The 113,844-nt window shown below is 41.0% G+C and carries 126 protein-coding genes, 1 other RNA gene and 14 pseudogenes (1 of these 141 running past the window's edge); 44 read left to right on the top strand and 97 right to left on the bottom strand.

The window, feature by feature from the left end; genetic code table 11:
* Positions 1-66 precede the first annotated feature (66 nt).
* Both BFW96_RS09975 and BFW96_RS09970 read right to left on the bottom strand, forming a co-directional pair.
* Positions 67-990: a cysteine peptidase family C39 domain-containing protein gene (locus BFW96_RS09975; protein ID WP_069839321.1), complete on the bottom strand. Its 924-nt coding sequence runs from the start codon at positions 988-990 to the stop codon at positions 67-69.
* A gap of 59 nt (positions 991-1,049) precedes the next feature.
* Positions 1,050-1,218: pseudogene (locus BFW96_RS09970) on the bottom strand (hypothetical protein); the annotation flags it as partial.
* Between the two features lie 144 nt (positions 1,219-1,362).
* On the opposite strand from BFW96_RS09970, the pseudogene BFW96_RS21855 reads away from it, so the two are divergent.
* Positions 1,363-1,581, top strand: a pseudogene (locus BFW96_RS21855) (hypothetical protein).
* 10 nt (positions 1,582-1,591) lie between these two features.
* On the opposite strand, the pseudogene BFW96_RS09960 reads toward BFW96_RS21855, so the two are convergent.
* Positions 1,592-1,821: pseudogene (locus BFW96_RS09960) on the bottom strand (hypothetical protein); the annotation flags it as partial.
* A 427-nt stretch (positions 1,822-2,248) separates the two neighbouring features.
* Here BFW96_RS09960 and BFW96_RS09955 point away from each other — a divergent pair.
* The 4 genes from BFW96_RS09955 (at position 2,249) to phrK (ending at position 4,941) form a co-directional block, all read left to right on the top strand.
* Positions 2,249-2,623 (top strand): YoqO family protein, encoded by a 375-nt coding sequence (locus BFW96_RS09955; RefSeq protein ID WP_069839319.1) that lies wholly within the window; start codon positions 2,249-2,251, stop codon positions 2,621-2,623.
* Between the two features lie 810 nt (positions 2,624-3,433).
* Positions 3,434-3,526, top strand: a complete 93-nt coding sequence (locus tag BFW96_RS21030; protein ID WP_234698031.1) for a phage holin — start codon at positions 3,434-3,436, stop codon at positions 3,524-3,526.
* Between the two features lie 180 nt (positions 3,527-3,706).
* Positions 3,707-4,822, top strand: a complete 1,116-nt coding sequence (gene rapK / locus BFW96_RS09950; RefSeq protein ID WP_069839318.1) for a response regulator aspartate phosphatase RapK — start codon at positions 3,707-3,709, stop codon at positions 4,820-4,822.
* Entirely contained in the window at positions 4,819-4,941 is a 123-nt protein-coding gene (gene phrK, locus BFW96_RS09945) for a phosphatase RapK inhibitor PhrK (RefSeq protein WP_069839317.1), read from the top strand. The genes rapK and phrK overlap by 4 nt, the downstream gene beginning before the upstream one ends.
* A 54-nt stretch (positions 4,942-4,995) precedes the next feature.
* Here the strand turns inward: phrK and BFW96_RS21850 are convergent.
* From BFW96_RS21850 to BFW96_RS09875, 13 genes and pseudogenes are all read right to left on the bottom strand, one after another.
* Positions 4,996-6,164 (bottom strand): annotated as a pseudogene (locus tag BFW96_RS21850) (Y-family DNA polymerase).
* Positions 6,157-6,420, bottom strand: a pseudogene (locus BFW96_RS09930) (YolD-like family protein). Before BFW96_RS09930 ends, BFW96_RS21850 begins: the two co-directional pseudogenes overlap by 8 nt.
* A 261-nt stretch (positions 6,421-6,681) precedes the next feature.
* Entirely contained in the window at positions 6,682-6,957 is a 276-nt protein-coding gene (locus tag BFW96_RS21020; RefSeq protein WP_059335910.1) for a DUF2651 family protein, read from the bottom strand.
* Positions 6,950-8,080: an eIF2A family protein gene (locus tag BFW96_RS09920; RefSeq protein WP_069839316.1), complete on the bottom strand. Its 1,131-nt coding sequence runs from the start codon at positions 8,078-8,080 to the stop codon at positions 6,950-6,952. Before BFW96_RS09920 ends, BFW96_RS21020 begins: the two co-directional genes overlap by 8 nt.
* A gap of 76 nt (positions 8,081-8,156) precedes the next feature.
* On the bottom strand, positions 8,157-8,960 hold the full coding sequence (locus BFW96_RS09915) for a septation ring formation regulator EzrA (protein ID WP_069839315.1): 804 nt from the start codon (positions 8,958-8,960) through the stop codon (positions 8,157-8,159).
* An 813-nt stretch (positions 8,961-9,773) separates the two neighbouring features.
* Entirely contained in the window at positions 9,774-10,886 is a 1,113-nt protein-coding gene (locus tag BFW96_RS09910) for a response regulator aspartate phosphatase (protein WP_069839314.1), read from the bottom strand.
* 380 nt (positions 10,887-11,266) lie between these two features.
* The gene (locus BFW96_RS09905; protein ID WP_069839313.1) at positions 11,267-11,800 is read right to left on the bottom strand and encodes a GNAT family N-acetyltransferase; all 534 of its coding nucleotides are present in this window, start codon (positions 11,798-11,800) and stop codon (positions 11,267-11,269) included.
* 35 nt (positions 11,801-11,835) lie between these two features.
* A pseudogene (locus BFW96_RS09900) lies at positions 11,836-12,413 on the bottom strand (SMI1/KNR4 family protein).
* A 55-nt stretch (positions 12,414-12,468) separates the two neighbouring features.
* Positions 12,469-12,927, bottom strand: coding sequence for a type VII secretion system immunity protein YobK (yobK, locus tag BFW96_RS09895; protein ID WP_069839312.1), 459 nt, complete (start codon positions 12,925-12,927; stop codon positions 12,469-12,471).
* Positions 12,928-12,936: 9 nt separating this feature from the next.
* Positions 12,937-14,739: an LXG family T7SS effector ribonuclease toxin YobL gene (gene yobL / locus BFW96_RS09890; protein ID WP_069839311.1), complete on the bottom strand. Its 1,803-nt coding sequence runs from the start codon at positions 14,737-14,739 to the stop codon at positions 12,937-12,939.
* Positions 14,740-15,147: 408 nt separating this feature from the next.
* Positions 15,148-15,582 carry an SMI1/KNR4 family protein gene (locus tag BFW96_RS09885; RefSeq protein ID WP_083252869.1) on the bottom strand — a complete coding sequence of 145 codons (435 nt, stop codon included), beginning with the start codon at positions 15,580-15,582 and terminating at the stop codon, positions 15,148-15,150.
* Positions 15,583-15,767: 185 nt separating this feature from the next.
* Positions 15,768-15,994: pseudogene (locus BFW96_RS09880) on the bottom strand (SunI/YnzG family protein).
* Between the two features lie 276 nt (positions 15,995-16,270).
* Positions 16,271-16,759 carry a hypothetical protein gene (locus BFW96_RS09875; RefSeq protein WP_069839309.1) on the bottom strand — a complete coding sequence of 163 codons (489 nt, stop codon included), beginning with the start codon at positions 16,757-16,759 and terminating at the stop codon, positions 16,271-16,273.
* A gap of 556 nt (positions 16,760-17,315) precedes the next feature.
* On the opposite strand from BFW96_RS09875, the gene BFW96_RS09870 reads away from it, so the two are divergent.
* Complete coding sequence (locus BFW96_RS09870; protein ID WP_069839308.1) at positions 17,316-17,498, top strand: hypothetical protein; 183 nt, start codon at positions 17,316-17,318, stop codon at positions 17,496-17,498.
* A 429-nt stretch (positions 17,499-17,927) separates the two neighbouring features.
* Here the strand turns inward: BFW96_RS09870 and BFW96_RS09865 are convergent, their stop codons facing one another.
* Positions 17,928-18,674 (bottom strand): SDR family NAD(P)-dependent oxidoreductase, encoded by a 747-nt coding sequence (locus BFW96_RS09865; RefSeq protein WP_010334554.1) that lies wholly within the window; start codon positions 18,672-18,674, stop codon positions 17,928-17,930.
* A gap of 168 nt (positions 18,675-18,842) precedes the next feature.
* Here BFW96_RS09865 and BFW96_RS09860 point away from each other — a divergent pair, with 168 nt between their 5' ends.
* Together BFW96_RS09860 and BFW96_RS21705 are read left to right on the top strand one after the other, a co-directional pair.
* A complete protein-coding gene (locus BFW96_RS09860) occupies positions 18,843-19,193 on the top strand; it encodes a winged helix-turn-helix transcriptional regulator (RefSeq protein WP_014664240.1) in 351 nt (116 codons plus the stop codon).
* Positions 19,168-19,410: a hypothetical protein gene (locus BFW96_RS21705; protein WP_169051582.1), complete on the top strand. Its 243-nt coding sequence runs from the start codon at positions 19,168-19,170 to the stop codon at positions 19,408-19,410. Before BFW96_RS09860 ends, BFW96_RS21705 begins: the two co-directional genes overlap by 26 nt.
* A 502-nt stretch (positions 19,411-19,912) precedes the next feature.
* Here the strand turns inward: BFW96_RS21705 and csaA are convergent.
* The 7 genes from csaA to BFW96_RS09820 all read right to left on the bottom strand — a co-directional run bounded on the left by csaA (position 19,913) and on the right by BFW96_RS09820 (position 24,704).
* Positions 19,913-20,245: a chaperone CsaA gene (gene csaA / locus BFW96_RS09850; RefSeq protein ID WP_069839307.1), complete on the bottom strand. Its 333-nt coding sequence runs from the start codon at positions 20,243-20,245 to the stop codon at positions 19,913-19,915.
* 64 nt (positions 20,246-20,309) lie between these two features.
* Positions 20,310-21,035, bottom strand: a complete 726-nt coding sequence (locus tag BFW96_RS09845) for a helix-turn-helix domain-containing protein (RefSeq protein ID WP_083252849.1) — start codon at positions 21,033-21,035, stop codon at positions 20,310-20,312.
* 14 nt (positions 21,036-21,049) lie between these two features.
* Entirely contained in the window at positions 21,050-21,793 is a 744-nt protein-coding gene (locus BFW96_RS09840) for a GNAT family N-acetyltransferase (protein ID WP_069839305.1), read from the bottom strand.
* Between the two features lie 76 nt (positions 21,794-21,869).
* A complete protein-coding gene (locus BFW96_RS09835) occupies positions 21,870-22,445 on the bottom strand; it encodes a TetR/AcrR family transcriptional regulator (protein WP_040082913.1) in 576 nt (191 codons plus the stop codon).
* A gap of 5 nt (positions 22,446-22,450) precedes the next feature.
* On the bottom strand, positions 22,451-23,152 hold the full coding sequence (locus tag BFW96_RS09830) for an MBL fold metallo-hydrolase (protein ID WP_069839304.1): 702 nt from the start codon (positions 23,150-23,152) through the stop codon (positions 22,451-22,453).
* Between the two features lie 77 nt (positions 23,153-23,229).
* Positions 23,230-23,712 carry a GyrI-like domain-containing protein gene (locus BFW96_RS09825; RefSeq protein WP_069839303.1) on the bottom strand — a complete coding sequence of 161 codons (483 nt, stop codon included), beginning with the start codon at positions 23,710-23,712 and terminating at the stop codon, positions 23,230-23,232.
* A gap of 53 nt (positions 23,713-23,765) precedes the next feature.
* Entirely contained in the window at positions 23,766-24,704 is a 939-nt protein-coding gene (locus tag BFW96_RS09820) for a helix-turn-helix transcriptional regulator (RefSeq protein WP_014664249.1), read from the bottom strand.
* Positions 24,705-24,910: 206 nt separating this feature from the next.
* Here BFW96_RS09820 and csk22 point away from each other — a divergent pair, with 206 nt between their 5' ends.
* Positions 24,911-25,456 carry a mother cell-specific sporulation protein Csk22 gene (csk22, locus tag BFW96_RS09815; protein ID WP_069839302.1) on the top strand — a complete coding sequence of 182 codons (546 nt, stop codon included), beginning with the start codon at positions 24,911-24,913 and terminating at the stop codon, positions 25,454-25,456.
* Positions 25,457-25,482: 26 nt separating this feature from the next.
* Here csk22 and czrA read toward each other — a convergent pair whose 3' ends face one another.
* A complete protein-coding gene (czrA, locus tag BFW96_RS09810; RefSeq protein WP_003231284.1) occupies positions 25,483-25,806 on the bottom strand; it encodes a Zn(II)-responsive metalloregulatory transcriptional repressor CzrA in 324 nt (107 codons plus the stop codon).
* 192 nt (positions 25,807-25,998) lie between these two features.
* Between czrA and BFW96_RS09805 the strand changes: the two genes are divergently transcribed.
* The gene (locus BFW96_RS09805; RefSeq protein ID WP_014664251.1) at positions 25,999-26,676 is read left to right on the top strand and encodes a lysozyme family protein; all 678 of its coding nucleotides are present in this window, start codon (positions 25,999-26,001) and stop codon (positions 26,674-26,676) included.
* A gap of 89 nt (positions 26,677-26,765) precedes the next feature.
* On the opposite strand, the gene BFW96_RS09800 is transcribed toward BFW96_RS09805, so the two are convergent.
* Together BFW96_RS09800 and BFW96_RS09795 are read right to left on the bottom strand one after the other, a co-directional pair.
* A complete protein-coding gene (locus BFW96_RS09800) occupies positions 26,766-27,302 on the bottom strand; it encodes a DUF420 domain-containing protein (RefSeq protein ID WP_003231280.1) in 537 nt (178 codons plus the stop codon).
* A 137-nt stretch (positions 27,303-27,439) separates the two neighbouring features.
* Positions 27,440-28,223 (bottom strand): annotated as a pseudogene (locus BFW96_RS09795) (VLRF1 family aeRF1-type release factor).
* 170 nt (positions 28,224-28,393) lie between these two features.
* On the opposite strand from BFW96_RS09795, the gene BFW96_RS09790 reads away from it, so the two are divergent.
* The 5 genes from BFW96_RS09790 to desR all read left to right on the top strand — a co-directional run bounded on the left by BFW96_RS09790 (position 28,394) and on the right by desR (position 33,004).
* Positions 28,394-28,891: an N-acetyltransferase gene (locus BFW96_RS09790; protein ID WP_040082905.1), complete on the top strand. Its 498-nt coding sequence runs from the start codon at positions 28,394-28,396 to the stop codon at positions 28,889-28,891.
* 63 nt (positions 28,892-28,954) lie between these two features.
* Positions 28,955-29,932, top strand: coding sequence for a S66 family peptidase (locus BFW96_RS09785; RefSeq protein WP_069839301.1), 978 nt, complete (start codon positions 28,955-28,957; stop codon positions 29,930-29,932).
* 163 nt (positions 29,933-30,095) lie between these two features.
* Positions 30,096-31,154 (top strand): Delta(5) desaturase DesA, encoded by a 1,059-nt coding sequence (gene desA, locus BFW96_RS09780; protein WP_069839300.1) that lies wholly within the window; start codon positions 30,096-30,098, stop codon positions 31,152-31,154.
* A 119-nt stretch (positions 31,155-31,273) separates the two neighbouring features.
* Positions 31,274-32,386: a two-component sensor histidine kinase DesK gene (gene desK, locus BFW96_RS09775; protein WP_014664256.1), complete on the top strand. Its 1,113-nt coding sequence runs from the start codon at positions 31,274-31,276 to the stop codon at positions 32,384-32,386.
* 18 nt (positions 32,387-32,404) lie between these two features.
* Positions 32,405-33,004, top strand: a complete 600-nt coding sequence (gene desR, locus BFW96_RS09770; RefSeq protein WP_014664257.1) for a two-component system response regulator DesR — start codon at positions 32,405-32,407, stop codon at positions 33,002-33,004.
* Positions 33,005-33,575: 571 nt separating this feature from the next.
* Here desR and BFW96_RS09765 read toward each other — a convergent pair.
* The 6 genes from BFW96_RS09765 to BFW96_RS09735 all read right to left on the bottom strand — a co-directional run bounded on the left by BFW96_RS09765 (position 33,576) and on the right by BFW96_RS09735 (position 38,698).
* Positions 33,576-34,439, bottom strand: a complete 864-nt coding sequence (locus BFW96_RS09765; RefSeq protein WP_014664259.1) for a LysM peptidoglycan-binding and 3D domain-containing protein — start codon at positions 34,437-34,439, stop codon at positions 33,576-33,578.
* A 247-nt stretch (positions 34,440-34,686) separates the two neighbouring features.
* Positions 34,687-36,462: a DNA helicase RecQ gene (gene recQ / locus BFW96_RS09760; protein ID WP_040082901.1), complete on the bottom strand. Its 1,776-nt coding sequence runs from the start codon at positions 36,460-36,462 to the stop codon at positions 34,687-34,689.
* Between the two features lie 141 nt (positions 36,463-36,603).
* Positions 36,604-36,790: non-coding RNA, 6S RNA (ssrS, locus tag BFW96_RS09755), on the bottom strand.
* A 232-nt stretch (positions 36,791-37,022) separates the two neighbouring features.
* The gene (gene azoJ / locus BFW96_RS09745; protein ID WP_014664261.1) at positions 37,023-37,649 is read right to left on the bottom strand and encodes an FMN-dependent NADH-azoreductase AzoJ; all 627 of its coding nucleotides are present in this window, start codon (positions 37,647-37,649) and stop codon (positions 37,023-37,025) included.
* A gap of 150 nt (positions 37,650-37,799) precedes the next feature.
* Complete coding sequence (locus tag BFW96_RS09740; RefSeq protein ID WP_014664262.1) at positions 37,800-38,291, bottom strand: TraR/DksA family transcriptional regulator; 492 nt, start codon at positions 38,289-38,291, stop codon at positions 37,800-37,802.
* 74 nt (positions 38,292-38,365) lie between these two features.
* Complete coding sequence (locus BFW96_RS09735) at positions 38,366-38,698, bottom strand: hypothetical protein (protein WP_069839299.1); 333 nt, start codon at positions 38,696-38,698, stop codon at positions 38,366-38,368.
* A gap of 76 nt (positions 38,699-38,774) precedes the next feature.
* On the opposite strand from BFW96_RS09735, the gene BFW96_RS09730 reads away from it, so the two are divergent.
* The gene (locus tag BFW96_RS09730) at positions 38,775-39,002 is read left to right on the top strand and encodes a hypothetical protein (protein WP_069839298.1); all 228 of its coding nucleotides are present in this window, start codon (positions 38,775-38,777) and stop codon (positions 39,000-39,002) included.
* On the opposite strand, the gene yocM is transcribed toward BFW96_RS09730, so the two are convergent.
* Positions 38,989-39,465, bottom strand: a complete 477-nt coding sequence (yocM, locus tag BFW96_RS09725; protein WP_014664265.1) for a salt stress-responsive protein YocM — start codon at positions 39,463-39,465, stop codon at positions 38,989-38,991. The genes BFW96_RS09730 and yocM overlap by 14 nt on opposite strands.
* Positions 39,466-39,531: 66 nt before the next feature.
* On the opposite strand from yocM, the gene BFW96_RS09720 reads away from it, so the two are divergent.
* The gene (locus tag BFW96_RS09720; protein WP_004399338.1) at positions 39,532-39,795 is read left to right on the top strand and encodes a hypothetical protein; all 264 of its coding nucleotides are present in this window, start codon (positions 39,532-39,534) and stop codon (positions 39,793-39,795) included.
* Between the two features lie 4 nt (positions 39,796-39,799).
* Positions 39,800-40,033, top strand: a complete 234-nt coding sequence (locus BFW96_RS09715) for a hypothetical protein (protein WP_014664266.1) — start codon at positions 39,800-39,802, stop codon at positions 40,031-40,033.
* A gap of 77 nt (positions 40,034-40,110) precedes the next feature.
* Here BFW96_RS09715 and BFW96_RS09710 read toward each other — a convergent pair whose 3' ends face one another.
* Positions 40,111-40,455, bottom strand: coding sequence for a PH domain-containing protein (locus tag BFW96_RS09710; RefSeq protein WP_003220141.1), 345 nt, complete (start codon positions 40,453-40,455; stop codon positions 40,111-40,113).
* A 354-nt stretch (positions 40,456-40,809) separates the two neighbouring features.
* Positions 40,810-41,013: a DUF6501 family protein gene (locus BFW96_RS09705; protein ID WP_003231245.1), complete on the bottom strand. Its 204-nt coding sequence runs from the start codon at positions 41,011-41,013 to the stop codon at positions 40,810-40,812.
* 229 nt (positions 41,014-41,242) lie between these two features.
* Between BFW96_RS09705 and dhaS the strand changes: the two genes are divergently transcribed.
* The 3 genes from dhaS (at position 41,243) to BFW96_RS09690 (ending at position 45,564) form a co-directional block, all read left to right on the top strand.
* Positions 41,243-42,730, top strand: a complete 1,488-nt coding sequence (gene dhaS / locus BFW96_RS09700; protein WP_069839297.1) for an aldehyde dehydrogenase DhaS — start codon at positions 41,243-41,245, stop codon at positions 42,728-42,730.
* 100 nt (positions 42,731-42,830) lie between these two features.
* Positions 42,831-44,729 (top strand): sporulenol synthase, encoded by a 1,899-nt coding sequence (sqhC, locus tag BFW96_RS09695; protein ID WP_069839296.1) that lies wholly within the window; start codon positions 42,831-42,833, stop codon positions 44,727-44,729.
* Complete coding sequence (locus BFW96_RS09690; protein WP_069839295.1) at positions 44,719-45,564, top strand: superoxide dismutase; 846 nt, start codon at positions 44,719-44,721, stop codon at positions 45,562-45,564. Before sqhC ends, BFW96_RS09690 begins: the two co-directional genes overlap by 11 nt.
* A gap of 31 nt (positions 45,565-45,595) precedes the next feature.
* Here the strand turns inward: BFW96_RS09690 and BFW96_RS09685 are convergent, their stop codons facing one another.
* The gene (locus BFW96_RS09685) at positions 45,596-46,933 is read right to left on the bottom strand and encodes a sodium-dependent transporter (RefSeq protein WP_069839294.1); all 1,338 of its coding nucleotides are present in this window, start codon (positions 46,931-46,933) and stop codon (positions 45,596-45,598) included.
* 219 nt (positions 46,934-47,152) lie between these two features.
* Between BFW96_RS09685 and BFW96_RS09680 the strand changes: the two are divergent.
* A pseudogene (locus BFW96_RS09680) lies at positions 47,153-48,119 on the top strand (bile acid:sodium symporter family transporter).
* A gap of 48 nt (positions 48,120-48,167) precedes the next feature.
* Here BFW96_RS09680 and odhB read toward each other — a convergent pair.
* The 8 genes from odhB to cdaS all read right to left on the bottom strand — a co-directional run bounded on the left by odhB (position 48,168) and on the right by cdaS (position 59,800).
* A complete protein-coding gene (gene odhB / locus BFW96_RS09675; protein WP_069149725.1) occupies positions 48,168-49,421 on the bottom strand; it encodes a 2-oxoglutarate dehydrogenase complex dihydrolipoyllysine-residue succinyltransferase in 1,254 nt (417 codons plus the stop codon).
* 15 nt (positions 49,422-49,436) lie between these two features.
* A complete protein-coding gene (gene sucA, locus BFW96_RS09670) occupies positions 49,437-52,271 on the bottom strand; it encodes a 2-oxoglutarate dehydrogenase E1 component (protein ID WP_040082889.1) in 2,835 nt (944 codons plus the stop codon).
* 228 nt (positions 52,272-52,499) lie between these two features.
* Positions 52,500-54,416, bottom strand: a complete 1,917-nt coding sequence (locus BFW96_RS09665; protein ID WP_069839292.1) for a vWA domain-containing protein — start codon at positions 54,414-54,416, stop codon at positions 52,500-52,502.
* 10 nt (positions 54,417-54,426) lie between these two features.
* A complete protein-coding gene (locus BFW96_RS09660) occupies positions 54,427-55,341 on the bottom strand; it encodes an AAA family ATPase (protein ID WP_080478239.1) in 915 nt (304 codons plus the stop codon).
* A 63-nt stretch (positions 55,342-55,404) separates the two neighbouring features.
* Positions 55,405-55,995, bottom strand: a complete 591-nt coding sequence (locus tag BFW96_RS09655; protein WP_014664276.1) for a superoxide dismutase family protein — start codon at positions 55,993-55,995, stop codon at positions 55,405-55,407.
* A 93-nt stretch (positions 55,996-56,088) separates the two neighbouring features.
* Positions 56,089-57,345, bottom strand: coding sequence for a D-gamma-glutamyl-meso-diaminopimelic acid endopeptidase CwlS (gene cwlS, locus BFW96_RS09650; RefSeq protein WP_069839291.1), 1,257 nt, complete (start codon positions 57,343-57,345; stop codon positions 56,089-56,091).
* Positions 57,346-57,723: 378 nt separating this feature from the next.
* Entirely contained in the window at positions 57,724-58,941 is a 1,218-nt protein-coding gene (locus tag BFW96_RS09645; protein ID WP_069839290.1) for a macrolide family glycosyltransferase, read from the bottom strand.
* A 235-nt stretch (positions 58,942-59,176) separates the two neighbouring features.
* On the bottom strand, positions 59,177-59,800 hold the full coding sequence (gene cdaS, locus BFW96_RS09640; RefSeq protein WP_083252868.1) for a cyclic di-AMP synthase CdaS: 624 nt from the start codon (positions 59,798-59,800) through the stop codon (positions 59,177-59,179).
* 265 nt (positions 59,801-60,065) lie between these two features.
* Between cdaS and BFW96_RS09635 the strand changes: the two genes are divergently transcribed.
* Positions 60,066-61,424 (top strand): MATE family efflux transporter, encoded by a 1,359-nt coding sequence (locus tag BFW96_RS09635; RefSeq protein ID WP_069839288.1) that lies wholly within the window; start codon positions 60,066-60,068, stop codon positions 61,422-61,424.
* 14 nt (positions 61,425-61,438) lie between these two features.
* Entirely contained in the window at positions 61,439-62,287 is an 849-nt protein-coding gene (gene rsbRC / locus BFW96_RS09630) for an RsbT co-antagonist RsbRC (protein ID WP_069839287.1), read from the top strand.
* A gap of 25 nt (positions 62,288-62,312) precedes the next feature.
* On the opposite strand, the gene bshB2 is transcribed toward rsbRC, so the two are convergent.
* The 4 genes from bshB2 to rarD form a co-directional block, all read right to left on the bottom strand.
* Positions 62,313-62,978, bottom strand: a complete 666-nt coding sequence (gene bshB2 / locus BFW96_RS09625; RefSeq protein WP_040082883.1) for a bacillithiol biosynthesis deacetylase BshB2 — start codon at positions 62,976-62,978, stop codon at positions 62,313-62,315.
* A gap of 18 nt (positions 62,979-62,996) precedes the next feature.
* Positions 62,997-63,347, bottom strand: a complete 351-nt coding sequence (locus tag BFW96_RS09620; protein ID WP_003231213.1) for a YojF family protein — start codon at positions 63,345-63,347, stop codon at positions 62,997-62,999.
* Positions 63,344-63,622 carry a hypothetical protein gene (locus tag BFW96_RS09615; protein ID WP_014664284.1) on the bottom strand — a complete coding sequence of 93 codons (279 nt, stop codon included), beginning with the start codon at positions 63,620-63,622 and terminating at the stop codon, positions 63,344-63,346. The genes BFW96_RS09620 and BFW96_RS09615 overlap by 4 nt, the downstream gene beginning before the upstream one ends.
* 75 nt (positions 63,623-63,697) lie before the next feature.
* Positions 63,698-64,594, bottom strand: coding sequence for an EamA family transporter RarD (gene rarD / locus BFW96_RS09610; RefSeq protein ID WP_040082880.1), 897 nt, complete (start codon positions 64,592-64,594; stop codon positions 63,698-63,700).
* Between the two features lie 98 nt (positions 64,595-64,692).
* On the opposite strand from rarD, the gene BFW96_RS09605 reads away from it, so the two are divergent.
* Positions 64,693-65,166 (top strand): Hsp20/alpha crystallin family protein, encoded by a 474-nt coding sequence (locus BFW96_RS09605; RefSeq protein ID WP_069839286.1) that lies wholly within the window; start codon positions 64,693-64,695, stop codon positions 65,164-65,166.
* Between the two features lie 31 nt (positions 65,167-65,197).
* Here BFW96_RS09605 and BFW96_RS09600 read toward each other — a convergent pair whose 3' ends face one another.
* Positions 65,198-65,434, bottom strand: a complete 237-nt coding sequence (locus BFW96_RS09600; RefSeq protein ID WP_069149732.1) for a hypothetical protein — start codon at positions 65,432-65,434, stop codon at positions 65,198-65,200.
* An 86-nt stretch (positions 65,435-65,520) separates the two neighbouring features.
* Positions 65,521-65,700, bottom strand: a pseudogene (locus tag BFW96_RS09595) (GntT/GntP/DsdX family permease); the annotation flags it as partial.
* A 445-nt stretch (positions 65,701-66,145) separates the two neighbouring features.
* On the opposite strand from BFW96_RS09595, the pseudogene BFW96_RS09590 reads away from it, so the two are divergent.
* A pseudogene (locus tag BFW96_RS09590) lies at positions 66,146-66,536 on the top strand (tautomerase family protein).
* Between the two features lie 364 nt (positions 66,537-66,900).
* Here BFW96_RS09590 and yodB read toward each other — a convergent pair.
* The gene (yodB, locus tag BFW96_RS09585; protein ID WP_004399427.1) at positions 66,901-67,239 is read right to left on the bottom strand and encodes a transcriptional regulator YodB; all 339 of its coding nucleotides are present in this window, start codon (positions 67,237-67,239) and stop codon (positions 66,901-66,903) included.
* A gap of 129 nt (positions 67,240-67,368) precedes the next feature.
* Between yodB and BFW96_RS09580 the strand changes: the two genes are divergently transcribed.
* Positions 67,369-67,977 carry a nitroreductase family protein gene (locus tag BFW96_RS09580; protein WP_014477092.1) on the top strand — a complete coding sequence of 203 codons (609 nt, stop codon included), beginning with the start codon at positions 67,369-67,371 and terminating at the stop codon, positions 67,975-67,977.
* A gap of 42 nt (positions 67,978-68,019) precedes the next feature.
* Here the strand turns inward: BFW96_RS09580 and BFW96_RS09575 are convergent, their stop codons facing one another.
* Entirely contained in the window at positions 68,020-68,622 is a 603-nt protein-coding gene (locus tag BFW96_RS09575) for an alpha/beta hydrolase (RefSeq protein WP_038828655.1), read from the bottom strand.
* Positions 68,623-68,637: 15 nt separating this feature from the next.
* On the bottom strand, positions 68,638-69,549 hold the full coding sequence (locus BFW96_RS09570; protein WP_069839284.1) for a ring-cleaving dioxygenase: 912 nt from the start codon (positions 69,547-69,549) through the stop codon (positions 68,638-68,640).
* Between the two features lie 183 nt (positions 69,550-69,732).
* On the opposite strand from BFW96_RS09570, the gene BFW96_RS09565 reads away from it, so the two are divergent.
* Both BFW96_RS09565 and BFW96_RS09560 read left to right on the top strand, forming a co-directional pair.
* On the top strand, positions 69,733-69,933 hold the full coding sequence (locus tag BFW96_RS09565) for a DUF3311 domain-containing protein (protein ID WP_003231189.1): 201 nt from the start codon (positions 69,733-69,735) through the stop codon (positions 69,931-69,933).
* Positions 69,933-71,423: a sodium:solute symporter family protein gene (locus BFW96_RS09560; RefSeq protein WP_069839283.1), complete on the top strand. Its 1,491-nt coding sequence runs from the start codon at positions 69,933-69,935 to the stop codon at positions 71,421-71,423. Before BFW96_RS09565 ends, BFW96_RS09560 begins: the two co-directional genes overlap by 1 nt.
* Positions 71,424-71,456: 33 nt before the next feature.
* Here the strand turns inward: BFW96_RS09560 and ctpA are convergent, their stop codons facing one another.
* On the bottom strand, positions 71,457-72,857 hold the full coding sequence (ctpA, locus tag BFW96_RS09555) for a carboxy-terminal processing protease CtpA (protein ID WP_069839282.1): 1,401 nt from the start codon (positions 72,855-72,857) through the stop codon (positions 71,457-71,459).
* 152 nt (positions 72,858-73,009) lie between these two features.
* On the opposite strand from ctpA, the gene BFW96_RS09550 reads away from it, so the two are divergent.
* Both BFW96_RS09550 and BFW96_RS09545 read left to right on the top strand, forming a co-directional pair.
* Positions 73,010-73,711 (top strand): class I SAM-dependent methyltransferase, encoded by a 702-nt coding sequence (locus tag BFW96_RS09550; RefSeq protein WP_014664296.1) that lies wholly within the window; start codon positions 73,010-73,012, stop codon positions 73,709-73,711.
* An 86-nt stretch (positions 73,712-73,797) separates the two neighbouring features.
* Positions 73,798-74,049, top strand: a complete 252-nt coding sequence (locus BFW96_RS09545) for a hypothetical protein (protein WP_014664297.1) — start codon at positions 73,798-73,800, stop codon at positions 74,047-74,049.
* An 80-nt stretch (positions 74,050-74,129) separates the two neighbouring features.
* On the opposite strand, the gene ldcB is transcribed toward BFW96_RS09545, so the two are convergent.
* The gene (ldcB, locus tag BFW96_RS09540) at positions 74,130-74,951 is read right to left on the bottom strand and encodes an LD-carboxypeptidase LdcB (protein WP_069839281.1); all 822 of its coding nucleotides are present in this window, start codon (positions 74,949-74,951) and stop codon (positions 74,130-74,132) included.
* 82 nt (positions 74,952-75,033) lie between these two features.
* The gene (gene deoD, locus BFW96_RS09535; protein ID WP_003241589.1) at positions 75,034-75,735 is read right to left on the bottom strand and encodes a purine-nucleoside phosphorylase; all 702 of its coding nucleotides are present in this window, start codon (positions 75,733-75,735) and stop codon (positions 75,034-75,036) included.
* Positions 75,736-75,936: 201 nt separating this feature from the next.
* Here deoD and BFW96_RS09530 point away from each other — a divergent pair, with 201 nt between their 5' ends.
* Complete coding sequence (locus tag BFW96_RS09530; RefSeq protein ID WP_003231174.1) at positions 75,937-76,062, top strand: hypothetical protein; 126 nt, start codon at positions 75,937-75,939, stop codon at positions 76,060-76,062.
* Between the two features lie 38 nt (positions 76,063-76,100).
* On the opposite strand, the gene yodL is transcribed toward BFW96_RS09530, so the two are convergent.
* From yodL to BFW96_RS09515, 3 genes are all read right to left on the bottom strand, one after another.
* The gene (gene yodL, locus BFW96_RS09525; protein WP_014664300.1) at positions 76,101-76,415 is read right to left on the bottom strand and encodes a shape determination protein YodL; all 315 of its coding nucleotides are present in this window, start codon (positions 76,413-76,415) and stop codon (positions 76,101-76,103) included.
* 60 nt (positions 76,416-76,475) lie between these two features.
* The gene (gene pgpB / locus BFW96_RS09520; protein WP_069839280.1) at positions 76,476-77,087 is read right to left on the bottom strand and encodes a phosphatidylglycerophosphatase PgpB; all 612 of its coding nucleotides are present in this window, start codon (positions 77,085-77,087) and stop codon (positions 76,476-76,478) included.
* 78 nt (positions 77,088-77,165) lie between these two features.
* Complete coding sequence (locus BFW96_RS09515) at positions 77,166-77,342, bottom strand: YozD family protein (RefSeq protein ID WP_003231166.1); 177 nt, start codon at positions 77,340-77,342, stop codon at positions 77,166-77,168.
* 118 nt (positions 77,343-77,460) lie between these two features.
* Between BFW96_RS09515 and BFW96_RS09510 the strand changes: the two genes are divergently transcribed.
* Positions 77,461-77,604: a hypothetical protein gene (locus BFW96_RS09510; RefSeq protein ID WP_040082865.1), complete on the top strand. Its 144-nt coding sequence runs from the start codon at positions 77,461-77,463 to the stop codon at positions 77,602-77,604.
* On the opposite strand, the gene BFW96_RS09505 is transcribed toward BFW96_RS09510, so the two are convergent.
* The 14 genes and pseudogenes from BFW96_RS09505 to cgeC form a co-directional block, all read right to left on the bottom strand.
* On the bottom strand, positions 77,601-78,281 hold the full coding sequence (locus tag BFW96_RS09505; RefSeq protein WP_014664302.1) for a hypothetical protein: 681 nt from the start codon (positions 78,279-78,281) through the stop codon (positions 77,601-77,603). The genes BFW96_RS09510 and BFW96_RS09505 overlap by 4 nt on opposite strands.
* Before the next feature lie 150 nt (positions 78,282-78,431).
* Positions 78,432-78,656 carry a YozE family protein gene (locus tag BFW96_RS09500; RefSeq protein WP_003241575.1) on the bottom strand — a complete coding sequence of 75 codons (225 nt, stop codon included), beginning with the start codon at positions 78,654-78,656 and terminating at the stop codon, positions 78,432-78,434.
* A gap of 86 nt (positions 78,657-78,742) precedes the next feature.
* Positions 78,743-79,021: a YokU family protein gene (locus BFW96_RS09495; RefSeq protein WP_040082864.1), complete on the bottom strand. Its 279-nt coding sequence runs from the start codon at positions 79,019-79,021 to the stop codon at positions 78,743-78,745.
* The gene (kamA, locus tag BFW96_RS09490; RefSeq protein ID WP_014664304.1) at positions 79,018-80,433 is read right to left on the bottom strand and encodes a lysine 2,3-aminomutase; all 1,416 of its coding nucleotides are present in this window, start codon (positions 80,431-80,433) and stop codon (positions 79,018-79,020) included. Before kamA ends, BFW96_RS09495 begins: the two co-directional genes overlap by 4 nt.
* A 28-nt stretch (positions 80,434-80,461) precedes the next feature.
* On the bottom strand, positions 80,462-81,289 hold the full coding sequence (gene ablB / locus BFW96_RS09485) for a putative beta-lysine N-acetyltransferase (protein ID WP_069839279.1): 828 nt from the start codon (positions 81,287-81,289) through the stop codon (positions 80,462-80,464).
* Positions 81,267-82,577, bottom strand: a complete 1,311-nt coding sequence (locus tag BFW96_RS09480; RefSeq protein ID WP_083252847.1) for a peptidase — start codon at positions 82,575-82,577, stop codon at positions 81,267-81,269. Before BFW96_RS09480 ends, ablB begins: the two co-directional genes overlap by 23 nt.
* 8 nt (positions 82,578-82,585) lie before the next feature.
* The gene (locus BFW96_RS09475) at positions 82,586-83,239 is read right to left on the bottom strand and encodes a 3-oxoacid CoA-transferase subunit B (RefSeq protein WP_069839277.1); all 654 of its coding nucleotides are present in this window, start codon (positions 83,237-83,239) and stop codon (positions 82,586-82,588) included.
* Positions 83,224-83,913 (bottom strand): CoA transferase subunit A, encoded by a 690-nt coding sequence (locus tag BFW96_RS09470; RefSeq protein WP_014664308.1) that lies wholly within the window; start codon positions 83,911-83,913, stop codon positions 83,224-83,226. The genes BFW96_RS09475 and BFW96_RS09470 overlap by 16 nt, the downstream gene beginning before the upstream one ends.
* A 6-nt stretch (positions 83,914-83,919) precedes the next feature.
* Positions 83,920-85,254: an aspartate aminotransferase family protein gene (locus tag BFW96_RS09465; RefSeq protein WP_069839276.1), complete on the bottom strand. Its 1,335-nt coding sequence runs from the start codon at positions 85,252-85,254 to the stop codon at positions 83,920-83,922.
* Positions 85,235-85,389 (bottom strand): annotated as a pseudogene (locus tag BFW96_RS21455) (hypothetical protein). The gene BFW96_RS09465 and the pseudogene BFW96_RS21455 overlap by 20 nt, the downstream one beginning before the upstream one ends.
* Positions 85,383-85,532 carry a YjcZ family sporulation protein gene (locus BFW96_RS22085; protein ID WP_370881202.1) on the bottom strand — a complete coding sequence of 50 codons (150 nt, stop codon included), beginning with the start codon at positions 85,530-85,532 and terminating at the stop codon, positions 85,383-85,385. Before BFW96_RS22085 ends, BFW96_RS21455 begins: the two are co-directional and overlap by 7 nt.
* A 43-nt stretch (positions 85,533-85,575) precedes the next feature.
* Positions 85,576-86,355 carry a spore maturation N-acetyltransferase CgeE gene (cgeE, locus tag BFW96_RS09450; RefSeq protein ID WP_040082856.1) on the bottom strand — a complete coding sequence of 260 codons (780 nt, stop codon included), beginning with the start codon at positions 86,353-86,355 and terminating at the stop codon, positions 85,576-85,578.
* A 13-nt stretch (positions 86,356-86,368) separates the two neighbouring features.
* Positions 86,369-87,664, bottom strand: a complete 1,296-nt coding sequence (gene cgeD, locus BFW96_RS09445; protein ID WP_069839275.1) for a spore maturation glycosyltransferase CgeD — start codon at positions 87,662-87,664, stop codon at positions 86,369-86,371.
* Between the two features lie 63 nt (positions 87,665-87,727).
* Positions 87,728-88,033, bottom strand: a complete 306-nt coding sequence (cgeC, locus tag BFW96_RS09440; protein ID WP_069839274.1) for a spore maturation protein CgeC — start codon at positions 88,031-88,033, stop codon at positions 87,728-87,730.
* A 206-nt stretch (positions 88,034-88,239) separates the two neighbouring features.
* Here cgeC and BFW96_RS09435 point away from each other — a divergent pair, with 206 nt between their 5' ends.
* Complete coding sequence (locus tag BFW96_RS09435) at positions 88,240-88,635, top strand: protein CgeA (RefSeq protein ID WP_069839273.1); 396 nt, start codon at positions 88,240-88,242, stop codon at positions 88,633-88,635.
* Between the two features lie 6 nt (positions 88,636-88,641).
* Positions 88,642-89,595: a spore maturation protein CgeB gene (gene cgeB / locus BFW96_RS09430; protein ID WP_069839272.1), complete on the top strand. Its 954-nt coding sequence runs from the start codon at positions 88,642-88,644 to the stop codon at positions 89,593-89,595.
* A gap of 74 nt (positions 89,596-89,669) precedes the next feature.
* Here cgeB and BFW96_RS09425 read toward each other — a convergent pair whose 3' ends face one another.
* Positions 89,670-90,818, bottom strand: a complete 1,149-nt coding sequence (locus BFW96_RS09425) for a phytase (protein ID WP_069839271.1) — start codon at positions 90,816-90,818, stop codon at positions 89,670-89,672.
* A gap of 344 nt (positions 90,819-91,162) precedes the next feature.
* Between BFW96_RS09425 and BFW96_RS09420 the strand changes: the two genes are divergently transcribed.
* A complete protein-coding gene (locus tag BFW96_RS09420; protein WP_014664318.1) occupies positions 91,163-92,188 on the top strand; it encodes an SDR family NAD(P)-dependent oxidoreductase in 1,026 nt (341 codons plus the stop codon).
* A 43-nt stretch (positions 92,189-92,231) separates the two neighbouring features.
* Here BFW96_RS09420 and msrB read toward each other — a convergent pair whose 3' ends face one another.
* Together msrB and msrA are read right to left on the bottom strand one after the other, a co-directional pair.
* Complete coding sequence (msrB, locus tag BFW96_RS09415) at positions 92,232-92,666, bottom strand: peptide-methionine (R)-S-oxide reductase MsrB (RefSeq protein WP_069839270.1); 435 nt, start codon at positions 92,664-92,666, stop codon at positions 92,232-92,234.
* Positions 92,667-93,200, bottom strand: coding sequence for a peptide-methionine (S)-S-oxide reductase MsrA (gene msrA, locus BFW96_RS09410; RefSeq protein ID WP_014664320.1), 534 nt, complete (start codon positions 93,198-93,200; stop codon positions 92,667-92,669).
* A gap of 131 nt (positions 93,201-93,331) precedes the next feature.
* Here msrA and BFW96_RS09405 point away from each other — a divergent pair, with 131 nt between their 5' ends.
* Positions 93,332-93,757 (top strand): MarR family transcriptional regulator, encoded by a 426-nt coding sequence (locus BFW96_RS09405; RefSeq protein WP_004398634.1) that lies wholly within the window; start codon positions 93,332-93,334, stop codon positions 93,755-93,757.
* 51 nt (positions 93,758-93,808) lie between these two features.
* Here the strand turns inward: BFW96_RS09405 and BFW96_RS09400 are convergent.
* The 7 genes and pseudogenes from BFW96_RS09400 to ilvA form a co-directional block, all read right to left on the bottom strand.
* A pseudogene (locus BFW96_RS09400) lies at positions 93,809-95,145 on the bottom strand (MATE family efflux transporter).
* Positions 95,146-95,216: 71 nt separating this feature from the next.
* On the bottom strand, positions 95,217-95,411 hold the full coding sequence (gene ypmT / locus BFW96_RS09395; protein ID WP_014664322.1) for a protein YpmT: 195 nt from the start codon (positions 95,409-95,411) through the stop codon (positions 95,217-95,219).
* A 12-nt stretch (positions 95,412-95,423) separates the two neighbouring features.
* Complete coding sequence (locus BFW96_RS09390; RefSeq protein ID WP_069839269.1) at positions 95,424-95,987, bottom strand: YpmS family protein; 564 nt, start codon at positions 95,985-95,987, stop codon at positions 95,424-95,426.
* Between the two features lie 9 nt (positions 95,988-95,996).
* Positions 95,997-96,764: an SGNH/GDSL hydrolase family protein gene (locus BFW96_RS09385; protein ID WP_069839268.1), complete on the bottom strand. Its 768-nt coding sequence runs from the start codon at positions 96,762-96,764 to the stop codon at positions 95,997-95,999.
* Positions 96,765-96,841: 77 nt separating this feature from the next.
* Positions 96,842-97,423, bottom strand: coding sequence for a cytochrome c oxidase assembly accessory protein ScuA (gene scuA / locus BFW96_RS09380; protein ID WP_069839439.1), 582 nt, complete (start codon positions 97,421-97,423; stop codon positions 96,842-96,844).
* Between the two features lie 146 nt (positions 97,424-97,569).
* Positions 97,570-97,821: a YpmP family protein gene (locus BFW96_RS09370; protein ID WP_069839267.1), complete on the bottom strand. Its 252-nt coding sequence runs from the start codon at positions 97,819-97,821 to the stop codon at positions 97,570-97,572.
* A gap of 86 nt (positions 97,822-97,907) precedes the next feature.
* The gene (gene ilvA, locus BFW96_RS09365) at positions 97,908-99,176 is read right to left on the bottom strand and encodes a threonine ammonia-lyase IlvA (protein WP_014664327.1); all 1,269 of its coding nucleotides are present in this window, start codon (positions 99,174-99,176) and stop codon (positions 97,908-97,910) included.
* Between the two features lie 248 nt (positions 99,177-99,424).
* Between ilvA and BFW96_RS09360 the strand changes: the two genes are divergently transcribed.
* Entirely contained in the window at positions 99,425-100,420 is a 996-nt protein-coding gene (locus BFW96_RS09360) for a sigma 54-interacting transcriptional regulator (RefSeq protein ID WP_069839266.1), read from the top strand.
* 20 nt (positions 100,421-100,440) lie between these two features.
* Complete coding sequence (gene trhA / locus BFW96_RS09355) at positions 100,441-101,082, top strand: PAQR family membrane homeostasis protein TrhA (protein ID WP_014664329.1); 642 nt, start codon at positions 100,441-100,443, stop codon at positions 101,080-101,082.
* 32 nt (positions 101,083-101,114) lie between these two features.
* Here trhA and BFW96_RS09350 read toward each other — a convergent pair whose 3' ends face one another.
* The 10 genes from BFW96_RS09350 to BFW96_RS09305 form a co-directional block, all read right to left on the bottom strand.
* The gene (locus BFW96_RS09350; protein ID WP_069839265.1) at positions 101,115-101,735 is read right to left on the bottom strand and encodes a lysophospholipid acyltransferase family protein; all 621 of its coding nucleotides are present in this window, start codon (positions 101,733-101,735) and stop codon (positions 101,115-101,117) included.
* Positions 101,736-102,242: a dihydrofolate reductase DfrA gene (gene dfrA / locus BFW96_RS09345; protein ID WP_069839264.1), complete on the bottom strand. Its 507-nt coding sequence runs from the start codon at positions 102,240-102,242 to the stop codon at positions 101,736-101,738.
* Between the two features lie 142 nt (positions 102,243-102,384).
* Positions 102,385-102,918 (bottom strand): phosphatidylglycerophosphatase A family protein, encoded by a 534-nt coding sequence (locus tag BFW96_RS09340; protein ID WP_040082840.1) that lies wholly within the window; start codon positions 102,916-102,918, stop codon positions 102,385-102,387.
* A gap of 17 nt (positions 102,919-102,935) precedes the next feature.
* Positions 102,936-103,547, bottom strand: a complete 612-nt coding sequence (locus BFW96_RS09335; protein ID WP_009967559.1) for a YpjP family protein — start codon at positions 103,545-103,547, stop codon at positions 102,936-102,938.
* Between the two features lie 262 nt (positions 103,548-103,809).
* Positions 103,810-104,592, bottom strand: a complete 783-nt coding sequence (locus BFW96_RS09330; RefSeq protein ID WP_069839263.1) for a class I SAM-dependent methyltransferase — start codon at positions 104,590-104,592, stop codon at positions 103,810-103,812.
* A 41-nt stretch (positions 104,593-104,633) separates the two neighbouring features.
* Complete coding sequence (gene brxA / locus BFW96_RS09325) at positions 104,634-105,068, bottom strand: bacilliredoxin BrxA (RefSeq protein ID WP_003230794.1); 435 nt, start codon at positions 105,066-105,068, stop codon at positions 104,634-104,636.
* 107 nt (positions 105,069-105,175) lie between these two features.
* The gene (ilvD, locus tag BFW96_RS09320) at positions 105,176-106,852 is read right to left on the bottom strand and encodes a dihydroxy-acid dehydratase (protein WP_040082837.1); all 1,677 of its coding nucleotides are present in this window, start codon (positions 106,850-106,852) and stop codon (positions 105,176-105,178) included.
* A gap of 288 nt (positions 106,853-107,140) precedes the next feature.
* Positions 107,141-108,274, bottom strand: coding sequence for a conserved virulence factor C family protein (locus BFW96_RS09315; RefSeq protein ID WP_069149754.1), 1,134 nt, complete (start codon positions 108,272-108,274; stop codon positions 107,141-107,143).
* 59 nt (positions 108,275-108,333) lie between these two features.
* A complete protein-coding gene (gene hdhQ, locus BFW96_RS09310) occupies positions 108,334-108,951 on the bottom strand; it encodes an Mn(2+)-dependent (deoxy)ribonucleoside pyrophosphohydrolase (protein WP_069839262.1) in 618 nt (205 codons plus the stop codon).
* 13 nt (positions 108,952-108,964) lie between these two features.
* Positions 108,965-109,447: a glutathione peroxidase gene (locus BFW96_RS09305; protein ID WP_040082835.1), complete on the bottom strand. Its 483-nt coding sequence runs from the start codon at positions 109,445-109,447 to the stop codon at positions 108,965-108,967.
* A 327-nt stretch (positions 109,448-109,774) separates the two neighbouring features.
* Between BFW96_RS09305 and metA the strand changes: the two genes are divergently transcribed.
* The 4 genes and pseudogenes from metA to cspD all read left to right on the top strand — a co-directional run bounded on the left by metA (position 109,775) and on the right by cspD (position 112,502).
* Complete coding sequence (gene metA / locus BFW96_RS09300) at positions 109,775-110,680, top strand: homoserine O-acetyltransferase MetA (RefSeq protein ID WP_069839261.1); 906 nt, start codon at positions 109,775-109,777, stop codon at positions 110,678-110,680.
* A 230-nt stretch (positions 110,681-110,910) separates the two neighbouring features.
* Complete coding sequence (locus tag BFW96_RS09295; protein WP_069839260.1) at positions 110,911-112,059, top strand: diglucosyl diacylglycerol synthase; 1,149 nt, start codon at positions 110,911-110,913, stop codon at positions 112,057-112,059.
* Positions 112,060-112,140: 81 nt separating this feature from the next.
* A pseudogene (locus BFW96_RS21445) lies at positions 112,141-112,286 on the top strand (hypothetical protein).
* Positions 112,287-112,301: 15 nt separating this feature from the next.
* The gene (cspD, locus tag BFW96_RS09290) at positions 112,302-112,502 is read left to right on the top strand and encodes a cold-shock protein CspD (protein ID WP_003153604.1); all 201 of its coding nucleotides are present in this window, start codon (positions 112,302-112,304) and stop codon (positions 112,500-112,502) included.
* Between the two features lie 51 nt (positions 112,503-112,553).
* Here the strand turns inward: cspD and degR are convergent, their stop codons facing one another.
* Positions 112,554-112,736, bottom strand: a complete 183-nt coding sequence (gene degR / locus BFW96_RS09285; protein WP_014664342.1) for a transcriptional regulator DegR — start codon at positions 112,734-112,736, stop codon at positions 112,554-112,556.
* A gap of 155 nt (positions 112,737-112,891) precedes the next feature.
* On the opposite strand from degR, the gene BFW96_RS09280 reads away from it, so the two are divergent.
* A complete protein-coding gene (locus BFW96_RS09280; protein ID WP_040082832.1) occupies positions 112,892-113,161 on the top strand; it encodes a DUF2564 family protein in 270 nt (89 codons plus the stop codon).
* 27 nt (positions 113,162-113,188) lie between these two features.
* Here BFW96_RS09280 and BFW96_RS09275 read toward each other — a convergent pair whose 3' ends face one another.
* Both BFW96_RS09275 and BFW96_RS09270 read right to left on the bottom strand, forming a co-directional pair.
* Entirely contained in the window at positions 113,189-113,371 is a 183-nt protein-coding gene (locus tag BFW96_RS09275; protein ID WP_004397944.1) for a zinc-finger domain-containing protein, read from the bottom strand.
* Positions 113,364-113,844, bottom strand: the 3' portion of a protein-coding gene (locus BFW96_RS09270) for a ribonuclease H family protein (protein ID WP_069839259.1). Its footprint extends 200 nt past the window's final position; 481 of the gene's 681 nt are visible here — the last part of the coding sequence; the start codon falls outside the window, past its right edge; its stop codon occupies positions 113,364-113,366. Before BFW96_RS09270 ends, BFW96_RS09275 begins: the two co-directional genes overlap by 8 nt.

Raw genomic sequence — 113,844 nt, 5'->3', positions numbered from 1 at the left:
TATATAATATGTATTGAGACCTTTATTTAACAAACGCCCCGTTTGTTAAAGTGGAAATCTCTATAATTAATAGCCGACCTTTAAAATTTCCAATCTAAAATTATCCTCTAAATCGGCTAGCTTCATTAACTTCTCCGATATACCTTTCCAATCTTTATTTACAGACATAGAATGGCACATACCAAACACCTTAGCCTGTTCAGTCTTCAACACTGATAAATGTGGATGCCTACCTTTAAAATACACTGCATAATCGTTGGCCCTTCTTGTACTTAATTGGAAAAGGAAGAATGTTGTATGCCCTATAGTATCAGCTGTAATAGAGGCATTTAATAATTGATCAGCATAAAAACAAATTGCTCCCCTTCCAATTAATCCCATATCCACTTTTTCGAATTCCCGATAAGTTCTCTTAAAATAATCAATAGCTCTCTCGTATATTTCGTTATTGTCTAATGTGACAACCTTTTTTGCTGTAGACCAATATTTATTGATTCCTTTCCTATACGGAATCCTTTCCGCCATCCAAGCCTTCTTAAATTGGTCCAGTGATAATGGAACAAATGGAAAGCCAGCTGGATCTTGCACATAAATATTTTCATTATCCATTTGGTAACCTAGAACATAATGGTCAGAACCATTTAAATTTTTATGATTCGGATGGTATGTTAGCTCCCCCATATCTAAAGGACCTAGAATGACAGGATTTTGTTTGATTTGCTGTTTTAATAACGGAAATGGGTCATCTAAGTCACTAGCTTGCTGATGTTCTTCTGCAGTAAATCCAAGGATGTTTAAAGCGTAATTGATACCATCATCAGGATCTCTCATACTAAAATAAAGGTTTTTTTCATTTTCTATCATCGCACCTAACCCAACACCAGTTAATATTTCTACAAGTTGAGGAGATACATTTTCTCCTATTGATGAAAGAAACATTGCAGTTGAATTTGAATAACAGTAATGGCCATTTCCTATATACATTAACATCACCTCCAGGTAGATAAATTAACCTTACAATTTTGAAAATTGAAAATCCATATTAAATTAGCTCTGTTCTCGTACTCATCATCCGGATCATTTTTATCAACAATTATGATCTTCTCGCCAACCCCCGTTTTACCATCTACCTCTACGTATTTCGCGCTTGATACCGCTTAGTGTTTCGTCAACCAGTACGTGAATCTTTACATTTGCGTTCGCTTTAGTCTCCGTCATTTACTGCACCCTTTATATTTTTTTATGTTTTTTCAATTCTTTTTTAGATTTTCATATTGGATTTCACTCTTTTATTTATAGAGGTGTGTCATACACATGCCATCTAAGAGAGATAGGACATTTTTGTCTCGGAGGTGAAATCTAATGAATTTTCTTCTGGATCTTTTCACAAATTGGACTTTTGAAAAAGTCCTGGATTATATGTTTGCTTTTGCAATTTGGTTTGTATTTAAATCCAGATCAAAGCAGAATAAATATTATTTCGAGAAAAGACGCCGCTATAGAGATTAACAACCCCTTCTGCGATCGTTATCGATGCGTGTACTTTTACCGATAACGATCCATCCTTATATGTTTAGTTAAAAACTATCTTTTATTCAATCTCTATATTCAACCCAGTTGCTCCCACTTTAATTTCCCTCATCTCTCCAATCTGTGGCATATATAAATGATTCTTTTCATTCACCGAAACAATTTCACCCTTCCAACACCGTTTTGCACAAAGACTTTTGTCCCAATTGGTAAAGTTCGAAGATCTGCGTTCTCTATGTATTCTTCTTCCTCTCTATACACCTCTCCTCGTTCAGCAACTCTCCTTTTAGTTCTGCTCCCTCATCAATTATTTTCGAATCCACTCAATAGCATCATCATAGTCTTCCTCAATTTCTTGCAACTCTGTTAGGACTTCCTTAGACAGCTCACTATTTTCTTTTATTTTCTTCTAGATACATCTAAAACATATGATTCTGCAATATATGGGAGGTATACAGAATAGCGCTCTGCGTTTTCCTACCGAGCTTCGACCCATTCATAATCACCGACTATCCAAAACCGTGATGCAGCTTGACCGTCAATGTCTTGAGTTTCCAACTCATTCTGTACTCTTTTAAAAACTGAATATCTTGATCCATTCGTTACCCCTAGTTTAATTAAAATCACGATTTTAAGTTAACTTTAAAGTACATTGTCTTGAGAAATTCCCCTTCAATTGGTAAGCTGGCACCTAGGATCATACAAAGCAGGTGATGTTTTGAATAAAATAATCGGAATAATTGGATTAATTATTTCCTTAATTGTGCAAGGGTTTTCAGCAAGTGGTTCGTTGACTCATGAGATTGCTATGGCTTGTCTATTTGTATTCCTAATAATTTATAATTTTGAACATGCTAAGGATTTCTCTAAAAAATCTCTAATTGTTTTAGGAGCAATCTTTATAGCTCTAATGCTAGGTATTTATCAACTCATTTCCTTTACCGGTGATTACTTTGATAGGCTTAACTTAAATATTGGACTTATCATCTTACTTGAAATCGCTTTGATTGTTGTTTTGGTATCTATTGCAGTAAATTTAATGAAGTTCATTGCGAACCGGTTAAGGAAAAAACCTCATGGTAAAGAGTTTTAACTCTTTGCCTTGTAGTCTCTTATATATGGAATCAAATGCTTTCCCTAATTCCTTCTCTTCTGTTACCGCTGAGTAATAACGATTACTTGGCCATATCTTATATTGCATATAAAGTTTAGTCAGTCGAGATCATTGAGGGATTAAAATATGGCCAAATAAAAAAACGATGGATTCTCCATTTCTATTAAATAGACAAGGTTGAATATAGAGTACTTCACTCAGAACATTTTGCTTATTAGTGTTCGTATTAATTTTTCCTGTTACGATAATGATCAAAAAACAGAGTTATCTATCCCATTTCAAGCTAGAAATTATTCTGCTTTTTTTAAAAATATTCTTGATTTTCACTTATATATCCATAAAGCATTCGAGCATAAACCTTATATGGAACTGAAATGCAGGTATAATACTTATTATAATTCAACTACCAATATGTGGGATTCTGTTAACATCCAAATACTCAAAAGCAAGAACATAAGTACCCATAGTACTTCCATTTCCACACCCTTTCCAAATTTTCATTTTCCTAATTTCACATTAAATCGTCCTTTTTCACATCGTAATCGTTATCGTAAAAGCCTATAGTATCAACGTTTTTCCTTCTCGAAATTTTACCATTTTTATCAATATCTCCTTAAAACAACCGCTTTTCCCTACTCCCGCTTATGTTTTACGATCGTTTATCCCCTATTCACTAATTAAAGTATCAAAAATCCTTATATTTACTGTCTTTTTTTAGTTCATTATAAATTTTTACGATAAGCATGTTATTCGTGTACGATATACAACTTAACTGTAATTGGCGACAATTTGACTGAGAAATTTAATGCACTTCTAACTTTTTTAACTGCAATGGGTATCATTGTTGACCCAACAACTCAAGATATTTCTGATAGTGAATAAGCAATGGATTATGATTCACCAAGATAACTCCCCTACCCTTCTTTTGATTGAGGAGGGTATTTTTTCGTTTTTTCAAATGAAAAAATCGCAGAAAACTTTACATCCTTTTACAATTTTTTCAATGAATATGTTATGATTTTCTTCGAGAGATTTTTGAAATTTTCAGAAAGAGGGGTTTAAATGAGTAAGATCGCTTCTGAAGTTGTCGCTACTACACTGAATGACTGGTACATTGCTATAAAAAAACAAAAGGTTGATGAATCAATAAAATATTATTCAGAGATAAAGAAACTTTTTGATGAAATGGAAGAAGATCAAGAGGTTCTTGCGTATTATAGTCTATTAGAAGAAAGACATAAAATGTTGCTGCATTCCTCACGAGGAGAACCTTTACAAATGCACACCTATTTCACTGAAGACAATCAAAACTTCATTAAAAAAACAAATGACAAATTAGAATACAACTTTTATTTATTTGAAGCAATGTATGAGGCATACAACAAAAACTATGATCGAGCAATTAACCTATATGGATTAGCTGAGAAAAAGCTTGCAGAAATTCCAGATGAAATTGAAGCAGCTGAATTTTACTCTAAAGTCTCTTACTTATACACTCTTGTTAAACAAAGCATTGTGGCACAACACTATATAAAAAATGCAATTTCAATATATAAGCGACACCCTGATTATAAATGCAAACTAGCTACTTCAACAATGATTGCAGCTGCAAACTATGCTGATATTAAGCGATTTGCGGAAGCAGAAAAATATTATTTAGAAGCAATTGATATTGCAAAAGAAACAAAAGATGAATTTTTGAAAGCTCAATTATATCACAACCTCAGTATCGTTTATTCGGATTGGAACAAACCTGATAAATGCATTGAATCTCTTGAAAAAGCAATAGGAAATGAATCTTGGTTAAATTCTATTTATTATATAAATTCATTATTCATGATGATTAAAGAACTCTTTAAAATTGACGAAAAAATGAAAGCCATTAATTTTTACAATAAAGCACAGGAAAGACTCATATTAATGGAGAATAAAGTATACGAAGCCAAAATCAGCATCCTGTATAACCTTTATTGTGGGGAGTTAAAAAATAATTTCAATAATTGTATTAGTAATATTGAGTTCTTAAAACAGCAAAATGAACTTGAAAGTGTAGATGAATTGTCCTACATAGCTGCAAAAAGGTTTGAATCAATAGGTGCTTTTGAAGAAGCAACGAGCTTTTTCAATGCGAAAATTTGGGCTGAACAGAAAATGAATCAGGTGGAGGGAATCTTATGAAAAAACTTGTGCTTTGCGTATCTATTTTAGCTGTGATTTTAAGTGGATTAGCTTTAACGCAATTGAGTACAGATTCACCATCTAACATCCAGGTAGCTGAAAGGCCTGTCGGAGGTTAAAAAAGGTTGATTAATTTATTTAGCCCTACTCAAACATTTGAGTGGGCTTTTATTTTATGATTTATGTCCACCAGTCAGCCCTGCTCTGTGAAGCGCAGTACCAGCAGATGTATAAGAAACTGCTCTAAGAATCGCTTTCGATCCGTATTTACTTCTAATCCCATCCATTACAAACCGAGAAGTATTACAGTTACGTTACTGTTTTACCCAAGTAAAATTTATCAAAAAGCATCAAGCAACATATATAAATATCCATTGTGATATTTATAGGAAGATCAATTGTTTTTGCTCGATGAAATCCACCACCAAGCTCTCTTTACTGTAACCAATTCCCAGGCTGATTGTTCGACCAACTTTATTATGTGTACGTGCCCTTCTTGCAACTTCCTCACAAATCTTCAAAAGAACAGCCTTAATCTCTTCTCTCCTCGTATAATCCCTCAGTAAAATCTGACTCTTACCAAAACTAATCTGCCCTTGCATCAACGGAGCGCCTATTTCTGATAAATCAATTCCATGAGCATGATAATACAACTGGTTTCCCATTATGCCGAACTTCTTTCAAGCAGCCCTAAAGGAAATTTGGCTAACTGCCCTACAGTTGATATCCCCATTCGGTTCAGATTTCTTTCCATCCTCCCTCCTATCCCCCACATTTTAGACAACGGGTGAACCTTCCAGAGTTTATTTGGCACATCTTCATATCTCCAACGTGCAATGCCACTTTTCGTTTTCTTACTCTCCAGGTCAAGTGCAAGCTTACTAAGCAACATATTGTCACCAATTCCAACTGTACACATCAGGCCAAACTCTCTCCGCATACTACTTTGAATTGCTTTGGCCATTTCTTCAGGATTTTCTTTTCCTGCATCTAAAAAAGATTCATCAATTGAATACGTATGGACACATTTTTCAGGAACAAATCTGTAAAACAGCTTTGTAATCTCAGTCGAAACTCTGATGAAAAGCTTCATTTGCGGATTTACAATGTGTATTCTTGGATCTTCAGGTATCTCGAACAATCTCGATCCTGTTTTGCAAAATCTTTTTTAAGTGCAGGAGATGTAGCTAACACTAACTTCCCTGTCTCTCCGTATTTCCTACAACAGCAAGGTAGCATGTTAAAGGATTAAGCCCATTGTTACAGCCGATACAGAAGCATAAAAGGGTATCATATCGACACAAAGTATATTCTTACGCGGAAATTGTGAGTAATCAATCATTGTATGTAACTCCTATGATGTTATTCATGTTGATATAAATTGTATTTTCATTTACGTGTAGCTTTTGTTGTTCAAAATTAATGTAATGGACTCTGCCGGTGACTTTTTCAACGAATCCATTGTTCTTTATTAAATTCAAGTGCCTCAGAGACGAGAAGATCCATCGCTTCAATTTGCTTGTCATCTAAGGATGGCTTTTCATTTTTGATACATCAATCAAATCTTGTTTAAGCTGTGTTAAATGTTCCGGAAGCATCATTGATGCCCATTTGATTGCTCCTCGATCCCTAAGTATATCGACTCACTCCTTTATCGATCTAACATTAATAGAACAAACGTTCTTTATTCGATATAAGTAGGAACAAAAGTTCGATGTAAATGTTGGTAATAAATAAAACCCCCTTATAAAAGGGGGTTAATTAGGAGCAAATCAAGTTGCCATATTACTTAGGGTTTCATTGAAAGAAATGTACGACAAATATGCTGTCAAAGTTATCGCAACGCTTCGCTTCTGCTATCATCCTCTAATTAAAGTTGCAATGGATTTAGTTAGAATTCCAGATATAAAACATACAACTGTCATGATAGTCACCCAGATTAAAAAAGTCGGCTCTAACCCTATTTCAATTAGCATAAAAACTAAAGAGAGTACAAATATAATCAAGGTTGTTACCCATACTCTTTTGAAAATAAAGTATCCTATTATCCCTAAGATAAATGATACAGCCGGCAGTACTAGTAGTATTAAAAATGCAGGACCACCCAAATGAGATATCCTCCTAATCTTATTCATTATGCAATAATTCAAAACGTGCAATTTCCCATTCTTTTTTCGCTTTTAATGGTGTTGTGTTAACCTTTTTCCCTGATTTTAAGTCATAGGAGGTTATTTCCCCTAAGACATTCTCTTTTTGCATGTCAAACCCCTTGATAAGGACGTACATGTTACTATCATCAAATTTAATATCATTCAATAACATTTCACTATTGCCTGCATAGAATTTGAAAGATTTTTTCTTATTTAGATTTTCATCAAAAAAGCTAACTTTTCCATTGTATGAGACAGCAACGATCTCATCATTTATTCTTTTTAATTTTGTTGGGATGAATCCATTCTCCATTACAACTTCTTTTTTTGTTTTTAATGTCTCCTTATCAATCAATAGTATTTTTGAAGCTTCTTTTTCATTTACATTATCATTAATAGCTAACATAAATGTTCTTTTATCAAAAGTTTGGAATGCATCTTTATCATCTGTGAAATAAACAGTCTTATTTGGAATGGAGACCTTCTTTTCCTGCTTGTTCGTTTTTGGATTAATTGAGATGATGGACATATTCTCTTCATCACTCGTAATAGCGTAAATTTTATTATCTAGGACTTGTGCTGAAACAATCTCTCCATCAAGTTTAATTTGGTTTTTCTTTTGTTTGTCATCTTTCCAATAAACCAATTCACCTTGTAATCCTGAGTCAGTGTACCCAACGTTTATATCATGTAACACATAATTCTCTGAAGTGTTAATGAAAAAAGCTCCTTCATCTTCGGTTGCTTTAGATAAGCTTTTATCATTAAATTTCTTAATACGTCCAGTTTTGTTATTGATCATAAAATGGTTATTGCTTCTGTTTGAAGAAAAAAACGTATCATCTTTATTGTATGATGATGTGCTAAGATTAATTCCGTCCTTTATCATGATACTATCCTCTACTGATCCATCATCTTTATATATTGCTAACTCAGAACCTCTGTCTAATGTGTGTGAAAATCCAACAATAAAATCTCCTTTACTTATATTTTTTAAACCAGTTTTATTGTTGTTCCTTTCTGTCTTATTCCCTGTCGGTTGTAAATCACAAGAGCATGTGACTATAAGAATACTCATCAGAATAAAAAGGGCCTTTAGTCTTTTCATTTTTTCCTCCTTATGAAGCAACAAAACAATCGGTTTTAATCCGATTGTTTTGGCTTTTTCTGATTTGTTTAAATCATCATTTTCTGTGGTGGAATATTACCGTATTGTCTGATTTGACTAATTCCATTGGACTTACAACAGTGTCCCATTTAATATTGTCAATGTCGTGTCCTTGGTTTTTCCAAGAACGCCATGCTAGTTGAGAGCAGTAGAATTTTTTTGTTGTTTTTTTGTCAAAGAAGTTTTTATTATATTTCTTTTTGGCGTCAGCCTGTTTCTCTGCATATTTTGCAGCATTTATATATTTATCATTATTTGATTTTCTAACCCATAGCCCATAAACTTTCTTTTTGCTTCCCCAGTTATTAGTATATCTACGAACTCCATCTTGTTTAATTGGGCTCCAATCTTTATGCCAGGCTTCAACTGTTTTTGCTTTATTTCTAGATACAATAGCGGCATGTCCTACACCATTAGACCAGCTGCCAGAGTTAACCTCATAACTAACTAAGACATCTCCTTTGGTGCCCAATGACCCTGAGACTTTGTTTTCTGGTTGATATTCAGGTTCGTTCCACTTGTGTAAAACTTCATCAATTTCACCGGATTCTTTCAATTTTTTTATTTCTTCTTGTGACTCATTGTATAAGTCATCTGCATGTTTTTGTACAAATTGATATTCTTCCTTGCTCATTTCATAAAACTTATTAATCTGCTCATCGGTCAAGCCTTCTGCTTTTAACTCTTGGATTTCAGTTTGAACTCTTTGATCGGCAAGACTCGGGAATCCATCCGCTTTTGCACTATTACTAAACCCCATACCAGAAATTAACATTGTTGTAGAGAACATGGTTGCTAATAAATACTTACTCCTTTTCATTGTAACATCCTCCCTATCAATTGTTAACTTTTTTTCAAAAATATAGAAGCAACAACACTTTTGAAGCAGCACACCAAAGGATTTGTGTGCTTTAATTTAGAGTTATGGAAGTGAATTGTTCGTTATCCTAATAACTCCCTTTCTCACTAAATCTTCCTACATTGACGATGCTCGACAGCAACAAAAGTTAATTAAACCCTTTTTATGTACCAAATCACCCCCTACCCAGACCCTATCACAATATTAGGCTGTATTGAATACCTTGTCTTATAAACAGATCAAAATCACCATTTATTCCAATATTTGAAAAAAGTTGTGCGTAGTTGATCTTTAACAAACACACAAGTTGTTCTTTATGTCACGTTTTCTGGGTTATTCAAGTGCCAATTTTCGATTTATCTTGTCAAGACTCATAAAACTGGTACAAAAGAACCCCTCCATAAATATAGACCTAAGTCACATTTTCACTTCATATTGAAAAAATTGGCGCTTAATTTTTTTGAAAACACCTCATACTTGGGTTTGGATCTTCCCTCTGTGAACTACTTCTGACAACAAAAAAACGAGGCTGACTTACACCACGTTTTTGTCCTTTATTCATTCCATTTCAGATGGGAAAAATAAAGACTGTCGAGACTTTACTCAACAGTCTGATCCTTTTTTACAAACTCAACTTTTATACTTAGATTCCTACCGGAAGCTCTGCGACCTGCATGTCACCAGATGCTGTACTACTGTTAGCGTGTGTACCAAGACTTAAAGATAATCCAAAGAACGTTACCGCTAAGACTGAGCCAAGGATAAACTTCTTCATCAAATTCCCTCCAGTTTCCTCATATTCTCTTTGACTTCGATTGCTTTATTAGCAAATTCCAAAGCCTCTTTGTAATACTCACCCTTCTCATAATACCTTGAGATAACCAAGGAAAGGTCACTTACTCCATCTAAGTCACCTTTCTCTTCTAAGTATTGTACGTTTTCCCTGCATTTGTCAATGCTTTCATCTACCCTTTTACAATATAGGTCATGAATAATATTTATTTTGGTTTCATAAATTTTATTCGATCTAAACTTAAGCTCATCTTGTCCTTTCTTGAGATAATACATGGCGTTATCCCTGTCGCCTATTTTAAATCTTTCTCGGACAATCATATAAATGGAGTTAATGTAGTAAACAGATTCACGCCATTCATTGCATCTAACAGCTTTCTTAATTGCATTTATACATTCTTGAGATTTATCAAAATTCGAATAAAGAATGCTAATGTTGTGATATTGCATTGCCTCATAAAACTCATCTTTAAGTTCCTTGGCAGTCTTGATTGCAGTAAGAAAGTATTCCTCTGATTCTTCAAACTTCCCTAAATGCATATAATTCGTTGCCTTAATGACATAACAGATTGTAAGGTGTCTTTTATAATCTTCATGTTGACTGTATATATTGATTGCCTCATTAATATAGCCTAACGACACTGCACTTTGATGTAGTGTCACATAGAGAGAAGCTGTTTTCATATAAAACTCTGCTGCTTCAATATCGTTTTCAATTTTAGAGAGCTTCTTTTCCGCAATTTTTAGCAAACTGATAGCTCGCTCATAATTCTTTGTATAGGACATGTACTCAGCTTCGTAGAGGTAAAAATAGTAGTCAATCAAGTTATCAATATTGTAACCCTCTAGCTCTTTCTTCTTCACTTTCCAGTCGTTTGGAGGCAGTCCCTTACCTTTGTTTTTGAAAAGCATCATTTTGAACCTAGACTCTAAAAGCTGATAATAAATGATAACCTTATCGTCTTCCTCCATATGGTTCAAGGATTCCTTAGCTTTCTTAAGAAGTTGCTCTGCCAAATCTATCTCACATTTCTTAATAGCAACATGAAGTTCATTCAGAGTATTAGCGACTACCTCGTGTGCGATCGTACCCATTTATAACCCCTCTTTTCTAAAATGTTTCGAATTATTAAACAATATAACAGACATTTGCAATATTTGGAATAATTTAAAAGTGGTTTTCGGTAAGTTTTCGTCATACCGCAATAACCTTTTGGGGAAGGGCATGCTAAAAAAGTCCCTATTTCTTTTAATTAGTCCGCCTACTGATTGCATTATTGTCTTGAAATAAATAAAAGCGGGCTCCGAAAATGGAGTACCCGCTCTAGAAATATTGGCAAAATAAATTGTTTAGGATTTAAAATAAAAAAAGAACCTGCATTAAGCATGTTCTTTCCCTAATTTACAAACTTTTGTTTTATGGATAAAACCATTATTTTATTGGAACCCAGTACTTTATCGATGCACATGTGATATTATCCATGGTTCAGTTCAAATTCTTCTCTTGTCATCCCAAAGCAAATACCATCATAATAGGCACCTTTAGTGAAAATGATATTTCTTAGCTGTCCCTCTTTCATGAAACCTAATTTTTCATGCAATCGGATAGATGGCTTATTAAAAGAATAAACAGTTGTATTTACTTTTTGATAAGCAAGTTCCAAAAAGAAAAAGCGAAGAACCATCACAATCATTTCTTTGGCATATCCTTTACCCCTATATGGCTCGAATACAGCCAAATAATAACCGAAGGTACCATTTTTCCTATCACAGTCAAAGGTTTCAATCATACCTACTATATTATTATCACTATCAACTGCAATAAAACGGAATTCATCTTTTTCTAATTGTTCTTCTACCCATTCTCTCATGTCATTAGCTGAACGAGGAAAATGAATCGAGTCCATATTTCGTAGAATTTCGTCATCTAACGAATCAAATATAACGATATCTTCAGGTTGAATTGCCCGCAGTGTAAGATTTTCTCCAGTCCAATAAGTAACTGCCATTTTAACTTTTCCTCCAGTTATCTCCATACGTTTTCTTAACTGCTTAGTAAGTCATCATCTAATTCAATATACAGAATTCCATCATCTTCTTTATCAGCTTCAATTGGTTCATCAACTAAACTGAAGACAAACTCTTCAAACGAATTGGCAATCAGGAAAAAATCTTTATTTGGAAGACTTAATTCATGATCCTAAAACAATGTCTTTTCATTATCGGTATCCATGCATATTTCATTCCCGCCTGCGAAGCTTGCGATAGGAATAAATAGTTCTAGGAAAACGATCAGAATATGTATCGATTGCTTTCTGAAGACTGTTATGATCGTTCGCTAAACCATAAAAACCTTCTAACAATTGTGTATCATCGTCTTGCCATCCAAGGGTCTTTCTCTATAGGTTTATAGCAAACGTCATACTCAATCTCATCTGTTGTTTTTGTACTTTCTAGATAACAGCCGCCATATTCCTTCTAAAAGTCCTTATAGTCAGAAGGTAATTGTTTTCCTATGTTCATTTCAATTTCTTTGAGTTGTTCATTTTTATTGATTCTGGGATCTGTTTTTGCATCAATTGAAAACTCTTTCAACTTTTGTTTGATATTATAAAAGCTCACTTTATTATCCCTTCATATGTAAGGAAAAATGAGTTAAAGACCTTCCTTTTCAGTTTTAATCGTCCCAGTCTTCATCCTCATCCCAGTCATCTTTCGCTTCCTGAATCTTATTATAAAAAAATTCAATAAAGCTGTCTGCAACAGTATCTTGATAACCAATTACCCTATCCCATTCAACTACAGGGCATTCTCCGTCTTTCATTTTATTTGTATCCAGACAGTAAGCAAAGTAATCAACATCTTCAATAACCACAAGTCCATCAGTAAGGCCATAGTGTTCTTTATATTCATTAGTTCTATTTACAACTGATGCATGATCAAAGTTGTAACCTAACACTAAAACACCGAATAAACCACCAGCACCGTATTTTTCTAAAAACCATTTATAGCTATTGGGAAGATCGCATTGGAGGTTTTCTTCAATGCGACCAATGTTTTCATGACTTGCGCCTGCTGTAAATATAGCATTTTGTTTATTTTCATTAATAAAGTTCTCAACCTTCGAATAAATCATATAGACACCTCAATTCTCATTTTCAAATTGTTTCGCTCTCCACTTCCAATATCTCTTTCTAAAGCTCTCGTATTGTGCTTTTAAAACCTTATCATTTCTAAAGCTTTCACCATCAGACTTAAGCTGATGAATGACATCACTATATTTTGTATGTAAGCTGTTCGGGATTTCAAGCATTGGGCCAGGTTCTTCTTGAATCAAGTGATGTAAATTAATCTGTGTACCGTCTTTTGCATAAGGGGCATTCCCGTTTTTCATTAGCTGAAGATTTGTAACACCGAATTCTGTTTTTTGATTAATATCAATATCTTTCATTGTATACACTCTACGGCTTACATCTTTAACTTTCCCCTTCGCCTTTACTTTCCCCTCTATTTCATATGCTTCATACTTTTCTTTATTTAGCCATGGAGGACTTATCTTTTGGCCAGTAAACGGTTTTCTTGTTCCATCTGGTATTTTCTTCGCATTAGTCAAAAGTTCATTCTTAAGGTTTTGGCTATCAACCACATTGTATGGCACGTTATCTGCTAGAGCAAGCTTATACTTAGGGTTGTAAGGCAGCAAATCTGGAATCTTAACGTCCTTGATTTTCTTACCTGCTTGACTTGCTTTATTTATTACCTTGCCCGCTGCATCTGCTTTGTTAATGGCTCCTGCACCTTTGGTTCCAAAAACAGCTACTGCCACTGAACCAACAGCATAGGTAACCCATCTTGATCTAGAATAGGCATCTCCATTCACCATATCCTTTTGATATGACTCTTCAATTGCAGCAGATATTGCATCATATGTTTTCACTGGATGAATAATTGCATTCCCCAGTGCTGAGAGTGTTTCTCCTGGATCGGTGATGAAGTCCCATATGCCGGTTACAGTGTCTTTTCCTACATCATATAAGCCTACTCCTACACCTTTTACGATGTCCCAGGTGATTTCTCCTGCTCCTTCTAGCTGCTTAGCTTGTTCAATTTGCACTGCAAGCTGTACTTGAGCTGGCTCCAGATTCTCGTACCCTACTTTCTTAGCAATCTCTAAATATTCATCAGGGTCAGATACACCATCATTAAGTTTTTTCTTTAATTCTTTAATTTCACGTTCTTTAGCTTCTTCTTGCTTCACGTTTAAATAAGATTCAGAATGCTTCTCAATATCGCCTTTTTTCTTATGTATGTCACTTTCTCTGTACGCTTTAGCGTTATAGTGAATCGGAGTGGCGTTCTTCCCTTTGCCTGTAGATTCCTGCAGCTTTTTAAAATCTTGCTGAATAAATTGTTCGTTTGGTTCTGTTTCAGCGTATTCTGTTTTCAAATTCTCATCAAGCTTGTTTAGCTTATCAATTGTTTTTTCACGTTTGTCATCTGCAGAAGAAAGTTTGTCTTTGAAGTCTTCTGTTGAGAATATTTCAAGGGGAAGAGTATCATTGATGTCGTTTAGAATGTCTTTCAATGCTTTCTTTTGTTCGGACATAATGGATTTTGATTTTGTGTAAGTATTAGCCAGCTCATGTTCTAGAAAGGATTCTTCTATATAAGCATCAGACATCTTCGCATCCTCAAGTTTAGCAGAAATGCTACTTAAGAAAGCAATCTTCATATCGATAAGATCAATCCATTGGTCTGTAACACCGACATGATCATGATAAAACTCTTTAATGTTGTCTGCACCCTTGCCTGAAAACTCACTGTCATCTAGATCAGCAACGTCTTTAAACGCTTTTCTTAGCTTCTCCATTTGTGACCTAAGTTCCTTATACTCTTCGGTTCTTTTATCCACTTCAGAGAGTAAAGATTCCGCTTCGAAAACCTTCATAACATTCTCCTTCCATTCTTACCCTATGTAAATTTTACCACAAATACGCATCATGAATCTTTCTTTTGTGATTTTGTTAAGTACTTATGAAAGGTATGTTTTCCCCTCCGATTACACTGAAAAACAATCAGGATTAAATATATTTAGCTCCACCTAATGCATTTAAATGGGTGCCTAGCGCTAAAATATAGGAACTGATATGATAAAAAATACAGCAAAAAATTGGGCGAAATTTGAGATTCATCATCAACTACCTAGAGAGTATGGCGGAGGAAATCAGACAAGCAATTTAATTCCTATCGATGTGAATTTTCATAGGAAAGAAGTAAATCCATGATGGGCTTCTTATTCAAAAAAGAAGTAAAAATTGTAGATGAATGTAGATGAAGACTCCTATGCGGAGTCTTCTTATTCTAAAACCAGTTTATAATACTCTCGGATATTCGGATTCACTTCCCAATATTTTGTTCCATTAGAAGACACTAACATATCAAACCATATTTCAAAATTAGAATCTAAGTTAATCGCATCTTCAATATCATCAATTGAGTCTAGATATAGCATATAGCCTAATCCATTTTTTGATTTGTTTGTGTCTATGACATATCTTCCATCAAAATGATATCCAATTAAAACGTATCCCTCTGGGAAATCTTGAACCTCATTATATTCAATGACTCCCTCTAAGCTAAGTATTTCAATCCCATCAAACATTTCCATCCCATTGTGCTGTAACAAAAACTCTTTATAGTCATTAGGGAAAGTAACACCTAGCTTCTGTTCTATATCGCTAATTTCTTGAGGACTAGCAGGATCTTTGAAATGAAAAGTAGCATCTTCCATGACATATCCTCCATGATGAAACATAGGGAATGTACCATATTTAGAAACTGCTTTCTTAATACCATCTAGAGTCATGTGAATTAACTTTCCTTTTTCCATAAGAGCTCCTCCTCCTCAAACCGTCTCACTAAATTTCACCATACAAAACATTAATAGAGAAATTTAAAAGAGACATAAGCAGTTTATTAAGATACAATTTTACTCATAATTGAAGCAGCATTAGTGGTGAACATCATGTAAGTGTTATTTGCTGTTTTAATTACTACCTTATCCTTATTGCGCTTTTCTCCTCTCCCCCAAAGTTTGGATCAAGGAATACATCGTTAATTTCTCTGATTGGAATTTCAATTTTGGATAGCTGCCATTTGATAATTAAGTTTTCATTTGATTTTTCAACGTTGATCCCAAGCATAAAACATTCCCCTTCTGACTATAAATTCAGTAAAAATCTAACATGCTCCTGGAAGTTTTAAAGAAGAATGCGATGATATTAAGGAAAAATTAAATTAGCAATAATTGGATACAGGGTTATATCGATTGATGGTTTACCTATATAAATAGAGATTATTAGGTTTTGCAGCATTCACTTTGAGCTTATCGTTGGCTGCCTGCAGCTCAAATGATTCGTAAGCATCTACGGATGTATTACAGAAGACAGACCAAATTGAAAGCCTATATGGCTTTGTTTTTATTTCTCGAATTGTTTGTAATTGAGTAAAAATATTAGCACTTCTTCAATTTCTTTTTCTAAGTCATTATTATTTAAATCAAATAACGTTCCACAACCGCTTCCTACAATGCCACCGTAGTAATACCACAAATCCATTGTTATGCAGTTTATATCTTCATCATAAGCTTTTGCAGGTTGATAATAATTAATGGTTATTTGTGAACGGTATTCTTTTTCCAAGCATCTCTCAGCTGTTAAATCATTTATTACATCTCCATCTATGTCTCTACAAACTTTGATGCTGAGATTTGGTTTACCCTGAGCTTCAAAAACACCTGCATACTTATTCTGCAGCTTTTCGGATACTGCCTCCCCCAGGCTCTCCAACTCAAATATCACTTGTTTTAATACTTGATTGATATCCTTTTCTGGAATCTGTATATAACCTTCATCGATTGGACTTTGATTCTTCTGTTTCTTGAATAATTGTCTTAAAGTTTTCCACACAATACTGTCTCCTTCCAAGTTAAAACGAAACAAAAAGCCAGAGAGTGTGTGAGGGAACTCTCTGGCCTATAGTGGTTGATACACCAACTAAATACATCTACAGGATACTTTATATTTGGGATGTATTCAAGATAAGGGATATTTTATTGTTTAAATGACCAGATTGAGTTACGCCTGATATCTCCTGATGCTAGAACCAACATTTCTAAAGAGTAAGGAAGCAATCAAAGCTAAAACAACAACTACAAACCCGCCCCAGAAGAAAAGCGCTTCATCGAAAAGAAAAAACGGGAAACCTAGTAAAAAGAAGACGTCAAGCCCGAAAACTGCAAAACTGGCATCTAAAGTCTTAAGAGATGGAAGCTACAGTAAAGATTCTAAAACATTAGCTGGTTCTGTGTTAGCTCAGTCAAGAGGCAAGTAATCCTTAGAAAGGAAGCGAAAGTCTCCTTATTCTCCTGTTTCAAATGGTTCATTTCATAGATTTTGTTTAATTGAAATATATTACTCTGGTAGGTATATACTATTTTATACAACCGGAAAGGAGAATACTAGTATGCAAATGAGCGAAGCAGCTGAGTTAAGAAAAGCTTGGAAAGAAAAAGGGAATCCACCTTGTGACCACCCTAATAGACCCGATAAAGAGTATTACCTTGGGACAAGCGCAGGTGATTATGTATGCAGCATTTGTGGTTATTCAGGACATAAGGATTCCTTTAAATATTTTCAAAAGTATTAGAATACAAGGACAGGAATATTATAATTAAAAGTCAAGAAAATGCTTAATATTATTAATAATTAATCAACTAATTAAAATGTCACACATTTTATAAACAAAAAAAGAGGATAGATGAACAGGGTGAAAATGCCTGTATTCAACTATCCTTTTTTTAGACAACAAATGACCTCATTTACTACAACAACGGTGTTGTTTGTTCTTCAACTAACGCCCCCGTTACTTTAAGTACATTTATTCACAAAGTAATCTTTTTTACAGGTCATTTAGTGGTAGCCCCAGGTAAATGCTAATTTACAACGTTAATCAAATTCATACATAAAAAAGTCGAATTCCCTGTCCATTAAGGAAAACGACTTTTTTATACGACTTCTTCAAGTAAATCCCCATTAACCTTTTTCGGGGACTATTTGTAATCTCTGCGCAGTGAAATTATACCTGTGCTAGCCCGCCATCTACGAACAATTCAACACCCGTCAAGTAACTGCTTTCGTCTGAAGCAAGGAAAGATACAGCGTTTGCTACTTCTTCAGGTGTCCCAACTTTTCCAGCTGGGACAGTATTTCTGGTATTTTCCATTGCTCCTTCAAGTGCATCACCAAAAAGCTCATCGTATGCAGGTGTAAGAATAACTCCTGGACTAACCACATTCACACGGATTTCAGTACCTTTTAGGTCAAGAATCCAGTTGCGAACTAGTGCTCTTAATGCTGCTTTAGATGCTCCATATACACTAAACGCTGGGTTGCCAATTGATCCAGCAGTAGAGCCCGTTACAATAATAGAACCTACTTTGTCCGGGAATAGTGATAACGCTTTTTGAACAGTAAAGATGGTTCCTTTAACGTTAATGTCGAACGTCCTATCAACCTGCTCTTCAGTAATTTCACCTAATGGAAGGAAGTTGCCGATGCCTGCATTAGCAAAAAGAATGTCCAACTTACCTTTTTCCTGCTTTATAATGTCATATAGTTTGTCTAAGTCTTCAAGCTTAGATATATCACCTTGAACACCGGTTACGTTCTTGCCAATTTGGTTAACAGCTTTATCAAGTTCGTTTTGTCTACGTCCCGTGATATAAACATATGCACCTTCGTTTACAAATTTTTGTGCTGTAGCAAGACCAATCCCGCTTGTTCCACCCGTTACAAGCGCTATTTTACCTTCAAATTTACCCATACTTAACACTCCTTTAGAATTAATTTTATTTTATGTCTAGTACCTTTAAGTACTTGAAGAACAACTTACAAGATATAGTATCCTTCAGTAAGCACATTATCGGAAGTACCCACTTTTTTGTGATATAGTAACTAAAAAGTAATAAATGTGGAATGGAGAGCTTTCGACATGAAAAAATTTAGCTGTGGGTTTGAAGTGACAAAGGAAGTTATTGGTGGAAAATGGAAAGGCCTTGTATTATACTTTTTAATGAATGGACCAAAGAGAACGAGTGAATTAAAGCGCATTATCCCAAATATAACTCAGAAAATGCTGATTCAAACACTAAGAGAGCTTGAAGCCAGTGGACTTGTGAGCAGAAAGATGTATAATCAAGTACCGCCGAAGGTTGAATATTCATCCACTGAACTTGGAGAATCTCTTAAACCTATCTTGCAGGAGCTATGTCAATGGGGAAGCCATTATGCGGAGCAAGAGTATGCAGAAGGCGAATATGAAATTGTACAACCAGACAACTAAAGTTAGGATTGATGTAGCTGCTGAAGTAAATGCTAAACAACTTCAATACCATCACCTAACAGATGAAGAACAGTCAGAAATAAATGAGATATTCAATTTTGAAAGCGAAGTTTTAATAAGAAGTGTCATGGACTATATTCAAGAGAACTTTGATGAGATTCAAAAAAGACTGTTTCAAATGTTAAAGAGAAGGTTCAGAAACTTAGCCAAAAAATAAATGAAGATATTGATAATAATATTTAATGCCTATGATCTCTAGATAGGCATTTTTTTGTGCATAAAAAAGACTTGAGTTAAAAATCCAGGTCACACTACTCCCCTGTATTCACCTTATTATTTAGTACGTGTTTATTGATTTAACAGGTTTTATTCACATTATCAAAACGGTGTTGGAGGTCACACTCAGGTCACAGTTAAGTCACTTTTCTAAGTTTGGACGATAAAACATAAGCTATCTATTGTAAATACAAATTAACAATATCATGATTGGAATTGTGTGTTTCGCTTATGTTCGACAAAATAAGACGATTTCTGACAACAAATTCACTCACAATTACAAATTTACCTTGCATTCCTACGCCCGCCATGCTATATTCATATAGCGATGAGCTGAATTGTGTAAGCCGATGTACATGCCTTTACGGCACACACGAATGTGGCGTGTGGTGCATCGCCTCAATACGCAAAGACGTTTGCCTTAGGCAAACGTCTTTTTTGTGTTATCCGATTTTTGTGCCGTTTGAAACAGGCTGATCCGGCTGCAGCAGAACGACGTCGCCCTGGCCAGGAATGCCGCCAAGGACCAAGACTTCCGATTTGAATCCGGCGATCCGGCGGGGCGGAAAGTTCACGACTGCTATGACTTGCTTGTTGACGAGAACTTCCGGCTGGTAACGCTTCGTGATCTGCGCGCTCGATTGTTTTATGCCGATTTCCGACCCAAAATCTATTACAAGCTTGATTGCCGGTACTCTTGCTTCAGGAAATTCTTCCGCTTTTACAATTGTTCCCGTTCTGATATCCAATTTCTCAAAGTCTTCAATGACTGCCATATCAATAACTCCTTTTTCTCCTATTGTAAAGGAGATATTCAAGATTCGCTTAACCAAAGAGCCATTATTTTTTATCTGAATATAAGGTGTTTCGATACAGGCGGGGCGGCATTCCTGTGCTTTTTGTGAACCATCTGGTAAAAGAAGAAAGGTTTTGAAAGCCCAGCGCCTCGCTCACAACGGTAAGAGTTTCATTTCTCTCCATCAGCATTCGTTTTGCTTCCTCAAGGCGAAGGTCGGCAATATAGTTCTGTGGGGACTTCCCTGTCTGTTTTTTGAACCAGCTTGAATAGTAAGCTGGGTGATAATGCTCGATTTCTGCCAGCTTCTTAATCGTCAGCCGCTCAAATAAATGGCTGTGAATGTATGCAATTGAGGCATAGCTATGGGATTGAAGCTTTTCTTTTATGTATTGTACTAGCATATGAAGCGAGTTGGCTGTTCCGGCCTTTGCTTCCTCTGTCAGCAAGTACCTGATCGAAGACCAGAAAGGATCGAGTGCAGCTTCAATTCCCGATCCTGCACGATACTCATCAATTTTCATTGCATGAAGCGGAACATCCAGTACAAGACATTCATTTCTTCCGATAGAGCGGAAGCGATGCTCGCACTCCGGTTGAATATATAAAAAATGATCCGGATTTAATTTCACCTGGCGCCCCTCAGTCTCAAGATCTATACTTCCTTGAAGCGGAAATAGAAATTGGCTGTACGCGTGCTTATGTGAATGATATAGGCGTGTGTATGTCCGTTTTTCGCAAATAATCTCTTGAAGCGAATCCATCAGCAACCCCCTTCCTTTGGTCATCTTTTGATCCGGTAATGGTGTTCCGATATGGGCGAAAATCCGATTTTTTCATATAACGAAACTGCCCCCAGATTTTCTTTCATCACTTGTAAAAACATGCGTTCCGCTCCGTTGTTTTTTGCCCATTCAGTCAACACCCTGATCACTTGGGTTCCCGCCCCTTTTCCTCTGTGCTCCTCGGCTACAACGATATTACTAAGTCCGCCATAACCATCAATAACAGAAACCGTGCCAAGCGCTGTCAGGCTTCCTTTGTCATACATCTTAAAAAAAGTTTTACACGGCGGCATGCGTTCGAAAATGTGTTTGTAACCTTGGTGACGCTCGGGCGAAAACCCTTCTAATTGAATAAATTCATCTATCCAAACAGATGATGGCTCTTGTTCCCACTTGTATGTAAATCGGCTGTTGTCATTTGTTCGGCTCATAATCGACCGGCACAACGCCGTCATTTGGAAGCACTCGTCAACCTTTTCATATCTGCTTTCTGCCAATGTGTCATCAAGCCCTTTCGGTGATGCGTTGCTAATATGAAAACAAACAGGCAAGCCTAAACTTTGATAAAAAAGTTCGGCCTCAAGCTGAAAATCACCTTCAGGCATATCCGCAGAAGTCCATACACTATTTGCCCTTTTGGTTACTCCAAAATTCGCTCTGAGAAGCCATTGCCCTATGTTTTTTTGAATATAAGGCGGCCATGAAGCTGCCGCTAACCGTTCAATCTTGTGAATGTCATCCATTGCATAATGCCTCTCCCCTATGTATACTTCCTTGACATTATACAATATTCAGAAATATAAGACACCTTTTATAGGTTTACATAATAGTTTTATTGCTTATTAATAAACCTGACAAAAACGTTCTAATTGAAAATGACAGGCTTTCTGAAATGTTCTCCTCGCGTTCAAATGCTTCTTTTGCAATTAAAGCAGTAAAGCCGTGCAGCAGGCTTCTAAGCCCCCTTGTCGCATGAATAGCAGTCTTTTCACTTGCATAGCCGTTTTCAATGAGCAGCTCTGTCACAAGACGGACAATTTGGTTTGAAGCGATTTCCGCTCTTTTGTCCTGAACCTTAAGCAGAGCCGCTTCATAATATCCGGGATTTTCAATTGCAAAATCAACATATGCATGAGCTAAAGAAAGCATAGCCGAATCTCCCTTTCGTTCCGTTACGGAGTCCGCCATTTGATCAAAAAGCTTTGTCAGTCCTCTGACAGCAAGTTCTGTTCTGATTGCTTGCAGCCCGTTGATATGGTTATACAATGACGGAGGGCGTACATTCATTTTTTTAGAAAGCGCCGCAAGTGAGACACCATTTACCCCTTCCTGATCAGCGATCTCAGCTGCAGCGTCTATAATCATTTTTGAGGTTAATCCTATTCTCGGTGACATGCTCATCATCCTTTCTTTGCTTTTTGAATCGCCTGTCCTATCCGCTCTGAGGGTGATCGCAGAAAATTCCCATGTCCGACAGCGAGACAGGAAGGCGCCTTATCGGCGAGCAATTGTGCACTTTTGATGGCCTCCTCCTTATTCCATGTGGCGAAAGCGGGAAAAGGAAACGTCCATTTTATCTGGCCTGAAACAGCGATTCCTCCGCGCAACTGAAGCGCATCCCCTGCTATTAAAGTGCCGTTTCTTGTATCAAGAAATGACATGCTGCCTGGTGTATGGCCGGGTGTAGGGATGGCAAGCAGGGAACCAATTGTTTCACCGCCCGTCAGCAGTTGGTGAGGCTTTGTTTGTATGTGTTTCGGAATACCTCCTTTTATAGGCGTCTGCGGTTCATCTTGCCGCAAGGATGTGTCACCTTGAAGCAAGAATGAATCCCGTTCCGAGATCATGACCTTCGCATGCGGAAATGTTTGTGCCAATGTATCCAGTGATCCAACATGGTCCCCATGTGCATGAGTCAGTAAAATATGCTGAAGCGGTTTTCCAATCTGATTCACAGCTTGAATGATTCCTTTATAGCTGCCTGGAAGCGCGGCATCAATAAGGGTGACTTCGTTTTCTTCCTCTACTAAATAGCAATTGACTGGAAACAATGCTGGAAAAAAAGTCAGCTGCCAAACGGTTTGATACTGAGTCATTCTCATCTTTTTATTCCCCCTAACAAAAAACTAATAGCGTTAGTTTTATTATTAACTAATGCCATTAGTTTTTCAAGAGTTTATTATTTTTTTATCGCTACATAAATGTTAACTTGTGCCCGCTGTGGCACTGCAGCACTTCGATCATACACCTCAAAGTCACCTGTAAACGTGCGCAGATGTCGCTTATCCCACGTCCAAATGTCCTTCCACGTTTCAAGCACAATCTCTTCAATAGGACCGATTCTGGAAGTGAAAACGGCATAAGCGGAAGCCGGCAAATCAATGTTTTCATATGGTTCCGGAAGGATGTCGTCGTATTCCTGAAACGTTCCGATTGAAAATGTGTAAAGCCCATTTGTCTCCTGTTCATAATTCGAATATAAGGCAGTAATGCTCTGGTCTTTTTCTCCCTGTGATAAAAGAACGCTCATATCCTGCTTCCAGAATTGGTCCCACAGTGCCGGAATCCTCCTTTCTTCCGTCATTTCCAGTGCGTTGCTTGTCCGTTGTGAGAGTCCGGCAAATCGTTTCCGGTCTAAGTGTGTCATATGTGAAAAGCCCATACGATCTCCTCCTTTTTTTAAGATTATAGACAAAGAAACCTGACAGCAGTGTGTCAGGTTTCATATATTTTTTGCATGTGATGAATGGTTTCTTTTACTTTATCCCGTATATGAAGAGGCTGCAGAACCTCAATATCCTTTCCGAACTGGAGCAAAAAACCGATCAGCCATTGATCTTCAGGAAGCGAAATCACTGCCCGGCAGATTTCATTTTCATCACAGTGAAGGACATCATATCCGAACCATTCACCTATGCGCTGACGTGCTGCCGGCTGAACAAGAATAACCAATTCAGTTAAACGGTCCTTTTGGTACCATCTCTTATCCCATGGCAAAGTGTCCAGCTGAATGTCTTTTCTGATAAAGGTCTGATGTAAGATGGCCAGATCTTTCATCCGGTTTAGTTTAAAAAAACGAAAATCATTTCTTACCAGGCAGTAGGCATATAAATACCAGTGCCCCGCCTTGCAAACCAATGTATAAGGTTCAGTCTCCCGAAGCAGTGTTTCCCCGCTTGCGCTTGTATATGTAAAAGATATCGTTGACAATCGATCGATGGCGGCGCTGATTTTCTCACGAAGCGCCTTTTGATCCTCAGTCTGGCCCCAAGCCGTCATGTCAATAAACCATTTTTCAGTTTGGTGCTTAAATGCTTCGGCTGACTGCTCAGGTATGAGGTGCTTGATTTTTTGATAAGCTGTGCTGTGAGAAACAGGTTCGTGCATAGATGAAACACTCTGCAAAGCAGAAGCGATCGCAAACAGTTCCTCCTCCTTCAGCCACTCTCTCTCAAGCCGATACGTCTCCATAATGCCAATTCCGCCCCCGGAGCCCTGTGAGGTCACAATTGGAATACCAGCCCTATTGATCGTCTCAATATCACGGTAAATGGTTCTGACTGATACTTCAAACAGCTCAGCAAGTTCAGCAGCCTGCACTTGTTTTTTGCTGATTAATAATACAACCATCGCTAACAAACGTTCCAGTTTCATTCTGCGCACCTTTTCTTCTTGTATTTCCCATCAAAACAATCATAACATTTTGATAAAGCTTGGGCATATCTATTATGCGGCCACATACACCTCGCATATGTTATGAAAACAGGGGTTCCCCCTTCTTTTTTGTGTTCAGTATTTGATTTCAGCTACTATTTCCAACCGGATAAGCATACACTTCTCAACGGAGGGGATTTCACATCATGCATTTTACACTTCAAAGCGTTTATCCTGCCATGATCATCATCTTTTTTCTGTATAAAAAAATTAAAAGGTCCATCGGATACCAGCCGCTGAAGCCCCGCTGGCTGTTCACCCGCATCATTCTTTTCTCGCTGTTTGCTTTTGTGCTTTCAATCTTCAGCCTCATCCACCCTTTTTTATATGGATATCTCATTATGGGTATTCTTGGCGGATGGCTCCTTGTCTTTTTCGCTAAGAAAAACATCTCCTTTAAAAAACGGAGAGGAAAGATCTATTTTCGGACTCATATTTGGGTAGAGGTGATTCTCTTAACTTTATTTCTATCAAGATTTCTGTATCGAGTGACGGAGATTTATCTTACCTCACCTGATCTAAACAGCCTTGGATCATACAGTCAGTCAATCGGAACGGACCCTCTGACAATTGGCGTCTTTTTTCTGATAGCCGTTTATTATATCGGTTTTTCCTCTTTTGTCATCAAGCTTAGCCGAAACGAACTCGAACAGCACAGACACAATAAAGAAAAAGACATCCTTGCCCGCTAACAGCGAATTAAGCAAGGATGTCTTTTTCAATCATGCTGTGTATGATGGATCATTTGCTGAAGAACATCTAAAACATGTTCATCCTCCGGAGAGTAATAAATTGATGTTCCTTCTCTGCGCGATTTGACAAGCCGGAGATTTTTTAAAAATCTAAGCTGGTGGGACACTGTAGACTGCAGTAAATTCAGCTTTTCTGCAATTCCGTTTACTGCATGTTCACCCTGTGACAATAAATGAAGAATTCTGATTCGGGTAGGATCAGAAAGCGCTTTGAATGTTTGCGCTACTAGAAACAAAGTCTCCTCGTCCAGATCAGCAGCCGATTGTTCCGTTTCTCTAAATTCAGTCATATGTATCACCTTTCTTTATTCATAATTTTATCTTATAACAAATGCGCTTGAGTGCAAAACAGCCTGCTTGTATTCCATTTCAATCTCATAGTTTAAATTTATGTTTCAAATTAGGTTTTTACTTGGTCTGATTTATCGTTCTATGTCATAATAAAAAGGTCATACTGCTCCAAACATTGAGGGTGAAACACAGTGAAGAAAAAGAGAAAAGGCTGTTTCGCTGCTGCGGGTTTTATGATGATTTTTGTCTTTGTCATCGCCTCTTTTTTATTGGTATTGCTTTTTTTTAACCGGGATTTAATCAAAAAACTTCCGATCGATACAAAAACGATTGTTTTGGAACGTTTAACCGATTACAAACCCTTGGTGGAAGAAGAGCTTGAAAGCCAAGGACTCTCTCATTATACATCACTCATATTAGGCATGATGTATCAGGAGTCAAAAGGAAAAGGCAATGATCCCATGCAGTCCTCTGAATCTCTGGGGTTAAAACGCAATGAGATAACAGACCCTCAACTCAGTGTTAAACAAGGCATCAAGCAATTTACCCTCATGTACAAAACCGGTAAGGAAAAAGGTGTGGATTTGGATACCATTATTCAAAGCTACAACATGGGGGCAGGTTACATTGATTTTGTAGCTGAACATGGAGGAACGCATACTGAGGAATTGGCAAAACAATACTCCGAGCAGCAAGTCAAAAAAAATCCTGATCTGTATACTTGCGGGGGAAACATGAACAATTTCCGCTATCCGTATTGCTACGGTGATTATACGTATGCAGAAAAAGTAAAAGAAAAAACAAAAACTGTTGAAGAATCTATGCAGGTTGCAACACTTGAAACCATGGAATCCAAGGCTCATGAATAAGAGTCTATCAATTTGTTGACAAAAGCCCAAACATGAATTTGGGCTTTTGTCATGTTTACATGTAAAAAAAGCCATACTCAGTATGGCTTTTAATAATATGGTGAAATCATCAAATATACAATAACGCCTGTAAGGCTTACATACAGCCATAAAGGCATTGTCCATCTGGCGATTTTTTTATGGCGCTCTACCTGCATGCTGAAGCCTCTGATCAGCGTAAACAGCGCAAGCGGCACAATGATTGCAGAAAGGCAGATATGTGTAATTAAAATAAAGAAGTAAATCGGACGCATAATACCTTCTCCGCCATAAAGCGTATTTTCCGCAATCGAGTGGTAAGTCACATAGCAAATCAAAAATAGTAATGTTGTTGTGAATGCGGCTAAGATAAAGCGTTTGTGAGCTTTAATATTTTTCTGTTTAATCATAATCAGCGCGGCCAATAAGAAGATAAACGTAAAGCTGTTGAATATCGCATTCAGCATGGGCAAAATGTGAATATTCGCATGGCTGAATTGATCTAATTTAGGCATAAAAAACAGCACTGCGATTAAACCGTTAATCAGAACTGTCAGCGTGAGGACAATCCCCGTGTAATTTTTCGGTTTATTTTCTGTTTGATTCATTTGGTGACCTCTCCTAATTTGTACTGGCTATCCAAATCGTATGCAAATTCAAAGAAGATGTCAACGTTTTCGACTGCTTCGTCAGAAATTAGACACACTTCAAAGGCCGGCGGCTATTAGCCCCGGCCCTGTTAGGTTTACGCTTCTTTTATCAGATGTTCAATGACCTTATGTTCATTTTCATTCAGCAGGTTCTTTTGAATTTTCGAATGAATGGGTTTATTCATATGCTGATCCAAGATATCAGCCGTTTCTTTATCCCCGGCGATGACCATTCGTTCCCATCTTTTCGCAGCAGCTTTTTGATCTAGGCTGGCAGCCAGCCGCTTATATAGTCTCGATTGGTTCTCTGTTACATGTTCCCTCATCCGGTTCTCTTCAAATGCTTCCGCTTTGTTTACAGCGGAACGGCAATTCTTCCAAGACTCATTGATCATATCATACTCATAACGCTCCACCGTCTCAATTTCCCCTAAAACGGTTTCAATAATTTTCACTTCATGCTGCTGAGTTAAAATAAACGCCGTACTTGGGTATGTTTGGCGCAAATCCCTTAACTGATCCAGGACAGCTGTTTCTTCCCAGTAAAATCTAGTATCTACAGGGACTTGAAGCTTAATCGCTTCCCATATGCCACTGTCGGAAACAAAAAACACGAGACTGCGGGGCATGTCTTTTCCCATTGCATTCAGGTATTGATTCATTTTAGCTCTGATTCCATCCAGACACTTTCTCCTCCTCTGGATTACTAGCAGCCAAATACTCTTTTAATCGGCTGAATCCTGACTTTAGGGCAATCTTCCATTCCCCCCTCTGCTGCTCTGGATCTCTCGTATCTGTATTGAGATACAGGGAGAGAATTTTATCCGGCGGTACCAATTGGACATATTGTAATTTGTTAATCAATGAATCAATCGCCATTCCGCTTCCTCCTTTTTCACAGGTTAGTTTTCTTTTTCCTCTCTTAAAAATGATCAAACCTGACTTAGCGCTAATTTCTAGTAATAATGGAATTGTTGTTTACAATACGCCTCTCTTCTAATACAATTGGTAACTGTGTTTCTAAGCAGTTTTTTGAAAGGAGTTTGATCTTGTTTACTATTAAAGAAAAAAATCGTCAAGAGCTTGAGGAAGAGCTAAATGAATTAGAATTTCAAATTTACCGAATGCAGGAGAATATGAAGGATTTATCTAAGGATGCCAAAGTGCTTGGTATTGATCAATCGAAACATCAAGAGTGGATGATTGTTTCCTCGATTGATGATGGCCAAACATGCAAAATTATGCTTACTGATTGTAAAACGGCTTACAGAGGAAAAGGCAGTTTTTCACTTGTAGCGTCTTACAAGGATGATGCCATTCATATCGGGGACATCAAAGGCCCTCCGAATCACGGGTTTGGTTCCATTTGCATGAAATATTTAAAAGATATCGCCAGAGACCACAATATTCCGAAAGTCACAGGCGACATTGCCAAGCGTGATTGGAATCATGTAGACCGGCTGATTCATTTTTATGAAAAACATCAATTCAAAGTATGCGTCGATCCTGATACACAATCCGGCAGCATTAAGTGGGTTGATTTGTAAAAAAATCTGGAATAATGAGCCTAGATGTGCTGTAATGGTGTAAAACCATTGATGGAGGGTTCTATGTACGCCTCAAAACTGAAAAAGGGAGACGAGATCCGGATTGTGTCTCCCGCAACCAGCATGTCTATATTATCAAACGAAGCAAAAGTTCAAGCAAAAACAACATTAGAACACTTAGGTTATCGGGTCACCATTGCTGAACATGCAAATGAATGTAACGTATTTGATTCATCCTCTATCGAATCAAGAGTCCATGATCTGCACACGGCCTTTTTTGATCCAGGCGTCAAAGCGATTTTAACGACACTCGGAGGCTTCAATTCAAATCAGCTGCTGCGCTATCTTGATTACGAAAAAATCAAACAGCATCCAAAAATTCTGTGCGGCTATTCTGATATAACGGCCCTCAGCAATGCCATTTATCAAAAAACGGGTCTTGTTACGTATTCAGGCCCCCACTTTTCAACATTTGCAATGAAAAAAGGGCTCGATTATACACAAGATTATTTTCTTTCATGCTGCGCTTCGGACGACCCGTTTGAGATTCATCCTTCGAGCGAATGGAGCGATGACCGCTGGTATTTGGATCAAGAAAGCAGACGCTTTTATCCAAATAACGAACCTGTTGTGATTCAAGAGGGTTATGCGGAAGGCACTTTGATTGGCGGAAACCTATGCACGCTTAATTTGCTGCAGGGAACGGAGTATTTACCAGAAACAGAACATACCATCTTATTGATTGAAGATGATTATATGTCAGACATCCACATGTTTGACCGCGATCTGCAATCACTCATCCACCTCCCCGCTTTTTCACATGTAAAGGGTATTTTGATCGGCAGATTTCAGAAAGCATCAAACGTATCAATGGATCTCGTAAAAGCCATGATCGAAACAAAAAAAGAATTATCCGGCATCCCGGTCATCGCAAACATAAATGCTGGACATACCTCTCCAATTGCCACATTCCCTATAGGGGGAACATGCAGAATTGAAGCTGTTTCGGGCACCTCGCGAATATGGATCGATAAACATTAATCAGCTTGTAAATTTTTTTACAAGCTTTTTTAGCGTAATCGGTTATGCAAAAGGCGCACCAGACATGACAAATGTCATATAGGAGGCATGATGTGTGCTACTACAAAAGACTTCTCTCATTAGCGTATACTGAACCGAGACACACAATGAGAGGATACTTACTATGACTGAACAAACCGTTGCACATAAACAAAAACAGCTGACAAAGCAAGTCGCTGCATTTGCTCAGCCTGAAACGAAAAACAGCCTGATTCAGCTTTTGAACACGTTTATTCCATTCTTCGGCCTGTGGTTTCTTGCTTTTCTCAGCCTCAATGTCTCCTATCTTCTTACGTTAGCATTAACAGTGATTGCCGCGGGTTTTCTGACAAGAATTTTTATCATCTTCCATGACTGCTGCCATCAATCTTTTTTCAAACAAAAACGCTATAACCATATTCTTGGTTTTCTGACAGGTGTCCTGACTTTATTCCCGTATCTTCAATGGCAGCACAGCCATTCGATTCACCATGCGACAAGCAGCAATCTGGATAAACGCGGAACAGGTGATATCTGGATGTTAACAGTGAACGAATATAAGGCTGCATCCAGACGAACAAAGCTTGCCTACAGACTTTATAGAAACCCGTTTATTATGTTTATTCTCGGACCGATTTATGTTTTTCTGATCACGAACCGTTTTAACAAAAAAGGCGCAAGACGCAAGGAGCGTGTAAACACATACCTTACGAATCTGGCAATTGCTGCGTTAGCTGCCGCTTGCTGTCTGATCTTTGGCTGGCAATCGTTTTTGCTCGTTCAAGGCCCGATATTTCTGATTTCAGGTTCAATCGGTGTTTGGCTGTTTTACGTGCAGCATACCTTTGAAGATTCTTATTTTGAAGCGGATGAAAACTGGAGCTACGTTCAGGCCGCTGTTGAAGGCAGTTCATTTTATAAGCTTCCGAAGCTGCTTCAATGGCTGACAGGCAATATCGGTTACCACCACGTGCATCATTTGAGTCCAAAGGTGCCTAACTATAAGCTTGAAGTGGCTCATGAACATCATGAACCATTAAAAAACGTACCGACAATTACCTTAAAAACAAGTCTGCAATCACTTGCATTCCGCCTTTGGGATGAAGATAAAAAACAATTTGTGTCCTTTCGGGACATCAAACATAAACCTTCAAGCTCTTCGCCTGGTTCACCAGATAAAGAGCAGTTGCGAAAGAACGCCTGATGATGAAGGAGGTCTTCTAATATACTAGAGGACTTCCTTTTTATTATTGGAGGGTGCATTCCGGCTTTCACAATGATAAAGTTACAAGTAAGATGAAAAGCTGAAAATGAGGTAAGATCATGATTAAAAAGCATTTTACATTTCAAAAACTAAGCGGAATTACTCCCTATATATGGACAATATTTTTCATTCTCCCCTTCTACTTTATATGGAAATCATCATCTACATTTGTTATTATTGTCGGCATCATTTTGACGCTTTTATTTTTTTCCGTATATAGATTTGCTTTCGTCTCAAAAGGCTGGACCATTTATTTGTGGGGATTTTTATTAATCGGCATTTCGACGTCCTCCATTACTCTGTTCAGTTATATTTATTTTGCGTTTTTTATCGCGTATTTTATTGGAAACATTAAGGAACGCGTCCCTTTTCACATTTTATATTATGTCCATTTAATAAGCGCGGCTGTCGCAGCTAATTTCAGTCTCGTATTAAAAAAGGAATTCTTTTTGACTCAAATTCCTTTTGTCGTCATTACCCTCATCAGCGCGATTTTATTGCCCTTCAGTATAAGAAGCCGCAAGGAACGCGAACGGCTGGAAGAAAAGCTTGAGGATGCAAATGAACGGATTGCAGAACTGGTAAAATTAGAAGAACGGCAGCGAATTGCCCGCGATCTCCATGATACGCTTGGACAAAAGCTTTCTCTTATCGGATTAAAAAGCGACTTAGCGAGAAAATTGATATACAAAGATCCCGAACAAGCAGCTCGTGAATTGAAAAGTGTTCAGCAAACAGCGAGAACTTCTTTAAATGAAGTAAGAAAAATCGTATCCTCCATGAAAGGCATCCGGCTCAAGGATGAACTGATCAACATCAAACAGATTCTCGAAGCCGCAGACATTACGTTTATCTATGAAGAAGAGAAGTGGCCCGAAAATATCTCATTGCTAAATGAAAACATTTTGAGCATGTGCTTAAAAGAAGCTGTCACAAATGTCGTCAAACACAGTCAGGCTAAAACTTGCCGAGTAGACATTCAGCAGCTCTGGAAGGAAGTTGTCATTACAGTGTCTGACGATGGAACATTTAAAGGAGAAGAAAATTCCTTTTCTAAAGGACATGGCTTACTTGGGATGAGAGAACGGCTTGAGTTTGCAAACGGAAGCCTTCACATCGATACCGAAAACGGCACCAAGCTTACCATGGCAATTCCTAATAATTCAAAATAAACATAAAGGATGGCTTACATGATTAGTATATTTATTGCAGAAGATCAGCAAATGCTGCTGGGCGCTTTAGGATCACTTCTAAACCTAGAAGACGATATGGAAGTCGTAGGAAAAGGGACAACCGGCCAAGATGCTGTTGATTTTGTCAAAAAACGCCAGCCTGATGTATGTATTATGGACATTGAAATGCCTGGAAAAACAGGCCTGGAAGCTGCCGAGGAGCTAAAGAATACAGGCTGCAAAATTATAATCCTAACCACCTTTGCCAGACCCGGCTACTTTCAGAGAGCTATTAAAGCAGGCGTAAAAGGCTATTTATTAAAAGACAGTCCGAGCGAAGAGCTCGCCTGCGCCATCCGTAGCGTTATGAACGGAAAGCGCATCTATGCACCTGAGCTGATGGAGGACTTATACAGCGAGGCTAACCCTCTTACAGATAGAGAAAAAGAAGTGCTTGAACTTGTGGCTAACGGTAAAAATACCAAAGAAATCGCTCAGGAACTCAGCATCAAAAGCGGAACGGTGCGAAATTATATCTCAATGATTCTAGAAAAACTTGAAGTGAAAAATCGAATTGAAGCCATTACCCGTTCAAAAGAAAAAGGCTGGTTTAAATAAAAAAAGATCTTGGCAGATGCCAAGATCTTTTTTGTTAACCTGAATACATCGCCGGAACCGGAACAAGACGGATCGATATCCTTCACGCTTAAAGCCAGCTGAACGATGATATGCTTAACAGCCTCAGATTGACTAGTTGTCCTATTAAAATCGCCGCCACTGCACATCTGCTGAATTGCTGATATCAATTGAATTGCGTATTTAATATGGAAAGTCATCTGCTGACCAACTCCGCTCACAAGCTGCCTTGCCCAACTGCAAGAGTGCCTAATATGACAATAAAAAACCGCCTAAAATGAATCCGATTCCGTATATGGCAACTGCTACATCCAACTGCCTTTTATCCGCAAAAAAAGATACACAGCAGCTCATTTCGCCGATCAAGGATATTAACAACCAGCTATAAATGCCATGGTGCAAAATGTCTCTGTAATGTGAAATCATTCCTTGAACCCGAGAGCCCCTAAATCGCACATAAAAAGAAAAACGGGACCACTTTTCTTTATCAGCATATGATAAAGAAAAAAAGACACAAGCCAAAAGCTCATGTCTTTTATCACAATCTATATCATTAGTTTAAGACTTTCACACTTACAGTTTTGACGCCCCAATTTGATGCATCGCTTTTATTTGGTACAAATACGTCAATTTTATTTCCTTTAATAGCGCCGCCAGTGTCTGCTGCTGTTGCTTCCCCGTAGCCTTCAACATAGACTTTAGAACCTAGCGGAATCACATTAGGATCAACCGCGATAACTTTCGCGTTCGGGTTCTTATTTAAGTCAATGCCTGTTGCCGTAACGCCGGAGATGCCGCCGTCGTTAGCAGTGTAAGCAGTAGCAGTAACTGTTAGTTCTTTTGAAGCTTCTTGATTATTTGTATTTGATTGAACAGCCTTCTCTTCTGTGTTAACAGAAGTTTCTGCCTCAGCTTTTGTTTCTTGTTTAGGTTGCTGTTGTACAGCTTCTTGTTTAGGTTGCTCTTTTTGCACAGCCTCTTGTTTTGGTGCAGCTTGAGGTGCGCTTGTTTGCGCATTCTCAACAACTGTGTTTGCTGCTGTTGCCTGACCTTTTACTGAAAGAGTTGATCCAGCATAGATCATGTCAGAGCTTAAGTTATTCCAAACTTTCAGGTTGTTGACTGTCGTGCCGAATTTTTGAGCAATCTTAGAAAGCGTATCTCCCGCTTTAATTGTATATTGCCCATTAGTGGTTGTTTCTTCTGAAGAAATGGTCAGTTTTTCTCCTGCAATGATTTTATCAGAAGTTAACTTGTTCCATTCTTTTAAGTCCTTTAGGTTCACTCCGTTTTTCTGAGAGATTCCCCAGAGCGTATCACCCTTTTGCACCGTAATTTCTTTTGCAGAAGCGTGAGCTCCGAATGCAGTTGTTGAAAGTGCAGCAACTGCCACAAAGGACATAATCGTCTTCTTCATAAGTAAATCCTCCCTTGTTAGCTTTTTATTGGCGGCTAACAGGTGATATCGTAACACACGTAAATGTCAAATCAATAACAAAAAGATATGATTTAGATTACAGTTCCTTTACATGAAGGATTTCTCTCTGATGGAAAGACTTGCTGAACCCTTGATATAATAGGCTTCGCAAGTCTTTTTATTTTAAGGTAAAACAGAGAAAATAAAATGTGTTTTTTATAGAAAAAAAGATTGATTTTCTGTTTTTTTAGTCTGTCATCCTTGCATAAGCCTGTATTTCTTGTAAAAAAAGCCGGCCGTATTTTGCTCTTTTTTGTTCTCCGACTCCTTTTATAGACAAAAGTTCCTCATCATTTACGGGTTGTTTTCCGGACATTTCTTTTAACGTTTGGTCAGAGAAAACAACAAATGGCGGAACACCCTGCTCAGCCGCGATTTCTTTTCGAACCATGCGCAATCGTTCAAACAGCTCGTCATTTTCAGTAATCGCTGCCGCTTTTAACGCTTCTTTTCTCGTGACTGATAATTCTCCTCTCAGCACATTCCTTCCTTTACTGCTGACAAAAAGAGTCGGAAACGTACCATCTGACATCCTGATAAAGTCGTCAGAAATAAGAAATTCGATAAAATCACTGATTTCACCAACTGATTGGTGTTTTAATATTCCGTATGTTGAAAGGTCCGAAAAACCGTTTTCAAGAACTTTTTTATTTTTGGAGCCGGCAAGCACCTGGGCAACTATCGTCTTGCCAAATCGTTCTTTCATGCGAATGATACAAGATAAGACCATTTGCGCCTCCCGCGTCACGTCATGGGCCGCCCTTGTATCAGTGCAGTTTCCGCATTGTCCGCACGCATCGGGCTCCTTTTCTCCGAAATACATAAGGATAAAACGCTGCAGACAATCTTCCGTATGACAATAGTCGACCATTTGTCTCAGCTTTTTTAAATCCTGCTTTTGTTTCTCTTCATGTTCTGATTGCTCAATTAAGAAGCGCTGCACCATAATATCCTGCGGTGAAAACAGGAGAACACATTCACTGGCAAGGCCGTCCCGCCCAGCTCGTCCAGCCTCTTGATAATAGCTTTCCATATCTTTTGGAATTTGTGCATGCAGAACAAATCTGATATTTGATTTATCAATCCCCATTCCAAAAGCAGAGGTTGCCACCATCACTTGAAGCTCATCATTAAGAAACCTTTCCTGCTGCTCTTTTCTCACATCATCAGCCAAACCTCCGTGATACCGCCCTGCCCTGATCTGATTTCGTTTCAATCTCTCATATATCCGATCAGCTTCTTTTCTGGTCGCGGTATAGACAATTCCTGCTTCATGTCTGTTGTTTTGCACATATTCATCTATAAAACGATCTTTATTTTCTCCTTTTACTACTTTAAAGGTTAAATTTTCTCGTGAAAATCCGGTATATACCGTGTTTTCTTTTTGAATGTGCAGCTGTTTGCAAATATCATCATGAACCTCGGGTGTGGCTGTTGCTGTTAACGCCATGATGACAGGCTTGTCGTGTAATTCACGGAACAAAATCTCAATATTTCTGTAGCTTGGCCTGAAATCGTGCCCCCATTGAGAAATACAGTGCGCCTCGTCTATTGCGACCAAAGGAACATCTATGCCCTGCAAAATCCGGATAAACTCCGTGGACGTTAGTCGCTCTGGTGTAATGTAAAAAAGCTTATAAGCCCCTTCTTTGAGTCCGTTCAGCCTCTCGTATATTTCCTGATTGGATTGTGTGCTATTAATGTAGGCGGCGTTAATCCCCGCTTCTTCTAATGCATCAACTTGATCCTTCATCAAGGAAATCAACGGTGAAATGACGATCGTCGTCCCTTCAAACATTAATGCTGGAATTTGATAGCAAATCGATTTGCCGCCTCCCGTTGGCATAATACAGGCCGTATTTTGCCTCGCTTCCGTTACCAAGCGGATCGCTTCATCCTGGCCGCTGCGAAGCTTTTCATAACCAAAATAATGAGCCAGAAGGGATTGGGCTCTATGTAACATAATGTGTAAACCTCGCTTTTCCTTGAATTTCTCCCATCATATCATAAAAAAGAGGCCTTCATTTCTTTCACACAAAAATTGAATTTTTTGCTATACCAACCTTTTCAGATAAAATAAAAAGCCATTTCCGAAAAGGAAATGGCTTTCGCTACATCTTGCCGTATGCAAGTAAGAAAGTTTTAAACCACCACTCCTCAAAGTGGGTGTTTGCAGAAACGTTCCTGTCGTCCTCAGCAATGGAGGCATGACATTCCGGCTTCGATATAAAACTCCCTATTACAGCTTAAAGGTTAAAACTTAATTAACAATACGCACAAAGTAGCTTCTTTTATATAGTACACCATCGGGCGGTTTTAATCAAGAGGCCAGAACAATTGTTTAGAAAAACTTTTTCCAGCCAATAAAAATGTTTTTTCGCTATTATATCCAAAGATTCGACAAATCAAAAAATATATTACAATAAAAAAACAGCCTTTTTTCGCTAAGAGGATTCATCACTTTCTTCTATATAAATATGTATACAAAAAAACTCCTATCAATGCGATAGGAGTTTTTGTTCATTAGAATTTTGCAGCAAGATCTTTTGCTTCTTGTAAACCTTTTTCAACGATTTCTTGCGCTTGATCAGGCGCTGCGTTATGTCCTTCGATGACAACTGTGTGTAAGTCTTGAACACCCCAGAAACCAAGAACTGTTTTCATGAAGTTTAATGACATTTCTAAAGAAGCCATTGGTCCTTCTGAATAAATGCCGCCACGCGCGTTAAGGAGTGCAACTTTTTTGTCGCCCATTAAACCAACTGGTCCTTCTTGTGTGTATTTGAAAGTAACGCCTGCACGAGACAGGTAATCAACATAAGTATGAAGCACTGCTGGCACTGTGAAGTTCCAAAGCGGGAATGCGAAAACAACTTTGTCAGCTTTTACAAACTGATTCAGATATTTGTCGGCAATTGCTGCTTGTTTTTTCTCTTCTTCTGTCATTTCCATTCCTTGACCTGCTTTAAATGTTCCGTTAATCATATCTCTTCCGAGGTAAGGAAGGTTTTCTTTATGAAGGTCTAATTCAACCACTTCATCATTAGGGTTATTTTCTTTATAAGCAGCTAAGAAAGCCTCGTAAAGTTTAGTTGAAACGCCTTCTTCAGCTGTACGGTCGCTTGATTTTACAAATAAAACTGTAGACATTTGTATTCCTCCCGGTAAACTTTTTATATTTACTTACAAATAGTATGTTACTTTCTTTTTCACTCAAAGTCAATCACTTTATTTTGAATATGAGATTTTTTTCAAAAAAAAAGCAAGTACATCTAATATCGGTGTACTTGCCTGGCTTTTTTACTTCGAATCTTGTTCACGATCCAAGATTTCATACGTCTGTGAGCTTTTTTGATCAATTGTTTCTTTGTTGGATAGATCTTTTACCTGTTCGTGAAACGCTCGTTCATATGAAGGAGCATCTGCCTCAAGGTCATCCTCCATATCAGCTTGCGCCTCAACTGTCATTCTCGCATAGGGAACAGCTTCAAGTCTTTCGTAAGGAATGTCTTGGCCCGTTTTTTCACACACGCCGTAAGTTCCTTCTTTCATCTTTTGTAATGCATGGTTAACCTCCTCTAACAGCTCCCGGTCAATCTCTCTCACCGTTTGGTCTGTCATCCGGTCTGTGACGAGCGTACCGTGATCTGCCATATGGTTGTCAACCCCATTGGAAAGCTCCCCCACTTCTTCTGTCATTGATTCTGTTTCCTTTTTCTCTCCAGACAATTCTTTTTGCATATCGAGCAATTTATGATAGAGATGCTGTGTTTGTTCATTTGTCAGTGCCATGTATATCCTCTCCTTTCTATTCTGTTTCCCGTTTTGCCTCCTGTCAAACATGGGAACATGGATGGAAGGATGAGCTACTGCCTTTTTGAACGGATCGTGACCGCTGGTGTTGGTGGCGCTTCGGATTTTCGCCGGCACTTTTTGTCTTTCTCTTCTGGCGGCATATAATAGGTTGCGCCTATATTTAATCTGCCGCTCAGTTCATCAATGGTCAGCTCGCCGAATTCGAGATGATAATCAATTTTTTCAACATTCAGCGTTTCAATATGTATATAGGTTTCTTCAGCCTGCTGTTTGCTGCTGTTGTTCTGTTCCTCAAGCCGTGAAAGCCTTTCTTCACATTCACGCAGTTTGCCAAATTCTGATTTCAAACAATGCCTGATCAGGGACCTAAGCATTTTTTTCATGACATCACGACCCTTTGCATACTCCTCTTTTGTCTACATATATAATGTGTATATCCCAAAGAAAGGAGAGGTTTTCATGCTTCCGACTAACATCAATATTGCTCATCTCAAAACTAACACGATAGGCAGCGGCTCATCCCTTACCTCTGGTTCTGCGGAATTAAGGAACAAGTGCTCTGCTATCAAAAGAAATAACGGTTTCGGGGAACAAAATGCAGATTTTGTGGTCATGGTCATTCCGATTGAATCAATTGATGACCGTGACGGAGCAGATGCACTCAGTATGAAAATCAATCATCAATAACAATGGTTTTCGCTTGACCTTCGTCTTTTTGAATGGTGATGTATAGGATTCCGTCTTTAAAAATGGCACTCATCTTTCCATGAAGATGATCGGAAAGCGGAATTTTCTTTTCAAAACTTCCGTATTTCCCTTCTTTTTGGCGAAAGTCCTGTTCATTAAAATAGGAAAAGCGCTGCCCTTTCACCACTAAATAATCTCCGTACGATAATATGTGAACGTCCTGTTTACGGTAGCCTGGAAGATAAATTAAAAACTGGACTTCCGTAACGGTATCTACAATATCCATGCTTGGAAATGAAGCATCTCCTTTCCCTCGCTGATCTTGCTGCGAAAACGGAAACGGAGATTGGCCATTTGTCATAAAAGGGGTTTTTTGGTCTTCATCAAATACCTGTTTCCAAAAGTCACCGCCGTACATCTGCTGTGCGAATTCCATCCACTGCTTCATCTTTTCGAAATCCATTTGAAGCCCCCTGTCTTAACATACTTTATAACCGCCAGCATACAACTATAGAAAGGAGGTTTGCCTGTGGTTCAACCAACTCCGTATATCAATATTAATATTTTCATGCTGAAAATTAATTCCTTTGAAAATGCTTCAGCGGTTAACGTAGGACAAAATTTATTGGCAGAATGGCAAAATTCAGATAAAAAAAATCAAGGCTACGGACAGAATTTTGGAGATGCGAGCGGATTTATGGGCACGAGAAGCCATGTGGATGACAGAGACCAAATTGATTCTCCGGCCTCTTTTGAAAGTGAAGCGGTTAACTCTTCGATCAAAAGGAAGTGATGATATGTTCTTTTCACCCTCCGTCGTGAATGTCGGCGGATTTAAAATCAATACGATGGACCGTGGTTCCTCTTTAACACTCGGTCCGTATCAGCAGGTCGATTACTTTTTATCAGCCAAAATAAATCAAGGCTTTGGAGAAGAAAATGGCGACTTTACTCCTCTTGTCGTACCGATTTCAAATGTATTAGATGCAGATCTTATTGATTCGAACTCAGCGAAAAACAGTGTGGTATAACCAGAACAGGGCGCATATGCCCTGTTTTTTTATAAAAAAAGCCTAACCATTTTTTGAACGGCTGGCTCATGAAATATTCAGCTGCACAAATGCTTTGTCAGCACCGCCTGAACTTCGCTTAAATCGGTGTCTTTCGCAAATTCTAATTCGAACGTTTTGCTTCTTGTCATCAGTAAAAGCCCAGTGTCCGGATCAAACATTCCCGCTTCTTGGATGGCAAAGCTTTCAATTGTTTTATATGGAAGAAATACACGAACCTTCTTTTTGGAAAACATTTTATTGTCAAAGAAAATGATCCGCTTATTTGTAAAGCAAATTTGGTCCACTCGGAGCTTATAAATCGATTCTATTCTTTCCCCTTCAACGAGCAAAGCTTCAAGCTTCTTTGCGTCCGTTGATCTGCTAACAGAAAAAATACCCAATGAAGAACCCCTCTTTCTGCATTTATCTATTTGTTTTATCATTCACTACATAAAAATAAGTCCTTTATCCCTATATAAGAATACGACATAGAAGACATTTAAACCATTACGAACAGATTACATTTTTCAAATTTTTGATTTGTTTTTCGGCTTTTAAGCTGTTGTCATCAAGTAATACGCACATATTGAGGAAAAAGTTTCAATATTCAGCAATGTTTTTATAAAAAAAGTTGTTTTTAATGTGTCATGCATTTTGTTTTATATTTCCTGTTTAATCACAAAAAAACCGCAGCTGAGCTGCGGTTTTATGTATCGACTGCTTTTAACAAGTTTGTCTGATGCTTTAAGGAAACATTACATCTCTTCGAAGTATTCTTTATAGTAGCCGCCCACTTTATTGGTATTGTCGACCACAAAGAGAAACTCCTCTGTTTCATTTTTCACTTCATATTCTTTTCCCGGAGTTAAGACCCTGTTTACGATATATTTTTTTGCGTTTGTCTGCACACATTTTACCTTTTTGATTGTTTCTTTTTCAAGCCAATTTTTATGAATCATGATGAAATCTCCTTTACTTATCTATAAGCTTATTGTAGCTTTTTTCTTTTGTAAATTGCAATATCGGTTATTCATTGATTTTGCCTTGTTTTCTATTATAGAATGTTTGTATACGCTTACGTTTGCAGCAAATATCACAGCTTATTTCTGCTATGCAATCAAGAAATCAATGTGCTATCACCAAGAATCTCAGGACAGACCATAAAAAATGACTGGAGGTTTGTTACGAATGAGTTCTTTAACGATGCAAGTGACGAAAAGGCTGGAGACATTTTTACAGGGAACAAAGAAGCTTTATATTGACGGAAAATTTGTTCCGAGTGCCTCAGGGGCAACCTTTGACACTCCCAACCCGGCGACCGGCGAAACCTTGATGACGCTGTATGAAGCCCAGGCTGCGGATGTGGACAAAGCGGTGAAAGCTGCCCGGAAAGCCTTTGATCAAGGCGAATGGAGAACAATGTCTCCAGCTTCTAGAAGCAGACTGATGTATAAGCTGGCAGACTTAATGGAAGAGCATAAAACTGAGCTTGCTCAGCTTGAAACACTTGATAATGGGAAACCAATTAATGAAACGACTAATGGAGATATTCCGCTGGCTATCGAGCATATGCGCTATTACGCCGGCTGGTGTACAAAAATAACAGGACAGACGATTCCGGTTTCCGGCGCTTATTTTAATTATACGCGTCATGAGCCTGTCGGTGTCGTCGGCCAGATCATTCCATGGAATTTCCCGCTCCTGATGGCGATGTGGAAAATGGGTGCGGCACTTGCAACAGGCTGTACAATCGTTCTCAAACCGGCTGAACAAACACCGCTTTCAGCCCTTTATTTGGCAGAATTAATTGACCAAGCCGGTTTCCCTGCCGGTGTAATCAACATCATCCCAGGATTCGGTGAAGATGCGGGAGAAGCGCTGACGAACCACGAAGCGGTTGATAAAATTGCCTTTACCGGTTCGACTGAAATTGGAAAGAAAATCATGTCCACCGCAGCGAAAAGCATTAAGCGTGTTACATTGGAGCTGGGCGGAAAATCGCCTAATATTCTTCTGCCGGATGCGAATTTGAAAAAAGCAATCCCGGGCGCTTTAAACGGTGTGATGTTTAACCAGGGCCAGGTCTGCTGTGCGGGCTCCCGTGTCTTCATTCATAAAGACCAATATGATGAAGTTGTTGATGAAATGGTGTCCTATGCTGAGTCACTCCGCCAAGGAGCGGGTCTTCATAAAGATACGCAAATCGGGCCTCTCGTAAGCAAGGAACAGCATGAACGCGTTCTTTCCTATATTCAAAAAGGAAAAGATGAAGGAGCAAAAGCAGTGACTGGCGGAAGCTGTCCTTTTGAAGAAGGATATTTTGTCGCACCGACTGTGTTTGCGAATGTTGATGATGAAATGACCATCGCAAAAGAAGAAATTTTCGGACCCGTGCTGACTGCCATTCCGTACGAAACAGTCGATGAAGTTATTGAACGGGCAAACCATTCAGAATATGGGCTTGCGGCCGGACTGTGGACAGAGAACGTCAAGCAGGCGCACTATATCGCGGACCGCCTTCAAGCCGGAACCATTTGGGTGAACTGCTATAATGTGTTCGACGCGGCATCTCCATTTGGCGGTTATAAACAGTCAGGACTCGGACGAGAAATGGGATCATATGCCTTGAATAATTACACAGAAGTTAAAAGTGTTTGGATAAATCTTGAAGACTAACATGTATGTTTAAAAAACTGCTGCCTGCCAGCAGTTTTTTTCTTTCTGTAATGCCCATAAAAGATGCTGAATATATATGCTTCTGAAGGAGTTGAGCGTGGTGGGCACACTTCAGGAGAAAGTGAGGCGTTTTCAAAAGAAAACCATTACGGAGTTAAGAGACAGGCAAAATGCTGATGGTTCATGGACATTTTGCTTTGAAGGACCAATCATGACAAATTCCTTTTTTATTTTGCTCCTGACCTCCCTAGATGAAAGCAAAAATGAAAAAGAACTGATATCAGCACTTGCCGCTGGCATACGTGCAAAACAGCAGCCCGATGGCACATTTATCAATTATCCCGATGAAACTCCCGGAAATCTAACGGCTACCGTCCAAGGATATGTCGGGATGCTGGCTTCTGGCTGTTTTCACAGATCTGACCCGCACATGAAAAAAGCCGAACAATTTATCATCTCACATGGAGGTTTGAGACACGTTCATTTCATGACAAAATGGATGCTTGCCGCAAACGGACTTTATCCTTGGCCTGCTTTGTATTTACCATTATCACTTATGGCGCTCCCACCAACATTGCCGGTTCATTTCTATCAGTTCAGCTCATATGCCCGTATTCATTTTGCTCCTATGGCTGTAACACTCAATCAGCGATTTATCCTTAATAACCGCAATATTTCATCTCTTCGCCATCTCGATCCGCACATGACAAAAAACCCTTTCACTTGGCTTCGGTCTGATGCTTTTGAAGAAAGAGATCTCACGTCTATTTTGTCACATTGGAAACGCATTTTCCATGCGCCATTTGCGTTCCAGCAGCTGGGCTTACAGACAGCTAAAACGTATATGCTGGACCGGATTGAAAAAGACGGAACATTATACAGCTATGCGAGTGCAACCATATTTATGGTTTACAGCCTTCTGTCACTAGGTGTGTCGCGCTACTCCCCTGTTATCAGCAGGGCGATTAACGGTATCAAATCACTGATGACTAAATGCAACGGGATTCCTTATCTAGAAAACTCTACTTCAACTGTTTGGGATACAGCTCTAATCAGCTATGCTCTTCAAAAAAATGGTGTGACCGAAACGGATGGCTTTGTTACAAAAGCAGCCGACTTTTTGCTAGAACGCCAGCATGCTAAAATAGCAGATTGGTCTGTCAAAAATCCAAATTCAATTCCCGGCGGCTGGGGATTTTCAAACATTAATACAAATAACCCTGACTGTGACGACACTGCAGCTGTTTTAAAAGCGATTCCCCGCAATTATTCTCCTGCAGCTTGGGAACGAGGGGTGTCTTGGCTTTTATCGATGCAAAACAATGATGGCGGATTTTCTGCTTTTGAAAAAAATGTGAACCATCCACTGATTCGCCATCTGCCGCTTGAATCCGCCGAGGACGCTGCAGTTGACCCTTCAACCGCCGACCTCACCGGACGTGTACTGCATTTTTTAGGCGAGAAAGTTGGCTTCACAGAAAAACATCAGCATATTCAACGCGCAGTGAAGTGGCTTTTCCAGAATCAGGAACAAAATGGGTCATGGTACGGAAGATGGGGTGTTTGCTACATTTACGGCACCTGGGCTGCTCTTACGGGTATGCATGCATGCGGGGTTGACCGAAAGCACCCCGCTATACAAAAGGCTCTGCGTTGGCTCAAATCCATACAAAATGATGACGGGAGCTGGGGAGAATCTTGCAAAAGCGCCGAAATCAAAACATATGTACCGCTTCAAAGAGGAACCATTGTACAAACGGCCTGGGCTTTAGACGCTTTACTCACATACGAAAAACCCGAACATCCGTCTGTTGTGAAAGGCATGCACTACCTTACTGACAGCAGTTCACGCAGCGCTGATAACCTCGCATATCCAGCAGGAATCGGATTGCCAAAGCAATTTTATATTCGCTATCACAGTTATCCATATGTATTCTCTTTGCTGGCTGTCGGGAAGTATTTTGATTCTATTGAAAAGGAGACAGCAAATGAAACGTGAATCTTATCAAACGGAGATGTTCAATTGGTGTGAAGCACTGAAAGACCAGATTCAAAAGCGGGGACAGCTTGACCAGTTCGAAGATCAAATCGACAAGATGATTGAGGCTCTGGAAGATGACCAAACAACAGAAGAAGATTGGTATAAGCAGGCAGCTGCCCTTTACCGGGATATTACAGAATCAGATGATACAAATGAAAGACGCGCTTATGTCCCTATAGGGAAACATGTGCTGCCAAAGCTTCCATACAAATATTCCGCCTTAGAGCCTTATATTTCACGCGATATTATGGTCCTTCATCATACAAAACATCATCAAAGCTATGTCGATGGCCTGAACAAAGCAGAATTGGAGCTTAAAAAAGCGAGGGCGACAAAGAATTTTGACTTGATCACTCATTGGGAAAGAGAGCTTGCGTTCCATGGAGCAGGCCATTATTTGCACAGTATTTTCTGGTTTTCCATGCATCCAAACGGAAAGCGGCGCCCTACAGGGGCATTGTTTCAAATGATTGACCTTTCATTTGGAAGCTATTCCGCTTTTAAAGAACATTTTACCCGAGCCGCTAAAAAAGTGGAAGGTGTCGGCTGGGCCATTCTGGTCTGGGCACCTCGATCAGGACGGCTGGAGATTTTAACAGCAGAAAAACACCAGCTCTTCAGCCAGTGGGATGTGATCCCTCTTTTACCGCTTGACGTATGGGAGCATGCCTACTATTTGCAATATAAAAATGACCGGGCAAGCTATGTCGATCACTGGTGGAATGTCGTGGATTGGCGCGAGGCAGAAAAACGTTTTGAGCAGGCAAAAGAAGTCGTTTGGAAACTATATTAAAAAAGCCCCCTTTCCCCCGGGGCTTCGTGTGTTAAAAAATGCCTATCACATGCAAAAACACGATGATGATGGCCACAGGAGATAGATAACGAATAAGCAGCAGCCAAACCGCAAACCACTTCCGTTTGAGGCTGGAACCGCTTTTCAGCTCGTCAAACAAATCCTGTTTCGGTATTTTAAGCGGGACAAAAATCGAGATCAATAACGCGCCTAACGGCATTAAAATATTGCTCACAAGATAGTCGGCCGCATCAAAAATGGATAAGTGAAATATAGAAACGTCACTTAAGACACCGTATGATAGTGCAGACGGCACACCGACAATAAATATAGCGATTCCGCCTAACCAAGCGAATCGTTTTCTCTTATTGACATCACCTTTTGAAAGCACTGCGACCAAAATTTCCAGCATTGAAAAAGCAGATGTCAATGCAGCAAATAAAAATAGAATTAAAAATGCTAATAAAAAGATAATTCCGAACGGCATTTGATTAAATATAGTTGGCAGCACGTTAAATAACAGAATCGGTCCTTGGTCTGGCTTGAGACCAAATGAAAATACAGCTGGAAAAATCGCAATCCCTGCCATAACTGCAACAAGTACGTTCAATACAGTTACTGATACAGCGGACTGCACAAGATTTTCCTGTTTCCCTAAATAAGAGCTGTAAGTAACCATGACAGATACACCGACACTTAATAAGAAAAAGGACTGGCCCATCGCATACAAAATCGTATTAGCGTCAATCGCTGAAAAATCAGGCATCAGGAAAAACTTGAGCCCTTCCACCGCACCGTCAAGGGTAACAGAACGCACCATTAAAATAATAAATAATATAAATAGCGCCGGCATTAATACTTGGCTAGCCTTTTCAATTCCGCTGCTAACTCCTTTTGCAACAACCAAAATGGTCACTGCCATAAAGAGCAACTGGCCTCCTACAGCCAAATAAGGATTTGAAATGGTACTTGCAAATATCGTATCAAAACCAGATGTTTGCGACAAACCGCCAGTGAAGCCTTTTATAATATAAATTAAAATCCACCCGCCGACGACACTGTAGAAGGAGAGAAGAATAAAGCACGTTACCATGCCTAAATATCCGATCCAATGCCACTTCGTTCCTGGAGCAAGTGTTTTATAGGACTGAACGGCATCTTTCTGCGTTTTTCTGCCTATGATGAATTCACCTAACAATAAAGGCAGTCCGATTAAAACCGTAAATAAAATAAAAATAAGTAAAAATGCGCCTCCTCCGCTGGTTCCAGCTACATATGGGAATTTCCATATCGCGCCAAGCCCAATAGCTGATCCTGCCGCGGCTAAAATAAAGCCGATCTTCGAAGACCATTGATTCGCTTCCTTCACCCTATCACTCCTATTTTGTCTAACCGTTATAAAGGTTCATTGTAAGAATATCTTCCTATATAGTCAAGAACATTTTGATTAGTTTACATAATAAATTTATCGACTATTATTCGGCGATTGATATTGAATTATTCAGAAAATTAATTATAATAAGAGAATGTTTAAAAATCTGTGAGAATTTCTGCTGAAGTTCTTGATGAATGTGTTAGGAGTGTTTTTATGGACATCATTAGAAAAATAAGCCATTTTGCGGGACAAACCTTTGGCATATGGGTCATTGTGTTTGCCGTGCTGGGATTTTCCTTCCCGTCTTTTTTTACGTGGATCAGTTCTTATATTACGATTTTTCTTGGTATTATCATGTTTGGGATGGGACTTACACTGCAAGCCGATGATTTCAAAGAGCTGCTCAGAAAACCTTGGCATGTCATTATTGGGGTGATTGCTCAGTATACCATCATGCCGCTCGTTGCTTTCGGCCTTTCAATTGGACTGCATCTTCCGGCTGAAATCGCAGTAGGTGTTATTCTTGTCGGCTGCTGTCCAGGGGGAACTGCTTCTAATGTCATGACATTTTTAGCAAAAGGAAATACGGCCCTTTCTGTTGCTGTTACAACAATATCTACCTTGTTGGCACCCGTTTTAACTCCGGTTTTGATTATGCTGTTTGCCAAGGAATGGCTTCCTGTCTCGCCAGGATCTTTATTTCTTTCAATCTTACAAGCGGTTTTATTTCCAATCATTGCAGGTGTGATCGTCAAAATGTTTTTCAGAAAACAAGTGGCGAAAGCCGTACATGCCCTTCCGCTTGTTTCTGTCATTGGCATCGTGGCGATTGTCTCAGCTGTCGTCAGCGGCAACCGGGAAAATCTGCTTCAATCAGGGTTGCTGATTTTTTCAGTTGTTATCCTGCATAACGGTATCGGTTATTTGCTTGGATTTATGGGCGCAAAGCTTTTAAAAATGGATTACCCTTCTCAAAAAGCGATTGCAATCGAAGTCGGCATGCAAAACTCAGGACTTGGGGCTGCACTTGCCACGGCCCATTTCTCACCGCTATCTGCCGTACCAAGCGCAATATTCAGTGTGTGGCATAACCTTTCAGGTTCTATGCTTGCAACATATTGGTCTAAAAAAGTGAAAAAAGAAACAAGCAGGATCCAAAAGCAGCAATCTATCACTTTAAATATCATCAAAAAAGGTACATCACGATAAAGTGATGTACCTTTTTTTATTATCCTTCTAATAAAAGCTGTTCAGGATCTTCCAGTAAATTTTTGATTGTCACGAGGAAGCCAACCGCTTCTTTACCGTCTACAATCCGATGATCATAAGATAAAGCGAGATACATCATCGGACGGTTTTCGAAACGTTCTTCATCAATTGCTACTGGGCGCAGCTGAATCTTATGCATGCCCAGTATACCGACTTGAGGGCTGTTTAAGATCGGAGTTGACATCAGTGAACCGAAAGTCCCTCCGTTTGTAATCGTAAAGGAACCTCCCTGAAGCTCGCTAAGGGTCAATTTATTGTTTCTTGCTTTCTTCGCCAGCTCGCCGATCTCTTTTTCGATTCCTGCAAATGTCAGGCGGTCCGCATCACGTACTACCGGAACAACAAGGCCTTCATCAGCCGCAACAGCGATACCGATATCATAGAATTTCTTAACGATCAACTCATCGCCCTGAATTTCCGCATTCAACAGCGGATATTTTTTCAATGCAGCGACGACCGCTTTCGTGAAGAAAGACATAAAGCCGAGCTTTACTTCGTTTTGCTCAAAGAATTGATCTTTGCGGCGTTTTCTGAGATTCATGACAGCCGTCATGTCCACTTCATTAAATGTAGTCAGCATCGCCGATGTTTGCTGCACCTCTACAAGGCGTTTTGCAATCGTTTGTCTGCGGCGTGACATTTTTTGCACTTCGACAGGTTTGTCAAAGCTTTGCTGTGCTTTTTGAGCCTGAGGCTGCTGTTTTTGCTGAGGAGCAGGTTTTGATGCTGGTTTTTCATACGCTTCGACATCCTGCTTGCGCACTCTTCCAAACGGATCTCCAGTTGGAACTTGAGACAGGTCAATTCCTTTTTCTCTCGCCAGCTTACGGGCTGACGGAGAAGCGACCGTTCTTGATTTTGCTTCAGATTGCGCTTCCTCACTCACCTCTTGTGCAGCTGGTTCAGCCTGTTTCTCTTCTTTCACGCTTTCCTTGCTTTCTGCTTTCTCTGTAGGAGCAGGGGCAGAACTTTCACCCGCGCCTTCTGAAATCGTACCGATAATTTCTCCGACCTGGACGGTATCACCCGAATCTTTCAATACCTCTTGAAGTACACCCGATTCTTCTGCTGTCAATTCAACATTCACTTTATCCGTTTCTAGTTCAAGCAGATATTCACCCTGTTCTACATAGTCACCAGGCTGCTTTAACCATTGGGCTATTGTTCCTTCTGAGATTGATTCTGCTAATTCAGGTACCTTAATTTCCGCCATTTTTTCATTTCCCCCTTAGTTTTTGCGAGTCAAGCTATCAGATACAATACGTTCCTGTTCTTTTTTATGAACTGTCGGATCTCCCTCTGCAGGGCTGGACCGTCTTCTTCGTCCAATATATTGAACGCTTACTCCCTCTGGTGCAATCTCTGTCAAATACGGGCTGATATAACTCCAAGCTCCCATGTTCTGCGGCTCTTCCTGCACCCATACGATTTCTTTCAGGTTCGGAAGTTTTGCAAATAATTCTTTGACTCCTTTTGCCGGGAATGGATACAGCTGTTCAATTCTCGCAATGTGAAGCCACTCTTTACCGTCTTCTAGCTTATTAAAATGATCACTGATGTCTATTGACACTTTACCGCTGGATAACACAAGTCTGGTTACTTTTTCATAGTCATGAGAAAGTCCCGACTGTTCATAAACAGGCTGGAAGCGGCTTTCGCTTAGCTCCTGCACTTCCGACACTGTATTTGGGTTGCGAAGAAGGCTTTTCGGCGTCATAATGACGAGCGGTCTGATTTCTTCACGAAGCAGCATTTTAGCCTGTCTTCTTAAAATATGGAAATACTGTGCCGCGCTTGTCAGGTTGGCAACCGTCCAGTTGTTCTCCGCGGCAAGCTGCAGGAACCGCTCGATTCTTCCGCTTGAATGCTCAGGCCCCTGTCCCTCGTAACCGTGCGGAAGCAGCATGACTAAACCGGATTTTTGGCCCCATTTTGCGCGTCCGGCAGAAATAAATTGGTCAAAATACACTTGAGCAGCGTTGGCAAAATCTCCGTACTGCGCTTCCCATAACACAAGCGTTTCTGGTGAATGAACGTTATAGCCGTATTCAAACCCGAGAACTGATCCTTCCGACAGCGGGCTGTTATGAACGGCAAATGATGTGCTGCAGTCAGATAAGTGATGAAGCGGCACAAATTCTTCGCCCGTCTCACTGTCATGAAGCACAAGGTTTCTTTGGGCAAACGTTCCGCGCTCGGAATCCTGTCCTGTTAAACGAATCGGTGTTCCGTCTTTCAAAATCGAAGCAAACGCAAGTGATTCTGCTAAAGACCATTCCACTTTTCTGTCATCATCAAACGCCTTGGCGCGTCTTTCTAAAATGCGCTTTAGCTTGCCGAAAACATTAAATGACTCCGGCCAGTTGATCAATTCGCCATTCAGCTTGCGAAGCACATCAAAATCAATCGATGTGTCCACATCAGGGAAACCGTTTGATACAGGCTCTGGAAGTTCAATTTCACAGGCGATATGTTCCTTTTTAGACGGTACTTTCTGATAAGCGTCCTCAATGCGCTTCGTTACCGATTTTTCGATATTTTGAACGACTTCCTCGGTAAGCACACCTTCTTTTACGAGTTTTTCAGCGAAAATTTGTTTGACGGTCGGATGCTTTCTGACAGCATCATACAGCATTGGCTGAGTGGTTGACGGCTCATCCATTTCGTTGTGTCCATAGCGTCTGTACCCGATCAAGTCAATCAGGAAATCCTTGTTGAATGTTTTTCGGTATTCGACTGCAAACTTCACAGCAGAAAGACAAGCTTCTGGGTCATCCGCATTCACGTGAACAATCGGAATTTCATAACCCTTTGCCAGATCGCTGGCATATTTTGTCGATCTGGATTCAGCGCTTTCTGTTGTGAATCCGATCATATTATTGGCGATAATATGAATCGCACCGCCTACTTGATACCCTTTTAAGGAGCTTAAATTCAATGTTTCAGCGACGATTCCTTCCCCAGGGAATGCAGCGTCTCCATGAATTAAAATGGCAAGCGATTTTGTTTCGTCTTGCACCGGATATCCGCTTTGTGTTCGCGTTTCCTGTGCCGCTCTTGTGCTGCCTTCAACAATCGGATTGATAAATTCCAAGTGGCTCGGGTTGTTTGCTAACGTGATTCGCGCTGATTTTGTTTCAGCGTCTTGAAGCTCCCGATTCGCCCCCAAATGGTATTTGACATCCCCTGTCCAGCCGTAGCTGATTCCAATTGATCCCTCAGACGGAACAAGATCTTTGTTCGGCGCATGCTGGAATTCGGAGAAGATGATTTCATACGGCTTGCCAAGCACATGTGCCAAGACATTCAGGCGTCCCCTATGCGCCATCCCGATGTTGACGCTTGTCGTTCCTGATTTGACAGATTGTGCAATAATGTCATCAAGCACTGGAACAAGAGCGTCCAGACCCTCAATGGAAAAGCGCTTCTGTCCGACGAATGTGCGGTGCAAAAACTGCTCAAAGCCCTCTACTTCTGTCAGTCTTTCCAACACAGCTGACAGCTTTTCATCTGAGTTCTTCTGGAACAGCTCGCCAGATTCAATCATCTTTGTCAGCCATTCGCGCTCTTTGAAGTCATGCACATGGTCAAATTCAAATGAGATGGTTCTTTTATACGTATTTCGTAAATACTGAATGGCTTCTAAACCGTTCGTAATGTTTTTAGGAGCGTCTTTACAGATGACTGACGCAGGTATTGCTTTTATTTCCTCTTCTGTTAGCCCGTAATCGGATAATGGAAAAAGTTCACTCTTTTTCCCATCCTTTCTGAGCGGATTGACGGAAGCGTTTAAATGGCCATAGGTTCGGATATCTTCTGCAAGTCTGACTGCGGATGCGATCTTTTGAATCAGATCGGCTGTAACACGTCCCTTTTCTTTTGTTCCCGAGGCCTCTTTTAACTCGCTTGGCGGAGCACCGAGCTCGTCGAACATTTCCTTCAAATCCGGGTCAATGCTGTCCGGATCCTGGGTATATTGATCGTAAAGCTCCAGCGCATAGCCGAGGTTCGGACCGTAAAAATCTTCCCAATTCATTCGTTGTTTCATACTATTTTGAAACATTTGAATATTACCCCCAACTTAGATAATCAAGTGATTGATTCACTATCTTGAAATAACTTTCGAACGCTGTGTCCAAAATTATGTAATAAAAACGCTTCCAACGATATTTTACCACTGTTTGCAATTTGATTCTACCTTGATTGTTCACAAAATAGTAAAAAACCTTTATAAAAAACAAAAAATTTAATCATTCGAAAAAAGAAACGCTAAAAAGCATAGGATTAAGGGCTATCCTATGCTTTTATGAAGCAGTTTTTTCAGCAGCGGATACAGAACATCCGGTAACTGATCAACATCCGGGACAAATATACTGAATTTTCCGTACATATCCTGAATTGTCTTCATTTGCGATTCTTCTATTTCTGAGTTGGAGAGAAAAACATTTATCACTTCTATTCCTCTTTTTCGAGCTTCGATAACCGCCTCACTTGTATCGACGATTCCGTTTTGTTCGTAGCCAAATGCAGCCGGCTCTCCATCTGAGAAAACAATTAAAAACTTTTGCGCCTCGCTGCGCTGCAGCATTTTTTTTGTCATCTGGCGGATCGCGTACCCGTCACGGTTATCTTCCTCTGGCTCAAGCTGCATAATTGCCGGCCCAGATTCTTGCCTTAATGATGATTGGAAGGGAATAACCGTATTGAAATAGTTTGGCTGGCTTGTTTCGGTCGCATCATTTGTGTCCTCCCAGAAGCCGACAATCTGATGCGGAACCGCTACCGATTTCAACGCTTCGTGAAAGAGCACGATTCCTCGTTTTGTTTCGTCCATTTTGTCGAACATGCTGGCTGAACAGTCCACCAGTAATGTAAAAACAGCGTCGATTTCTGAAGATGGTTCTTGCTTTTTATAAAACAGGCGCGGATTTCGCTCAGTGAAATACCGGAGAAGCTTATTGTTCAGTCTCCCGGCATGAAGGTCTGTTCTTGGCAATGTTTTTTTATGTTCCAGCGTTTTTTGAATCATTTGTTTCAAACGCTTTTGATACGATTCTATCGTTTTTGCCTGCTGTTTATAAGAAAGCTCTTCTTCGTTTGTTGCCGGCTGCGGTTCTTTATAAATTGGGAATGCGTATTTATTTTCTTTGCCGTCAGCCATACCCGCTCCATTCGGCTGGTCTTTTTGGGATTCCAGCGCTTCCAGCTTGGAATAGTCTTTCCGTTTCGTTTGTCTGGCTGATCCTTGAACAGAGCCAAGGGCCTGATCTCCATCGTCGCCTTCCCTTGCTGCATCTTTTCCTAAATCCGATTTTGCGCCGTGCTCAATATCAAATTGAAGAAAACTTTTAGACGGTGCTTCTGTTTCCCTGTGCCATGTCGGCATTTCTTCTTCATGAATATCCTCATCACCGTCTGATTGTTTTGGAAGCGTAATGTCATCACTCAGCTTCGGCGCTTTTTTCTCTTCTTCGAATAACGGCTGATCAGCAGCTTTTGCATAATCCAGCTCCGGCAAAAAAAAGTAAGTGTTCAGCATATCTTTATCGAGCACCTCTTCAAGCCCGTCCATGAGGTCCTCCACAATTTTCAGAACCTGCCGTGTCGAATCTGCTTCATACACAAGCAAGAGCTGCTGCTCAATAAATGGGCGCATCAGATCGATATCTTCACGCATGGACGGAAGGGTCTCAAGCGGTGATTCCGCAGTGAGCTTGACATAGATCGCGCAAAAGAGCGCATCCGTAAAAATGCTTCGTTCCAAATTTAAGGTGAGCTGGGTTGAGAAATGTTTTCTGTACATGTCTTTTCGTTTTGCAAATACATGTTTCGTACCCGGGCGCTCACGTTTGATGCATTCTTCGATCCTGATGTCTTCAAGCAGCATAAACAGCTGCTTGGCAAAACTTTTGAATGAAAGGCGGCGATGGATATCATTCAAAAAGTTCGCGAACTCATGCAGCGAGCTATATCTTGTTCCGACTGAACGCAGGTAGACGTCGCTTTTCAGCCCCGCTTCCATGTCCTCAGCTGCCCTGTCTTTCCAAAAGTGGCTCATATAGATTTTCTTTTCGAATGGATTGTAATAGGACTGAACGCCATACTCTACTTCTACCGCTTCACTCTTGGTGAGTGTTTTGGCCAAATCAGCCAGCATCATAAATAAAAACGAATCAATCGTGCTGTCGTTAAATTTGATAAATTTCATCGCAGCCCCCTCATTCAAACAGAGTTTCTGCAATATTTCGGACGGCGGCTTTTTCCCGGTCATCATCAAGCTTTTCTACAATTCCCCGCTCAATGGCACGACGCGGCGGTATATAAGCGGCTAAATCACATGTATCGATTAAAGCTCTGATGGATGCCGCTTCTTCAGACACCTGTCCGTTATTGGCCTGAACAATCAAATCAGAGGAAAGCGTGATAAATCTGTCAATCAATTTCTCGTCTTTCAGGGCTGACTGAGACATAAGCACTTGTTTCAGCAGCTCGCCTTTAATATAAGGCACATCAATGATGACAAAACGGTTTTTTAATGCTTCATTCAGAGGAACAGTTCCGACATAGCCTTCATTGATGGCTGCAATGACTCCGAAACCGCCTTTAGCCCGTATGACCTCGCCTGTAAACGGATTTGTCATCATTTTTCTGTAATCTAAAACACCGTTTAAAATAGGCAGTGTTTCCGGCTTCGCCATATTGATTTCATCTATATAAAGAAAATGTCCTTCCTTCATTGCCTTTGTAACAGGCCCTGAAACAAACTCAATTGTCGCCTGGCCAGATTGATTTTCAATCGTTTTATAGCCGACCAATGCCTCAGCGTCCAAGTCGACTGAACAGTTGACGCTGTGCATCGGTTTATGAAAATAGCTGGACAATGTTTCAGCCAGCTTTGTTTTCCCTGAGCCTGTAGGCCCTTTCAGCAGGACATTTTTTCCCATGGCTAATGCAATAATGGCATCGAATAAAATGGCTTCATCCTCCGCCTCATAGCCTGATGTTCCGATGAGCGATTGAAACTCTGGGGAAATTGGCTGATCTTTATATGATAATAGCTTTTGTTGTATATCTTCCGGCAATGTTAAGTGCTGTAGTTGAGTTGTCATAGACAGATTCCCTTTCCTATTCATATTCCATTAACGAGTATACTAAAAAAGCCCCTGTATGCTCAATACAAAAGGGCTTGGATGATATTACTGCTTCTCGTTATTTCCCAAAAGGGCTCCGCAGACAATACGCGCACCAGAATTGCCGCTTGGGTTTGTCAAATAATCGTCGGCTTGCTCATGAATAATAAACGCACTCCCGTCTCCGTCGAGAATATTTAGTTTACTTCCTTTTTTCAATGAGGTGTCAGGCGCATTCATAATGACATCTACCTTTCCATCAGCACCGACTTCAAGGTTCGGCAGATCTCCGGCATGATGCCCCATCGGATTGTTGAACCCATGTTCTTTGTTCAGCGGATTAAAGGGACCGCCCGCTGATTCAAAATCCGGCCTGACACAAGAACCTTTCTCATAAATATGAAAACCGAGGGAAGCGCCTGGACGCAGGCTGTTTGCAGAAATGTGAATATCGAGGCCTTCATCATCTGATTCTTTGATCTCTATGAAACCGACTGCTTTCCCATCACGATTGACCAGCTGGACATGGTGACCAAACGCTGACGTTTCAACCACCTTTTTTTCCGGCACCCGATTAGGCGGGTCTGGAGGTTTTTTTTGTCCGCATCCCGCAACTCCCAGTGCCGTCAGCATTATCAACAGCAAGAGACGGTACATACTGTCTCCCCCTTGTTTTTTTCTAACAGTGTGGTCAATCATTTTCTGATATAAACAAAAAAGCCTGTAAAAGGCTTTTTGCCATGCTCATTTTTAAAAATAACTTCTTGCGCCCAAGTATCGTTGTTTCCAATACGAATTGCTGAGATTGGAAATGTCGACGCCCGATGAGCTTGCATGAATAAAATCACCGCCGCCTAGATAAATCCCCATGTGAGACGGGCCGGATTTATATGTGGTAAAGAAGACAAAGTCTCCTACTGACGGCTGGCTGACTTTCTGCATGACATTCCAATATCCTGCCGTACTCAATCTTGATATAGATGATACATTATTAATGAGGTAATAAATGAAGCCGCTGCAATCAAAACCGGCAGGCGTGTTTCCGCCCCATCGGTACGGCACTCCAACATATTTTTTCGCTTCCGTTATCATTCTGTCAATCTTCGAGCCTATTTGAATGTTTGACCCTGAGTTATCCTTTGGCTTTGTTGGCTTTGTTGGCTTTGTTGGCTTTGTCGGATTAGATTTTGAAGTTCCCGAAATAGTCAGAACCTGCCCGATTTGCAGCACATCCGATGATAAATTGTTTTTATCACGGATGCTTTGGACAGTGACTCCAAGCTGATTTGCAATTTTCCACAGTGAATCGCCTGCTTTTACCTTGTACGTCGTTGTTTTTGGGGAATTGGCGTTTGGCGGCTTCTTGGAACCGCTGTTTCCACTCTTAGGTGAGCTGCTTCCTTTTATTTTGAGCACCTGTTTAGGATAAAGCGTATCTGATGTTAAGCCATTTAATGTTTTCAATTCAGCTACAGTCATATTTAAGCTGTTTGCGATTTTCCACAGTGAGTCACCGAGCTTAACTGTATATGTACTTTTTGAAGAACCTGAAGAATTGGAACCGCTGTTTTTCTTTGATCCATTTGATCCGCTTGAACTGCTTGTCCCTTTGATCTTAAGCTTTTGCCCCGGACGAATCAGGTCACTGCTCAGGCCGTTTAAGCTTTTAAGCTCAGATACACTCATTTTATGATTTTTAGCAATCATCCATAGGGAATCACCATAGGCAACTGTGTATGTTGACGTTTTGCTTGAGTTAGACGAGGATGTCGTGCTTTTTTTGCTGCCGCTTTCAGGAACTTTAAGGCTTTGTCCGACGTAAAGCACCGTTGATTTCAATTTGTTTTCGGATTTCAGAGCTGATATTGTCGTATCATACTGGCGGGAAAGTTTCCAAAGAGAGTCACCGCTTTTTACTTTTATCGTTTTTGCTTCCGCGGGTGCTGCGGCCATCGACGACCCAACAACTGCAGAAACAGCCAAGCCGGCTACAATTTTCTTTTTCATTCATTCAACCTCCTAAACTGTTTTTTGGCAAAAACAGCTAGTATTTTGTTTCCAAAAATGGCATACAACTGTTTTATCGTCAATTTTTCAGCAAGTTAAACCCTTTTCAAACATTTGACAGCATTTTCAGCATCATTCGACCTTTAAACTTTCAAATAAACATCTAACATTTTACATAAACACGATATGTTTTTCGAAAGTCTAAGGAACTATTTAAGTGAGGGTAAAAATGATGGTTTTCTATTGATGAATGAAGCAGATTTTCCTCCTTTCTTGTCTGTTTTTCTTATCATTCTCTATCGATCTGCCAAATCCCTTCCTCTGCATTCCTATGAAAAGGCAAAAAGCCTGTTCTTTCGATAAGAACAGGCTTTTACACTATGCATTTGCTGATTGAGTTTTTTGTTTTACAGCTTCAAGAATGCTGTCGGCCGCTTTTTTAGAGCCGCCTGCTGCTTTCAGTGATTGTCCAATTTCTTTTGCTTTTTCAGCATACGTGCGATTGTTCATCACTTCTTGAATCGTCTCTTTCAGCAGACTTTCAGATAATTCTTCCTTTTTAATTACTTTTCCTGCGCCGACTTTTTCCACCTGATCTGCGACCACGAATTGGTCACCTCCCATCGGTATGACAACAAGTGGTGTTTCAAAATACAAACCTTCACTTGTGCTGTTCATCCCGCCGTGGGTCACAAATAAGCTGGCTCTTTTCAGGACCTCAAGCTGAGGAACATACGGGCGTACAATGAAATTTTCAGGAATTCCGTTTAACTCATTTGCTTTAATATGTTTGCCGATGGAAAGCACAACTTTACCATCAAAGTCTTTACACACTTCAAGGCATTGATTAAAAAACTGCTTTTGATTGTTAAAAATGGTTCCCATTGAAATAAACAGCACGTTTTCATTGTCAATTTGATCAAATGGGAAATCATTGTTTCCGGCTCTTTCAGTAATGGAAGGGCCGACAAAAACATACCGCTCACCGAATTGCTCAGCCATTGGCTGAAATCCCCTCGATGTAAAGACAATCGTCAAGTCACCATCAGCTAAAAAAACATCAAATGGCTTTTTGATCTCTGCTTGAAAATCAGTATTTAAAGCTTCTACAAGCTGCTGATATGATTCATAATGAGGCGAATCTTCAAGTGACCCTTTCATGTACGCTCCCATCATTTCTTTAGCAAATTCCTCATTCATCGCAAAGGTTGTACACAATGAAAATCTCGGCAGCTTCAGCAAGTTGGCAATGACTTTACCCGCGAGAAGATGGTGATCATAGATGACATAATCATACGATTCATGTTTGACTTCCTCATAAATATGAGTCGCAATATCTTTACAGCTTTTCAAAAAGGCGCAGATCATTTCAGTAAAGTCTCTTTCTTCATCACCGGTTGCGTTTTTGCCGAAGTAATCCCCCCTGAAATCATGATACTCACGAAACTCAATATCAAGAGCTGTGATTTTATCTTGATATTCCTTCACTGCGTAGTACGTAATGTTTTCCCCCCGGGATTTCAGCTCCTTCATCACACCGATAGAGGGATTAATATGCCCTTCACCGGGAAAACCAATCATTAATACATTAGCCATGCGGCAGCACCCTTCCTTTGAAAATTTATGTAATATTTCATACGGTACTATAAATACATAAATAGGTAAAGTATTTCACTTAATTAATATTCATCACATGTAACTTTTCTACCACTTTATATTTTCTGTCTTCAAGACAAAAAGCATTCAGCTTGAAGCGAATGCTTTAATAAAGATGCGAATTCAGTCATTTTGTCTCATGGCAGGATTCTAAATCAGGCCATTTTCATTATTTTTACGTTCTTGGTGAAATTAACGGATATAATACACCGTCTTTGGCAAACGACATCTTCCCTGTCTCCTCTGAAACTACAAGCACAAGCGCATCCGTATAGCCCGACATACCGAGAGCCGCCCGGTGCCGGGTTCCCAAATGGATATCCACTTCCTTCGCCGTCAGCGGGAGCACATTGGCTGCTGACACAAGCTTGTTTTCTCTCACCAATAAAGCACCGTCATGAAGAGGGTTTCCGGGGAAAAAGATGCTTTCAATTAATGATGAGCTGATCTCGGCATGAAGAGCGGTGCCTTTTTGAATAAAATGTTCAACTGGGTCCGCTCTTTCAATCACAATTAAGGCACCGTGCTTATGCTCCGATAAGGCTTTAATCGCCTTGGCCAGCTCAATGAATGCCGGCGTAAACTCCTCAATGTATGATTGCAAATAAAAAGATGATGCAATCCCCTGCATATCCTGAAAAATGTGCCCTAATTCATCTAATTCACAAAGAAGGCACTGGTCTTTTTCGTGAAGCGTTTTCAAAATTAACGATGCATCCCCTAATATTTGCTCTAAGTACACCTGTATTTTCCCTTTGAATGCATTTTCTGATATCTGTTCATAACGCATAGCCTTCATCTCCTGTTCAAATTTCCAACTTTTCACGAATGCTTATCTTATTGATGCACATTCTATATGGAAAGGAGGGATGTAAAGAATGGAAATCGAAAGAATCATTCAGTATATTTGCACCTTTTTAGGCGTGATTTCGCTTTCTTTTATTTATGCCCAAATGTTTAGAAAAACGAAACCGACAAAAAAAGAATAGGCCAGGCGTTCATTGCTTTTTATACATAAAATGTTATAATTTCTCTCGTTATGAAAAAGAAACGGAGATCAATGTATGAAAGAAACTCAAAACGCCCGGGAAAAAATCAAACAGCTCTTGCACATTTTAATCCCGATATTCATTACCCAGGCGGGGCTTTCTCTAATGACTTTTTTAGATACGGTGATGTCAGGGAAAGTCAGCCCCGCTGATTTAGCGGGTGTCGCGATTGGCTCAAGCCTTTGGACCCCTGTTTACACAGGACTGGCAGGTATATTAATGGCGGTCACCCCGATTGTCGCTCAGTTATTAGGCGCCGAGAAAAAACAGAAGATTCCTTTTACTGTTTTACAAGCTGTATACGTGGCCGCGCTTCTTAGCATCGCCGTTTTAGTGATTGGATATGCTGCAGTTGACCTTATTCTTGGCCGATTGAACCTTGATATTCACGTGCATCAGATTGCTAAACACTTTTTAGGCTTTTTATCACTGGGAATTTTCCCTTTATTTGTTTACACCGTGTTGAGATCATTCATCGACTCATTAGGAAAAACGAGAGTCACAATGATGATTACACTCAGTTCACTTCCAATCAATTTTGTATTGAATTATGCATTTATCTTCGGGAAATTCGGCATGCCGGCACTTGGCGGCGTCGGCGCTGGGCTGGCATCCGCGCTTACTTATTGGTGTATCTGCGTTTTCAGTTTTTTCATTATTCATAAAAACGCACCGTTTTCTGAATACGGGATTTTCCTTACGATGTATAAGTTCTCTTGGGAAGCATGCAAAAATCTACTCAAAATCGGCTTGCCTATTGGATTCGCTGTATTTTTTGAAACGAGCATTTTCGCAGCTGTTACGCTTCTGATGAGCCATTTTCATACAGTGACCATCGCGTCCCACCAGGCAGCCATGAATTTTGCGTCTCTTCTATATATGCTGCCGCTCAGCGTGTCCATGGCTTTAACAATTGTAGTCGGGTTTGAAGCGGGTGCAGCCCGTTTTAGAGATGCACGCTCATATAGCTTAATCGGCATCATGATGGCGATCGGCTTTTCTTTGTTCACAGCCGCCTGTATCCTGTTATTCAGAGAACAAATTGCGGGCATGTACACTTCTGACCCCGATGTGCTCAGGCTGACACAGCACTTTTTAATTTATGCGCTTTTTTTTCAGCTTTCCGATGCCGTGGCCGCACCGATCCAGGGAGCGCTCAGGGGGTACAAAGATGTGAACTATACGCTTGCGGCTGCTTTTGTCTCTTACTGGATCATTGGCCTTCCGGTCGGTTATATGGTCGGTACGTTTACAAGTCTGGGTGCATTCGGCTATTGGATTGGATTAATCGCAGGACTCGCCGCCGGCGCAGTTGGGCTGTTTTTCAGGCTGGCAAAACTGCAAAAACGTTATTCGCAAAAACAATACATGTAAAAGAGGTGTCAATCATGGCAAAAAACAACAAATTATACGAGTATCTTTCTCAGCATGCGGAGACCATCAGTTCAACATGGTATGAAACAATTGAGGAGACTGATCCAAATTCCATTTATGCATCAACAGACCCTGCTGTCATTCACAATTTAAAGAGCCAGAACCTCGCCTTCAATTATAAGATCAACCGTATTTTCATAGATGATGAGGAAGTATACCTGCCTATCTTGAAAGAATGGGCCTTTGAAGTGACACAGGATCCTGAGCATTTAAAGACTCCTATCCACTATATTATTCGTGAATTTGTCAGAGTGAGAGATTTATATGTTTCCTATGTGAAAGAATTTGTCCATCTCAATCAGGATACTGTGAAAGGCGAAGAAGCTGAAGACCTGTATCATTCCCTTATCAAAGCGTTTGATCTTGTGATCCATATTTTTATAGAAGAAATGTACAAAAACACAAGCCTTCAGCTGCAGGCCCAAAAAGATATGATTACTGAATTGAGCGCGCCGGTCATTGTGCTGTTTCACAGCGTCGGGCTGCTGCCTTTAATCGGAGATATTGATACGGTTCGCGCCAAACTGATTATGGAAAACACTCTGCATCAATGTGCGGAGAAAAAGGTGACACAGCTGTATATTGATTTGTCAGGGGTAGCAATTATTGATACGATGGTTGCCCACCAGCTGTTCAGTTTAATTGAGGCGCTGCGTTTAATCGGTGTTTCTTCAACTTTGTCGGGAATCCGTCCGGAAATCGCGCAAACAGCGGTTCAGCTAGGTTTGTCTTTCGATGACATTTCCTTAAGATCCACCCTCGCTTCAGCAATTGCATCAGACTTAAAATTAAAAAAGGTATAAGGCTTAAGGCCTTATACCTTTTTGATTAATCATTCCATTGATACGTCCAATATATTTCTTCTTCAAACCATGTTGCCATAACAGGTTCATTATTTTTTAATTTCTCTTCAAGCTCTCTGAGCATACCTTCTGTTTGTGTGCGGTGAGCTCTTAACGCATTCATTTTAATATCAGCTACTTCTTTGATATCAAGTACCACATCAGCTTCGCCGAGAATCTCTTCTCTGTTGCGGGTAATAGCCATGCAGATTGTACGCGGACGGTCTTCTTTCTTTTTGCGGTACAATGCACGGATAACCGCTTCCCCGCATGCATCATGGTCAGGGTGCACACCGTGTCCGGGATAAAATGTGACAATTAAACTTGGTTTTACATCATCTATGATCTCTTCCATAATATCAGCTAAATACTCATCATCTTCAAATTCGAGCGTTTTGTCACGGAGTCCAAGCATACGAAGGTCATTGATATCCATTTCTTTGCAAGCGTTGATGAGCTCTTGTTTTCTTAGCAGCGGCAACGTTTCCCGATTCGCGAAAAATGGATCGCCCATATTTCTGCCCATTTCACCTAAAGTGGCACAAGCATACGTAACAGGAATGTCTTTTTTTCTGTTTAAGGCAATGAGGCCTGCCACTCCATATGATTCATCATCAGGGTGAGGCAGGATTACTAGTACATGTTCTTTCATTATTATTCACCCTTTTCTTTAAACTGTGAACGGTTTTTCACTGATTTGCAGAGAAATAGCCAGTTTACCGCCCGGCAGGTGTCCCGCCATTAATAAACGGTTTTCTTCATCTACCGTGTATTCAGTCAAGCCTTCAGCATAAATCCAGCCTTCTTCTGTTTTCAAGCCAACGCGGTAAGGTCCATTGCCTTTGATTTTTGCCTGATGATAAGTGACTTTTGCATTGCGGATATATGCAACAACCGTCATGTTCTTTTCATTTAAATGCGCTGAATAAGAACCTGTGGTGGTTTCTAAATGGATATATACAGGGCGGTCCGCATATCGTTCTAAAGATGCTTGCACATCTTCTTTTATGATTGCTTTCATGATTGCTCCCCTCTTTCTTCTTTTAAATACTCTGCACGTTTTGTATGTAATTTGACCAGCTGATATTTCACAGACGGTTCGAGCTGTGAATTCACGATGCGCTGAATTGCGGCAAAATATTTTTCCAGCATCGGTTTTCGGAGTCTTGGATGTGTACGTTTATCCAAAAGCTCAAGATCAATCGCCTCTGCTACCGCTTCTGCGTCATCATGTGCGAGAGATCGGTTATTCCAAAGTGAAGCGTAGGCTTTCACTATCTCTTTATCATTGTCCATCGTCTTGCTCCTTTATGTCTTACATACATGAAATGATTATACATAATATATGCATCAGCTGAAAAGCCAAAGGCCTCAATGGCTTTTTGACGCCCGTTTCCACTTCACTTGTGAAAACGTAAACAAGAGCAGCGCAGCCCATATACAGCTGAATGTAAAAGCCTTCGAGCTTGAAAATGGCTCATGGTAAACAAACAACCCGATCAGCAGAGTAATGGTTGGCGCAATATATTGTAAGATACCGACTTGGTACAGCGGCAGCCGTTTCGCTCCTTCCGCAAACAATAAAAGCGGCAATGCCGTAAACACACCGGCCAAAAAGAGAAGCAGCCACGTCCCTCCGCTTTCTGCACCCGCTGGCTGAGCATGTCCGCTGAACAGTAAATATCCCAATGCAATCGGCATAATCATGAATGTTTCCAGCGTTAAACCGATGGCGCTTGGCAGGCTTGTTCTTTTTTTGCTTAACCCGTACAGTCCAAAGCTGAATGCGAGCAGAAGCGCGACATAAGGAATGGAGCCGTATTGGAACGCCGAGATAATGACGCCGGCCGCCGCAATCGAAACGGCTACTAATTGCAGGCGATTCAGTTTTTCCTTTAAAAATATAATCCCAAGGAGTACTGATACAAGCGGATTAATGTAATAACCAAGACTAGCCTCAAGCAAAAAGCCATGATTGACAGCCCATATGTAAACAAACCAGTTAATCGAAATCAGGATAGAAGCGAGAAATAAAGAAAGAATTCCTCCGTTCTTTTTCAAAGAGCGCAGCTCCTGCCATCCTATTTTCCATTGGCGCAAGAAAAAAAGTACGATACACATAAAAACAAAAGACCATATAATACGATGAGCCAAAATATCAAGAGCCGGCAGCTGTTCGAGAAGCTTCCAATAAAGCGGAAACAGCCCCCACATGATAAAGGAAACGGCTGTGTAAAGAACGCCTTTTTTTGTTTCTGCATGTTGCATTGATATCCCTGCCTTTCTTTAGAGCATCTTATATTATATCACGTGAAAGATCTGGCGGGCATATACTATTTTGTCCGTGAAGAAAGGATGTGAAGACAATGTTTGAGTGGAACAAGTACTTTCCTTTCCACAATCAATTTTCTAAAGAAGCATTAAAAAAAGCTGATCCGAAAGAAGTTGAAACGTATGTCAATCGTGTGATGGAAAGTGTGTTCGGCAGTGATTATGCGGCTCAATTTCCTTTCCGCGATCCTCTCCCCCAAAAAGAACAGCCCGCCAAACCTGATGCAAAACCTGATGTCAAACCTGATATTGATATATTCGAAACAGCAGACCATGTGTTTGTAAAGGTTCCAATCAGCGAAGAACAGCTGGAACAAGTGAGAATTAAACACACATCTCACGAATTATGGTTGGAAAACTTCCCAAGATCAGATCATCCGAAAAAAGTAAACCTTCCTTGTTTAGTCAAACGCAAAGGAACAAAAGCCGTCTATAAGGATGGCCTTCTGGAAGTCATGTTTCAGAAGCAGCAAGACTACAATATGTCTGAGGTAGAAATCATCCGATAAAAAACGGCCTGCAAAATGCAGGCCGTTTTTATTAATAGAAGCCGGGATATCCCCCATATGGCACGCCGGCACCAAAACCGTACGGTCCGCCTCCGTATCCATAAGGGCCAGGCGGATAAGCATAGGGACGAGAATAGTTAAACAGGGCACTCCCAAGAAAACCGCCTAATAAACCGCCGACTAAAGGAGCGCCAAACAAAAAAGGACTACGCGCCGGGTATCCGGCTGGACCGAGATTCCCGCGATAATACGAATGATGAGGGTACAAGATTTTTCCTCCTTTATGTCTGCCTATACGTAAGGTATTCAATAAAGAAGAAAAACGATTGGGCTATAGACTGAATCTATAGATTGTTACACAACAAGCCCTGCCAATAACACACAGCCGAGCCCTGTAACCGAAAGAACTGTTGTAAGCAGCGTCCAGGTTTGAAATGTTTCTTTCAGGCTCAAACCGAAAAATTCCTTTACCATCCAAAATCCTGCATCATTTACATGACACGCAATGACACTGCCCGCTCCGGTTAGGGCAATGCCAATGATAAAAGAGGCAATCACAACCGTCGTCTGTATACTTTTATTCCTGAATTTGTAAATCACCGGCAGCTACAATTAGAATCGGCATGGTACCCTCCAAAAGTGTTTGATATGAATCTCGCGATGTCTCAGCGCTTTTCATGCCTTGATAAACAGAAATCGTTTTCATTAATATCTAAAAAACGTCTTGGTTATATGATTGTTATACTTTGATTAACTAATGTTTTCATACTCATCTCCTAATCAATAACTTTCAATTGTTTTATGAGTTTTTTCGATTACCTATCGTCTGTCACAACGATTTATTAGTTATATGTTGATTAACTATTGGTTATATGTTATGTTTTTTAAAAGTTGACTACAATCATCTATCCATTGTCTGAAAGCAACTGAACCCATATGAAAACAGACGGATAACAACTTCACAAGAGGAGGCGTTCACATGCCATTATTGCGTTTTGATGTAATTGAAGGACGTGACGAAAAATCGCTGCAATTGTTATTAGATACTGCTCACCAAGCAATGGTTGAAGCATTTGGTGTTCCCGAAAGAGACCGTTACCAAATAGTCCGGCCAGCATCCTGCAAACGAGCTTATGATCCAGGATACAGGATTAGGATTGCAAAGAAGCAAAGATCTGGTCATTATCAGTATGACAAGCAAAGCAAGAACAGAGAGCCAAAAGGAAAAATTGTATGCTCTGCTTGCTGAAAAGCTAGAAGAAAAATGCGGAATCTCCCCTGAAGACCTTATGGTATCTATTACCGAGAATGGTGACGCAGACTGGAGTTTCGGTCTCGGTGAGGCTCAATTTTTGAATGGAAAACTATAAGATTTCGCTTCTTCATAAAAAAAGAGAGAGCTCAAAAGAGCTCTCTCTTCTTACGGAACCAGAATGAAATCATCCTGCAAAACGAGGTGCCTGGATCTTTTTTGAAATCCAGTCTCTATGCCAATTGGAAACTGCTGGCGGTTAGCATTCCGCATTGTAATTTGCATAACAGGGTAAACCACAACAGGTTGCACGCTGTAACTTATGGGTTATTTCTTATTTTAAGCATACTCCCTTCTACATGACACGTTTGCAAATCCCGAAATGCCATTCTGACAAATATAAAAAGTCATGTAAACGGGTGTGAACCGTACTTACATGACTCACCATGGAAACAAGAGCGCTTTTTCAGACGCCGCTTTCCTTATTTCTCTTCTTCACACACTGTGTCACCAGGCTCGCAAAATTGATCGGCCCATGCCTGCATCTCTTGAAATACAGCTTGAAGCGCTGTTCCTTTTTCAGTCAGCGTGTAGATGACTTTGACCGGCGTTTCAGGGAGAACCTGCCGTTCGACAATCTCGTTTTGTTCAAGCTCCTTCAAGCGCTCTGCCAACATTTTTTGGCTGATCATAGGTATTGTTTCCGTTATCTCTTTAAACCGTTTCGGCCCATCCATTAGCACATGGATGATCAGACCGTTCCATCGTTTTCCCAGCAATGAGAATGCGGATTCCATTTTAGGGCACATCGTATTTCCCACAAGCCTTCATCCCTTCATCTATTGATTGACATGTATTCAATGATCCATTACAATAATCTTTCAAGTTACATTTAGTAAGCTTCTAACTTTTCTATTATCATACCACGTTTATCCGAAGGAGGAAACACTATGACGAATACTCTGGATGTTTTAAAAGCACGTGCATCTGTAAAGGAATATGATACAAATGCCCCGATCTCTAAGGAGGAGCTGACTGAGCTATTAGACCTTGCCGCTAAAGCGCCTTCCGCTTGGAACCTTCAGCATTGGCATTTTACAGTATTCCACAGCGATGAATCAAAAGCTGAGCTTCTTCCTGTAGCGTATAATCAAAAACAAATCGTTGAGTCTTCTGCTGTTGTTGCCATTTTAGGCGATTTAAAGGCAAATGAAAACGGTGAAGAAGTTTATGCTGAATTAGCAAGCCAAGGCTATATTACGGATGAAATCAAACAAACATTGCTCGGCCAAATCAACGGTGCTTACCAAAGCGAGCAATTCGCACGTGATTCCGCTTTCTTAAATGCTTCTTTAGCTGCTATGCAGCTTATGATTGCCGCAAAAGCAAAAGGTTATGACACTTGCGCAATTGGCGGATTTAACAAAGAGCAGTTCCAAAAGCAATTCGATATCAGTGAGCGCTATGTTCCGGTTATGCTTATTTCAATCGGCAAAGCAGTGAAGCCTGCCCATCAAAGCAACCGCCTGCCGCTTTCAAAAGTATCAACTTGGCTGTAAGGATATGAAAAACCTTAGTCCGAAATACGGACTAAGGTTTTTTTATACAATCGCCTCTTTGTACCATTCACGAGCCTGTTCAGCTTCATGCTGAGTCAGCTGATGGCCCCCGTCCTGCCAGTAAACGGAGGCAGATGCCCCGCTGTCACGCAAATAGCGGTAAAGCTCTTCTGATTCTTCCTTCGTGCAAAGAGGATCGTATTTCCCGGCACCGATAAAAACAGGGAGCCCCGCCATATCAGGCAGCTCGATACCCCGAATCGGAACCATTGGATGATGCAGAATAGCCCCTTTTAACACATCTTTATAATGAAAAAGCAGGCTTGCCGCAATGTTTGCGCCGTTTGAATAACCGACTGCAATCACTCGGCCGCGATTAAACTGATGCGTTTCTGCAGCCTCGTCGATAAAATCTTTCAATTCTTTTGTCCGCACCACAAGATCCTTTTCATCAAAAACTCCTTCACTCAGACGTTTGAAAAATCGCGGCATTCCATTTTCAAGCACCGATCCTCTGACACCAAGCAAATGGGCATCAGGGTCTATAAACCGCCCCAATGAAAGCAGATCGTGTTCATTACCGCCCGTGCCATGCAACAGCAAAAGTACGTTGTCAGATGTTCCTTTTTCATAAATATGCTTCATTATAAATTCCCCCTTTTAAAGTTCAGGTAAAACGTCTGTAATTTGTTGTCTATGTTTCTCCAGCCATTCAGGCAGTTTTAAGGAAGTCCCTAGCTCAGCAAACGTTTCATCTGTCATAAAGCCTGGTTCATCTGTGGCAATTTCAAATAAGATACCGCCTTTCTCCCTGAAATAAACTGATGTAAAGTATTCCCTGTCGAGAATTTCTGACGAAGGCAGATGGTTTTCAGCAATAATCGGCAGCCATTTCGCCTGTTCCTTTTTCTTAGTCCGAAACGCTACATGGTGTACCGTACCATATCCTCCGACTCCTCTTTTTTCAGGGTGTAAATGGACATCAATGACACCGCCGACGGCCGCTGAGGTTGCCAGTCTGACAATCTGGTCTTCTTCAGCCACTTTGGTGTATCCAAAGCTTTCCGTTAACAATTGTATGGTCGCCTGCGGGTCGTAGGAATATAGCAGCACACCTTTCATTCCCGTAATTGCTTCATTTGTTGTGATCCCGTCAGGCGTCCACTCGCTTTTGCCGCTTTTCGCATCCTCCATGATCGCCAGCGGAAGGTCTTCTGTATCATCAAAAATAAAACCTTTTTCACCAAACAACGTTTTTTCCTCTAGGCTCAGCCCGCTTTTCTCAAGACGCTCCTTCCAAAAAGACAGGGAGCCTGAGGGAACTGAAAAGTACACCCGGCCCGCTTGGCCTTTTCCTACCGTTCCCTGTCCGCTTCCTTGGAACGGAAAAAAGGTCATTATTGTACCGGGATCTCCGTTTTGATTCCCAAAGTAAAAATGATACGTCCCGGGATCATCAAAGTTTACTGTTTTTTTAACAAGTCTGAGCCCAAGCACTTCTGTATAAAATCGCAAGTTTTCTTGCGGATCTCTGGCGAATGCTGTGACATGGTGCAATCCTTCTGTTTTCATTTTCTCACTCCTATTTATCTCGATTTCAAGATATTTATTATTTTAAACCTTTATTGAAAAGGATGCAAACCATGTGTTTTGTTTAAATAATTGAAAAAATCATTTTTTTCTAATAATTATCTTGTGATCTTTTCTAACAACTGCTATTATAGTGAGCATTATCATGTTTCAGGAGGAAAGTAAATGGTTAAAAAAGCACTTATTGTTATTCTCATTCTTTTGCCATTCGTTCAGCTCGCGCTTTTGCCGCTTGTGAATCGAATAGAACCGATTATGTTCGGCCTGCCGTTTTTCCACTTTTGGCTGCTGCTGTGGATTATTGTTACGCCGTTATGCTCGTTTGGCATTTATCAGATGCAAAAAAAAGATGGAGGACTTGAATAATGCAAGGGAATCTGACTGCACTTCTCATTACTTCTATTATTGTTTTAACCGTTGTCTGTATCGGCTTTCTCGCCGGAAGAGACAAATCCTCGCGCACTTCTGTGGAAGAATGGTCTGTCGGCGGTAGACGCTTCGGCGGTCTTCTCGTCTGGTTTTTAGTAGGCGCTGACCTTTATACGGCCTATACTTTCTTAGGGTTGACCAGTACTGCTTTTACAGGCGGAAGTGTTGCATTTTTCGCCATTCCTTATTCTGTGTTGGCCTACTTTATCGCCTACTTCTTCTTGCCAAAACTTTGGAAAGTTGCGAAAATTCATAAATTAACAACACTCGCGGATTATGCCCGGGAACGTTTTAACAGTAAGCTTTTGGCAAGCCTCGTTGCCATCGTTGGGGTACTCATGCTTATTCCGTACATATGCCTTCAGCTGAGCGGCATTCAAGACACGCTTCAGGTTGCCGGCACTGGCTATATTAACGTAAAATTCGTTGTGATCATTTCATTTATTCTTGTTGCTCTTTACACATTTTTCAGCGGGATTAAAGGGCCCACATATACAGCCATCATTAAGGACATTTTAGTATGGGTCATTATGCTGTTTATGGTGGTGTCCCTCCCTCTCATTCATTTTAACGGCTGGACGCCAATGATTGACACGTTAGTGAAGGAAGCGCCGCAAATGCTGACGATACCGTCAGAAGGGCCAAAAGGCATTCCTTGGTTTATCACAGCATCTATTGTTTCCGCTCTGGCACTTTTTATGTGGGCACATGCCGCTACAGGTGTTTTCACGGCAAAAAGCGCTGATGCAGTAAGAAAAAACAGCATGTTTTTACCCCTTTACAATATTGTGTTAATTTTGGTCATTTTTCTTGGCTTTATCGCCTTTCTTGTTCTGCCGGAAGATACAAATCCAAGACTCGCGCTGCTGCATTTGATTCAAACATCTTACGGCGGCGTGGCACAAGGTTTTGCATATGCCACTATCGCTCTTGCTTCATTAATACCTTGTTCCATTATGGCAATCGGCGCATCGAATTTATTCGCCAACAACCTATACCGGGATTTGATTCATCAGAATGTGTCGCAAAGCAAGCTTACTCTTGTCACACGTTCAATGGTCTTTGTTGTCATCGGTCTCGCGCTGCTGTTTGGAATGCTGTTCCCGACTGCCTTAGTGACACTCCAGCTATTAGGTGTATCCGGCATGGTGCAAATTTTCCCTGCGATTGCTGTCAGTCTATTCTGGAAGCGTCAAACGAAAGAAGCGACAGTTATCGGATTATTAGTCGGCCTTGCGGTTACGTTTATTGTGTATACCACTCAATCCGCACATGGCATTTATGAAGGATTCTGGGGATTGGCCGCCAACATGATCGCTGTGGTGATCCTGAATCCGCTGTTCGTTAATAACGCGGGATCCAATCCTGTCATTGAAGGTTTATTTGGCAAAAAACAAGACGCTAATCCAAATCAAAAGGGTGCATAAAAAAACCATACGCGGCAGCCGCGTATGGTTTTTTTACATTTCTTTTTTCAGTGTTTCAATTGCCTTTTCCATTTGCGTATCATTATCAGACAGCTTCTTTTGAAGTTCTATCATTAATTTCGTTGTTGTATCGCCAGTCAGTATGCCTGTTTCTTTCAGCTCCTCTTTTTTCTGGAACTGTTTGACGACAGATACAAAATCCTGGTCATACGTACTGTTAACGTTTACCTTGTAACCAAGTGCTTTGAGCATTTTCTGAGCCACTTTGACGTTTGTGCCTGTATCACCTGATTTGTACGTTTTATCTGCGTCCAAATACGGCAGCTTCGCGTAATCAGGCAGCTCTGCTTTCACTTGAGGCCTGATGCCTTTTTTGTGAATCCATTCGCCGTCAGCAGTCAGCCATTTGGCAACTGTCAGTTTGACAGTAGAGCCATCATCATATTCTTTTGCCGTTTGCACTGTACCTTTTCCGAATGTCGTCTCGCCGATTAACGGTACGTTTGACGATTCATGAAGGGCAGCGGACATAATTTCGGCGGCGCTTGCTGTACCGTCATTTACCAAAACGACGGTCGGTTTGGTCACTTTACGTTCTTTTTCAGCCTTCATGACTTCTTTTGAACCGTTTTTGTATTCAACCTGCATGATGTTTTTCCCTTTATCAATGAACAGGTTGCTCATCGTAATCGCCTGTTCCATTAAGCCGCCCGGGTTGCCTCTCAAGTCTAAAATATAGCCTTTGGCGCCTTTTTTCTCTAAACTGTCAATCGCATCTGTCAGCTCTTTAGCTGTTGTTTCAGAGAAAGAAGTGATTTGAATTTCTCCGATGTTGTTGTCTTTCATCTCTGAATAGACAGTCTCTACAGGAATGGTATCGCGTTTAATGGAAAGATCGATATGACCCACTCCCGCTCTGTTCAGCTCAAGCTTCACCTTTGTGCCCTTTTTGCCTCGGATTAAAGCAACGGCCTCATTTACATTCATGCCTTTAACGCTTTTTCCATTCACTTTTAGGATTTGGTCCCTTGGTTTAATACCGGCTTTTTCAGCAGGTGAACCTTTAATTGGTGATACAATAAGGATTTCTCCGTCTTTCTCCTCCACTTGGGCACCGATTCCTTCAAAAGATGCAGAAATCGTTTCGTCGAATGATTTCGCTTGCTCTTGATCCATATATGTGGAATACGGATCATCCAGAGATTGAATCATTCCTTTAATTGCTCCGTCTACTAATTTGTCATCATCTGTTTTTTGGTAATAATCACTCTTGATTTGCTCATACGCTTTATTTAATTTGTCGAACTTGCTGTCTCCTGTGCTTGCTGATTTTTGGCCCAGGATACTGGAATTGCCCGTAATAAATAAAGTAAGCGCTGAAGCGACAACCGCAGTGATCAGCACAATAAAAAACAGTTTTAATTGCCGTTTCAATTAAACACCACCTTTTTCTTCTTACATTATTATCATGGACGAATTCTTATTCGTCAACTCGGAGCAGAAATGAGAGAGAAACGCCCTTCTTTTGCTTTTCATAAACCTATGTCTTTATACGACATATGATAAAGAAAAAGGAGGATTCGATATTGAGCCGATATTTAGAAATGCTGTCCTTATTCGGTGTCGCAGGAGCGCACCCAGGCGGGCTGGCTTTTTCAAAAGCAGTCTTGCAAAAGGCTGCGCCCTCCCCGGACCAGCCGATACTTGATGCTGGATGCGGAACAGGGCAAACAGCGGCTTATTTAGGACATTTGCTGTATCCTGTGACAGTCGTTGATAAAGATCCTATCATGCTTGAAAAAGCGAAAAAAAGATTTGCAAATGAAGGGCTTGCCATCCCTGCATATCAGGCAGAGCTGGAACATCTCCCGTTTTCTTCTGAGTCCTTTTCCTGCGTCCTGTCAGAGTCGGTCCTCAGTTTTTCACGCCTGACTTCCTCTCTTCAAGAAATTTCAAGAGTTTTAAAACCTGGCGGGATGCTGATTGGTATTGAAGCAGCTTTAAAAAAACCGATGCCCCCTGCAGAAAAGAATCAAATGATGGATTTTTACGGATTTACTTGCTTGCATGAAGAAAGCGAATGGCATAAACTCTTAAGATCTTATGGCTTTCAAAAAACGGAAGCGATGACACTGCTTCCAGAAGACATGGAATTTGAACCAACCACAGAAATGGATTTATCGCAAACGATCGCCCCCATCTATTACGATACGCTTCAAACACACTATCAGCTCATGCAAATATATAGTGAGTATATGGGTCATTGTATTTTTATCGCGTATAAGTAAAACGGCGTATCGCCCCCTATTTTCGTCCAACCTTTTTTTCCTATCTATCATATGCTGATAGAAAGTCAGTATAGGAGGGAACAATATTGGAGAGATATTACCATCTTTGCCGTAACCATCAAGGTAAAGTCGTCAGAATTACAGAGAGAGGCGGAAGAGTTCACGTCGGCAGAATTACCCGTGTAACAAGAGACAGAGTTTTTATTGCTCCGGTCGGCGCAGGGCCAAGAGGTTTCGGTTACGGATATTGGGGCGGTTATTGGGGATATGGAGCGGCTTACGGGATTTCCCTCGGTTTAATTGCAGGAGTGGCTCTGGCTGGTTTATTCTTCTGGTAAATAGAGAATCATAGTCAGATCAATGCTAGATTACCGAATACAAGTAAGCCCGCTTATCAATGGTAAGCGGGCTATCTCTTTTAGATTTTTTTCACTTTTTCAAAGTACTCTTCCAGCGTTAAATCATTATCATGCATGACTTTCGCGGCCTTTTTGCCTACATAGCGGAGGTGCCATGGCTCATATTCATATTTCGTAATATCTTCTTTATTTTTCGGATAGCGAATGACAAAGCCATATTTATAAGCATTGTCCTGCACCCATTTTCCATCGGCCGTGCTACCGAAGGCTTCATTTAGCTCAAAGCCGTTGCTTCGGCTGGAAATGTCCATCGCAAGGCCTGTTTGGTGCTCACTTTCACCTGGATAAGCAACCGCTTCTCTTGCCTTCTTTTCTCCTTTAAGGCTTACTTCATTGTCGAAAATGACTTTCTGTCTGTCATACGCACGGTATCCTGAGACAGCCGCCAGTTCATAGCCTTCCTTTTTCGCAGCATCGAACATCGTTTTTAACGCATCTGCCGCTTCCTTTCTGATGTAACGTTTTTGAATCTTTTCTTCAAAAGAAAACTCCACATCAGGTATGACAAGATCGCTAGGTTCATAGTTTCCGGGCAGCGCGTATTGTTTATTGACAAGCGCGAGTATATTTTCTGGATTTTGAATGGTTTCCAGACCGTCCACTTTTTTAATATCATTGAAATACTTGCTTTCCAATGAAAACTCACTGTCCTGGGTGTTTGTTTTTTTGCTGTCAGCTGTTTTTTGTTCTGTTTGCTTTGTTTCTGCTGTGGTTTTCGTATCCTTTTGAGCATCTCCATTTGACATGCTGCAGCCGGCTCCGACTATTGCCGTTACACTCAGAGCGGCAGCCAGTGAGAACCATTTACCGGACTTTTTCATATTACATTACCTTCCTTTTATCAATCGTTTCCGCATTCATAAAGAAGAGGCTGCCGGCACCCAGCACGCCTCTTGATTTATTTTATTGTGATACGGAATGTAAAGCCACTTCTATCATATCATGAAATGTGGTTTGACGCTCTTCCGCTGTCGTTTCTTCTCCTGTTAATACGTGATCACTCACGGTGAGAATTGACAGCGCTTTTCTTCCGTGCTTCGCTGCTAATGTATACAATGCAGTGGTTTCCATTTCAACACCCAGCACACCGTATTTTGCAAGCTTTTCAATTTGTGAATCGTCATTGTAGAACTGGTCAGCAGTAAATACGCTTCCTACAGTCACCGGCACGCCTTTATCCTTTGCGGCATCATAGGCATTTTTTAAAAGCTCGAAATCTGCACAAGGCGCAAAATCAATGCTTCCGAAAGCGACTCTGTTCATTTGTGAATCAGTTGAGGAGGTCATCGCTAAAATGACATCTCGCACTTTGACATCTTTACGGATAGCGCCGCAAGAACCTACTCTTATTAGATTCTGCACATCGTAGCTTTGAATTAATTCATTCACATAAATTGAAATAGACGGAACGCCCATTCCCGTGCCTTGCACTGAGATTTTTTTGCCTTTATATGTACCCGTAAACCCATACATGCCTCTGACTTCATTGTAGCATTCAACATTTTCAAGATACGTTTCAGCAATGAATTTTGCTCTGAGAGGATCACCCGGCAAAAGCACAGTATCCGCAATTTGTCCCTTTTCAGCACCTATATGTACGCTCATCTCATATCCTCCTGTAAATCTAAATTATCATCCAGCCCGTCCATTTTACAACGAATGTCATGATGAAACAAACTTCAGCATTGATTATAAAGGAATATGCAGAAAAAAGAAATGTTCGGAGATCTATTAGGCGCTTTCTGAGAAAAACGGATAATCGGGGTGTTAATATGAAAACCTAACCGCAGGAAGGAGGGGTGGGACATGGGTAAAAAACATCGTAACCGGATTACCGGCCAAAAAAAGAACAATCATATACCTGAAAAAGATATCATTGCAGCTGAAGAAGCACACGGAAAAGAATATTCCGCTGCCAAACGCAAGCCTTAAATTGCAGAAAACTGCGGATATCCGCAGTTTTCTTTTCGTTATGTCGTTTGTACAATCAGACGGTTGATTTTCCTCCAGCCGGCGGGAAGCAGTTGATAATATGTTTTCCCTTTTCTGCCTTCATCAATCAGGATCACGTCCCCTGTAGCCATAAATCTTGCATCATAATCACTCGGAACAGTGTCGAATACATTAAACAAAGAGAACGCTCTTTTCAGTACATCTTGATGATCGCTCCCGTTCAGTTCAGTTCGATAGACGGCTTTGTAGCCCTTTTTTTCGCCAAACCGGGGTGTTTGAAATATTGTCACGTCATAGGAACAAGACTTCTTTTTAAACACGGATAACATCATCAAGATCCCCTCCCTTTTATTTCTTTAACATATTGGCGTTTTTGCTGTGTTTTCCTCTCTCTATTTTTGTCGAAACCGCTTAATCTTTTCGTCAAAATCTTTTACCAGGAAAAACAGAAGCAAGCCGAGACTGAAGCCTCCTAACACGTCTGTCAAAAAATGAACCCCCAGATAGATTCTGCTTAAGCCGACCAAAACAGTGATTACGCCGGCAATGGTATATACCATTTTTTTATACTTGGACAAAAACGGGAGGTGTTTCACTAAAACATAAGCAATGACAGGATAGACACAAGCAGCATTCATAGAGTGGCCGCTCGGAAAACTGTAGGATGATTCATGAACCAGCGGTGCAAAATCAGGCCTCACTCTTTCGATCCATTCTTTTAAGACTTTGTTTAACAGCCGATCTGCGCCGAATACCAGGAGCATCAACAGGCCATCCCATGTTTTTCTGTAAAAAAACAGGCCCGCTCCGATGATTACAATTAGAGGGAGCAGAAAAGAAGAAGCACCAAGATGCGTGATTCCTGTCATGACATCATTAAGCCATGGCTGGCGGATCAAAACAGCCGCTTTGCTTATGGCTTCATCTGCAGACTGAACAGCATTGGTATGAATGGCCGCAGCTAGAATGAGGAAGAAAAGAAACAAACTAACGGGCTTGTACAACAATGTAACCACCTCAATTTCACAGAAGTCATAGAACATGAATAATAAAACCGGAGCTGACCGCTCCGGTTTTAAGCCTCACTCATCTTCATCCAGCTCTTCATCTATCATACATTTTTCTATCAAATAATCAAAGGTAATATCAGCGATTTCAAACAGCTCATCCTCACTCGGTATGTAGCCCCGTCTTGCAAGCTCTCTGTAAAAAAATTCAGCGATTTCTTCCGTATCAATCACAAGATCTATCTCTTTCATCTCCGTACCGCCTCCTTTTTTATGTTTTATGAAAAAACAGGCTGAATTATACCCGGTGTTCTAAACAATTCTTTCAGTCATATATTGAATAAAAAACGAGCCATGGGAGGCTGACGCTATGATCGCTAAAATGATGGAAGCACTGGACGGAGAAAGATTTGATATCATAATGGAAAAAACGCTCAAAGGGATGACGCGTGTCATGATTTGGGGCTGTCTGCCTTATTTTTTATATATCTTGATCCGTATGTTCACAAACTAACTGAAATGCTCTTTTAAACTTTCCAGAACAAACTTCATCATATCTTTATATTCTTCATCATGGAACATTTCGTACAGAATTTTGTAATCATTATAAATATCCAGAAGCTCATCAACAATTGATACAGCAAGGATGTGAAGGGTATCTTGATCTTCATCATCGCCTTCAAACTGAAGAAGAGCAGACGATGCGATATCTTCGCCGATCTCATGGCCAGTTTCTCCGACATAGTGGACAAACAACAGCTGGTGTACAAACTGGTCCATTTCATATTTTCTAAGCACCAGCGTGAGATCCTCTTCCTCCGTTTCAAGCCACTCTCCATCCTTTAAACGGGTGAGCTCATAAATGATATCTTCCCAGCCATCTTCTAAATATCTCCAAATTTCTGTTCTGTGGCCGATAATGCGAAAGAGTTCTTTTCCATAATCTTTTACATAAACAACGTCCCCAATAAGGAATTCATATTCAATATCAAGCTTTTCCATGTCGACAATGACACCCTCATAATCTTTATAAAGCTGAATGGACGATTCAAAGTATAAAACTTCGTTATGATTGACTTCATAAAGATAGTGTTTATCAATTTGATGCACTTTTGTGATGGTGCCAACTGTTCCATACATAATGACGACTACGATATCCCCTACTTGGAATTTCGGTTTATTTTGCTTCATGGTGTCTCCCCCTCGCCGCAACATTTCTCATACGCTATCGTATGCCGGGGGAAGCCAATTCGCATGGGCATGAAAACTAAAGGAAATATCCAATTATGGTATGGATATGGACATAAAAAAATCCGCAGTGATCTGCGGATGAAACAGCTATTATCTGCCGTGCACTTCAGCCTCGTATTGATCCCAAGCTTCATCAAACGTTGCCATCGTGTGAAGATAATCAGCATTCAGCTCCAAATACGAACTGATTTCATGATAATCGGTTGATGTTTTCGGAAAGCTGTGATCCTCATACGCCTGATTGGCAAATTCACTGATGCTGTCCTTCGGCTTCGGGTGTCTGTATTTTAATAAATAGTGATAAAAGGATTTCATGGGTTTCCCCTCCTGGTGTCTGTCTTTTGTTGTTCTATTATACAGTTCAAGTGTAAAATTACAACAAAAGAATACTGAAACATGACTCAGGAGAAGTCAAAATAGTTGCGTTTCAAAATCCTTTCTGTCTCCATGAGCTGCTGATACGTTAGGCTTTCAGGCAGTTTTTTTGTTTGAATCAAAAGCAGCTGATCCTCTATCTCCTTAACCGTATTTTCCTCTTGATAGCTCATACCGCAGGCAGCACATACCATGGCGGGGGTGTCTGTCAATTCTATAGCCCTCGTTCCATCAGGGAGCTCCCAGTACACCGTGTTCCTTCCGGGCACCGCTTCAAGTTCGCCGCACCATTCGCATGTTTTCATGAAGAATCTCCTCCGCTTTCAATCTCTTCCTGTTTTTTCTGCTGCGCCAAAAATTTCTTTTCTTTAAGCTGATCCCTTTTCTCACGGCGGTCTTTTAATGTTTCATGCTCCGGATTTGCGATGTATGCCTCTCTCCTTTTGATTCTGTCTATATTTTCAGGTGTAAATGAAACTTCTTTGTCAGCAAAAATAGCACTCAGCCCGACCGGATCCTTTTTGTCAGCGGTTTCAGGGAAAACGGACTCAAAATAAGCGTCTGCCTGGTTGGGGATATAATTCTCCGGTTCCGGATATGACGTAATCACACCTTCAAAATTTCTTAAGATGACTTTGTCAGGACTTTGTGACAGGACATAGTTTGGCTGCAGGGCGATTTTACCTCCGCCGCCTGGTGCGTCAACGACAAAGGTAGGAACTGCATAGCCTGAGGTATGCCCTCTCAGCCCTTCAATGATCTCCAAACCTTTGGAAACAGGCGCCCTGAAATGCCCGATACCCTCTGACAGATCACATTGGTAGATATAATACGGACGGACTCTGATTTTTACCAAATCGTGCATAAGCTTTTTCATAATTGGAACCGAATCATTAATACCCGCTAATACGACAGCCTGATTTCCGACCGGCACACCTGCGTTCACAAGCTTTTCACAGGCTTCAACGGATTCCTCTGTCATTTCGATGCTTGTGTTGAAATGAGTGTTCAGCCAGACCGGATGATATTTTTTCAATATCTCACACAATTGATCGGTAATGCGCTGCGGAAAGACGACAGGCGCCCTTGTTCCGATTCTGATGACTTCCAAATGCGGAATGCTCCGCAGCTCTTTTAAAATGTATTCTAAAATTTGATCATTAATAAGCAGCCCGTCACCGCCTGAAATTAAACAATCACGGATTTCAGGTGTTTCCCGGATATAAGCAATTGCAGCATCCAGCTGTTTTTTAGGGACTCCCATTCCGATTTGTCCGGAAAAACGCCTTCTTGTGCAGTAGCGGCAGTACATAGAACATTGATTCGTGACAAGAAACAGCACACGGTCGGGATAGCGGTGTGTCAGACCCGGTACCGGCGAATCTTCATCCTCATGTAGCGGGTCTTCCAGATCGTATTTTGTTTTGTGCATTTCTTCAGAAAGCGGCACAGACTGCATTCGGATCGGGCATCTCGGATTGTCGGGGTCCATTAAAGAAGCATAGTAAGGCGTAATATTTAAGGGGATCGTTTTTGTAGAAATTCTGACACCTTCCTCTTCTTCCTTGGTCAGATTGATGACCTTTTTTAAATCCTCTAACGTTCTAACAGTATGTGTCAGCTGCCAAAGCCAATCGTTCCATTTCTCTTCCGGAACGTCCTTCCATAACTCGATCTCCTTCCAATGCCGTTTTGGTTTATACCATTTGTTTTCCAAACGAACTCCTCCTCGCGCATGTTTTGACTTACAGTTGTTTGCACCAAATATTCATGTTTTCAAGACCTTCGGCTATAAAGCAATTATTGATCAGCCTTCCGCCATACTGATAACCTGAATGGTACAACACAGCATTCATCCCAAAAGACGAAGCACGGGCGAGAGAAAACACATGGAAGATATCCCTTCCAGCCATTTCTTTTTCTAACGCCTTGATTAAAAAGCTTGTCAGCGAATGGCCTCGGTATTCCGGCAGCACAGCACAATCGGTTATTTCTGCATGCCCCAGCTCTGGATTGATTTCTGCGCTTGCTGCGCTGATCAGGCGGTCATGATCAAGCATGATATAATACACCGTATTTGCCTTCATCGTCTTTTCAATATAAGCGGGGTCAAATACGGGGGTCGGATACGTACGGAATACTTTTTTATACAGCATTGACAGCTGATACATGTCGTTTATCTCTGCTTTTCTCATCGTAAATACGGGTATGTTGTCGTTGCGGAGGCGGGGCACTGTGCGATATAAGGATTCGATGATCTCCTGTTCCTCAGTATATGAATCTGTTTGCCTCCGGCTTTCTGAAAGGTAACGAACCATGACACAAGCCGAATGGCCGAGATAATAGCCCTTTAGATAACCCTCCGGCGCAAATAATTGATTGGCAAGCATTGGTTCATCATGCTGCTTCGTATAGACGATGATTTTTTCCGCATTCTCTTCTTTCGCCGCTGCCACGATATCTGGCAGGGCCTTCTCAATGGCTCCGTCATAACAGACCACTCTGATTCGTTTATTAAAGCTGTCATGGTCCAAAACTGCTGTGACACCGCTATTCTTTATCGACTTGAGCATCCGCATCCTCCCCGTCTGTATGAAGCCCGCACCAATCCATGACAAAAAGTGCAATAATTTTAGCAGATTCTATCATGGCTTCAACCTCAATGTATTCATTGGCCTGATGAGCCGCTTTTGTTTCCCCTGGCCCGAAGACGATCACTGGCGTATCTCCTGCATGATATAAAAGCCCTCCATCCGTTCCCCACGGGGAAGCTTCGAGAATCGGCTCTGTCTGTTTCATTTTTTGATAGGCTGATTGCAGCACAGAAATTAAAGGGTGGTCATCAGGTAAATCATTCGGCAGCCACTGAGCGCCAAACCATTCTACTTGTACGGGATGGCGTTTAAACCATTCGTCACGGTATTCTAAATCCTTCAGCCAGTTTTCCAATTCAAGTTTGACAGCTTCCGGTTTCTCATGGGGGGCAATTCCGCATCTCCCTTCTATGACGACACGGTCTGCAACTGAAGATGGCCAGGCACCGCCTGAGATGGTGCCGATATTCACCGGTACCGGTATTGGGATATTGTCATACAGCGGATCTGAGATTCTCGCATTGCGGACCTTCTCCAGCTCTTGTATCGCTGTGATAACATGCATGCTTTTTTCAATCGCGCTTACCCCTTCATAGCGTGTGCCCCCATGTGCCGCTAATCCCTTCACTGTGATCCGAAACCACATTGAGCCCTGCTGCTTTATAAATAGTTTCATATTCGTCGGTTCAGGTATCAGCGCCCCGTCAGCACGATAGCCCCTCATGATGGCAGACAATGTTCCGGCGCCGCCGCACTCTTCATCTATAACACTCTGAAACAATACATCTCCCTTCAATTTGACATCGCAGGCGTGCAAGGCTTCTAAAGCAAAAAGAAGGGCTGTATTGCCTCCCTTCATATCCGTTGAGCCACGGCCGTATATTTTACCGTTCTCTTCGAAAGCTTGATACGGTTCATACTTCCAATCCTTTACGTTTCCTTCAGGCACAACATCAATATGGCCGTTCAAAATCAGGGACCTGCCTCCGCCTGCTCCTGTTTTTTTCGCCACGATGTTCGGGCTCTCATGAAAATCAGAACGATTTGATTTAAAGTAGGGATGCTGTTTTAATTGCTTTAGGCTTGGCTCCCATACATCAATGTCCATATGAAATTGCCGGAGTTTTTCAAGCACAACAGCTTGGGCGTTAAACTCTGACCCCAAAGTGCTTTTTTCCCCAATCAGCCTTTTGAGAAGACGAATGGCTTTGGCCGAATGCTGATCAAGCCACCCGATAACTTTTCTTTCAATGTCTTGCATCCTCATTCCCCCTCTTAAGAAAAAGGCATATCTATTTTGATTTCAGCCTCAGTCAGCCTCGTCACCTCATCGATTGTCGAGCCATTCATCAGCTCTTTTAAAATAAAGTGATGGCCATCGACCTCAAGAACCGCTTTTTCGGTAATAATCAAATCCACACAGCCTGCGGCAGTTAACGGCAGCGTACATCTTTCTGTTAATTTAGGCCTTCCTTTTTGATCTGTATGACTCATGACAACAACCACTTTTTTCGCTTTTTGGGCAAGCTCCATCGCCCCGCCCATACCCGGCACCTTTTTTCCCGGAACAAGCCAATTTGCCAAATCGCCTGATTGGCTCACCTGCAGGGCGCCTAAGATGGTAATGTCAATTTTGCCTCTTCTGATCATTGCAAAAGACATCGTAGTATCAAAATAGGAAGCCCCTTTTACAGCCCGGACAGGATATCCCGCAGCATTGCATAAATGCGCATCCTCTTCTCCCTTTTCAGGACTTTCTCCAATGCCAAGGACACCGTTTTCGGCTTGAAACATGACCTGCATGTCAGTTGGCAAAAAGTTAGGGACCAAGGATGGGATGCCGATGCCGAGATTCACAATCATGCCCTGCTTAATTTCAGCAGCAGCCCGTTTTGCGATTTGTTCTCTTTCTGCTACTCCCATGCCCATTTCCACTTCACTCCTTCACTTCGTACAACCCCCTCGACAAAAACCCCCGGTGTGACAATCATTTCTTCAGAAATCTCTCCCATCGGAACGATACGCTCAGCTTCGGCAAAGGTTCTCCTGGCGGCCATTGCCATTAACGGATTCATATTGCGCGCAGTTTTGTCATACGTTAGATTGCCGAATTCATCGGCAATGCACGCATTGATGAAAGCAAAATCAGCCGTCAGCGCTTCTTCTATCAAATATCGTTTTCCCGCCACAGTTACGATGTCCTTTTCCTCGCAAACCATTTGATTATCAATGCCGATATCGCTTAAAATACCGCCAAGTCCTGCTCCGCCGGCGCGAATCCGCTCCGCAAGCGTTCCCTGAGGTGAAAATTGAACTTCTAATGTCCCGTCTGTCATCTGTTTCCCCGCTACAGGATTGGAACCGATATGCGAGGCGATCAGGGTTTTGACCCGTTGATTAACAATAAGCGGGCCGATCCCTATCTCCGGGAAACCGGCGTCATTGCAAATAACAGTTAAATCCGTTACACCGCTGTCCAAAATAGCCTCAATCAATGAAGGAGGCGACCCGACTCCTCCAAAACCGCCAAACATCAGAACCGATCCGTCCTGAACATCTGCAATTGCTGTTTCAATGCTGATTGCTTTTTGAAATGGCGCCATTTGATGTCAATCCTTTTTTAAGTTTTTTTCGACCGCTGCAACTGTTTCTGAAAAAATAGAGATAAGCTCTTCAACTTCACCGTCAGAAATGGTAAAAGGAGGGGCAATAATGACAGCATCTCCTTCTCCGCTGTCTATCCCAGCTTTGGAAGGATAAACAATCAGCCCGCGTTTTTTCGCCTCGCTGACAATAAGCTGGGTTACCGCCTGTTCTGGCGGAAACACTTTCTTCGTTTTCTTGTCTGCCACAAATTCAATGCCTAATAGCAGACCCTTTCCGCGCACATCACCTATGATGCCGCTTTGAGACGCCGCCTCTTCAAGCTTCTTCCTCAGCACAGCTCCTTTTATTTCTGATTGTTTGATCAAGCCGTGCTTTAACACATACCGCAAAACTTCAAGAGCAGCTTTGGCTGAATAGGGATGTGCACTATATGTGTGGCCGCTCATAATCACACCTGATCCTTGTTTAATCGTTTCAACAAGAGAATCAGATACAACAGCAGCAGCAATAGGGGCATACCCCGCACCGAGACCCTTGCCCAGTACAGCAATATCAGGAACAGTGTGCCAATGCTCTGTCGCAAGCATCCTTCCTGTTCTCCCAAGCCCTGTCATGACTTCGTCTGCAATAAAAAGCACGTCGTGTGTGCGGCATACCTCGCTTAATTTCTCATAATATCCCGGAGGCGGAGTAATCGCTGCTCCTGCAGCACCAATAATTGGCTCAGCCACAAAGCCGGCGATGAATCGGCTTCCGATTCTTTTGATTGCAGTGTCCAATTCATCAGCTGCAGACTGAACAAAATTTTCTGCCTTCTCTTGATTCAGCCGATAAAGGTGTGGAGCTGAGATAGCTGGATACCGCTCTATGAGATGGGTGAACCGGTATCTCCTTTCATAAAAACCAGATAATGAAAGCGCTCCCAAAGTTATTCCGTGGTAACTGCTCCACCGAGACAAAAAGATGGATTTTTGTGTTTGCTTTTTTTCCTGCCAATACTGAATGGCAATTTTCATCGCTGTTTCTATCGCTTCTGATCCGCTGTTGACAAAAAAAGACCAATTCACATCTCCCGGCAGCTCCCGTGCCAAGAGAGCGGCTAATTGCTCGGCGGGCTCGCTCGTAAACTGTGAGCGGTAAGCAAAAGACACCTGATCAAGCTGTTCTTTCAGCTTCTCAGTCACATCACGAACTCCGTGGCCGATATTACATGTCACCGCACCTGACGAGCCGTCAAGATATTTTTTTCCGGTCTGATCATAAACATATGAACCCCTCGCATAACCGACAACCGGATAGACCGAGCTAAGCTCCGGCTTAATCAAATAACTGCTCATGCTCCCACCTCAAAACCCTTTTAACATATTGTATGAGTGTCCAAATGGCGGCATGACGTTCCCAGCAAAAACTTTTTCACATAAAAAGAGCCTCCCTGAAGGGGAAGGCTCTTTTTGAATTTCAGCATCTAGCAAATAAAAGCGGCTCCGACAATAATTAATAAAATGAACAAGACGACAATCAATACAAATGTATTTGTCCCGCAGCCAAATCCGTAACCGTATCCAGGGTATCCATACATGCTGTTTTCATCCTTTCTTATCACGATATACGGCATTTTATGCGGGCCAAGTCCCAAATGGTTTGTGCAAACGCCTATTTCATGTAAGGAAATAATGAAAAACAGTATGCACCCGCTCATATTTTTTAAATGTCAGCTTTTCGTAAAAATGGGTTGCACCGTCTGTGCTTGTAGCGACTAAGTAGGCTGCTTCCATTCCTAGTGATTTGGCGATGGACAGCATTTCTTGCACTAAGATACTGCCGTAGCCCCTCCTTTGAAACTGATCTAAAATTGCCACTTCTTCGATTTTAGCTGTTTTCTCTTGCTGATCGATAAACAGCTCTCCGCACCCAATGGGAATTTTCTGTGCCTGGTCGCTATAACAAACAACAAGAATGATTGTACCCGCTTCGTAGAAAGGATATTTTCTATTTAATTTTTGTTCGGCGATCGCTTCTCCAATATAAATGGAATCGTAAATTTTCATAATAGAAGATCCGTCGCTAAGGCTCTTTGCCGTCCCCCATGCGGTTAAAGGATGTCCCATCTGTCCCTTCCAGTCACTAAGCTTCATGTCATATAGCAGCTCATCCTCGACGACAAAACCGCTTTTTACAAGCGACTGCTTCAAACCGAGCGGAAAAACATGCTGCGGCGATGCTTTTAAATGGAGATAATTCGCTTCAAGCAGCTTTGGTACGGAGGGCAAAAAATTCAATAACCGCTCCAATGGAAACGTATCATGGAGCTGAACAAAATTATGAGAAAAAATTTGCGGAAGCTGAGGATCTCTGTATACGCTGTAATGATCAAACGATGTCGATTCAGACGTTAACAATATATATTGATGTTCCGTTTTTGCATAATGTCCTGTCATGAACGTCTCCTTTTTATGACCTATCCCTATACTCTGTTGCAATGTTCAATTTCTTTATAATCTCATCGTACACCGGATAAAACGGCTTTCCAATTGGAAATTGCTGAATATTTCGGAAAGAAGCGGAGATTGGCTTCTGATGTAAAAAAAACTTCCTTGCTACTTGTTCACTAATTGGGTGAAAGAAGCCGTTTAGAAACAAAAACGGCTCGCGTTCGATGAAAAACAGCCTTCGGCCAGGCGGATTTTTGATCAATTCAGATCGCTTCCACATAATCGGCGGTCCTTCCAAAAGCGCCTCCAGCTCCTCTTTTCCAACTGTCAATATGTCTTTTCTTTGAAATTGATAAAATTGAAACGCATACTGGTCCACAATGCGCCTTTTTTTTCCGGCTTCGATATAAAATATGGCAGGATGGTCAGCTTCCTTTACTAAAATATAATTCGGAATGTTTAAAATTTTCCCAATCCTATATTGGAATAAATATGGGTCTGGAACAGCGACAGTCCGATTTAGATACCAAAAACTCCACTTTTCCCCGACAGGGTGCCGTACACCCTGATCAAGAAAATACACAGTTTGATCTGAACCTTTCACAAAAGAGCCGTCAATCAAATCGGCGGGCAGAAACCGATATGCATTTTGAAATGAATCTGGGGTTTTATAAGTTGTATCTAATACTTCATTTATCGGCAGAAATGGGGTAAAGTTGTTGAGTCTCGCCCAAAAAATTGCGTCGCCATGATTCCAATGCTTCATATCATCATCCCAATAGCCTCCATATTTATGGTGAATGAGATTAAGTAACGAACGGCGATGCATTACTGAACAATGATCAACATGAAAAGCCGCCTGCTCTAGCACTGCATTGGCATTTCTGTAGAAATATGAGATTTCCTCTCCCCTTTCGTTTACATGTACAACTTTTTGTTTTGAATAGACAACCTGCGCTTCAGGCTGATGTGAAAACTCTTGCACCATACGGCTCAGCCGCTCGGGATGATAAACAGTGTCATCAGTAAGATAGGAAATGTAATCGCCTTCTGCAAATGGGAGCGCACTGTTAATTAATGTGGCATAACGGGCTGTTTTTAATCGATCTGCAGGTTGCACGAAACTGTTATGATATTGAATGCGCCGGTCATGGAGATACTTGTGAATCACCGCAGTTGTTTCTTCATTCGAATGATCATCCATAATAAAAAGCTCCCAAAGATCATGCGTTTGCTGAATCACGCTTTCGATCGCTTTTTGCAAATATTTAGGTTTGTTGTAACTTGTTAAAATAATAGACACTTTCTCTCCCATCTATACCGCCCCCGCCGTCAAACATAAAAACGGCTCCGCAGCAAGCAGAGCCTCTGTCATCATTTAAAAAGCACCCCAGCTTACAACACTTGAGAGTGACACATGAGATCTCGTGTTATTTAACGGGTTTTGAAAAATAACCAAATCAGTCAGTACTTCTTTTACGATGACATTCTGAAGCGTATCTCCGTTGATCAAATGAACTTTTGAAATCGGTACGCCCAGCTCCTTTGCAAAAACGAGCTGGCGTCTGAGATCAGATGGATTTCCTTCAGTAGATGATTGACGAATAAGCAGAATCAGCAAAAGCAAAATAAAATGCAGTTCATCTTGGTTTTCTTCTCGATCCACTTGTTTCTCTAAATCCAAATAATCCCTCTCCCTTATCCCTTTACTCTGTTTCACAATATGAGCGACTTTGATGTATGGTATAGGGCTATGTCCACTCCATTAAAAAATCAGCATTTTCCTTAAATACATGAAAAATAGATCAGGTACGGCGTTCGACTCATACCAAACAACAGCCAGAAGAATATGATTAACGTGAGTTCACTATCGAATAGGAGGTGTGTGTAATGAGCTCTGAAAATGCACAGTTAAAAAAGGATTTGATTAAAAACCTTTTAAACCCTTTATTCTCAACAGAAGGAGGAGTCAATGTGAATAATAATTTAAAAGACTTGCTAGAGGCAGCCATCGATCAAAAAATAGATGAAAGCGAAACGGTTACGGCTGAATCTGTTTTAAATGCTTCTCTTCCGGCTAGATGGATTTTTGCCAGAGTTACGCCAGGCACGACAATCAGCATTGTGACCGATTCAGGAGACATGATCGGGCCGGTTGTTTTCGTTGCTTTCGACTCAATTCATGGTATCGTCTTTGTAACACAGGAAAGCTCCGTCACTCCGGCAGGTCAAGCTACAACATTAATTGATGTAGACAAAGTAGAAAGCGTTACGTTTTTTGCATAACATCCGATGAATGTCTTGTATATCCAGTCGGGATACGGAGGAATATACAGTTATTTTGATTGCTGGGCTGAAGAATGTTTTCAGAACACTCATACAGAGTATATGATTGCAGATAAACCTGAAGCAGAATCTTTGGTGAAGATTGAAGCGTTTCAGCCGGACTTCGCACTTATGATGGTTGGAGACCGCGTTCCTCACGACTGGCTGACCTGGTTAAAGGGTAAGGATATCCCCGTGTATGTTTGGCTGACCGAAGACCCATTTTATATTGATATCAGCCTACAGGTAATTAAGCTTGCTGACGCCATATTAACGATTGAACAAAATGCCGCTTTCTATTATCAAGAGCTCGGCTACCAGAACGTCTATTATGTTCCGATACCAGTTAACCATCGGCTGTTTAAAAAAATGGGCACCGAACATTCCTATCATTCAAATCTGTTAATCATCGGCTATCCTTACCCTAATCGGGTTCAGCTTATGAAAGAAGCGGTCCATCTGCCTTTCACGGTTCGGGTAATCGGCAAGGAATGGAGAAAATATCTGCCTAAAAAAGTGCTCAAACAGCCGCACATTGATGTCGTCAGCACATGGGTTCCACCCGAACGGGCCGTTCATTATTATAACGGAGCAGATATCGTAATCAATGCGCATCGGCCCTATCATTTTGCTTTCAACCAAAATACTATGCGCATCAAAAATGCCAGTTTTAATAACCGAACGTTTGATATTGCTGCATGCGAAGCATTTCAATTAACCGATTTACCCGCGGCCCATCCTTTTTCATCCTTTATTTCTTATCACGGCATGGACGACTTTAAGGAAAAAACCGCTTTCTATATCAAAAACCCTGAAGAACGGCATAAAGCTGCAGCAGCCAATTATAATGAGACCGTACCTGCATTTACGTTTGATGAGCTTCCTGCAACACTAAAGGCGATTCATCTGGCGCTTTCTTGAAAAATCGTTCATTGCTATGAACGATTTTTTCATTCACAGAAAAAAGCAGCTTGTTCAGCTGCTTTCTTTCTTTTCTAGCCGTCAGAACGGTCTTTCAGCTTCCTCGGGTTCACCTGTTTATGAAGATCAGGCATTCCGCCGAGATGCTGTGCAATTTGTTCCCACGATACAATTTTGAAATTTTGATTGACTGCTTGTCCATTATCGATATTTTCACCGTCCTGCGCCACAAAAATCCCATACGGATATTTTGGACCAAGCCCGAAACCGAGAACATCAATACCATCCGTGTCACTAGTACCGTCTATCTTCTCTCCATCTGTAATTTCAAAGTTGGCCACATAGCGATTTTTCCCCTGCCGTTCATACATTGCATAGCTGTTATTTCCTTGACTTGAGGCCATTAGATATCCTTTGCCATTTGGTGCATAATAGATTGTTAGTCCTTCAATATCAGCTGTCAAATGTTCTCCTGTCGCACGGTCAACAACCTGTCCCTTTGATCCTCCGCCTGGCTCAGCGTTAAATTTCCAGATCGCCTCATCTTCCTCTGCTATGTATAGATTTCCGTACTCGTCATCCGCAACAAGGCCTTCAGTCTGAGTATTCAACTTAAATTCACGCACTTTTTTTCCTGTTACAAAACCTTTTCCACCATCAACAATTTCATATTGCTCAAATTCCCCTTGTTTGCCTGTCACTAATGCGTAAAATGCTCCTGTTTTCTGGCTGTGATACAGGCTGAATCCGTAAACCTCAGAAATACCAGTGGAAATAGGATGTTTCGGATCTGTAATGCTTTTCAATTTTCCTTTATCCCCGTCTATTGCATATACTTCAATTGTATTTTTTCCTTCAGACCTGTTGGATGCTGCAGCAATATCAATTTTTTCACCTTTCAATGGAAAATCATAGCGCAGATCGACATTATTGAGCTTGCCAAATTCATAAGAATGAAGCTGCTTTCCATCTAAATCATACACGACGAGCCCTGATTTCTTATTTGTCGTAATTAATTTGCTTTTTTCCGGATGTTTCTCATGTACCCAAATAGCCGGATCATCAGCTGCGTCATCGCCAGAATCGACCGGATCTGTCTCCGTTTGCGCAGTCACTTTGAAATGATGTTCCTCACTCACATCATGAGCCGACACCGAGTTTGCTGTCAGGCTAAGCAATAAACCCGCGGCGGTGCTTAGCAGCATTGTTTTTGAAAATTTCATTTGGTACCCTCCTCTTTTATCACTATCATCCCTATTGTAAAATATATACATGTATTTACCGTGAGGAAAATGAACCTTTTTTTATAGGGTTTTCTGGCTCATAAACAACTTTCCCTAAAGAGGTACGTGAGATGACTTTGTCAGCTTTGTTTTTGAGGTGCGAAATAAAAACATAATGAATATTTAGTACATTGTTTATTTAGTTTCATCATTTTCTATTAAAAAAGAACACGTTGTGACATGATCATTCCCCTAAATTTTGTTTTATTGGTTGCTTTCATTAATTCGATTATAAAGTTGAACATATGATGCATGGTAGAGAAACGAGAGTTGGAGGATAAGCCATGCCTAAACAGCAAACAGCAGAACTAAAACCATTTTTTCATAACAAAACAGTTTTAGTCACTGGCGGAACAGGTTCAATCGGGAGTCAAATTGTCAAACGCCTTTTGCTGCTTACACCTAAACAGGTGATTGTATTCAGCAAAGACGACAGTAAACAGTATGTCATGAGCCAAAAGTATGCGGAGGATAAGCGGCTATTATTTGTACTCGGAGATGTGCGCGATCACAGAAGGGTGAATCAGGTGATGAAAGGTGTCGATATCGTCTTTCACGCGGCTGCGCTAAAACAGGTTCCGACATGTGAGGATCATCCATTTGAAGCGATCCAGACCAATCTCATCGGCGGACAAAATGTGGTGGAAGCTGCCCTTTTACACCGAGTGCAGCATGTCATTAATATTAGTACAGATAAAGCTGTATCTCCTGTGAACACAATGGGTGCCACCAAGCTGTTATCTGAAAAGCTGTTTCATCAAGCAAACCGCCACGTTCAAAACAAAGGAACCGTGTTTTGTTCGGTCCGCTTTGGAAATGTTCTGGGCTCCAGAGGTTCGGTCATCCCTATATTATTTGAACAGATGATGGAGGGTCAGCCTCTGACTATCACAGACAAGAACATGACCAGATTTTTCATGTCAATAGACGATGCAGCTACATTGACTTTGCAATCAGCTGCGATTACAAAAGGCGGAGAAACCTTTATTTTTAAAATGGAATCACTGAAACTTGAAGAACTGATTCATGGATTTGAAGAATATGCATCGCAGCACGGGCTCCCGCGGCCGGCTGCAGTAGAAGTCGGCAAGCGTCCAGGTGAAAAGCTTCACGAAGAATTAACATCCCCGCATGAAATTGAATCACTGTATGAATGGGGCAACCTTTACGCGATCCTTCCAGAGCCTGAAAAGCATCCTGACTTTCGCAAAGTCAATCTGCCTGGGTATCAATCTGATCAGGCCCCGCTCATTACGAAAGAAAGAATTGCCCAGATTATTGAAGACTTGCATCAAGAGAAAAAGGCATAAAAACAAGCCTGTCTATCCATTAGGCAGGCCTGTTTTTAATATTTTATTTATCAAAGAGATGCAGGTAACTTTCGTATCCTTCCTCTTTCAGCTTATGCTTTGGAACAAACCGCAGCGCTGCTGAATTTATGCAGTAACGAAGCCCGTTTGGTCCCGGACCGTCATTAAATACATGGCCAAGATGAGAGTCAGCAGTTCGGCTTCTTACTTCTGTGCGAATCATGCCATGGCTCGTGTCCAGTTTTTCTTCCACTTCTTCTTCTTCAACCGGCTTTGTAAAGCTTGGCCAGCCGCAGTGGGAATCAAATTTATCCTTGGATGTAAACAATGGCTTGCCTGACACAATGTCTACATAGAGCCCTTCTTCCTTGTGATCCCAATATTCATTTTGAAACGGCGGCTCCGTGCCGTTATTTTGCGTTACTTCATATTGTATGCGATTTAATGACTTCAATTTTTCTTCTTTATTGTACGCCATTTATTTATCCCCCCAATGCTCATTAATAAATCCGGCACGTCCGGAACCTGTCCGGTAGCGCTGATAATGTGCTGGATTCTTTTTATAAAAATGCTGATGGTAGCCTTCCGCTTCATAGAAAGGTTCAGCTTTTAAAATGTCCGTTACAATCGGATCTTTAAAGATCCCGCTTTCCGCCAGACGTTGCTTGGAAGCTTCCGCAAGCTCCTTTTGTTTATCATTATGATAAAAAATGGCTGCGCGGTAGGAACTGCCGCGATCAGCAAACTGGCCGCCGGCATCAGTCGGATCGATTTGCTGCCAAAATAATTCAAGCAGTTTTTCATAAGGGAATACATCAGGATGAAACGTGATTTGAACAGCTTCACGATGCCCTGTCGTTTCACTGCACACCTCTTCATACGTAGGGTTTTCAGTATGGCCGCCTGTATACCCGGACACCACTTTTTCAATACCCGGCTGTTCGTCAAAAGGTTTAACCATACACCAAAAACAGCCTCCTGCAAATGTGGCGATTTCTTTTTTTTCAGACATACTGGTGCCTCCTTTGTTAATACGTGGTATTATTATATTATAGCATGTAAAAATAGAATGAAAATGATTCTGCTTTTCAATAAAATCTATAGGTTTTAAGCAATATGCTTATGTAATGGAGGTTCACAAATTTGAAAGTAAGAACACAGATGATGTACGATATGGAAACTTTACTCCGTAAAGTCTTTAAACAAATACGAAACGAAATCAATGAAATTTTAGATAAAGAGCTGTCGCGGAATGAATTCACCATTCTTCGGATCCTCAGTGAACAAGGGCCTAAAAAAGTCACTGAATTTGCGCCTATTTTAGAGGTATCGGCAAGCCACATTACGGCAGTGACTGATGCGCTGGTAGAAAAGGAATGGATTACGAGAATCAGATCGAAGGAAGACAGACGTATCATTCGCATTCATATCACTGAAGCTGGCGAAAAAGTCCTTCAGCACTTTAACGAGAAAAAAACGGAATATTTCTTTAAACGCTTTGACTGTTACACTGATGCTGAACTTGCCACGTTAATCGAGCTCTTCAGCAAACTTGATAAAAAACGGTAAAAAAAAGCACATACCGCTATATATAGGTATGTGCTTTTCGCAGTTCTTCACTTATTTTTCAGCGAACAGCTTCATTGTTTTCCAGCGGCCATATCTATAATACAAAAATGCCGCGCAGCTGCTAAATAAAAAACTCATTCCGATTCCAAGCCCGATTCCTTTTTGTCCAAGCCAAGCTGAAAAAAGAACCGTGAAAGGATATCGCAGCACCCAAAACGAGATCAAATTTAAAACCAGCACCTGCAGCATCGCTCCCGCGGCTCTGACTATTCCGTTCAGTACGAAATTAATCCCAATAAAAGGGTAGAAAAACGCGATCCACCGCAAATATTGTTCACCAAATGCGACCGCATCAGGCTCGCTGATAAATAACCTTATAAGGTATTTACCAAACACCCAAATCATAACCGCAATCACCAGCATACAGGAAATAACAGCCAGCACACCAAGCCTTGCAATCGTTCCTACTCTTTTCTTGTTTCCGATTCCGATATTTTGCCCTGCCATACTATTGACGGCCGTACCGGCAGCCATTGCTGGAAGCGTGATGATGCTGTCGAGCCGCTGGACCGCGCCAAAACCTGATACCACGTGCTCCCCGTATGAGTTGACAACACTCATAATCGCCATCATACCGCCTGTAATCACCATCATCTGCAGACCGGCCGGAATTCCGAGTTTCAAAATCAGCGCGGACTCTCCCCACTTGGGCACTCTCGGAATTGAGAATGGCACAAGCTTGTGTTTGATGACATAAAACAACCCATACAGAAACGCAATGCCTTGCGACAAAATCGTTGAATAAGTCGCACCCGCTATTCCCATGTGAAACACAGAAATAAAGAGCGGCGCCAGCACTGTATTCAGTACAACAGCAAACGCAATAAACCGGAGCGGTGTCTTGCTGTCGCCCAGCGCCCGAAGCACAGTACTGATAAAGTTATAACCAAATAAAAATAAAATGCCGATAAATTGAATCTGTAAATAAGTCTCAGCAAGCGGCAGCATTGACTCCGGCGTTTTTAGAAGACGCAGCAAAAGCTCTGACAGAAAAAAACCGGCCGCGCCGAATCCGATGCTTAGGCCTGTTAATAAAACAACAAAAGCGTTAATATACGACGTCATTCCCTTTTCATCATCTTTTCCTTTTTGCTGAGATAAATGGTTAACGTCGCATTGTTAAGGCCCAAAATAAAAGACAGCACGGTTAGAACAATCGTGCTTGATACCGCGGCTGCCCCAAGAGCCTGTGCCCCCAGTAAATTGCCGATCCACAAGCTGTCTATAAACTGAAAGGAAACCTGCAATGCGTTTCCGAGCATAATAGGCGTTGAAAACAGTACAAGCTGTTTCAGCACGTTCCCCTGTGTAAAATCGTATGCTTTCATCTTTTCTCCTTGTATTCTCAAATTTTCTTCGGACCGCACGAAAAAAGAGACGTTGTTTCATGTCTCTTTTTTCATGATTTATCGGTTTTTTTTCGGTCTCGCATACCGAATGTAAACACCATCACACTTAGGAACAAGGCACAATAGGAAACATTCAAATACATTTGATCCATGTCTTCAGCGGCCAGATGATGATAAGCCAGCCAGCCGAAGTACAGGGAAAATGTAAAGGATAATAAACTGAAATACTGGTAAACCTGTTTCATTTTCAGTCACCTCTATTGTTTAGGATGGTAATAGGAAAATTCAATTTCATCATTTTCTAAATTTATTTTATCCGCTTTGACATACATACCATTCGTTAAAGGCATTTCTGACAAACGCACTTCAATGCTTTTATCTCCGGGGTGAACGTGGACAAATGACGGCAATTCATAAAAGCTGTCCATATAATTTAACACAAAGCTAATCGGTATACTCAATTTCCCTAACGAAAATTTCGTAACATTCAACTCTACATCACCGTTTTTTTTCACGGTCGGTTCAAAAGCGATAAAAGCATCAATAGAGGTAGAAAATGCCTTGATTTTCCCTGCGACATGAACATCATCATCAATCTCTACTTTATAATCAAGCTTATTTGATGCCTTGTCGTTTAAATATGAGTTAACAAACGCAGCTAATGATTCTTTTGTGCTTGTCACTTGAAATCCATACTCGCTCTCAGACGAATCCTTTACCTGACCTTGTTCTCCCGGGAGCAAAATAAGTGTAACAAACCCGGCAGCGAGGATAAAATTGATTGCAAGCAATATAAAAAACAGTCGTTTCCACTTATTCATGCTGTCACCCTACTCTTTCGGTAATCCTTCTTTTTTTATGGATTGATAGACGCGCTTTGCGATTAAAGAATAACCCGTACCATTAGGATGAAAATCATCTTCCTCAGAAATTCGGCTGCTGTCACTTTTTTGGTTGAACAAATCTTCGATATAAATGATTTTCGCATGCTTATCCTTTTTCAGCTCTTTTTCAGCAATATGGTTCCAATCCGTGACGACACCGTTTATTTCATTTAGTTCAGATAATGTAAACGTAAACGGATTGTACATGCTGACATAAATCAGCTCAGCGTGATCATTCAGCTTGCGAATTTCAGAAATGATTTTTTCAAAGCGCTTTTCGTACGGTTTTTCCGCTTCCTGAAACGGTTCAACGGTTAATTGCAGGAAGTTTTGGCGAAGGACTTTCATCAAATCATTACCGCCAATTGTAAAAAAGACATAATCTGCGTCCTTTATGCCTTTTTGAACCTTTTTATCTTTTAGTTTTTCTAATAAATCATCCGAACGGTTCCCTTTTACGGCATAATTTTTCACGTCAACCGTTTTGACTTGTCTATCTGACCGGATAGAATCCGCCACCTTGCCGACATATCCCTTTCCATCGGGATCTCCGACTCCTTCTGTCAGCGAATCTCCGACAGCCGCTATGACAATGTGATCTTTCGTTTTCGTTTCATGATCTTTTTGTTTTCCCTCAGATGCTGTACGTATGCTCGTACAAGCAGTAAGAAGCAAAATCAAACTGGCCATGATTGAAAAAATGCGCAGCTTCAATCTTGTTGCTCCTTCCCATTCTACTAGTGGAAAGTGTATCATGTTTTAGGAGATTTGAAAATGCCTAGTCTCCTAGCTTACTTGAGTGTGCCTGCTGATTTTACATCGGCGATAATTTCATCGTACGGTGTATTTTCCACTCCATTATAATCTTTCAGCACCTTGCCGTTCGGGCCTACTAACCAAAAAGAGGATTGATGAATAACTTGGTCCTGTCCCTCAGGTTTCTTTACGATCGCTTTAAAGCTCTTAAGTGCGAACTCCTCAATCTCACTCTGGCTGTATCCGGTGAGAAAATCCCAGTTATCAAACGATAATGGATAATTTGCGGCAAATTTCTTCAGCTGTTTAGGCTTATCGTTTTCTGGATCAACACTAAATGATATGATACGGACATCTATATTTTCGGCTTTCAGTTTTTTTTGCAGATCGGTCATATGGGCGGTCATTGGCGGACATATAGTTTCACAATTGGTAAAAATAAAATCCGCCAGCCAAACTTCTCCTTTTAAACTCTCTAATGAAACGTTCTTGCCGTCTTGGTTTTGAAATGTAAAAGGCTCCACTTCGTAATTGAGTGGATTTTTAATCTGCTGTTCTCCGCAGGCACACAAAAGCAGAAAAAACAGCCCCGCCATTAAACCTTTGATAACCTTCATGACATTCATCCTTTCAGCCAGCATAAAAACGCTTTCTAAAACCTGTCCTTACTGTCCCATATTTGTATTCGATACTGAGCAAAAAAAATCCTGCATGCCTCCCATTAACGATTACAAAGGAGGACATACAGGTAAAAAACGGCATGTTATGCGTTGTGCTTTAATATCTCTTGATGAAAAACGGCCTGATAGTCTGCCCACTTCATCCGGCGCTTCATATAATGTCGGAAAGAATACACTTTTGCCCTGCTGTTTGATGAAAACACTTCTTTTAAGTAGAATTGCAAATGGTGATGTAACATAAAGAAATAGTGCTCATCTTCCTTTAATACAGGTATTTCTGTCACTTTCACCTGAATCCCGTCACCGCGTTTGAACTCTAGGCTTTTGAGTAACAAGCTATCAATCCTCTTTTTTTGTTTTTCTTCTATTATATATGATGCCAGCCTGGCTGTCTGTCATTTTGCGCGGTTGCGAAAAAAAATTAGATCAGCAAATGGAATAAGTCCTCATCCTTATTCACCTCTACATAATGAAACGGTTTTTTGTTCATCCGTTCAATCAGCGGCCCATAATCGGCTTTGTTCTGCAGCTCGATGCCGACAAGAGCAGGCCCGTTGCTTTTGTTATTTTTCTTCGTATATTCAAACCTTGTAATGTCATCATTCGGCCCGAGGACTTCGTCAAGAAATTCGCGGAGCGCCCCCGCTCTTTGCGGAAAGTTGACGATAAAATAATGCTGAAGACCTTCAAAAATCAAGGAACGCTCCTTCATCTCCTGCATTCTTCCTATATCGTTATTCCCCCCGCTGACCACACACACCACATTTTTTCCTTTAATTTCATCCTTGTACAAATCAAGCGCTGCGACAGAAAGAGCTCCGGCTGGTTCAGCAACAATCGCACATTCGTTATACAATTCAAGAATGGATGTACATACTTTTCCTTCAGGGACAAGGAGAATGTCATCAACAACAGATTCCAGCGTCCGAAAGGTTTCCTCTCCAATTTTTTTAACTGCTGCCCCATCTACAAACTTATCAATTTTATCAAGTGTGACGACATGCCCAGCTTTGTTTGATTCAAAATAGGATGCCGCTCCCGCCGGCTCAACAGCAATTACCTTTGTATCAGGAGACACATTTTTCAAATATGTACCTACCCCTGAGAGAAGACCGCCGCCTCCGACACTTGCAAAAAGAAAATGCGGTTCTGCATCAATGTCGTTTAAAATCTCGACTGCGAGCGTCCCTTGTCCGGCCATCACATCCGGATCATCGAACGGATGGATAAACGTCCGAGATTCCGCCTCACAGCACTCTACGGCACTTTTATACGCGTCATCAAACGTATCGCCTGTCAAAATAATATCGATAAATCCTTTTCCGAATAGTTCAACTTGAGATACTTTTTGTCTCGGTGTAGTAGACGGCATAAAAATTTTTCCGTGAATGCCAAGATGTTTACACGAGAATGCCACGCCTTGCGCGTGATTTCCGGCGCTTGCACACACCACTCCGTTTTCTGTCTGCTCGCTGGAAAGCTGTTTCATTTTATGATAAGCCCCTCTGAGCTTAAAAGATCTAACAACTTGCAAGTCTTCACGTTTTAAATAGATATTGCATTCATATCTCTCAGAAAGTCTGTCATTCCTCTGCAAAGGTGTGTGAATGACAACGTCCTTTACGTTTTGATGAGCCTTCAAAATGTCTTTCACTTGGATGAGAGAGTTTTCTTTCAACAACGGTTTCATGTACAGATTCCTTTCTTGTTTTAAATCCCTATTTAATATGCCATTATAACACGAATATTCAAAAAATAAGACAATTATTTTTATTTAATAATTAAAAAAATACAGACTATGTCCACCACATCTCGTGGAAACTTCTGTTTAACCATTATCCCGCAGACTCAAGAAAAAAGATGATCGTAAAATAAAGGGTGTTTTCAGCCAAAAGGCATGATATAATGAAACCAATTAGAACCAAAAGGAGCCAATTGATGAATAGCGCACCAAAACTCAATACCTTTCAACAACTAATCGGAGAACATCAAACTTTCCTGGAAGCAAAGCGAATCGCCAAGCAGTTCTCATTATCGGAGCTTCCTGTCTTAATAACAGGAAAAATCGGAACAGGCAAAAATCATTTCGCACATGCCATACACTTAGAATCTTCGAGAAGCAATGAACCGTTTATAAGCGTCAATTGCAGCACGCATTCTGAAGAAAGCCTTATGCATGAGCTTTTTGGTCCTAACGGAAACTCAGGTGCTTTTCACAAAACGGCACGAGGAACCCTTTTTCTTGATGAAGTATGGCGCATGCCGGCTTCTGTACAAGCTCAGCTGTTAAAAGCGTTTGATTCAGACATGGAGAAGCCGCGAATGATCTGTGCTTCTGCAGACGGATCCGTGGAACATTCCTTCAGGCAAGACTTATTTTACAGGCTGAACATTTTAACGCTCACACTGCCCGAATTATCTGAACGAAAAAGCGATATACCGCTTTTAACACAATATTTCCTCTCAAATTCCGGGCAGCAATTGTTAATCGACCCCTCTGTTTTTCCGGTGCTTGAGCAGCATACATTTGAAGGCAATGTCAGGGAATTAAAAAACGCGGCAGATTATATGGCGGCAGTATCAAGCGGGGGAACGATTCATCCACATGACCTGCCGCCGTATATTAGAGGCGAGATAGACGGAAAAACGTCGAAGAAAAAAGCAAAGCTGCTGACTTTAATGGAAAAAGCTGAGTTTTTGTTTATTTTGGAAACAATAAAAGTATTGAATGAAAAAGGAGAACCTGCCAGCAGACGGATCATTTCTGAACACAGCAAAAATACCCAAACCTCGTTAACGCCACAGCAGGTCAGAAGCCGTCTCGACTATTTGGAGAAAAAGGACTATGTCACCAAAAGCCGCGGACGCGCCGGCACAAAAATTACCTTTGAGGGCTTGCGCTTTATAGAGACGTTAAAAAATCAAATGATTTAGCGATCGAAAGGAGAATGCACTTGTTTACAATGAAAGAAGAGATCGCCAATGCCATTACACACGGCATTGGTGTACTCTTATCCATCCCTGCTTTAGTGTTTTTAATCATATTCGCGGCTAATTACGGGTCTGCCTGGGATATTGTCAGCTTTACGATTTTCGGTGTCTCTATGCTGCTGTTATATTTGAGCTCTACACTGCTTCACAGCATCACACATAAAAAGACGAAGGACATTTTGGAGATTATCGATCATAGCGCGATTTACGTACTCATCGCAGGAACCTACACGCCTTTTTTACTCGGACCGCTGAAAGGCACACTCGGCTTTACCCTGCTGGTTATCGTATGGTCACTTGCCCTGGGTGGAATTGTCTTTAAAATTTTCTTCGTGAAACGCTTTATCCTACTGTCAACCATAGTGTACTTGATCATGGGCTGGCTGATGATTATTGCGGTTAAACCTTTATATGCTTCGCTGAGCGGAGCGGGATTCAGCCTTCTTTTTCTCGGCGGCATTCTATACTCTGTCGGAACCATCTTTTACATTTGGAAAAAGATTCCCTTCCATCACGCCATTTGGCACAGCTTCGTATTGGGCGGGAGCGCTGCTATGTTTTTCTGCGTGCTTTTCTATTGTGTAAAGGTACCGTTCCTTTCGTAACAAAAAAGCGCAGTCTTAACGACTGCGCTTTTTTATGCACGTAATTGTTTTTCATTGGCAGGTATATAAGCTTTTGAAAATGACAATTCAATGTCGGCTGGTTTTAAGCGTTTAAAAAGCGACCCCTTTTGCAGGTGCTCTGTTCCTTTCGTTTCCACCATCACTAACGGAAGTTGATAGCGGGCTGCAAGTTCTACAGGATCAATAGAACCATCTAGTGAAAGAATCAAGCTTTGCCCCTTTTCCAGCTGTTTTGTCACATTTTCATATACCTTCTCTGAATGACCGTCTGAAATCACATCCATCCGATCCAGCCATTGCCCGATAAAAGGCAAGCGGAACACTTTTGGGTTGGCGATAAAGCCGGCCGGTTCCTCAATATATCCAGCAATTAAGGCCAGTTCAGCCAAGCGCAAACGAGAGTGCACATACAAAACAGGACCTTGTGGGATTGGCTCTGGCTGATGGATTGTCACAACTGAACCGGAGATGCCAATACAGCCTTCCAAAAATGCCTTTGGCTGTTCGTACACAAGAGTCATCTGTTTTTTATATGACAGACGAGGGTCGAGCATTGTTTGATTAAATAATTGTTTCATATTTTTCAACAGCATATACACAATATAAACCATTAGAAAGCTGTAGCGAACCAATTAAAATCCTCCCGCTTTAGAAGAATTCTTTTTTTCATACACGAGAAATTCGTAATCATACGGGTTTTTTTCGTCCTTGATCCCCTGCTCAGAAGAAACCAGTTCCCAATCGCCTTCATTAAATTCAGGAAAGTGACGGTCACCTTCAAACTCGTGATGAATTTTCGTCATATACAGTCTGTCCGCATAAGGGAACAGGTCCGTATAGAGCTGAGCCCCTCCGATCACAAAGCATTCTTCAGAGCCTGAACAAATATCCAGTACATCCTGTAACGAACTGACAACCGTGCATCCCGGAAATTCTGAAGCCGGCGCTGATGTGACGACAATATTTTTCCGATTTGGAAGCGGACGTCCGATCGATTCAAATGTTTTCCGGCCCATAATGATTGAATGGCCCGATGTTACTTTCTTAAAGTATGCAAGATCATTGGGCAAATGCCACGGCAAATCATTGTCTTTGCCGATAAGCCTGTTGGCATCCATCGCAAAAATGAATGAAATCATACGCTGACCGCCCCTTTTTGCTCTAAAACATGTCTGCATAAATCCTTATACTGTTTCATTTTTTTCATCCTTTAAAAGTAGTCTTCTTGTAGTGTAACACAATAAAAAATCATTTCTGAACCCAGAAATGATTTTTTTATAGTCAGCTGACGACAGGCTTTTCATCCTGTTCTTTTTCTTCATCTTGCAGATCCTGATGCGTATGCGCAATTCTGCTCGCCGCTGCTGCAGCAAGAGCTGCCACAATATCATCCAAAAAGGTGTGAATACCGTCTGGACTTTCATCAAGTTCCTTAATAATACCAATCTTCTCTTTATCCAAATAACCGAAATTGGTCAAGCCGATCGACCCATACACATTAACGATTGAAAGCGGGATGATTTCATCTATGCCGTAAAGCGGTTCATCTGTTTCAACAAGATGCTGCAGCGGTTCGGGGAGAAGCTTCTGTTCTGCAAGCTGATCGAGTGCAAGTCCTGTCAAAACAGCATGAATAATTTCACGTTTGTTCAGGACTTTTTCTACATTCTCCATGCAAACACTGAGCGGCAGGTTGGGATTGTATTTTTCCTGAAGTTTTTGAACAATGCGTGCAATATCTTCTATCATAACGCCCCGTTTATTCAGCATATCTTTTGTTATATTGACCATTTCATTCATTGTGTACTTTTTCATGTCTAATGGCATCTCCTTTAGGCACTCATCCAGTTGGGAGGCGTGTTGCGGTCCCAGTAAATGCTCCCAAGCTCATGATGTGATTGAAATCCATCTTCTGCTGTATGATAATGAAAATTAAACCAGTAGCCGTCATGAGGCGGATGGTCTCTGCGCACATGGAATCTGAGAAGATCTTCTCCAGTTGTCCGATTGTAAACGTTGAATATTTTTTCCGTTTTGCCTGCTGAAGGCATGCTTGAGATCACAACATCTTGATACGCCTCATCATCTTGCAATGTCGCTAAATAATCACTAATCACATTTTCGATTTTTGGCAGGATCTCTTTCCGATAATCATCTTCAATGACCGGAGCGATTCTGCTGCCGAATTTTAAAAAGGACTGATCCTCAGCGCTGTCAAGGAGCTGTTCCTTGTACGATTGAAAAAGCAGTTCAGGATCTCGCCTGTCATCCGACTCATCATCGTACAGGTCATGCTCATCATAAAAAGCGGTGTAATCATTCTGCTCAAGACTGCTCGGCTGTCCGGAAGGCTTGTCCGCCATAAGAGCAGCCGGAGGAGATACGAGCCCGAACGTCACAATGGTAAATAAAACCACAAGGGTCTTTCTCATCCACAATTTCATGACTGCTTATTCCTCTCTATTTTATTGTCATGTTTCTCTTATTTTAGCACATCCAAAACATTCAAGTCATGTACTATATGAAACTGATACACAAATTAGGAGATTCGTTGCTATGCACTTTGTGTAAAAACGCTTACAATATTCTGTGAAAGGAGGCTTTCCGCATATGATTGACGCTCTGTTTGCCACAGTTTCACTCTTAACATTGTTATACTTTGTCGTCATGGAAGTCACCGATTAACAGAAAATCCCGTGGTATGAATCACGGGATTTCTTTACTTGCCTGAATGACACCATAATGGAACAGTGCTGTTTTTCTTTTTATGACATGAAAACCAAACTGTTCAAACCGCGGGCTTTTCCAGTGGTCTTTTAGCACAACACTTTTTCTGGCAATGCGTACCGCTTCCTTGATACACTCTTCGTGCAAAACGGAATCCTCAGCCAAATCGCGTAAAGGCGCAATACCGTCAGAGGTCTCTACAGGTTCATGAAACATTGGATCGAAGTAAACCACATCAACAGAGCCGTCAGGAAGCTGCTTGATGTATTCTAAGCAATCACCATTCTTTACCTGGATTCTTCTCATCGCTGCTTGAAGCTCTTCTATACCTGTTTCCCATGAATGCAGCCCCATTCTCACTAAAACGGATACAAGATGGTTTTTTTCCACCCCAACCACAGACCCCGTTTCGCCTACCGCCATACTTGCGATAATGGCATCTGACCCCAGCCCGAGTGTGCAATCTAAAAACGTATCCCCTTCCGATAAACCGGCAGCCCGAAGCATCGGCTCTTGCTCACCGCGTAAGAAGCGTTTGGCTCTGAACATCGCGGTATTCGGATGAAAAAAGAATTTGGCACCTTGTTTCGTAAATAGCTCAAATCGCTCTTTGCCGACCACAAGCAAATCACGTTCAGCTGACTTCAGCAGGTTTTCAACCGTTTGTTTATTTCGGCCGCAGTATGGCATATTTAGCTCTTTAGATAGCTGCTTTGCAGTTTTTATGGTGTGTTCAGACGGTCTATAGCTTGTTGTTATCATCTTCTGTACTCCCAAAAAGAAAATGCCCGGAAAACGGGCACTTAGCAGTGTGCATCAAAGGCAGCAGTCAGATTTTTCATAATTTCTTCCATGTCGTGTCCTTCAATTTCATGACGCGGAATAAAATGTACAACTTCTTTGCCTTTCAAAAGAGCCATTGACGGTGAAGAAGGCTCTTGGCCAGTAAAATACTCACGCATTTTTGCAGTAGCTTCTTTATCTTGGCCCGCAAATACAGTCACCGTATTGTCAGGCGTTTTGTCATTCTGGAGAACTGCCTGTGTTGCTGCAGGACGTGCAAGGCCTGCGGCGCAGCCGCATACAGAGTTAACGACTACAAGAGTTGTGCCCTCTGCCTTTTCCATAAAGTTTTCTACTTCTTCCGCTGTTGTTAACTCTTCAAAACCTGCTCCAGTGAGCTCGCGTCGCATCGGTACGACAAGCTGACGCATGTATTCTTCATAAGCCATTGACATAAAAAAAGCCCCCTCTAGTATCCTTCATCTGAAGTAAAGGATACTATAGAGAGGGCCGGATTTCAAATGTTCACGCCTTAAAATACAGAAGTAAGTGTCCTCACCTGTTAGATTTTCATGATACCGCCAGTGTTGGCACTTGTCACAAGCTTAGAATAACGTGCCAGGTAGCCGGTTTTCACTTTTGGTTCAAAACCTTTCCAGTTTGCTTTCCGTTTTTCCCACTCTTCTTCTGGCACTTGTACATCCAAGATGCGTTTTTCAATATCAACGATAATATGGTCTCCATTTTCAACAAAGGCAAGCGGTCCGCCCTCAGCGGCCTCAGGGGATACGTGACCGATGGAGAGCCCACGGGAGGCTCCGGAAAAACGTCCGTCCGTAATCAATGCCACTTTTGGTCCGAGTCCCATTCCAACGATTTGAGATGTTGGCGCCAGCATTTCCGGCATGCCAGGTCCCCCTTTTGGCCCTTCGTATCTGATGATGACAACGTCGCCTTCTTTTACTTTTCGGTTGATAATGCCGTCAAGTGCCTCGTCCTGAGAATCGAATACGACAGCCGGCCCTTCGTGTCTTGTAATCCCATTCTGTACGCCGCCCGTTTTAATGATTGCGCCGTCCGGAGCCAGATTACCAAATAAAACAGCAAGACCGCCCTTTTCAGTAAATGGCTGATCCAATGGATGAATAACGTCATAATCCTTTATTTCATGTCCCGCAATGGTTTCTCCAAGAGTTTTTCCTGTAACAGTCAGCGCATCTAAATGAAGCGCTCCTTCTTTCTTGGAAAGCTCATTCAGAGCCGCTGACACGCCGCCCGCTTCATGAAGATCTTCAATAAACACATCCGAAGCAGGCGCCAGCTTGGCCAAGTGCGGCACGCGCTCAGCGACTTCGTTAATGCGTTCTAAAGAGTATTCAACGCCGGCTTCGTTTGCAAGAGCAAGCGTATGAAGAACGGTATTTGTAGAACCTCCGAGCGCCATATCGAGTGCAAACGCGTTATCAATCGCTTTTACAGTAACGATATCACGCGGTTTGATATCTTTGCGAATCGTTTCCATTAATTGCGCAGCCGATTTTCTCACAAACTCTTTGCGTTCCGGAGATGTCGCCAGAATGGTTCCATTACCCGGCAAAGCAAGACCAAGTGCTTCTGACAGACAGTTCATTGAGTTCGCCGTAAACATGCCTGAGCAAGACCCGCACGTTGGGCATCCGAACTGCTCTAGTTCTTGAAGCTCGTTTTCATTGATTTTTCCTGCTTGGTAGGCGCCTACCCCTTCGAATACTGAGGAAAGGGAGATTTTTCGTCCGTCACTTGTTCTTCCTGCTGCCATCGGCCCGCCGCTGACAAAAATCGTCGGAATGTTGATGCGCATTGCCGCCATAAGCATTCCCGGCGTGATTTTGTCGCAGTTCGGAATACAGACCATTCCGTCAAACCAGTGTGCGGATACAACCGTTTCCACAGAGTCAGCGATGATTTCACGGCTTGGCAGCGAATATCTCATACCAATATGCCCCATCGCGATGCCATCATCTACTCCAATGGTATTAAATTCAAATGGCACGCCTCCTGCTTCCCTGATTGCTTCTTTCACAATTTTTCCAAATTCCTGCAAGTGAACATGACCGGGAACGATATCAATGTATGAATTACACACCGCGATAAACGGCTTGCCGAAATCCTCTTCTTTTACACCAGCTGCACGAAGCAAACTGCGGTGCGGAGCTCTATCGATTCCTTGTGTGATCATGTTACTGCGTAATTCTGCCATGGTGATCCCCCTAAATTCTTTCAATTGTTAGATTGGATTTTATTTTAACAATTTTCAGTTTATTTATGGACTGTTTTTGCGAAAAAGATAATTTCAGGCCGCCCTCGCCTTGGTTTGTTCTTTTGTGTTTTTATATTTATATAGCTTTCTGTCGATTTGAACCCTCCAACTATTAATATTGTTACTTACTATAAATAGTTTTCGAATATTTTTCAACAATATTCGAAATAATTTTTATAAAAAGTGAATTCACATAAAAAAGGTGCATGATCTGCACCTTTTTCACCTCTATTCACCTTTTTTTCTGCTCTCTGTCATTTGTTTCCAAACAGACCCTTTTGCTTCTTCTCCATGTTCAATACGCTCAAGCGCCATTTTCACTTGAAGGCTGACCTCAAATTCGGGATCATCTTCGGCAGCGCGCAAAGCTTCAATTGCACTTTCATCGCCGACTTCGTACAGGAACATAGCCGCACGCCAACGAACAAGCTTGCTGGAGTCACTTAACGACTTGATCATAGCAGGAATGGCTTGAGGATCGCCGATATCAGACAGGCAGTCTCCGGCCGTTCTTCTGACTGAGACCGCTTTGTCCTCAAGTGCTTTATACAATAGAGGAAGAACATCAGGTGTTTCAATCATTCCTAAGTACACAACAGCCTGTCTTCTGATAGACACCTTTGGATCATCCAATGCCTTCTGTAAAACCGGGATATCCTCTTCTTTTGGATCCATCTGTTCCAGATGCGCATAACGCTTTTTCCAGTCCTCATCATCAAGCATGTCGAGCGTTACTTTATACGCTTTGCGCTGTACTGCTTGTTTTGCTTCGCTCTTTCCTTGAGCGGCTGCTTCTGTCAGTCGTTTCAGCCGTTCATCACTGTATGCCGCCTGAAGCTCTTCTGTCACGTCATGGCCGATTTCATTAAAGTCGCCGAATCTGACACCTTGTTCTTTCCAGGCCCGTTCAAATACAACATTTGAAGCCTCAGATCTGAGTTTTAAGATCGCCTGCTGAAAGCGCTCAGGTAAGCCGAAGCGCTCTTCCCGCTCCCCATCCGTCAATTTAACTTGCATAGGAATGCCGCTGAACATCTGCACAAAAACTTTTACCTCTCCAAAAGATTCTTGTTCAGAGCGGTTTTCTTCTGCGCTTTCAGCACTTTCCATCCCAAATGCAGTGCGGACTTGCGGTAAAATGTCTTTCCAGTCGTATCTTGCATTCCGTTCAACAGCTAGAAAATCTGCGACGTGATATACCCCTTTAACTCCATCTATTTTAAGGATTTCCGCTATAACGGGCGGTGCGCCTTCTGCTTGCTCAGGTTTATAGTTATTGCTTTTGCCCGCCGGAAGCTCTTCCGTTAAGATGACTTTCATTGTATTCGGGCTTGGTGTAGGTTCAATTGATTTTATCTTCATGATCGTCCTCCTATAGCATATCTGTGACTTATTCTATCACAGTCGTTCCAAGCCTTCTATTACGATGTTTTGGCATCAATCCCGGGTATGTCTTTTTCTAATTGGCGGACAAACTGAAGCATAAAATCGTGTCTTTCTTCTGCCAGTTCCCGTGCAGTGTCTGTATTCATCATATCTTTCAGCCGCAGCAGCTTATGAAAAAAATGAGCGTAGGCGCTTTGATCATCTCCATAAAGGCCATACCCTTTTGCGCCCGCAAACATGAAAGCTCTCGCAATGCCGACAGCACCAATCGCATCAAGTCTGTCAGCATCCTGTACAGCTTTTCCTTCAATTGAGAGCGGCTCCTTCGCCAATTTCCCCCTGTCCCGAAAGGATATCCTTGTTATAATATGAATCACTCTGTCAGCATCCTCTTTTCCTACCCCGAAAAAAACGAGCTGATCATACACTTCGCTCACAGAAAGCCTGACCGTGTCAGGCAGCTTCACATCAATTAAATCATGAACCAAAGCTGCCGTTTCAACAATGAACAAATCCGCTTTTTCCTTTTCTCCAATATACTCAGCAAGATCTGCAACTCTTGATACATGATGATAATCATGTCCAGAGCTTTCGCCAGTCAGGATAGATTGAACCCATGTCCTGATTTGCTCTGCCTGCTTCAATTTCTTCACAAAAACACCCTCTTCATTGCCCTAATAGCTTCACGATAGCATCTTCCAGCTCTTTCGGATTTGTATTTGGTGAATAACGGCCAACGATTTCTCCATTTCTATCCACTATAAATTTCGTGAAGTTCCACTTAATTGCCTTAGTTCCCAGCATTCCTTTTGCATGCTCTGTCAAATACACAAACAGCGGATGGGCGTTTTTTCCGTTTACATCCACTTTTGAAAACATGGGAAACGTAACACCGTAATTTGTTTCACAAAATTCCTGTATGTCAGCCTCTTCTCCAGGCTCTTGGTTCATAAATTGATTGCAGGGAAACCCTAAGATCTCAAGCCCCTCCTGCTGATATGTATCATATAATTCCTGCAGCTGCTTCAATTGGGGAGTAAAACCGCACCTGCTTGCAGTATTCACGATCATCAGTACCTTTCCCGTGAAAGGCTGAAGTGTCATGTCTTTCCCTGTTATTGTACGTACTTTCATATGATATATAGACATGTAATTCCCTCCTATGTCCCTGGTGAATATTTTATCTTTTTTAAATTTCAATTCAAAATGTAAACATCAATTAAGAAACTTGACGACATGAGCAGTCGTTTATTTTCAATTCCTAGGGTTCGTTTTTATCTTATCATTCTATAAAACATTTCAATTCCCTCCGACCTCATGGAAAATCATTTTCTGTGAAACCAAAAGATGTGTCAGTGCGTTTTATATAAAGAGTTTTCTGTTGTTTCCCCCTCAACACGTATAGATAGATTGAAAATTGGCGTGAAAATTCCTATAATGAAGAAAATTAAACGGGGAAATAATGGAGGTGGCACGTTGCCTATTAATATACCAACACACCTGCCGGCAAAACAGGTGCTTGAAAGTGAACATATATTTGTAATGGATGAAAGCAGAGCATTTCATCAGGATATCCGGCCGCAAAAAATTATTATCTTAAATTTGATGCCGAAAAAAATCCAAACAGAGACTCAGCTTCTCAGATTGCTTGGAAATTCGCCTTTACAGGTTCATTTCACATTTTTAATCCCAAGCACACACACGCCGAAAAACACTGCAAGAGAACACCTTGACGAATTTTACACGACTTTTTCCAATATCCGTCACAAGAAGTTTGACGGAATGATTATCACCGGTGCGCCGATCGAGCATTTGGCGTTTGAAGAGGTTTCATATTGGGAAGAGCTCAAGGAAATCATGGAGTGGAGCAAAACAAATGTTACTTCAACCATGCATATTTGCTGGGGCGCTCAAGCAGGTTTGTATTACCATTATGGTGTGGAAAAAATTCAAATGCCGAAAAAAATCTTCGGTGTGTTCGAGCATACCGTTCTTTCAAAACACGAAAGATTGGTAAGAGGTTTTGACGAGCTATACTACGTGCCGCATTCCCGGCATACAGATATAAATATGGAACAGCTTCAAGCAGTGTCCGAGTTAAACATTCTTACCGCATCAAAGGAAGCCGGGGTTTGCTTAATTGTGTCTAAAGACGAAAAACAAGTCTTTTTGACAGGGCACCCTGAATATGATACAAATACGCTTCTTCAAGAGTATGAAAGAGATTTGGAACGAAACCTTTCTACTGTCGAGGCGCCTAAACATTATTTTGCAAAAGGCAGCAAAGAGCCAGTGAATCGCTGGAAAGCGCATGCCACATTATTGTTTATGAACTGGCTGAATTATTACGTTTACCAAGAAACTCCTTATGAATGGGACTAATTTTTCTTATTTTAGTGATACGCTGAGCAAAAAATATGATAAAATACATCTGATTCAGTCTGCCTATAACAAAAATTTAAAATACTGGAATCCAAATCATTTAAAATTAGCTTAACTTTTTCACTGCATTAATAATTCGATTATGTATTTGTGTTATGTTTATGTATAGACAATAACTCCTTACGATGCATGAAGCTTGCTTGTTGTTGATTACATTGAGGTGAATTTACTTGAATACCAATAAAAGAGTATTAATTTTGACTGCAAATTACGGAAATGGACATGTGCAGGTAGCCAAAACACTTTATGAACAATGTGTAAGGCTCGGCTTTCAGCATGTAACAGTTTCTAATTTGTACCAAGAGTCAAATCCGATTGTTTCAGAGGTAACTCAATACCTTTATTTAAAAAGCTTCTCAATCGGGAAACAGTTTTATCGTTTGTTTTATTACGGAGTTGACAAAATCTATAATAAACGTAAATTCAATATTTACTTTAAAATGGGTAATAAAAGATTGGGCGAACTTGTTGATGAACATCAGCCCGATATTATTATTAATACATTTCCGATGATTGTCGTGCCGGAGTACAGACGCCGAACAGGAAGAGTCATTCCTACCTTCAATGTTATGACTGATTTTTGCCTTCATAAAATTTGGGTTCACGAGAACGTGGATAAATATTATGTGGCGACAGATTACGTGAAGGAAAAACTGCTGGAGATCGGCACTCATCCAAGCAACGTAAAAATCACAGGAATTCCAATCAGGCCGCAATTTGAAGAATCCATGCCGGTTGGACCGATATATAAAAAGTACAATCTTTCGCCAGACAAAAAAGTGCTTCTGATCATGGCAGGTGCCCACGGTGTATTAAAGAACGTAAAAGAGCTGTGCGAAAACCTTGTCAAAGATGAGCAAGTGCAAGTGGTTGTCGTGTGCGGGAAAAATACGGCTTTAAAAGAATCTTTGAGTCCGCTTGAGGCGGAAAACGGTGACAAATTAAAAGTTCTGGGCTATGTGGAGCGCATTGATGAGCTATTCCGGATCACAGATTGCATGATTACTAAACCAGGCGGCATAACTTTGACTGAAGCAACTGCCATCGGTGTGCCTGTCATTCTGTACAAACCTGTGCCTGGCCAGGAAAAAGAAAATGCAAACTTCTTTGAAGACCGCGGAGCTGCCATCGTCGTGAACCGACATGAGGAGATTCTCGAGTCAGTCACTTCCCTTCTTGCAGATGAAGATACCTTGCAGCGCATGAAGAAAAACATTAAGGGCCTTCATTTAGCAAACTCCTCTGAAGTCATTTTAGAGGATATCCTGAAAGAATCAGAAATGATGATAGCCAAACAAAAAACCAAAGCGCTATCTTAATGGCGTACTTGAGAGCATACGAAAACCGTGTGCTCTTTTTATTTATATTCAGCCATTAATAAAAGCGGTTACATTTTTTTCATGAAACTCGCCTTCCTTTTCAAAAATAAGCCGATTCGCAACTTGACGGGTGCTCCCAGATGGTGTATAGTTGAACCATCATTTAACAATGAATAAAGTTAAATGATGACAAAATTTTTTTTAGCACATGGGTGCTACAGTACTAGGAGGAATTAAGCAATATGCAAAACGGTAAAGTAAAATGGTTCAACAACGAAAAAGGATTCGGCTTCATTGAAGTTGAAGGCGGAGACGATGTATTTGTTCACTTCACAGCTATCGAAGGAGAAGGATACAAATCATTAGAAGAAGGACAAGAAGTTTCTTTTGAAATTGTCGAAGGTAATCGTGGACCTCAAGCTTCTAATGTTGTAAAACTCTAAACTCAATACATGATGATGAGATGACAAATAGAGGAGAGGCATTCGCCTCTCCTATTTGATTTTCATCTGGATTTCAATCGCCAAAATGTTTTGTTTGCACCTCTGTTCAATCTCTTCAACATACTTTTCCATTGACGGTTTTCCTTTTTTCGCGATATCCGCCAGTTCTTCTAAATCACTGTATATTTCTATAAATGTTTTGTGAAGGATCGACTTCAAATCTTTATCATCCATAGCTGCGTTCCCCTTCTCTATCAAGATACCTCAAATAGTAAAACAGTCCTATTATTTCTGGTTCAATAGTTATATCGGCTTATTTTTATTTTATTTTCTATTTTGGTACATAAATTTCAAAAAAACTCTGCAAAATAATTGTGGAGGTGTTTTTGTTGACTTCAAAATTCCATAATGAGGATCAGACTGGCTTTACGGATAAGCGGCAGCTGGAACTAGCAGTGGAAACAGCGCAGAAAACAACAGGAGCCGCGACGAGAGGCCAAAGCAAAACATTAGTCGACTCAGCATACCAAGCCATTGAGGATGCTAGAGAACTGTCACACTCTGAAGAGCTGGCAGCTCTCGACGATCCTGAATTTGTAAAGCAGCAACAGCAGCTGCTGGATGACAGCGAGCATCAGCTCGATGAATTCAAAGAATAAAAACCGCAGCTTCTGCGGTTTTTATTTTTAGTGATTGGTTAAGACATCTCCGTATGCTTTCAATTTTTCACCAACCGTACATTTATTGATACAAAAAGAATGTGCATAAGTTTTGCCAAATTCTTTGCGAAATTGCTTCTTAATAAAACAGTCTTTGCAATATTCATCGTGCAGTTCTGTCAGTTCTTTAAAGATCATTTTCTTATCCAATATCGTCATCTCCGTTACGGTCTAATTTCGTGTGGCTTTCTACGAATTGATGGGATAGAATTTTTTTAGCGAGGCCGTCAGCTTCCTGGTTGTCTTTCCGCTGTATCGTTTCGTAGGTTGGAGTAAGCTTCAGTGATTCAAGGAGTGCTTCTATTTTGTCCAGCCATTCATTATGAGATGGATCATAGCAAGGCCAGCTGCCGTCAAGCTGATTCAGTACAACAAGCGAGTCCCCTTTGATCGTAATTGAATTTCTGCTTGCCCCAAGCTCTCTTACTTCTCTTATTGCTTCATAAAGTGCCGCGTATTCAGCTTCATTATTGGTTTTCAGCCGGAAGCTTTTATTTTTTCTCAAACGATGCCGGACTCCTCCCAACGAATAATAGATGACAATCCCTAGACCCGCAAGTTCGCTCTCCTTATCGAAACTGCCATCAAAATAAACAGTGATGTTATCAGGCTCTTGAGCAAGC

Origin of the sequence: Bacillus sp. F56, from assembly GCF_001748205.1 — a bacterium.
Lineage (GTDB): Bacteria > Bacillota > Bacilli > Bacillales > Bacillaceae > Bacillus > Bacillus stercoris.
The sequence above is the reverse complement of the archived record's forward strand: the minus strand, read 5'-3'. Positions and strand labels throughout refer to the sequence as shown.

Coding starts and splice junctions, on each gene's coding strand:
- BFW96_RS09975 (WP_069839321.1), bottom strand. CDS start 990: ATGTTAATGTATATAGGAAATGGCCATTACTGTTATTCAAATTCAACT.
- rapK (WP_069839318.1), top strand. CDS start 3,707: ATGAGTAAGATCGCTTCTGAAGTTGTCGCTACTACACTGAATGACTGG.
- phrK (WP_069839317.1), top strand. CDS start 4,819: ATGAAAAAACTTGTGCTTTGCGTATCTATTTTAGCTGTGATTTTAAGT.
- BFW96_RS21020 (WP_059335910.1), bottom strand. CDS start 6,957: ATGAATAAGATTAGGAGGATATCTCATTTGGGTGGTCCTGCATTTTTA.
- BFW96_RS09920 (WP_069839316.1), bottom strand. CDS start 8,080: ATGAAAAGACTAAAGGCCCTTTTTATTCTGATGAGTATTCTTATAGTC.
- BFW96_RS09915 (WP_069839315.1), bottom strand. CDS start 8,960: ATGAAAAGGAGTAAGTATTTATTAGCAACCATGTTCTCTACAACAATG.
- BFW96_RS09910 (WP_069839314.1), bottom strand. CDS start 10,886: ATGGGTACGATCGCACACGAGGTAGTCGCTAATACTCTGAATGAACTT.
- BFW96_RS09905 (WP_069839313.1), bottom strand. CDS start 11,800: ATGGCAGTTACTTATTGGACTGGAGAAAATCTTACACTGCGGGCAATT.
- yobK (WP_069839312.1), bottom strand. CDS start 12,927: ATGATTTATTCGAAGGTTGAGAACTTTATTAATGAAAATAAACAAAAT.
- yobL (WP_069839311.1), bottom strand. CDS start 14,739: ATGAAGGTTTTCGAAGCGGAATCTTTACTCTCTGAAGTGGATAAAAGA.
- BFW96_RS09885 (WP_083252869.1), bottom strand. CDS start 15,582: ATGGAAGATGCTACTTTTCATTTCAAAGATCCTGCTAGTCCTCAAGAA.
- BFW96_RS09870 (WP_069839308.1), top strand. CDS start 17,316: ATGCAAATGAGCGAAGCAGCTGAGTTAAGAAAAGCTTGGAAAGAAAAA.
- BFW96_RS09865 (WP_010334554.1), bottom strand. CDS start 18,674: ATGGGTAAATTTGAAGGTAAAATAGCGCTTGTAACGGGTGGAACAAGC.
- BFW96_RS09860 (WP_014664240.1), top strand. CDS start 18,843: ATGAAAAAATTTAGCTGTGGGTTTGAAGTGACAAAGGAAGTTATTGGT.
- BFW96_RS21705 (WP_169051582.1), top strand. CDS start 19,168: ATGAAATTGTACAACCAGACAACTAAAGTTAGGATTGATGTAGCTGCT.
- csaA (WP_069839307.1), bottom strand. CDS start 20,245: ATGGCAGTCATTGAAGACTTTGAGAAATTGGATATCAGAACGGGAACA.
- BFW96_RS09840 (WP_069839305.1), bottom strand. CDS start 21,793: ATGGATGACATTCACAAGATTGAACGGTTAGCGGCAGCTTCATGGCCG.
- BFW96_RS09835 (WP_040082913.1), bottom strand. CDS start 22,445: ATGTCACCGAGAATAGGATTAACCTCAAAAATGATTATAGACGCTGCA.
- BFW96_RS09830 (WP_069839304.1), bottom strand. CDS start 23,152: ATGAGAATGACTCAGTATCAAACCGTTTGGCAGCTGACTTTTTTTCCA.
- BFW96_RS09825 (WP_069839303.1), bottom strand. CDS start 23,712: ATGGGCTTTTCACATATGACACACTTAGACCGGAAACGATTTGCCGGA.
- BFW96_RS09820 (WP_014664249.1), bottom strand. CDS start 24,704: ATGAAACTGGAACGTTTGTTAGCGATGGTTGTATTATTAATCAGCAAA.
- csk22 (WP_069839302.1), top strand. CDS start 24,911: ATGCATTTTACACTTCAAAGCGTTTATCCTGCCATGATCATCATCTTT.
- czrA (WP_003231284.1), bottom strand. CDS start 25,806: ATGACTGAATTTAGAGAAACGGAACAATCGGCTGCTGATCTGGACGAG.
- BFW96_RS09800 (WP_003231280.1), bottom strand. CDS start 27,302: ATGAATCAAACAGAAAATAAACCGAAAAATTACACGGGGATTGTCCTC.
- BFW96_RS09785 (WP_069839301.1), top strand. CDS start 28,955: ATGTACGCCTCAAAACTGAAAAAGGGAGACGAGATCCGGATTGTGTCT.
- desA (WP_069839300.1), top strand. CDS start 30,096: ATGACTGAACAAACCGTTGCACATAAACAAAAACAGCTGACAAAGCAA.
- desK (WP_014664256.1), top strand. CDS start 31,274: ATGATTAAAAAGCATTTTACATTTCAAAAACTAAGCGGAATTACTCCC.
- desR (WP_014664257.1), top strand. CDS start 32,405: ATGATTAGTATATTTATTGCAGAAGATCAGCAAATGCTGCTGGGCGCT.
- BFW96_RS09765 (WP_014664259.1), bottom strand. CDS start 34,439: ATGAAGAAGACGATTATGTCCTTTGTGGCAGTTGCTGCACTTTCAACA.
- recQ (WP_040082901.1), bottom strand. CDS start 36,462: ATGTTACATAGAGCCCAATCCCTTCTGGCTCATTATTTTGGTTATGAA.
- azoJ (WP_014664261.1), bottom strand. CDS start 37,649: ATGTCTACAGTTTTATTTGTAAAATCAAGCGACCGTACAGCTGAAGAA.
- BFW96_RS09740 (WP_014664262.1), bottom strand. CDS start 38,291: ATGGCACTGACAAATGAACAAACACAGCATCTCTATCATAAATTGCTC.
- BFW96_RS09735 (WP_069839299.1), bottom strand. CDS start 38,698: ATGAAAAAAATGCTTAGGTCCCTGATCAGGCATTGTTTGAAATCAGAA.
- BFW96_RS09730 (WP_069839298.1), top strand. CDS start 38,775: ATGCTTCCGACTAACATCAATATTGCTCATCTCAAAACTAACACGATA.
- yocM (WP_014664265.1), bottom strand. CDS start 39,465: ATGGATTTCGAAAAGATGAAGCAGTGGATGGAATTCGCACAGCAGATG.
- BFW96_RS09715 (WP_014664266.1), top strand. CDS start 39,800: ATGTTCTTTTCACCCTCCGTCGTGAATGTCGGCGGATTTAAAATCAAT.
- BFW96_RS09705 (WP_003231245.1), bottom strand. CDS start 41,013: ATGATTCATAAAAATTGGCTTGAAAAAGAAACAATCAAAAAGGTAAAA.
- dhaS (WP_069839297.1), top strand. CDS start 41,243: ATGAGTTCTTTAACGATGCAAGTGACGAAAAGGCTGGAGACATTTTTA.
- BFW96_RS09690 (WP_069839295.1), top strand. CDS start 44,719: ATGAAACGTGAATCTTATCAAACGGAGATGTTCAATTGGTGTGAAGCA.
- odhB (WP_069149725.1), bottom strand. CDS start 49,421: ATGGCGGAAATTAAGGTACCTGAATTAGCAGAATCAATCTCAGAAGGA.
- sucA (WP_040082889.1), bottom strand. CDS start 52,271: ATGTTTCAAAATAGTATGAAACAACGAATGAATTGGGAAGATTTTTAC.
- BFW96_RS09665 (WP_069839292.1), bottom strand. CDS start 54,416: ATGAAATTTATCAAATTTAACGACAGCACGATTGATTCGTTTTTATTT.
- BFW96_RS09660 (WP_080478239.1), bottom strand. CDS start 55,341: ATGAATAGGAAAGGGAATCTGTCTATGACAACTCAACTACAGCACTTA.
- BFW96_RS09655 (WP_014664276.1), bottom strand. CDS start 55,995: ATGTACCGTCTCTTGCTGTTGATAATGCTGACGGCACTGGGAGTTGCG.
- cwlS (WP_069839291.1), bottom strand. CDS start 57,345: ATGAAAAAGAAAATTGTAGCCGGCTTGGCTGTTTCTGCAGTTGTTGGG.
- BFW96_RS09645 (WP_069839290.1), bottom strand. CDS start 58,941: ATGGCTAATGTATTAATGATTGGTTTTCCCGGTGAAGGGCATATTAAT.
- cdaS (WP_083252868.1), bottom strand. CDS start 59,800: ATGAAGGCTATGCGTTATGAACAGATATCAGAAAATGCATTCAAAGGG.
- BFW96_RS09635 (WP_069839288.1), top strand. CDS start 60,066: ATGAAAGAAACTCAAAACGCCCGGGAAAAAATCAAACAGCTCTTGCAC.
- rsbRC (WP_069839287.1), top strand. CDS start 61,439: ATGGCAAAAAACAACAAATTATACGAGTATCTTTCTCAGCATGCGGAG.
- bshB2 (WP_040082883.1), bottom strand. CDS start 62,978: ATGAAAGAACATGTACTAGTAATCCTGCCTCACCCTGATGATGAATCA.
- BFW96_RS09620 (WP_003231213.1), bottom strand. CDS start 63,347: ATGAAAGCAATCATAAAAGAAGATGTGCAAGCATCTTTAGAACGATAT.
- BFW96_RS09615 (WP_014664284.1), bottom strand. CDS start 63,622: ATGGACAATGATAAAGAGATAGTGAAAGCCTACGCTTCACTTTGGAAT.
- rarD (WP_040082880.1), bottom strand. CDS start 64,594: ATGCAACATGCAGAAACAAAAAAAGGCGTTCTTTACACAGCCGTTTCC.
- BFW96_RS09605 (WP_069839286.1), top strand. CDS start 64,693: ATGTTTGAGTGGAACAAGTACTTTCCTTTCCACAATCAATTTTCTAAA.
- BFW96_RS09580 (WP_014477092.1), top strand. CDS start 67,369: ATGACGAATACTCTGGATGTTTTAAAAGCACGTGCATCTGTAAAGGAA.
- BFW96_RS09575 (WP_038828655.1), bottom strand. CDS start 68,622: ATGAAGCATATTTATGAAAAAGGAACATCTGACAACGTACTTTTGCTG.
- BFW96_RS09570 (WP_069839284.1), bottom strand. CDS start 69,549: ATGAAAACAGAAGGATTGCACCATGTCACAGCATTCGCCAGAGATCCG.
- BFW96_RS09565 (WP_003231189.1), top strand. CDS start 69,733: ATGGTTAAAAAAGCACTTATTGTTATTCTCATTCTTTTGCCATTCGTT.
- BFW96_RS09560 (WP_069839283.1), top strand. CDS start 69,933: ATGCAAGGGAATCTGACTGCACTTCTCATTACTTCTATTATTGTTTTA.
- ldcB (WP_069839281.1), bottom strand. CDS start 74,951: ATGAAAAAGTCCGGTAAATGGTTCTCACTGGCTGCCGCTCTGAGTGTA.
- deoD (WP_003241589.1), bottom strand. CDS start 75,735: ATGAGCGTACATATAGGTGCTGAAAAGGGACAAATTGCGGATACTGTG.
- BFW96_RS09530 (WP_003231174.1), top strand. CDS start 75,937: ATGGGTAAAAAACATCGTAACCGGATTACCGGCCAAAAAAAGAACAAT.
- yodL (WP_014664300.1), bottom strand. CDS start 76,415: ATGATGTTATCCGTGTTTAAAAAGAAGTCTTGTTCCTATGACGTGACA.
- BFW96_RS09515 (WP_003231166.1), bottom strand. CDS start 77,342: ATGAAAGAGATAGATCTTGTGATTGATACGGAAGAAATCGCTGAATTT.
- BFW96_RS09510 (WP_040082865.1), top strand. CDS start 77,461: ATGATCGCTAAAATGATGGAAGCACTGGACGGAGAAAGATTTGATATC.
- BFW96_RS09505 (WP_014664302.1), bottom strand. CDS start 78,281: ATGAAGCAAAATAAACCGAAATTCCAAGTAGGGGATATCGTAGTCGTC.
- BFW96_RS09500 (WP_003241575.1), bottom strand. CDS start 78,656: ATGAAATCCTTTTATCACTATTTATTAAAATACAGACACCCGAAGCCG.
- BFW96_RS09495 (WP_040082864.1), bottom strand. CDS start 79,021: ATGAAAACATGCGAATGGTGCGGCGAACTTGAAGCGGTGCCCGGAAGG.
- ablB (WP_069839279.1), bottom strand. CDS start 81,289: ATGCTCAAGTCGATAAAGAATAGCGGTGTCACAGCAGTTTTGGACCAT.
- BFW96_RS09480 (WP_083252847.1), bottom strand. CDS start 82,577: ATGAGGATGCAAGACATTGAAAGAAAAGTTATCGGGTGGCTTGATCAG.
- BFW96_RS09475 (WP_069839277.1), bottom strand. CDS start 83,239: ATGGGCATGGGAGTAGCAGAAAGAGAACAAATCGCAAAACGGGCTGCT.
- BFW96_RS09470 (WP_014664308.1), bottom strand. CDS start 83,913: ATGGCGCCATTTCAAAAAGCAATCAGCATTGAAACAGCAATTGCAGAT.
- BFW96_RS09465 (WP_069839276.1), bottom strand. CDS start 85,254: ATGAGCAGTTATTTGATTAAGCCGGAGCTTAGCTCGGTCTATCCGGTT.
- BFW96_RS22085 (WP_370881202.1), bottom strand. CDS start 85,532: ATGCCGTATATCGTGATAAGAAAGGATGAAAACAGCATGTATGGATAC.
- cgeE (WP_040082856.1), bottom strand. CDS start 86,355: ATGACAGGACATTATGCAAAAACGGAACATCAATATATATTGTTAACG.
- cgeD (WP_069839275.1), bottom strand. CDS start 87,664: ATGGGAGAGAAAGTGTCTATTATTTTAACAAGTTACAACAAACCTAAA.
- BFW96_RS09435 (WP_069839273.1), top strand. CDS start 88,240: ATGAGCTCTGAAAATGCACAGTTAAAAAAGGATTTGATTAAAAACCTT.
- cgeB (WP_069839272.1), top strand. CDS start 88,642: ATGAATGTCTTGTATATCCAGTCGGGATACGGAGGAATATACAGTTAT.
- BFW96_RS09425 (WP_069839271.1), bottom strand. CDS start 90,818: ATGAAATTTTCAAAAACAATGCTGCTAAGCACCGCCGCGGGTTTATTG.
- BFW96_RS09420 (WP_014664318.1), top strand. CDS start 91,163: ATGCCTAAACAGCAAACAGCAGAACTAAAACCATTTTTTCATAACAAA.
- msrB (WP_069839270.1), bottom strand. CDS start 92,666: ATGGCGTACAATAAAGAAGAAAAATTGAAGTCATTAAATCGCATACAA.
- msrA (WP_014664320.1), bottom strand. CDS start 93,200: ATGTCTGAAAAAAAAGAAATCGCCACATTTGCAGGAGGCTGTTTTTGG.
- ypmT (WP_014664322.1), bottom strand. CDS start 95,411: ATGAAACAGGTTTACCAGTATTTCAGTTTATTATCCTTTACATTTTCC.
- BFW96_RS09390 (WP_069839269.1), bottom strand. CDS start 95,987: ATGAATAAGTGGAAACGACTGTTTTTTATATTGCTTGCAATCAATTTT.
- scuA (WP_069839439.1), bottom strand. CDS start 97,423: ATGAAGGTTATCAAAGGTTTAATGGCGGGGCTGTTTTTTCTGCTTTTG.
- ilvA (WP_014664327.1), bottom strand. CDS start 99,176: ATGAAACCGTTGTTGAAAGAAAACTCTCTCATCCAAGTGAAAGACATT.
- BFW96_RS09360 (WP_069839266.1), top strand. CDS start 99,425: ATGAATAGCGCACCAAAACTCAATACCTTTCAACAACTAATCGGAGAA.
- dfrA (WP_069839264.1), bottom strand. CDS start 102,242: ATGATTTCATTCATTTTTGCGATGGATGCCAACAGGCTTATCGGCAAA.
- BFW96_RS09340 (WP_040082840.1), bottom strand. CDS start 102,918: ATGAAAAAGTACACAATGAATGAAATGGTCAATATAACAAAAGATATG.
- BFW96_RS09335 (WP_009967559.1), bottom strand. CDS start 103,547: ATGAAATTGTGGATGAGAAAGACCCTTGTGGTTTTATTTACCATTGTG.
- BFW96_RS09330 (WP_069839263.1), bottom strand. CDS start 104,592: ATGATAACAACAAGCTATAGACCGTCTGAACACACCATAAAAACTGCA.
- brxA (WP_003230794.1), bottom strand. CDS start 105,068: ATGTCAATGGCTTATGAAGAATACATGCGTCAGCTTGTCGTACCGATG.
- ilvD (WP_040082837.1), bottom strand. CDS start 106,852: ATGGCAGAATTACGCAGTAACATGATCACACAAGGAATCGATAGAGCT.
- BFW96_RS09315 (WP_069149754.1), bottom strand. CDS start 108,274: ATGAAGATAAAATCAATTGAACCTACACCAAGCCCGAATACAATGAAA.
- BFW96_RS09305 (WP_040082835.1), bottom strand. CDS start 109,447: ATGTCTATATATCATATGAAAGTACGTACAATAACAGGGAAAGACATG.
- cspD (WP_003153604.1), top strand. CDS start 112,302: ATGCAAAACGGTAAAGTAAAATGGTTCAACAACGAAAAAGGATTCGGC.
- degR (WP_014664342.1), bottom strand. CDS start 112,736: ATGGATGATAAAGATTTGAAGTCGATCCTTCACAAAACATTTATAGAA.